Source organism: Prevotella sp. P3-92 (genome assembly GCF_002251205.1).
Taxonomy (GTDB): Bacteria; Bacteroidota; Bacteroidia; order Bacteroidales; family Bacteroidaceae; genus Prevotella.
This window is the reverse complement of sequence record NZ_NPJE01000016.1, coordinates 1-115,343: the sequence shown is the minus strand read 5'-3', so window position 1 is coordinate 115,343 and position 115,343 is coordinate 1. Positions and strand designations below refer to the sequence as shown.

The window sequence follows — 115,343 nt, the reverse complement described above, 5'->3', positions numbered from 1 at the left end:
TAATCGCATCCACATCACCACCATCCTTCGATACGGTGAGCGGGGTGATAGGGTTCTTACCAATGATGTTACCCTTTTCGCCCTTCTGGAACCACTTATCGGCCTTGGCGCCCAGTCCTGGGGTTTCAGCGTGTTCCAAGAGTGTATAGCCCAAGATAGTGCCAGCCTCGTCAAAGCCTACCAGTACCTTGAGGTCGCCACCGAAGCCACCTGTAGTACTCTCTACGGCAGCGCCATAGGGTTGACCGTTGTTTTCAATAGTGTAAATAACAAATAGCTGTTCCTTTCCCTTGCTATCAGTCTGAGACAAGGTATCGGTTTCAGCAACGACAAAATTGTCTATTCCCATGACCGCCTTGATACCGTCAGCGAGGGCTTTCTCTTTCTGTTGTGCTATGGGTTTACTCGTGATGTCGTTGACAGCAGCGAGAATGCCTCCCATGATGACCGTAACGGCTGTGAGCACGAGGGTCATATTGAGCAATGATGATTCTAATTTCTTCATTTGGCTACCTCCCCGAAACGTTTAGGTTTAACATAATTGTTGATGAGGGGTGTGAAGGCATTCATGATAAGAATGGCAAACGACATACCTTCAGGATAGGCGCCCCAGTTACGGATGATGACGGTTAGTGCACCGATTGCCACACCGTAGATGAGTTGTCCGCGATGAGTCATCGGCGAAGTCACATAGTCGGTAGCCATGAAGATGGCACCAAGCATCAGACCGCCACTGAGTACTACTGAAACGGGATCGGCATAGACAGGATTAACCACGTGCATCAATCCGGCAAGAACAAATACCGTGACGATAATGCTCACGGGAATGTGCCAAGTGATGATTTTCTTCCACAGCATATAAGCAAGTCCGAGCAGCAGGGCAAGGGCACAGATTTCACCCATGGCACCTGCTCCGTCAGGATGATTGCCGAGGAAGAGCGACAAGGAGTCTGGCAGACGGTCGAGCACAGAAGCATCACCACTCTTGATAGCCTGTTTCATGATAGACAGCGGTGTGGCGCCGGTCTCTGCATCGAGATAGGCAAAGGTCTGTCCTACCTTAGGCCATGTGGTCATCTGCGCAGGGAAAGCTACCAACAGGGCTGCACGTCCTACGAGTGCAGGATTGAACAGATTGTTACCCAGTCCTCCGAATGGCATTTTTGCAAAACCGATGGCGAAAAGGGCACCGATAATGATGATCCACAACGGAAGGTTGGACGGAAGGTTAAAGGCAAGGAGCAATCCGGTGAGCACGGCAGAACCGTCGCATACGGTGGTGCGCTCATTACGGAGCATGTATTTGTTGATGGCCCACTCGAAGAGTACACATGCTGCAACACTTGTTGCAGTCACGATGACAGATCCTATGCCGAAGAACCAAAACGAAGCCACCAAAGCAGGCAACAGGGCGATGATGACGCCATACATGTTGCGCTCGACGGTATCAGTTCCATGAGCATGGGGCGATAATGAAACGATGAGTTTTCCCATTGTATTTTCGATATTTATATTTTAAATAATGTGTCTTTTGATTATTTCTTGGCCTGACGGCTGCGGATGATTCCCATGACGGTCTGCTTACCCAAGCGGATGTTATCAAGCAGCGGACGATGGGCGGGACAGGTAAACTGGCACGATCCACATTCAATGCAGCTGACAATGTCTTCGGACTCGCAACGTTCCCAATTGCTCACAGCAGAAAGTTTGGCAAGCAGATAGGGTTCGAGGCCCATCGGACAAGCACTCACACACTTGGCGCATCGGATACAGGGCTGTGGTTCTTTACGTACAGCATCCTCACCAGAGAGGATGGTCACCGAGTTAGTACCCTTGCACACAGGAACATCTGTGGAGGTCATAGCTTTACCCATCATAGGACCGCCTGCGAGCACCTTAGAATCTTCTTCTGGCATTCCACCGCACACGGCAATGAGGTCTTTCATAGGCGTTCCCATACGCACCAGATAGTTGCCTGGCTGACGCAACTTCTTACCAGTCACGGTTGTGTAGCGTTCAAACAGAGGTTTGTGTTTCATCACTGCCTCATAGACAGCAAAGGCTGTTCCTACATTCTGCACAATGGCGCCAACATTGACGGGTATGGCAGGAGGTGCGGGCACCTGACGGTTGATAACAGCATCAACGAGCTGTTTCTCACCACCCTGTGGGTAGCGCTGCTTCAAGGGTACTACTTCTACCTCATAGGCAGAACCGCCAAACTTCTTGGCACACTTATCAGCAAGGAGTTCAATGGCCTGAGGCTTGTTGGTCTCAATACCAATATAACCACGGGTAACCTTGGCAGCCTTCATGAGCAGTTCGAGACCAACGAGAATCTCGTCTGATTTCTCAAGCATAAGACGATAATCTGCGGTGATGTATGGTTCACACTCCACTGCGTTGATAATGACACACTCAGCCTTGGCTGTGGGAGGCGGACAAAGCTTAATAAAGGTAGGGAATCCTGCACCACCCATTCCAGTGACGCCAGCCACCTTGATGCGATTGACAATCTCTTCTGGGGTGAGTTCGGGATGTTCCTCTACGGTTTCGAGTTTGTTAGAGCGGTCGATACTCTCCTCCCACTCGTCACCATCTACATTGATGATGATGGCAGGTTTACGGTAACCAGTAGCATCTACGGCAGTGTCAATTTTCAACACGGTACCGCTTACCGATGAATAAATAGGTGCTGAGACGAAACCGCCTGCTTCAGCAATCATCGTGCCGACCTTCACCTTGTCGCCTTTGGCAACAACAGGTTTGGCAGGAGCACCAATATGTTGCGAGAGTGGGAAAATAGCTTGAACCGGTAATGCTGCTACCTGAGTTGTCGCATCGTTGCTGAGTTTGTTTTCCTCTGGATGTATTCCTCCTATACTGAATGTTCTGATTTTCATGCTTGTTCCTCCTCTTGTTTGGTTGTCGTACTGGCCTTTGGCTGTGCGACAGGTTTCACTGCCGAAAGAGTAGCTTCAGTCTGCACCTCTGCCTTAGGTTTAGGGGCAGGGAAATTAACAGCCTTGATGGCGTGTGTAGGACACACTGCCACGCACTTGCGGCACAGACGACACTTGGTATAATCAATATACGATACGTTGTTCTCTACAGTAATGGCGCCAAACGGACACTCCTTGGCACACTTGCCACAGCCTATGCAGGCAGCCTTACAGGCCTTCATGGCAACGGCACCCTTGTCTTTGTTGACACACTCCACATAGACGCGACGGCCCTTAACACCTTTCTTGCGCAACTCAATGACGTGGCGCGGACAAGCCTTGGCACAGGCTCCACAAGCTGTACAGCGGTCTTCATCCACTTCTGGAAGACCTGTTTCGGGATTCATGTGGATCGCGTCAAACTGGCAAGCAGACACACAGTCGCCACAACCGAGACAGCCGAAGCCGCAACCGGTCTCACCGGCTCCACAGGCATTCATTGCCGCGCAACTGCGAAGGCCGTCATAGGACACAACCTTCTGGCGTAACTCGCAAGTACCGCCACAGCGAACTACTGCCACCATAGGGTCGCCATTGGCAATGGCCATTCCCAAAAGGTCTGCCACCTTGCCCATCACTTCCTGTCCACCAACGGGACAGCTGATGCCGTCGAGACTTCCTGCATCAGCACCTTTGACCAGAGCATCGGCCAAGGCACTACATCCGGCAAAGCCGCAACCACCACAGTTAGCACCGGGCAACAATGCTGCAACCTGCGAGATACGAGGATCCTCATAGACAGCGAATTTCTTCGAGCAGACATACAATACCAAGGCCGCCACCAAACCGATAGCGCCCAATACTGCCACTGCAATCATCATAAAATTCATAATAGCTTTTTTATTTGTTTTAGTTTAATGCTTTTCTATTCCGAAAGTCAACTGCCGGCGCATACGATGGCGCAACAGATAGAGTACACCATAATAAGGCAACAGCGACAGCAAAGATGCTACAGCTGCAATACCCTCATGACCAACAGTCTCCATCAACACAATCAGCACAGTCACCATCAATACAAACGGTATGGCAAAAGCCCATAACAACGCACGCGATGCTACAGCAGCAGTGGCCCACACCACTACACTATCACCCTTTTCAAAGGACGAAGCAGAAGAGGTGAACACTTCTATCATTTTCTCCTTAGATTCAGAGGCATGGCAGAAAGAGGCTGCCTGACAAGCTGCACACGCAGAAATCTGCATGATACGCACCTTTACAGCGTGTGGACCAACACTTTCCACAACACCTTCGTGACGGATTCTTTTTTCCATTGAATTGCAATCTCGACTTTACAATGCAAAGATACTATAAAAATGCGAAATATATAACACGTCAGAAGAAATATTTTTATTTTTCTTCGTAATCGTTTGCAATTATCGGTACTTTTTCTTACTTTTGTACCATATAACATAAATATGACTATGAAAGCAAACGAGCAAACCCTACAACAGATTGAAAGGGCAATCAGAAAAGTGGCGGATAAATTTCCACCAGTTGAAGAACCCACCGTACTGACAGACATCCACTTACGCGTCAATCAAGAGACGGGCGAGCTGTTGGCATTTGATGATGACGACAACGAAATCACTCGTTGTGTAGTGGAACAATGGATAGATAACAAGGATGATAATTTCTACGATGAGGTGACGGCAGCATTGCGCAAGACCATTGCCAGCAAACGAGAAATGGTCAACCAAATGTCTATACTCAAGCCCTACTCTTTCGTACTGGAAGACGAAGAACGAGAGAATATTGCAGAACTCTACGTGGTAGATGACGACACCGTCATTATCGACAAGGAACTCATGGAAGGGCTGGACAAAGACCTAAACGACTTTCTCAACCAACTACTGGCGTAAGCCGCATCCACCTGCCTAACGCAGGTAAAGGCGGTCGCCCACTTCCAACTGGTAATCGGCAGGAAGGTGGTTGAGTTTATAGAGATACTTCAGACGGATTCCATACTTCTGGGAAATGGAATACATCGACTCACCCGGACGTACATAGTGCGCCCGGTTTTTATATTCTTTCGGTGCGTTACGACGCTTCTTTTGCAACCACACATAAGTGCCTTCCTCTAATTCTGCACCAACATAAAGTTCGTTGAAAGATGCTAACTTACGCGCAGAAACACCAACTTCCTTACCAATCAACGCAAACGTATCTCCTTTTTTAGCAACAACATAATAGTTTTTATTAAAGGAATGAATAGTATGCATCAATGAAGTAGGCTGATGGGTTTGATACTCATTATAACGGTTGTATTTGCGTGCTTCGTCGTACTGATAGAGTTTGTATAACTGGATGATATCTATCAGTTGAGCGGCGTAACGCGGATTGGTGGCATAGCCACACGACTTTAAGCCATGGGCCCAACCCTTGTAGTCTTTCAGGTTGAGTCGGAACAAGGAACTGTAACGGCGACTACTCACCAAAAAGACAGAATGGTCCTCATAACTGTCATAAACATTGTCATAAGCACGGAAACATTCATTGCGCTCATCATCATCGTGATAAGTGGTACGACCAGTCCAACCGTGACACTTAATGCCAAAATGGTTATTACCCTTACGAGCCAATTCACTATAACCTGCACCCGACTCCAACACTCCTTGTGCCAGCGTGATACTGGCGGGAATGCGATGTTTCTTCATCTGTTCGATGGCGAGATCCTTGTAGCGGTCGAAATATTCCTGATAGCGTGTGTTCCACTTGATCTGTGCCACAGACGTAAACGGCAACAGCAACAAGAGAGCCACTCCAATGCTTATTCGTCTCATGTGTGTTATTTTTCCTAATTATGTTGCAAAAATAAAGAAAAAATATTATATTTGCAACAAAATCCTATACATTATGAAAAAGATAACCTTGAATATTGACATTCAACTCGCTCAAATTGACGAATTGCCTGAAGAGGACCAGCAACTCGTCAAGATGGCGATAGAACAGACAGAGCATTCATACTCACCATATTCGCATTTCTCAGTTGGTGCTGCGCTACGGTTGGAGAATGGCATGACGGTGAGAGGATGCAATCAAGAAAATGCCGCCTTCTCTGTCACCATCTGTGCAGAACGATCGGCGCTGTTTGCTGCGGGGGCAGCCTTCCCCGATCAAGCCGTCACCACACTTGCCATTGCTGCAAGAAAAGAAAACCACGAACTATTGGAAGAACCAATCAGTCCATGTGGCACTTGCCGGCAAGCCATCATCGAGACGGAGACTCGCTTCAAACGCCCAGTCAGAATTTTGCTTTATGGTAAAAAACACATCTATGTGTTTGACAGCATCAAAGCATTAATGCCGTTATCATTTACTGAATACTAAACACCATGATGCCGCACGACACGAGAAAAATGGTATTAAGGTTCTGAACTTGTTGTTTTCTCACGAATGTCACCAATGCCGAGTTGATAGGCTGGCGAAGTGGGCAACAACGAGAAATCATAACTTTGAATAGTTTCATCCACAAGGCGGAAATGTGACTTTCCGCCTTTTTCGTCATCCGTCGCCTCCCATACTATATCAGTAAAGGTATCGCCCATCGAAGGTTGATCACTACGAATCATGCAATGGGAGAAATGAAGATCGGAACCTTCTGCACTAAATACTAAATCATCGTATCCTGTCATCAGCGAATGGGTGCAGGCTACAGAAGCTTTGATGGTTCGGAAGGCCTCACCACGATCAGCCGAGAAGGGATAGAACTGTGCAAAAGTACAATGGTCAGCTGTCACACTCCCACCCTTTGCCTCTAAACAGCATCCGCCAGCATTGGTCAGCCGGCAATGAGTCAAGGCGAGATGTGCTCCTTCTGAAAAGATACCTGATGCACTGCTGTTGTGAACAGATGTGCGCAAGAGTGTGGCTTCCGCATTCGAACCTAACTGGAGCGCATCGGTGGCATTGCGAATCACACAGTCGGTCCATTCACCTTTGGCATTGGGTGCCAAGACAATACCTTTCCATTGTCCGCTAACACGGTCGTAGGGCAAATCATCAAACATGGCATCGAGGCGGTCACCACGAAACAGGCATTCTGAAGCTTGAAGACTGCCTTCCACGTCAATGCCAGCACCATCATGAAAGAAAAGTTGCGCAGACCGAAGCGTCAGCTTGGCTCCCGTTGCAATATGCAATCCTTTCCGTATAATGATAGGACACGGACTATCCAGCGTAACATTTCCGTTAACATCCCACTGGTCGTGAATGTCAGCATCCCACTGATGAGCCCGCAAAGGAACCTTCTGTTGCTTTCCATGGGAAAGGTTGAACACCAGACAGTCGCCAATGGGTTGCACATCTGTTTGTCCACACTTGGGTGCGGTAAGTTCTACAAATACACAAAGGGAGTCACCCTTGCGGACTTCTACCCCATTTAGCTCCCCGTCAAGATATTCGCCATCAACATTGACGCGAAATCCCTGTGTGCCCTTTTCAAGGGCGACACGATTTATAAGAAGAGAGGCGTCACAACGGTTATAGACCCAAAAAGAATAGGTAGATGAAGGAATAGTACTGAACACCGTGTCCATCTTCAGAGTGTCAACGGAAAATGTCAACACATCAGTATTGGTAGTCGAATACTTCTCTTCATCGGAGCAAGCAGCAACCATCATAGCAAGGGTTATACAGAAAATAAATATCCGTTTCATCATTAGACAAAACGGATATTCATTATGTTTATTGTCATCCACAGCTAAAAATAATTTGTTGCCATGGAATCTTCCGAACTTTTGACAAGTCAGATGGAAATCTTATTTGCCAAAATATCTCTTCAGCAGTCCTGCGAAGCCTGCACCATGGCGAGCCTCATCTTTAGCCATTTCGTGTACGGTATCGTGGATAGCGTCAAAACCAGCTACCTTAGCATTCTTGGCAATACGGAACTTGTCCTCACAAGCTCCAGCCTCTGCAGCTGCACGCTTCTCCAGATTGGTCTTGGTATCCCAAACACACTCTCCAAGGAGCTCTGCAAACTTAGCAGCATGCTCAGCCTCTTCGAAAGCATAACGCTTGAAAGCCTCAGCAATTTCGGGATAGCCTTCACGGTCTGCCTGACGAGACATGGCAAGATACATTCCCACTTCTCCACACTCACCATTGAAATGGTTGCGCAGGTCTTGAATCATCTCTTCGCTCACACCTTCGGGTTTTCCATCTCCAATCTTATGAACTGTGGCATAAGTCATTTCTGCATCGTCTTTCAGTTCGGTAAACTTAGATGCAGGAGCCTTACAGATGGGGCACTTTTCAGGGGCAGCGTCGCCTTCGTAGATATATCCACAAACGGCACAAATAAACTTTTTCTTCATATTAGTATTCGTTTAGTTTTTTATTTGATTCAATGGCAAAGATACACATAAAAATTAAATCCCGCAAGAATATGCAGGATTTTATTTTTTAGTGTTTCGTTTTTTCCAAATTACATACATCGCCAGACGTACGGTAACGCGACAAGAGGGGAATCTCTTTGCAGAGTGCATCTGCCAGTCGCTGGGCTACCATGTGGGCACCATAGATATTGTAATGGGTGTTGTCCTGCCTACCTTGAGGGATGGCTGGATGTTCACCTGGCGCGTAAATCATGTGCAGTTTCTTAGAACCTTCCTCACCCAACGAATCTTCAAGCAGGTGGGTAATGCGGTTAGCATCTACGAAATGGACATTCATACGCTGCGCAACATCACGTGGTGCAACGATATAGAGACCATGAGTATCTACAAGTACGTGAGGGAGTTCGACGGCAGTTTCCTTCTTCTTGCGTTTAGCTTTCGCTGCGGAGGTAACCTTTCCTGTAGCCACCGTATTGCGCAGATTCTCATCGTCGATTTTCTGTCCAACAGGTTTTGCAGTCTGAGCCTGATCGGCAGGAAGCCAATTGCGTCGTACTACTGCATTCATCAGAATGGGGATTCCCCCTTTTTCACGCGTTTCTCTTACAAACTTTGCCAAGTTGTAATCGAAAGTAGAGCCTGGGTCTGTATGACGGTCGGCCTTAGGTTTCTCGTCGTTGTGACCAAATTGGATAATGACGTAGTCTCCTGGTTTGAGGAGCGACAATACTTTATCCCAGCGTTTCTCGTTGATAAAGCTCTTAGAAGAACGTCCGTTGACAGCATGGTTATCAACTCGTACAAAGGTAGAATCAAAATAACATTGCAGAGCCATTCCCCACCCTCTTTCCGGTGACCCTGTAGAAAGGTCTTTCTGTGCAGCCGTTGAATCACCTATGATAAATATGGTGGTCACATGGTCGGCTTGGAAGGCACATACCACGCAAAACATGACGGCAAGCATAAACCAACGTCCAATCTTTTTCATCATTCAACTTTTTTATCGGATTGACGTTCAAGCCTTAACGATAGTCACCAGTTCATCACCAGAAACCATCTGCTGTTCGCCTGTTATCATGTTCTTCAACGTCACCTTACCTTCGTTCATCTCGTTTTCTCCTGCAAGGACAACAAACGGAATCTGCTTGGCATTGGCATAGTTCATCTGCTTCTTCATCTTGGCAGCATCAGGAAACATTTCGGTACGAATACCTGCCTGACGAGCCTTAGTGACGAGGGGCAGACAATAGGCTGTTTCCTTTTCACCGAAATTGATGAAGAGGAGTTGTGTAGCGTTAATGGAATCTTTTGGATAGAGATCGAGTGTGTTGAGGACATCATAGATGCGGTCTGCTCCAAACGATATGCCGACACCGCTAAGTCCTGGCATTCCGAAGATGCCAGTAAGGTTATCGTAGCGTCCACCACCTGTAATACTACCAATCTGCACATCGAGAGCTTTGACTTCGAAGATGGCACCGGTATAATAGTTCAGGCCACGGGCAAGTGTCAGATCGAGCTGGATTTCGTTGTTCAGTCCGATTGTTTTGAGCGTTTCAAGAATATAGCGAGTTTCCTCTACACCTTTCAATCCTGTTTCGCTCTCAGCCAGAACACCAGCGATGGTATTGAGCTTCTCATCATTACTTCCTGTCAAGGAGATAATAGGTTGCAACTTTTCTATCTGTGCGTCGCTGAGTCCGTCTTGACGGAGTTCCTCATTCACATTGTCAATACCGATCTTGTCGAGTTTGTCAATGGCAACGGTAATGTCAACAATCTTATCGGCAGCACCGATTACTTCAGCAATTCCCGTGAGAATCTTACGGTTGTTGATCTTAATCTGAACACGGATACCGAAACGGCTGAATACCGTATCTACGATCTGCATCAGTTCCACCTCGTTGAGCAAAGAGTCGGAACCCACCACGTCAGCATCACATTGATAGAACTCACGATAACGGCCCTTCTGGGGACGGTCTGCGCGCCAAACGGGTTGAATCTGATAGCGCTTGAAAGGAAGTTGAAGTTCGTCGCGATGCATCACAACGTAACGTGCGAAAGGCACGGTAAGATCGTACCTCAATCCCTTTTCACACATTTTCGATGCCAAGTGGAGTGCATTACGCTCTGCGAGTTCTTCATCGCTTACCTTTGACAGGCAGTCACCACTATTCAGCACTTTGAAAAGCAGTTTGTCGCCCTCTTCGCCATATTTCCCCATGAGTGTTTGCAGCGTTTCCATGGCAGGGGTTTCAATCTGCTGGAATCCATAAAGTGCATAGACCTCACGGATGGTGTTGAAGATATAATTGCGCTTAGCCATCTCTATGGGAGAGAAGTCGCGCGTTCCCTTTGGAATATTTGGTTTCTGTGCCATTTATTTTCTTACGATGGTTTGTGCTCGGTCTGGACCGATTGAGATAATCTGAATGGGAGTCTCAAGTTGGGCTTCCAGGAATTTGATATAATCGTTGAATGCTTGTGGGAACTGCTCTTCGCTGGTAAACTGAGTCATGTCGGTTTTCCATCCTGGAAGTTCCTCATAGACCGGTTCAATATTTTCCTCAATATTATAGGGGAAATAGTCAATCTGCTGTCCATTCTGCTTATAGGCAACGCAAGCCTTGATGGTGTCAAATCCGTCGAGTACATCACTCTTCATCATGATAAGTTTAGTAACACCATTGACCATGATAGCATATTTCAAGGCAACAAGGTCAATCCATCCACAGCGGCGTTCACGACCGGTCACAGCACCATATTCGTGACCGAGGTCACGGATGCGCTTACCTGTTTCGTCAAAGAGTTCTGTGGGGAATGGTCCTGCTCCGACACGTGTGCAGTATGCTTTCATGATTCCAAATACATCTCCTATTTTGTTAGGACCGATACCGAGTCCGGTGCATGCTCCAGCACAAATGGTGTTAGAAGAAGTCACAAAGGGGTATGAGCCGAAATCCACATCAAGCATAGTGCCTTGAGCGCCTTCACAAAGTACGCTCTTGCCGCTCTTCAGCAGGTTGTTGATTTCATGTTCAGAATCGACGATATGGAACTGGCGAAGATAATCTATACCTTCCAGCCATTTCTTTTCCACTTCAGTAATGTCGTACTCGAAGTTCAAAGAACGGAGGATGGCTTCGTGGCGTGCCTTGCAAGCAGCATATTTCTCTTCAAAGTTTTCAAGGATGTCGCCTACACGGAGACCGTTACGTGATACTTTATCAGTATAGGTCGGTCCAATTCCCTTTCCTGTGGTTCCTACCTTATTCTTACCCTTTGCAGCCTCATAAGCGGCATCAAGAACACGGTGTGTAGGCATGATGAGGTGAGCCTTCTTTGAAATATGAAGACGGTTTTTCAGTTCATGACCACTGGCTTCAAGCGCCTTGGCTTCTTCCATGAACAAGTCTGGAGCGAGCACTACGCCATTGCCGATGATATTCACCTTTCCACCCTGGAAGATACCGGAGGGGATGCTGCGTAGCACATACTTCTGACCTTCGAACTCCAGCGTGTGACCAGCATTAGGACCACCTTGGAAACGTGCCACTACATCGTACTGTGGGGTCAATACATCGACCACCTTACCTTTACCTTCATCGCCCCACTGCAAACCAAGCAGGACGTCAACTTTACCTTGATTCATTGTTTCGGATTATTTTGATTTTTTATTTTCTTGTTTTTTCTTCTCCATCGTTAGTTTGGCCTGACAACTGCTACACACACCATAGATATATAATGTGTAACTGTCTTTTTTGAACCGTCGCAGCCGCATGGATTCGACTGCCTTCACGAGCGCTGTCGCCTTCACATCAGTCACTTTTCCACACAGGGTGCAAATCTGAAAGAACTGTCCACCTTTGTTGTATGCGGCACTATAAGTTACCTGTTTTTGGAAATGATGTTCTATTATAAGTCGCAGTTTGAGAAATAGCTTGATAGTATTGTAGAGTGTTGCCCTACTAACTGGGAATCTACGTTCTTCTGCGAGTCGTTTTCCAAGTTCATCGAGTGTGAAATATCCGTTCATAGCATAGACAGTTTCCAGAATAGCATATCGCTCAGGAGTCTTACGCCTGTTGTTCTGTGCCAGATAATTGTCTAAGATCTGCGTTACCGTTTCTTTCACGTTCTCTTTCATGACAGTTGCAGTTTAAAACCGCACAAAGTTACGACATTTTATCGAGATTATGCCTATATCGTTTAAAAAATGTCTATTTCTATTTGTTTTAATGCACTTTTGGCCAATCTTTCATAGACAAGTCCAAGGTCGGCAAAACGCGTCATCGTCTGAAGGGCAGCCTTCTTAACCGCCAGATTGTCACCTTGCAGGGCTACAAGTGCTTGGTCTATAAACTCGTTAATACCTCTTTCGTTAGGTTCTTGTCCCTTCATAAAAAGGCGGGTGAGCACATGGAAGCCACACAACTGGTAGAGTGGTTGTGGAGAGGCAATCCACTGGTAGGCTTTCTGTGCAGCAAATGGCAGATGCTGATAGAGGTTGAATGTGGCTTGTTCAGCAATTTCCTGGGTATGGGTCTGTTCCATCCAGATATCCACCACTTCAGCACATATTTCATCGGGAGGCATCAGCATGGTAGCTAAGATTTTACATTCCCTCACGTCAGCTTTCCACAATTCAATGGCGAGGTCGTAATCCTGTCCTATTTCTGCGGCCTTTTCTTTCAGCATAAGGATTGACGCTCCCCAATTGAGTTTATAGTCAGAGCCTTTGTCGCGCATCGACTGGGCAGTCTGTCCGTCCATAATCAATCGGAACGACTGTTTGATTTCGCGAACTTTATCTATTACTTGTTGTTTTTCCACTTGTCTTTATTTTGATGAACTCATATCAGCGTACCGTAGTCACTACTGTATCGTAGCATCTGTTGGGCGTAGCCTTCACTATAGTCAATCTCAATATGATCTATCTCCCCGTCAGCCCCTAACACAGGGTTGAGTATGGGATTGATGAATCCTTTATAAGGGGCCAACCCCAGTTGCTGGTAACGTTCGAGTATTTCACGATGAAGTGTGGGTTCGACTTTCACACCATATTGCTCCACCAATTGTCTGGCTGCCTCATAATCGCCCTCGCTCTTGATGCGTTGTACTTCGGCAAGCAGTTGTGCGAAAAGTTGGCGAAGCTGTGGGTAATCGGTGATACGTACGTATGTTTTTCCGTTGCACTTCTCAAGACTGATTGCATCGCCTTTCTCATAACACCACCTGGCTATGAGTGCCCTGTTGCGCATGTGAGCCTCTTCTATCTGCTGTCCGGGCTGGATACGGATGAGTTGCGTAAGCAGTCCGTTGAGCACATAACTGTAATACTGGGCTTTATAAGCCTCATCATCGGGAAGAAGTCCGAGTTCTATCAATTTCTTGTCGGCTATATAATAAAGTCCGAACAAGTCGGCGCGTGCTTCTTCTATAGTACTGCCGTAAGCCTTGAGTGCATCGGGATCTGTATGGGGTAAGAGTTGTCCACTTCCGTGTCCGAGACATTCATGAAGGTCTGTATGCAGTTCGTCGCAACGGTCTCCATACTTTTTGATGAGGTCAAGAGTTGCTTTGTCAACAACAAATTCCTCTTTGAATCCATTGCCCAGCGATGCTTTATTGTAAGCATCAGTAATATTGGTAATGGTAACACTCTTGCTGCCGTATTGTGCTCTAATCCAATCGGCATTAGGTAGGTTGATGCCAATGGCGGTTGAGGGATATTCATCGCCGCCAAGCATGGCAGCACAGATAGCCTTTGCCATGACGCCTTTCACCTTCGGCTTGCGGAATTGCGGATCCACGGGCGAGTGATCTTCAAACCATTGTGCATTGTCGCTTATGAGTTTGGTGCGACGTGTGGCTTCCTTGTCTGTATATTCCACAATACCTTCCCATGAACCTTTCAGGCCGAGCGGATCGCCATAGACCTCAATAAATCCGTTGACATAGTCGATGTCGCCTTCGTGACATTTCACCCACTTGATACAGTAGTCGTTGAAATCTTGCAGATTACCACTCTTATAATACTGTATAAGGGCTGTTGTCACCTCTTCCTGCTGTGGGGTTTCTGCCACATCCTTGGCTTTTTCAAGCCAATAGACGATCTGTTTGATAGCCTTACCGTATTTCCCGTCAGCACACCATGTCTGCTCCTCTATTCCTTGTGGAGTTTTCACAAGAGTGGAATTAAGTCCAAAAGAAGGAGGTTGCTGACCTTTATAATCGCGTTTCTGCGCATGATAGAAGTCTTCCACTTCCGTCTGCGTCAAACCTTGGTAGTAGTTGCATGCTGAGGTTGTGACAAGGTCTGCACCGTCAGCCTGATTGACTCGTTTGGGCAGAATTTCAGGATTAAAAATCACGGGAAACAATTCATCGCACAACTGTCCGACCGTTTCCCCTTCACATAACGGCAAAGAGGTTAAATCTATCTGTTCCAAAACTTGACGCAAATAACATTCGTCAAATTCCGGAATCATTTTTTCTGTGCCGTAGTGGTGATAAATTCCGCTTGAAAACCACACCCGCTTGAGATAAACTTCCAAAGCCCGGAAATTATCATTATCGCGATCTATCCTATCGGAGGTATAGACAGCTTCCAGCATTTTGCGTATGCGAAGATTATATCGTCCAAACTGGTCGAATGTAATATCGCGTCCGTAGAGTGTTGCTTGCGAAAGATAATAGACATACAGCTGTTGACGCTTGCTGAGTTGCTCAAAACCATTCAGTCGGTAGCGCAACAGCTGTATGTCTGCGAAGTGTTCGTCTTCGTATTGGATCATTTCGACGATCTGTCTTTCTTCTGATTCTCCACTTTCTGAGAGGGGTGTTGTTCAAGGAACTTCACACGATACTCTCTTGGCGACATATTCATGATGCGATAGAAAGAGGCATAGAATGACTGACGGTTAGAGAATCCTACCATGTCGCTGATTTGCTCCATGGTGAGCTTCTGATAACGTCGGTCAACCATGAGTGACATGGCCTCGTCGATTCTGTACTTGTTAACAAAGCAAGAGTAATTGGTATGGAACTTCACGTTGATGACTGCTGACACATAACGTGTGTTTGTTCCAAGGTCCATTGCCAGTTGTTTGGCAGAATACTCTTTGTCCTTGTACTTTTCCTGAATTACAATAATGCGAAGGATTTTTTCTTTCAGAGTGTCCATCATTTCAGGATTAACTAGGCTCCGATACTTCGCCTCGTGTTCTTTTTTTTCTGTGATATTATACTTAGCCATAACTGTAAATGTAATAGCGGTTATTATTTAGCTACAAAATTAGCATATTTTTTTCAGACAGCACAACTTTTTTCATAAATATTTAACAACTTTGTGCAATTTTTAAGATTTTACATCAAATCCCTTTTTCACAACAAGCGCGTGAATCTCCAGTCTTTAAAAACATACTATATTATTATTCAGATACTTATATCGTTTTTATTGAAGCAAAAACCTGTTGTTTATAAAATTTTAAAAAATTACGTTATTAATTACCTTTCTTTTCAAACATTCTTTTCTTTAGCAGACAAGCACTTCGAAAGTTTCTGCTTTCAGACTCGCCTGCTCTACTGAACTTTTGCCAGGTCTTCCAACGGAATATTGCGCAATTGATGCAGGTACTCCGTATGAATTTCCAAAGTTTTACTCCATTGTTCCGTGAAGAGTGCGCTGACATCAAGTTCTATCTTCCAAGTGCCTACACTCTCCAAATGGTCAACCATAGTGCCTACCGTCATGCTACGCAAGTCATGGGCTGGAATAAAGGAAGATGTCTCACCCTTTTCGTCGGCAGATACCTCCAGCAGCAATTTGGCATCAATCAACTTATAAAGCAAATCGTTGACAATACGTATGGGCAAACGGGTGCGCTTACGCAAGTCGAGAGCGGTCAAAGGCTGACCTCCTTGTTTGAAGCGTTGCGCCACACAACTCATCAACAGAGCACACATCATGACTCGGTAACGATAACTTATTTCGCCTGTATTGGCATCATAATCATAATAATCGAGATTCTGATTCGTATAACAGAGTTCTACGCCAAAAAGACAGATGGTCCAGGAAATCTGCAACCAGAGCATAAACAAAGGTAAGGCTGCAAAAGAACCATAGATGGCATTATAACTCGACAGAAACATTTGAGCATGAATATAGAAGATCTGCACGCCCTGCATCGCAATACCTGCAAGAATACCTGGCACGACGGCACACATTGGTTTTACATGCGTATTGGGCATAAAGATATAAAAGGCGATAAAGAGGCCCGACATCAATACATACGGCACCATGTCTATCAGAAACCTTACCACAGGAGTCAACAACATGAAATCATCCATCTCGTTGACCATAGTCGCCATAAAGATTGACAATCCAGAGGTCAGGACAATAAGGATGGGAAAACAGAAGAACATGGCAAGATAATCCGTAAAGGTACGGAAAATGGTGCGTGGTTTCTTCACCTGCCAAATCTCATTAAATGCCTGTTCCACATTACTCACCAGCATCAAAACGGTATAGAGCATGAACAGCAGGCCAATACCAAGGAAAATGCCGCTTTTCGTATGTACCAAATAGCTGTTTACAAAGCCTATGATAACCTCGGCTGCCTGTGGCTGGGACTGCAAAGCATCACGAAACCACACCTCAATATATTTATTATATCCAAAACCACGGGCAATGGCAAAGACCACTGCCAGGATAGGCACAATAGCCAACAGAGACGAATAAGTCAGCGCCGCCGCCTTATTCACCACGCGTTTGGCTGTAAAGAAGCGAATGGCGAGTACGAGTTTCTTAAGGATCTCTATCATAATCCACTTGAACGGAGTCGTATCGTCTTCGTTCAATTGCCATAGTCCGTAACGGAAAAAACCGATTATATGTCTAATTTGCTCTTTCATATTGTTTGAACTGCAAAGATAAGAAAAATATATTATAATTCCCAACAAAGGCGCTGATATTTTCAAGCTATCGGCTTATTCTGCAAAAGGTCGAACCTTAAAAGCCTCATTCTGTTCCCATGCACCTCCACAATAACACGCAACAGGGTCTGCTTGGTTATGGGAATTACTACGGACTTATAACGGACTCATGGCGGAAACGTATCCCGAACACTTCCCGATGGCATCCCGAAGCCGAGAGCAGAGCCATAAAAGTTCGCTTTAAGGCTTTGCCGAGACAAAGAAGACAAGACCAAAGGTCATGGCGTCCAGAAGCCGAGAGCAGAGCCAATTTTCTCTCAAAACATCATATTTTATTCACATTTTTGGATATTTCTAATTTTTGCATTAACTTTGTCCGTCATATCAAACAATAACAGACAAGAAATACAACAATATGACAAGAAAGAAAAAGGCATTACCCATACTCGAAAACATCACCATCACAGACTTTGCAGCAGAAGGAAAATGTGTTGCAAGGGTCAACGATATGGTTGTCTTCGTGCCTTGGTCTGTTCCCGGCGATGTAGTGGATTTACAGGTCAGAAGAAAGAAACATAGTTTTATGGAGGCTGAAATCATACGCTTCCATGAGGAAAGTCCCCTCCGAACAAAACCATTCTGCCAACACTTCGGCACCTGCGGAGGATGTAAATGGCAGCAGCTCCCCTACGAGGAACAACTGAAAATGAAGCAACAACAGGTGAAAGACCAACTGACTCGCATTGGCAAAATCCCCCTACCCGACTTCCGTCCTATCCTCGGTTCGGTAAAAACACAGGAATACCGCAACAAACTCGATTTCGGATGTTGTAACAAACGTTATCTGACCAACGAAGAAATCACTAGCGGACTGCAATTCCAGCGCAACGCCATAGGATTCCATATTACAGGTGCCTTCGACAAAATACTGCCCATTGAGAAATGCTGGCTGATGGACCATCTGCAAAACGAAATCAGAAACGAGATTTTCGATTATGCACTAAACCACGAGATGTCTTTCTTTGACCTCAGAGCACAAACCGGACTCTTGAGAGATGTCATCGTACGCAACTCCAATACGGGCGAATGGATGGTCATCATTCAGTTCCACTATGATGAAGAAGGTGATGAACAACGGGCTGCAGAACTTCTGCAACACGTGGCAGATAAATTCCCGCAAATCACAGCATTACTCTATGTTAACAACCAGAAATGTAATGATACCATAGGTGATCAGGATGTTATCGTGTTCAAAGGTAACGACCACATCTTCGAAACCATGGAAGACCTGCGGTTTAAGGTGGGACCGAAATCGTTCTACCAAACCAATACCGAACAGGCCTACCACCTTTACTCCGTTGTCAGAGAGTTCGCGTTCATGCCTGTTAACGGACAGACGCCCAACGAAGCGCCTCTGATCTACGACCTTTACACCGGTACGGGAACCATTGCCAACTTTGTTGCTGCCAAAGCCAGCAAAGTCATCGGTATCGAATATGTGCCAGAAGCCATTGAAGACGCCAAGGTCAATTCCTGCATCAACGGCATTGGCAATACCCTGTTCTATGCAGGGGACATGAAAGATATTCTGACCGATGAGTTTATACAACAACACGGCAGACCCGATGTTATCGTGACAGACCCACCAAGAGCAGGAATGCACCCTGATGTTGTAAACACCATTCTGAATGCTGCGCCACAACGTATCGTATATGTGAGTTGCAATCCTGCCACTCAAGCACGCGACCTACAATTGCTCGACGTGGCCTATACGGTCAACGAGGTGCAACCCGTAGATATGTTTCCACACACTCCTCACGTAGAAAATGTTGTATTACTAACCAAAAGATCATAATTAAGAATATGAGAAAAATCGTTTTGCTTCTCACAGCCTCGTTGTTCGTACTCGGCATCAAAGCACAGGAAAACAAACAGGAAAAGAAAACCGTTTCCGTAGAACTTCCACAATGGGTCAAAGACATCAAACTCAGCGGATATGGAATGTTGCAGTATCAGGCTCAAGACCCCTACCGCACAACAACAGATGAAGAGGGAAACATCATCACAGAAAAGAATGCTTCAAACACCTTCAACATCAGACTGCTAAGGCTCATGCTCGATGGAAAAATCGGCGACGTGGCATGGCGTGCACAATTCCAAGGAAGCGGATCGTCTGCCTTTCTTGTTGACCTCTATGCGGAATGGCAGAAATACAGAGAAATACGAGTCAAAGCAGGACAATTCAAACGTGCTTTCACCTTTGAAAGTCCTACAAACCCCATCGACCAAGGTTTCTACTCCTATGCCCTCGTCATCAACAACCTCGTGGGCTACGGAGACCGGACGGGAGAGAAATCGGCAGGAGGACGTGACATCGGCGTCCAACTGCAGGGTGATTTGCTAAAAAACAAAGCCGGACGCTATCTGTTACACTATCAGGTGGGAGTATATAATGGCGAAGGTATCAACACAAAAGATGCTGACAACAGAAAAGATATTATCGGAGGACTTTGGCTGATGCCGGTTGAAGGGCTTCGCATAGGTGCTTTCGGATGGACTGGAAGCAGAGCGGGCGTAGGCACAAAAAACCGTTATGCGCTATCGGCTGAATACAGCAAGAACGACTGGACTTTCCGGTCAGAATACATCCACAGTCAGGGTGCAGCGGCTCCTGGCAAAAACCTTGGCGATAAAGCCGACGGTCTCTACGCATTCGGTATTGCACCTGTCATTCCCAAGAAACTCTATGCCAAAGCACGATACAATATGTACCGACAGGATAAATCATGGAGTTCGTCAAAAACCATGTACGAAATGGGTATCAACTATGTTTTCTGCAAAAACCTGCAGGTCAACATGGAATATGCCCGCGTCAACGACAGAACGATTGCCAATCCTGACAAACACAACTACAACTTTGTAGATCTTCAGTTTGACTTCCGCTTCTAAAGCCGGAAGTCAAACTGATATCTGGCATAAATATGGATGAGCAATAAGTCGAAAACATGTGCGAGAAAGATTCCGACACCCACACCCGAAAGTCCGGAATAATGCCATCCGACAATAACTGAAATCACAAAAAACACATAATAGACTGCCTCCAAAAGAAGATAGTCAAGCGAACGGCCTCGCGCTAAGGTGAGATAAGCTACAGGAAGTGTTGCCGACTTAAGTATCATCGCGCCTGCCCACCAACGGGCTAAAGGAACAATAGGCAGAAACGATGAAGAAAGCAACAATGGTACTAACCACGGCAACAACACCATAACGATCAAGACTAACGGAATAGTCAAACCGGTCAACACCAACAACTGACGGCGCACTATTCCTGAAGCCGCACGATGGTCAGAGGTTGCTGACAGACGAGGCATGTAATCCTGTTCTAAAGCGGAAAACAAAATGGCCATATAACCTGCTGTAAGCAATTGGGCTGAACTAAACCATCCTACCACCTGCGAAGATGCTTCGCCTTGAAGCCACACACGAATACCATATTCTGATGCTGCACCTATTACAGCTGCCAAGGTAAAGGCCATTCCTAAACGAAACATGGAGCGCATTTCTGACAATGGAAACAGGGTATTGCCTTTTGGAAACTGCAACGGACATACGCGCAACGAACAAAAAAGTACGGGCAACAGGGCTGCCAATGCTGTTAAAACCACTACCGCTACGATGGATGACGCTCCATAATATATATATAGAGGTACGGTCAGCAAGAGACTCGACAATACGGAGACGATCTGCGACAAGGCCAACCAACGAAGGCGACGGGCGGCTTTGAGGATTGCCAACTCACCTGAACAGACGATCATCAACAAGACTGCTGGCGACAACAGCCAATGCCCCATCAGACCGCAGACAACCAACCCTAACGATCCGCCGGATATCGTCAACAACCGTACAGACCATACGCTCCGAATGCGTTGCACATTCCCTTCGTCAAAAGCTAACGACAAACGACGGACGCCACTCAACGACACACCCATGCCACAAAGCTGGACCAACATATTGACCAACGTATTGAGCAACGAAAGAGCACCTACACCGTCAGGGCCAAGAAACAAGGCCGCACACTTATTGCGGATAAGTGAAGCGACAACATTAACCGCCTGAACGCCACCAAAAAGGCCGGTGACCATTAAAATATGACGGAATGGCGAAATGCCACTGTTTCTTCTGGTAATCTTCATACTACCCTATTAAACGACAAAATGGCTCAAATTATTGCACTATCGGTAATAAATCTCACGATTTTCCTTTTTTTTTGCTTGCATTTGTGAGATTTTTCGTACTTTTGCATACTGTATGAAAGTATTAAAGTTTGGCGGCACTTCCGTCGGTTCTATAGAGAGTATTCTCAGTTTGAAAAGTATCGTTGAGTCAGAGACCCAACCCGTCATTGTCGTGGTCAGCGCTTTAGGAGGCATCACAGACAAACTGATTGCCATTTCACAACAGGCACTAACCGGTGACGAACAATATAAAGAGGAGTTTGAAAACATCGTCAAACGCCATCATCACATGGTGGAAAACATCATCAAAGACGAAACGGCGAAAAAAGCGCTGCTCGGCACACTCAACGACCTCTTTGATCAGTTGCGATCCATCTACTATGGCGTATTCCTCATACATGACCTCAGCGCAAAAACGCAGGCCACAATAGTCAGTTATGGAGAACGCCTGAGCTCGCATATCGTAGGGACGCTTATCAAAAACGGTAAGCGAATGAATTCACGCGACTTCATCAAGACCATCAACAAACAGGGTAAACATACACTCGACACCAAACTCACCAACCAACTGGTGAAAGATACTTTCGCTACTATCGACTTCAATACGACAGTTCCTGTGGTGCCCGGTTTCATCAGCAGAGACAGAGACACCAACGAGACAACCAATCTGGGACGAGGCGGAAGCGACTATACCGCTTCTATTATCGCAGCAGCACTCGATGCTGACGTGTTGGAAATATGGACTGACGTCAACGGATTCATGACAGCCGACCCACGCGTCATCAAGTCGGCTTATACCATCAACGAATTGTCCTACATCGAGGCGATGGAATTGTGCAACTTCGGAGCTAAAGTCGTATATCCTCCTACCATATATCCGGTTTGCGTCAAAAACATTCCTATCAAGGTCAAAAACACATTCAACCCCTCTGATCCCGGAACGATCATCAAAGACAAGATTGAAAACGACCGCAAACCCATCAAGGGTATTTCAAGCATCAAAGGAACAACACTCATCACCGTTACCGGCCTGTCAATGGTCGGTGTGATTGGTGTCAACAGACGCATCTTCACAGCATTGGCAAACAATGGTATCTCGGTATTCATGGTGTCGCAGGCATCGTCTGAGAACTCTACGTCAATAGGTGTGCGCGATGAGGATGCTGACAAAGCCGTTGAAACACTCAACGAGGAATTTGCAAAAGAAATCAAAACAGGAGCTATGTTCCCCATGCACGCTGAAAGCGGATTGGCTACAATCGCTATCGTGGGCGAAAACATGAAACATACACCTGGTATTGCCGGTAAACTCTTCGGTACATTGGGACGAAGCGGAATATCCGTCATCGCCTGTGCACAGGGTGCATCCGAAACAAACATCTCGTTTGTTGTCCACTCAAAATATCTGCGTAAATCCCTCAACGTACTGCACGACTCGTTCTTCTTGTCGGAATACAAAGTACTCAACTTGTTTGTGTGTGGTGTGGGAACCGTCGGAGGTAACCTCCTGCAACAGATTGCATCACAATATCAGGAACTCGCCGATACACGCCAACTGAAACTTAACGTAGTGGGTATCGCCAGTTCACACAATGCCATCTTCAACCGAGAAGGCCTTGACCTAAACAACTACAAAGAGCAGCTGAAAGCGTCGGAGCCCAGCAACATTTCAAAAATGTGCAAGGAAGTAGTGGGCATGAATATCTTCAATTCTGTATTCGTTGACTGCACAGCCAGCAGCGAAGTGGCAGAACTGTACCAGACGTTTCTGGAGCACAATATTTCAGTCGTAACAGCCAACAAAATTGCTGCCTCTGCGGAGTATGAGAAATATGCGAAACTCAAAGAAACTGCGCTGCGCCGTGGCGTGAAATTTCTCTTCGAAACCAATGTGGGCGCAGGACTGCCTATCATTGGTACCATCAACGACTTGAGAAATTCAGGCGACAAGATCCTTAAAATCGAAGCGGTATTATCTGGTACGCTTAACTATATCTTCAATACAATAGCAGCCGACGTACCTTTCTCTGAAACAGTCAGACTTGCCAAAGAGGAAGGCTATTCAGAACCGGACCCACGTATCGACCTGTGCGGTAAGGATGTTATCCGTAAGTTGGTCATCCTTACTCGCGAAGCAGGATATAGAGTAGAACAAAGCGACGTCGTGAAACAGTTGTTCATGCCAGATGATTTCTTCGAGGGTAGTCTGGAGGATTTCTGGAAGCGCCTACCGTCACTTGATGCTGACTTTGAGCGCCGCCGTGAAATATTGGAAAAAGAGAAGAAACGCTGGCGCTTTGTGGCGAGCATGGAGATGGGCAAGACAAAAGTGTCGTTGGAGGCCGTCAGCGAACATCATCCTTTCTATGGTCTTGAAGGATCAAACAACATCGTCCTGCTGACGACAGAACGATACAAAGAATACCCCATGCTCATACAGGGCTATGGAGCTGGTGCAGGTGTAACTGCAGCAGGTGTGTTTGCTAACATCATGTCAATTGCTAATATATAATCACATTGAAACATATCATCATATTGGGCGACGGAATGGCTGACCACCCCGTTGAAAGACTTGGTGGAAAAACACTCTTGGAATATGCACGCCCTGAATACATGAACCGCTTGGCTAAAATGGGACGGACAGGAAGACTGCAAACCATCCCTAGTGGATTTGCTCCGGGTAGCGAAGTAGCTAATACGTCCATTCTCGGATACGACCTCAACAAGGTATATGAAGGACGTGGCCCGCTTGAGGCTGCTTCTATCGGATATGAACTGCATCCCGATGACTTGGCGCTACGGTGCAACATCATCTCGCTGGCGGATGGGAATATCATCACACACAATGGCGGAAACCTTGAAACGGCTGATGCAGATGTGTTGATACAAGAGCTCAACAAATACCTGGGAGATGACCGTGTGCGCTTTATCACTGGCATTCAATACCGTCACCTGCTCGTCATTCGTGGTGGTTCAAAACATGTTGTCTGTGCTCCCCCACACGACCATCCCAATGAACCATGGGAGAAACTATTGGTGAAGGCAGAAGACAACGCACCTGTTGAACCAGGAAGAATGACTGCAGAGGAAACGGCAGAACTCATCAACAGACTCATCATAGAATCCCAGCAGATTCTGTCCGCACATCCTTTCAATCGCAACAGGGCGGCAAAAGGTGAACGACAGGCCAATAGTATTTGGCCATGGGGCGGTGGATACCGACCTTCCATGCAGCCACTCACACAACTCTACCCACAGGTTAAGAGCGGTACCGTGATTTCTGCCGTTGACCTGATCAGAGGCATAGGACATTATGCCGGACTGGAAATCGTCAACGTAGAAGGTGCTACTGGTTTGGCAAATACCAACTACGAAGGTAAGGCACAGGCTGCTATTGAAGCCTTGCAACACGATGACTTCGTATTTGTTCATGTAGAGGCTACTGACGAAGCTGGTCATGATGGCGACCTCGAACTGAAACTGCGGGCCATTGACTATCTTGACAAACGGCTTATCAAACCCGTTTATGAAGCCGTATGTCAAATGAACGAACCCGTATGCATCGCTATCCTCCCCGACCACCCTACTCCCGTGGAAATGCGCATCCATGTCGATGAACCTGTCCCCTTCCTGATCTGGCATCCTGGCATCGAGGCTGACGCAGTAGAACACTATGATGAGGTGAGTTGCGTAAGCGGCAGTTATGGGATGTTGAAACTCAATGAATTTATGAACCAACTGATGAAAATATAATGAAATATTACAGTACAAACGGAAAAGCGCCAAACGCAGACTTGCATAAGGCTGTAGTAAAAGGTCTGGCAGAAGATAAAGGTCTATACATGCCTGAAAAGATCAAGGCATTACCACAGTCGTTTTTCGACCATATCGAGACACTTTCATTTCAGGAAATCGCCTATACTGTTGCCGATGCCTTCTTCGGTGAGGATGTGGAGGCGGATGCGCTGAAGAAGATTGTGTATGATACTTTAGCCTTTGACTGTCCTGTGGTAGAGGTTGAACCGACCATCTACTCGCTCGAACTCTTCCATGGTCCCACTCTTGCATTCAAAGATGTAGGTGCACGTTTCATGGCTCGTCTGTTACAGTATTTCATCAGCAAAGAAAAGAAAGGCCGCGTGAATGTTCTCGTGGCAACCAGTGGAGACACGGGTAGTGCCGTTGCCAACGGATTCCTCGGTGTTGAAGGTATTCATGTCTATGTTCTTTATCCAAAAGGCAAGGTCAGCAAAATACAAGAGTCACAGTTTACGACCTTGGGACAGAACATCACAGCCATTGAAGTTGATGGAGTCTTTGATGACTGTCAGGCGTTGGTGAAAGCAGCTTTTATGGATCAGGAACTCAACGCGCACATGCGCCTCACATCGGCAAACTCTATCAATGTTGCGCGCTTTCTGCCACAGTCGTTCTACTATTTCAATGCCTATGCACGCATGAAGGAGCGCGGACTTGCTGATAAACTGGTGGCTTGTGTTCCCAGTGGCAACTTCGGCAATATCTGCTCTGCCCTCTTCGGCAAAAAGATGGGTCTCCCCATCAGCCGTTTTATCGCAGCCAACAATGCCAACGATATCTTCTATAAATATCTCTGTACTGGCAAATACGAACCAAAAACCAGCGTACAGACCTTGGCCAATGCGATGGATGTGGGCGATCCCTCAAACTTCGCACGCATCTATGACCTTTATAAGGGAAGTCATCAGGATATCTGCCAAGACATCAGCGGTGCCACCTATTCCGACGAACAAATCAAAGAGACGATGACACAATGCTATCGGGATCATGGTTACACGTTGGATCCGCACGGAGCCTGTGGTTACCGTGCACTCAAGGAAGGATTGCAACCTGGAGAGGTTGGCGTATTCTTGGAAACAGCACATCCTGCTAAGTTCAAAGAGAAGGTCGATGCCATCCTCCATACCGACATCACCATTCCAGAACGTCTTGCTGCATTTATGAAAGGCGAAAAGAAGAGCATTCCCATGACGAAAGATTTCGTAGATTTCAAATCATTTCTCATGCAAGAATAACATCATCAGGCTATCATCACCACCTTTCTGATATTTTGAAGAAAGGTAAACTTAGGTAAATAATGCAATAAACAAAAAGAGAATCTCTGAATTTGAATAGAGATTCTCTTTTTTTCTTGACGTATGGACTTACAGCTTTGAGAGGAATTTCTCCCGGTCCACAACAAAGCGAAGATGAGTGCCCTCACCAAGCAATTGTTCGCCGCAGAATGCTTTCACAGCATATTCTATTTTCCGACCATCTACTTTGGTTACCTCTGCCGTAGCCGTTACGGTTTCGCCGATTTTTGTCGGCCGAAGATGCGAAGATTCAATATGACCGCCTACTGTAGTACTGCCCTCCGGCAACACATCAGCAACAGCCAGCATGGCGGCATTTTCCATAAGCGCCATCATGGCTGGAGTCGCCAATACCTCCATATCTCCAGAACCTATCTTCTTCGCTGTTACATTTTCGTCAACAACCAGCTCACTGGTATGTTTCATTCCTGTTTCTATCATATTTCCGTTCTATTAAGTTTTTATAAATGAAATGCGAAATTAGTTGATTTTACTGAAACAGCCAAATATTTTTATCATTCTTTTTTGGTGGTGTGCAATATAATTCCTATCTTTGCATCAAAACAAATTCAATACTAACAATCCTATATATTATGGAATATTCACAAGAAGATCTAAAACAGATTTCCCAAAAAGGAATCAACGAAGCACAAGTAGAGAAACAACTTGAACTATTCAAAAAAGGGTTCCCTTTTCTGAAGCTTGAAGCTGCTGCTAGCATTCAGCATGGTATCATGGCACCCAGCGATGCTGACCGGAAGAAATATATAGAGGCATGGGAAAGCTACAAGAAAGCAGGCCACAGAGTAGTCAAATTCGTACCTGCCTCTGGAGCCGCAAGCCGTATGTTCAAAGACATGTTTGCCTTTGTCGATGCCGACTATGATATCCCCACAACAGACTTTGAGAAAAAATTCTTCGACAACATCAGCCACTTCGCCTTCTACAACGAACTTGATGCTGCCTGCCGCAAGAACAATGGAAAAGGCATCAGCCAACTCATAGCCGATGGACAATACAAAGCTGTAGTAGAAAATATGCTCAAACCGGAAGGCCTCAACTACGGACAACTGCCAAAAGGTATGCTGCTGTTCCACAACTATCCGGAAGGAGCACGCACACCAATGGAAGAGCATCTTGTGGAAGGTGCCCTCTACGCTGCCTCTAACAACGAGGCTCACGTACATTTCACGGTGAGCCATGAGCACATGGACTACTTCAAACAGCGCGTAGCCATGAAAGCCGATTCTTTTGCAAAGAAATATGGAATCCGCTATGACATCAGTTTCTCAGAGCAAAAACCTTCTACCGACACCATTGCTGCCAATCCTGACGGTACCCCGTTCCGCAACCAAGACGGATCTCTGTTGTTCCGTCCCGGAGGCCATGGCGCACTTATCGAGAATCTGAACGAGATCAGCGCCGATGTCATATTCGTCAAAAACATAGATAATGTAGTTCCAGACCGACTGAAAGACGAAACAGTGGAATGGAAACAAATCATTGCAGGAGTATTGGTAACGCTCCAGAAACGCGCTTTCGACTATCTACAGCTGCTTGAAACCGGTTGTTACAACCACCAGCAGATTGAAGAAATCATCCGTTTCGTCCAACAAGATCTTTGCTGCCGCAAAAACAACATCAAGGAACTGGAAGATGCAGAACTGGTAATGTACCTCAAAAAGAAGCTCAACCGTCCCATGCGCGTGTGTGGCGTCGTGAAAAATGTAGGCGAACCGGGAGGTGGTCCTTTCCTCACCTACAACCAAGACGGAACCGTATCGTTGCAAATTCTGGAAAGTTCACAGATAGACAAATCAAATACCGCTTATATGGAAATGTTTACCAAGGGAACACATTTCAATCCAGTCGATTTGGTCTGCGCCGTGAAAGACTATCAGGACAAGCCTTTCAATCTGCCCGACTTTGTAGATCCTACCACAGGATTCATCTCACAGAAATCCAAAGACGGAAAACCGCTTCAGGCACTTGAGCTCCCAGGCCTTTGGAATGGTGCCATGAGCAATTGGAATACTATCTTTGTGGAAGTTCCTCTTGGCACTTTTAATCCTGTAAAGACCGTCAACGACTTATTGCGCAGCCAGCATCAATAAGACTTTGCGATATTAACAAACACCGCGGCACTTTTCCATCATCAAGAAAGTGCCGCTTTTATTTTATCAGAACCTCCGTGTGCGGCCCCTTTTAATGTCGGAAATCGAATGACACGGATTTTTTGCGTTGGTGCTCCGGTGTCGTAGATCCGTAGTTCCGTGGTTCTGTAAATCCGTAATATTTCTGGCCATAGGCCATATTTTATCAAAGATTTCCTCCAAAGATTTCTTGCGAAGCAACCCAAACTCATCCAGCTAAATCAGCATAAAGTATTATAATTTAAGTTAAATCAATGCTGGTTTTAGTTAAATATAATTAATAGGCGATATAAAAAGTGCCAAATCTCTTGCATTCTGGGGGTTTCATGATGTATATTTGTATTTCAAGCCGAGGATGATTTCCTAAACAAGAAAGAAACCTTCAAACCAAAAGTCAAACAAATAATTTACAACTAAAAAACCACTTATGTTTACAAAACAAGTAATTCAATACACCATCCGGTCCCGACAGAGACACAACGGTTTCCCGATCGCTTCTCGTTCGGTTCCCGTTAACTTCTCGTTAGGTCCTCGTTCGTCTCTCGTTCGTCTCTCGTTGCTTATTCGTTAGTCTATCGAAGACCTATCGAGGACCGAACGAGGAACAAGCAAAAAACGAACGAAAGAGCAACGAATATCGATCGAGATGCCGACGAGAAGCTATCGAAAACCCAACGAGAAGCCCCCGTCATGGCTTGCAGAATACCCTTTTGCAACCACAAACCAGCATACAGCCCCTCACCTTGCTTCTGCCGAGGCAGACAGCAGTACTTTCAGTCCCACTCAGGCATTCTCACGGTGAATCAAGCCATTTGTAAAATTTGAGTGCAAAGACACAGATAAAAATCCAAACAAAAGCCACGGCAATCAGACTTTGTATAATTTTATATTTCATACTCTCTTTAGTATGATATTTTGTTTTTATCTTTATGTGTGTGAAATCATGTATGATTCTATGGGTTTGTCAAACAAAAAATATCAGTATAATAATGATTCTGAATATTATTGTGTACCTTTGCATGTGAATCATATCTATTTAAGATTAAGTTTTGACTTTTCTGTTATCTATAGGCATATAACTATCAAATTATCAGTCAATAATATATTTTGATATGGCAAAAGTGGGCTACATAATGGCAACCTCTCAGTATGACAAACTGGAAGAAGACCGCAAATGGATGAATGACTTCGGCTGTGTCCGCATCGTAGAAGAAAACGATGAGGACGAACGCAACAGACCGCTCTGGAAACAACTGATGGTTGCCCTGCAAAGGGGGCGATGAACTTGTCATATCCAAGTTTTCCAATGTCTTGCGTGGCAGTCGGGAACTGGCAACATTTCTGGAATTTTGCCGAGTCAAGGTCATCCGTATTGTCAGCATCCATGACCAGATTGATTCAAGGAACAAGCTGTTTCCCGAAACAAGGCCGTCCGATGTATTGGAAATGATGGGTGCTTTGCCGGAAGAGGTTCTTCCCCTGCGTAAGTCTGCGGAGCATGTCGTCAATTTACAGGAGAAGATGATAGTGTCACTACCTCCCGTCTCGTCAGCAAAGATGCAGAAGCTCGACAGAGAAAAGACAGTCATCAACCTGTATGTTGCAGGTCATCCCATTGATGAAGTATGGAGAGCCAGCGGTTTCAGAAGCCGAAGCTCTGTGTTCCGCATACTGAACAAGCATGGCATCAAGCTGAACCGTGGCAATCATTCTGGGCCAATCAAGAGAAAGGGCATATCTGACAATCCACAAGACAAAGAATAAATAGCATGAAAAAGATACTGTTCCTACATGGTTTCTTTGCTACTGGCAGCTGTCCGATGGCGAGAGCACAGAGGGAGGCCTTTGATGGGCAAGCCATCGTGCTGACTCCCGATCTGCCTCTCCATCCCAAGGAAGCACTGAAATACATACGCATGCTTATCGACAAGGAGAAGCCAGACCTGCTCATAGGCAACAGTTGCGGGGCTTTCCTTGCACAGATGCTTTCTCCTGTCGTTGGCATCCCCGCCCTACTTGGCAATCCTCATTTCAAGATGACGGACTTCCTGAGAGAACGCATTGGCGAACATGAGTACAAGGCTCCACGCATGGACGGTAATCAGACAATAGTCATCAACGAATCACTCATCAATGAGTTTGGGGAACTCGAAGCCACACAGTTTGATTTTTGCAATCCGTATTACAAGGATCGTGTGTGGGGACTCTTTGGTGAACAAGACACACTGGCTCATTTTGAACCGTTGTTCTTGCAGCACTATAACAACAGCTATCACTTCCCTGGCGGACACACGCCCACAGAGCAGGAAGTCAGGACTTGGTATGCCCCGTTGGTACAGAAGATGCTCATGGAGTATTCAGTTAAAGAAGAAAGATTTTTCCGTCACTTCAAGGGAGGAATGTACAAGTATATCCATTCCGCATATGACAGCGAAACTCAGGAACGCATGGTAGTATATCAAGCACTATATGGTGAGGAAGCATACTGGGTTCGTCCCGAGAAGATGTTTTTCGAGCAAATAACAAGAGACGGAAGGACATTTAACCGATTCACAGAAATAGACAGATAAAGATGGAAACATTCAAAGACGTTATATCAGGTGACCAACTTGTCTTGGTCGATTTTTTCGCCACATGGTGCCAACCATGCAAGATGATGCACCCCATCTTAGAACAGGTGAAGGAAGTGCTGGGTGACAGAATCCGCATCATCAAGGTGGATGTGGACAAGTATGGAGTGACTGCAAACCAGTATGGCATACAGTCTGTGCCCACTCTCATGTTGTTTAGACACGGAGAAGTACTTTGGAGAACAAGCGGCGTTGTGCAAAGAGCAGAGCTGTTGGCAACGATTGACCCGTTTTTAAGATAAATATCATTATGGAACAAGAGATGACATTACGTGATTTGGCCAACTACCTAGACAATATCGGCATCCAGTTCTTGGCGACAATAGGATTGGACGGCAAGCCAAAGGTTCGTCCGATGCAGTATATGGTGTTGGAGGATGAGAAGCTGTGGTTCTGCACCAATTCCAAGAAGGAGGTTTTTGCAGAACTGCAAGCCAATCCCTTTGTGGAACTCTGTGGCTGCAAACTGGAAAGGGATGAGATGCAGACTCCTTGGATTCGTTTCTCGGCAGAGGCAGTTTTCGAGGAAAGGCAGAACATTAGGGATGCCATCATCGACAAGAGTGCCATCGTGAATGCGCTATATAAGAATATGCGTGACAATCCCATCTTCAAGGTGTTCTATCTGAAGGACATCGACGGATGGATGACCAACCTCGGTCATGTCAAGGGACTGGAGAACAGAGATGAGTTTGCAAGACCTATACATTTCAAATTCTGACATACAATGAACATCGTAATATTATCAGGCAGCCCACGAAAGGGGGACAACACGGAAATATTGGCGGAATCGTTTGCCCAAGGAGCTTCATCCAAGCACAATGTTGACTTCATATCAGTAAGGGACTATCACATAAATCCTTGTATAGGATGTAATTCTTGTTTCAAGAGAGATGACCAATCCTGTATTCAAAAAGATGACATGCAGACCGTTTACGACAAGTTGGCAAAGGCAGACATGCTTGTTGTTGCTTCTCCTGTCTATTTCTACGGCATAAGTTCACAGCTTAAGGCTCTGATCGACAGGTGTCACAATCCACTCAGAGATTCTTTCAAAATAAAGAAAGTTGCCTTGTTGCTCGTCGGTGCCGCCACATTACCCGAACTGTTTGACAGCATTCTTGTCCAATATAGACTATGCATCAACTACTTCCACCTTGAAGACAGTGGAAAGATACTTGTAAGAGGAGTTAAAGAAAAGGGCGACATCAAAAACACCAACGCCCTAAAAGAAGCATTTTCCCTCGGAGCTTCAATATAATACCAACATATAAGAATGTGTAAAAATTCATTAGCACTATAAAGAAAAAAATGGAATATAAAGATAAGGTTGCAATCGTGACAGGCGGTGCGCATGGCATCGGCAAATGTATCGCTGAGGAGTTTCGCAAGAAAGGGGCTTCGGTGGCGGTCATTGATATGCGAGAGGGAGACCATTTCGTTGGAGACATCTCCAAGAAGGAGGTGTTGGAAGCCTTTGCCGATGAAGTAATCGGAAAATACGGTAAGGTGGATTATATCATCAACAATGCCCTTCCTCTGATGAAGGGGCTGGATGTATGTACGTGGGAGGAGTTTCAGTATGCTTTGACAGTCGGGGTTACAGCACCTTTCTATCTTGTCAAGCTGCTTGCTCCGTATCTTGCTGAGGAAGCATCGATAGTAAACATATCATCCTCGCGCGACCGCATGAGTCAGCCGCAGACAGAGAGCTACACTGCTGCTAAGGGAGGTATTGCTGCCCTCACCCACGCCCTTGCCGTCACACTTCGGAACAAGGCAAGGGTCAACTCCATTTCGCCAGGATGGATAGACACTGATTATAAGGAGTACGATGGCGCAGATGCGGTGCAGCAGCCAGCAGGACGTGTTGGCAACCCGATGGACATCGCCAATATGGTGCTGTTCCTCTGCTCCGACAAGGCAGGATTCATCACAGGCGAAAATATCTGCATCGACGGTGGCATGACCCGGCAGATGATTTACCATGGCGATCATGGTTGGACATTAACCGAGATGCAATAATGAAAATCAAAATATAGGAAGACAATGAAGAAGATACTTTTTATCATCGGTTCCTTACGCAAGGAATCGTTCAACAAGAAGCTCGCCAAAGAGGTGGAAGAGATGCTTGCCAGGCGTGCGACGGTGGAATATCTCGACTATTCGGATGTGCCGCTGATTAATCAGGACATCGAGTTTCCTGCGCCCGAAGCGGTCAAGAGAGTGAGGGGTAAAGTAGCAGAGGCGGATGCACTCTGGATATTCTCGCCTGAATATAATTACAGTTACCCCGGTCATTTGAAGAATCTCATTGATTGGCTGTCACGTCCGCTCGTGGCAGGTGACCGTCAGACTCCGCTTGCCATCAACGGCAAGAAGGTGGCGCTGAGCGGTGCTGGTGGCGCATCGGCAACAGCCAAGTGCCGTGAGAAGCTGACCGAACTGCTCACGCTGCCGTTTATCCGTGCAGAAGTAATGACAGAACCTCAGACGGGCATCCAACTGAACATGGAGGCTTGGACGGAAGGGCGCATGATGCTGACCGAAGAACAAATGACGAATCTGAGATTGCAGGTGGACGCTTTCCTTGAATACATTGGATAAATGGAAGAAATCATCTGTTATCTCCTTGCCGTCAACATTGTTACATTCATCCTGTACGGTATTGACAAGTACAAGGCAAAGAAAGGCAAATGGCGCATATCAGAGGCTACACTGCTGACGATGGCTGCCATTGGTGGCAGTATCGGAGCATGGGCAGGTATGCGACTTTGGCATCACAAGACGATGCACAAGAAATTCAAGTATGGCATACCTGTAATAATCATCTTGCAGGTCGCCTTAGCAGTATATCTGCTAACAAATTTTGAATGAACAATGAATAAAAGAGAATACGCACAAGCCAACCGAACGAGCAGAGAGAGCAGAGATGAGCTTGCTCAATCTATGCCTTGCAAGGAGGAGGAAGGCGAAGCCAACTGCACATCTACAGGAATGGGAAAAAGATTCTCATTCTGGCAGGTAAGGCACAACCGAAGGTAATACGCGAAGATAAATTGAATGAATTGATAACAATATTAATAACACATTAAATCGTTAAAACAATGGACGCAAAAGAAAAAGTATTAGCAACAATGAAAGAGGCAGGCCAGCCTCTCAACGCAGGTAAAATCGCAGAACTCAGCGGTCTCGACCGCAAAGAGGTAGATGCAGCTATGAAGCAGCTGAAGGCAGAGGGCGCAATCGTCTCTCCTGTTCGTTGCAAATGGGCACCTGCAGAGTAAAAACTTTAATGGCTTGGTACTGCGGTCTTGAATAACAGGCTGCAGTACCTTCCATCCCTATCTGAACTCCAGTACCACCATTAGGATGATTACCCGACTGCAAAGGTATACCTTTGCCACGTTTTTTTATAAAGTAACAAAACATTCGCCACATGGTAGCCATGCAAGATATTTGTTTGTCTTGTTATATGCGATTTTTATGGAAATTTCATTGTTTTTCAAAAAAAATCGTACCTTTGCACCGAAATGTCAGATACACATGAATACTAAAAAAGTATGGGGTGACGCTGAACAAAAAATAAATATAATATATGGCATTACCAATAAACATAGACGAACTGCTGAGGGGAAATGGTCACTTCCTTGCGACGGTGCCCATACATCAGGCTTTTGTTGACGAGAAGGCTTATCTTGTCTCTATTGGCAAGGAACTGGATAAGGATGGCAAGAAAGAAGGAAAGAAAGACAATGATTTCCTAAAAGACTTCCCAAAAGACTTCCCAAAAGAATCTATGGAAGAAATAACTGATAGACAGCGGATTATACTATCATTGGTGCAGAGTGATTGCACTTTAACTTCCCAAAAGATTTCCCAAAAGATTTCGGAAAAAGAACCTGTAACACAGAGAACGATAAAAAAAGATATTGCAGACCTGCAATCCAAAGGCATACTCTCTCGTGAAGGCGGTCGCAAGAATGGCCGATGGGTGATAACAAACAAAAATGACAACAAAAATCGTGAGTAGTGCAGAAATCAGAGTTATTAGCAACGCTTGACCCATTCTTAAGATAATGAAAGCATATACATATATAGATAAAGGCAGGTTTGAAGATTGACACCACACCGCTCATCACCCACCGTTTTCCGTTGGAGAGGATAGCTGAAACCTATGAACTCTTTGAGCAGAAGCGTGATGGAGTTATCAAAGTGGCCATAACTCAATAAACAGATAAAGGAAAGATGAAGATACATCAAATCATATTCAACCCCACGGGAGGAACTCAACGAGTGAGCGAAATCCTACTCTTTCTGCTTCTCACCTTTTTCCTGGCTTACATCCAGACTACAGAGGTGAAAGGTCAATCCTCATATTTTTCATATGGGGCAAGCATTATGAATGGAGAATTATATTGCGGTCATCAGGAGGATAGTGCTTTTGCCATGCATAGCGTCATGAAATTTCCACAGGCTTTATACGTAGCAGACTACTTGCACAAGAAAGGACTGACACTGAGCGACTCTGTTCTTGTAAACAAGGATAGTCTGGACGCTGAGACATGGTCGCCTATGCTTTCAATATTTGAAGGTATGCGTTATTTCACGTTTGCTGAGTTAATAGAATGGTCATTGAAACAGAGCGACAATAATGCGTGCGACCTTTTGTTTGCATCATGCGGACAGCCGGATGCAGTAGAGAAATATATCCATACGCTTGGATTCAAAGACATCCATGTGCAACTGACGGAGAAGGAGATGAAAAAGAATCCTCATAGAGCCATAGAAAACTCAGCCACTCCAAAAGAAATGGCAAGGCTCTTGGAGTGGTTTTATCTTCATAGGGATGACAACAAGAATCTCTCCTTTATCTGGGATACAATGGCTGATTGTAATACGGGTCAGCAACGCATAGCAGCAGTCTTGCCCAAAGACGGCAAACTGATTCACAAGACAGGTTCTGGTTTTCCTTCTTCTGACGGAAGACAAGATAGAAACGATGTTGGAATCGTTCTTTTGCCCGACGGTTCTCATTTATCTATTGCCATCTTCTTGCAAAAGTCAAAGGAGGAGAAAGAGGTGGCAGAGATTGCAGAACAATGTTTGATGCGCATCCAGGCAGATGGATTTCTACGTAACATGCCGTCAGACCTTCAGATGCCATAAGATTTATCAATAACAAATAATATATGATGACACTCAGATACATCTTCCATAGTGGATTCCTGCTTGAAACGGCTCGGTGCATCCTGGTCTTTGACTACTGGATGGATCCTGCCGATGTCATGAGTGGGTTCATGAATACATGTAAACATGTGTACGTGTTTTCAAGCCACTTCCATGAGGACCACTTCACGAAAGCTATCTTCGAATGGAAGGAAAGCATATACGACATCACATACATCCTGTCAAAGGATATACTCAAACGAAGAAGAGCGCAGAAAGAGTATGCCGATGTATGGATGGCCAAAGGAACGGTATGGGAAGATGAGAACCTGAAGGTGTCAGCCACGGGCAGCAATGACAGTGGCGTGAGCTGGATTGTTGAAACAGAAGGTAAAACCATCTTTCATGCTGGTGACCTGTGCAACTGGTACGCACGCTTTCTTGTTGACGGCGCGCCTGAAGGAGAAATCTTTAGCGAAGAGTTCAGTCAATATATCAATCCTGTGGCAGAGGAAAAGCGGTTCCTTGGTGAACTTAAAGACATCCGAAAGATTACCGATTCGTTTGACCTTGTGATGTTCCCTGTGGACGGACGCATCGGCAACGGCTTTACGCTGGGAGGGCGTCAGTTTATCGACCGCTTCAAGGTTGGGATGTTCGTTCCAATGCACTTTGTCATGAGTGGGTTTGAGAGTGCGTGGCGCATGGAGCCTTTCTGCAAAGAAAAGGATGTCCCCTTTTGGTGCATCGGGCACGAAGGAGACTGCATAACAATATAATAATAACACATTAAATCGTTAAAACAATGGACGCAAAAGAAAAAGTATTAGCAACAATGAAAGAGGCAGGTCAGCCTCTTAACGCAGGTAAAATCGCAGAGCTCAGCGGTCTCGACCGCAAAGAGGTAGATGCAGCCATGAAGCAGTTGAAGGCAGAGGGCGCAATCGTCTCTCCTGTTCGTTGCAAATGGGCACCTGCAGAGTGATGGTACAGGACTCGACAACATATTATGTATGGATAGGCGGGTCATGTGACTACGGTCATAAGGAACGTGCTGGTGGTGCTGCCGTTGTGATTGAGCATAACGGTAGCATCATCAGCCGTGATGTAATCAGCGACTTGCATACCACAGAGTTCCGCATGATGCTAACCCTCATGGTGAAGGTAATGCAGGAAATCCCTGAAAGTTCCGACATTATCTTCCTGACCAATGCCGCCTATATTCAAAACTTTGACAAGACTCCAACATCAAAGTCGGCCAACCGAACGAGCAGCGAGAGCAAAGATGCAAGCTCGCTTGCAATCTCTGCCGAGTCGCGAGGGAAGAAGGCGAGAGCCAACTCCGACTTGATTATTCAATGCATCGAGGAAAAGAAGAGACACAAGTCTGTTGGAGTCAAAATCGTACAATATCATAAGAGCCCATTGCTGATAGAGACCCATGATAGGGCTACGGAAGCAATGGCTAAGACAAGGAAGGAGTTTCATCAGAAGCTGCAATAGAATTTCTCTTTAAACTTTCAGGCACGATTTGCGTCTAATTCTTAGGTAATGGCGTTTAAGCACCCATCGCTTTTTAGGTATTATAAATTTTTAATTTTTAGCTTATGAAAAGAATTTTTCGAATATTGATGATTGCCATTTGCTGCATGGTTTCATGCAATATGGCGGCGAATGCGGGCAACGACAAGCCTATCTCTGTAAATGCACTTCCTGCCAAGGCCCAGACCTTGCTCAATAATCATTTCAATGGTCAGAAGGTGATGCTTGCAACGATTGAATCGGGAGTTGTCAGCAGAAGCTATGATGTGGTTCTGCAGAATGGCACGAAGCTGGAATTCGACAAAAAAGGAAATCTTACAGAGATAAACTGCAAGCAGGGAATCGTGCCAGCTCTGTTGATTCCGCAAGCCATCAAGAACTACTTGTAGGATAATTATGCAGGACAATCGGTGAAAAAGATTGAAATGAACAAGAATGAATACGAGGTGGAACTGACAAACGGATTGGATTTGACCTTCAACAAGCATTTCCAATTAATAGATATTGACTGATCTGCATTTTGTAAATAGATGTTCCTGCATAGGGTGAAAACAACAGATAAATTCTATGACTGTTTTAAGTAAAAAGTTACGGAGAATATGAATTATCTCCGTAACTTTTTACATTTTCATCTTATATGTTTTGGGAGCATTTCACTCCAAACCATACCGTATTAGAAATCACATGTATCTGGGTCTGCACCTATTCTGTCAGCCTTCAGCGATGCGATTTCAAACATTTCCTGCTGAGAGAGTTCAAAGTCGAAGACATCGAAGTTTTCCTTGATTCGGCTTGGAGTAACCGACTTTACCAGTGGCAGCACGCCTGTCTGCATCACCCAACGGATAACTACCTGAGCTACACTCTTGCCATGGTTGGCAGCAATCGACTTCAAGAGAGGATTATCCAAGACATTACCTCTTCCCAATGAGCTCCATGCTTCCACAAGAATGTTGTTCTTCTTGCAGAACTCAAAGGTCTTGTCGTAGCCACGCTCCGCGTTCCAAACCTTGCTGGTAACAAAGAGATTCTCACGTTTGATTCCAATTTCCTTGATTTCCTCGCCCACGCTCTTCTCATTTTTATAGACAGCAGCGGTGTCGATGTGGGTGTAGCCTGCAGCGATGGCAGCTTTCACAGCTTCAACGCAGGTTGCTCCATCAGGAGTAAGAAAGGCTCATCTGATAGAATGGGCGCTGGATAACATGGCTGTGATTCTGAAGGATAGGGATAAGGCAGCAGGCTGATTTCCAAGATGAGTTTTCCGGAAAATCATTCATTTTTTCTGTAGTTTGGGTAATGCGTGTTTCCTGGATTCTTCGTATCTTTGCACCCAGAAATGATGATCATCATATAATCATAACTATAAGTATAAAAAATATGTATATTGAGAAAATAAAGTCGCCAACCGACTTGAAGAAGCTGGATTTGAAGGAGCTGCAGGTGGTGGCTGATGAAACCAGACAGGCTGTGCTGAACCGTGTAAGCAAGCATGGCGGTCATGTGGGACCGAACCTGGGATTCGTGGAGGCTACCGTGGCGCTTCACTACGTTTTTAATGCGCCAAAGGATAAGCTCGTGTTTGACGTAAGCCACCAATGTTATCCGCATAAGGTGCTCACCGGACGAGCTGCGGGATTCCTCGGCGATGTGGATGACATGAATGCCATTTCGGGCTATTCTTCTCCTGCCGAATGTCCGGAGTATGACAATTTTGAGGTGGGGCATACTTCCACTTCCGTGAGTCTTGCCACCGGTTTGCAGAAGGCGCGCGACATCAAGGGAACCGATGAGAACATCATCGCCATTATCGGCGACGGCTCCCTTTCTGGCGGCGAGGCTTTCGAGGGACTGGATGAGGCTTCGGAACTTGGTACGGGCATCATCATCGTGGTGAACGACAACGAAATGTCTATCGCCGAAAATCATGGCGGAATCTACAAGAACCTGCGTGCCCTGCGCCAGAGCAACGGCACCTGCGAGCACAACTGGTTCAAGGCGTGGGGCTTTGAATACAAGTATCTGGAAGAGGGTAACGACATCGAAAAACTCATCCGGATTTTCAAGAGCGTGAAGGATACGGATAAGCCTACCGTGGTTCACATTCACACAGAGAAAGGTCATGGATTTGCGCCAGCCGTAGCCAACAAGGAGGCATGGCATTGGGGAATGCCTTTCAATCTGGAAGACGGCAGCCGACCAAGAAAGAATGCCGATGGAACTCTCCCGGTGGTTGCTCCAACAGAGGATTACGGCACATTATTCTCCGACTGGATGCTGGGCGAGATGAAGCAGAATAAGACCCTAATCGCCGTAACCGCCGGTACTCCTACCGCAGGTGGTTTTACTGCCGATAAGCGAAAGTTGGCTGGCAAGCAGCACATTGATATGGGAATCGCCGAAGAGCAGGCGGTGGCCATGATTTCGGGAATGGCGAAGGGTGGATTGCATCCTGTCTGGACCGTTTACAGTACCTTCATCCAACGTACCTACGACCAGATAGCGCAAGACCTCTGCATCAATTCCAACCCAGCCGTAATCAACGTGGTAGGAGGCGGAGTGAACTCGATGAACGACATCACCCACATCTGCCTTTTCGATATTCCGATGCTCTGCAGCATTCCGGGGCTCATCTATCTGGCTCCAACCACCTGCGAGGAGTATTTCGCCATGCTCCGCTGGAGCATTCTGCAGGATAAGAAACCTATCGCCATCCGCGTGCCAAGCAATGGCGTGGTTCACACGTCCGAAGCCGTTGATGCTGAATATGGTTACGAGGCAAAGTACAAGGTGATGCACCAGGGCGAGAAGGTGGCAGTCATCGCCGCCGGTTCGTTCTATCAGAAGGGCGAGAATGTAGTCCGCCTGTTGGCTGATAAGGGCATCGATGCTACGCTCATCAATCCACGTTATCTGAACGAGGTGGATGCCGAAGTGCTGGATAGCCTGAAGGCAAACCATCAGCTGGTGGTAACTCTGGAGGATGGATCGAAGGATGGCGGATTCGGCGAGCGTATCGCCTCTTACTATGGCACTTCGGATATGAAGGTGATGGTGGGCGGTATCAGGAAGGGACTCTATGACAGATACGATGTGAAGGAGTTGCTTTCGGATAATCGCCTGCTCGATGAGCAGATTGTGGAAGACGTTTTGTTAGTTATTAATGATTAGTTAGTCGGCATAGTTAGTTTTTATTTAACGAGAAATCCAAGCCGGAGAATCATCTCTAGCTTGGATTTCTTCTGTTTTATCATCGAATGTTTGTCTTAATCTTAGTCATCATCCCAATCTCTATCGTGCTTCCACTTCTTCTTGTCGTGCTTCCACTTCTTATCGTGCTTGTGATGCTTGTGATGCTTGCACGGCTTTCCTGGTCCATAAGTTACATGGGTTCCGCCTGGGCATCCTGGTCTTCCGTAGCTGCACTCAGGGCGAGGGCGGCGCTTGTCGTGTCCCCAGTTATGCTTTGGATACTTGGTGTAAATATGGTGAACATACACATGATTCTGCCAGCCGATAGGGCGATAGAAATAGTATGAGTTCTTAAATTTCTTCCATTGTCTGGCGGTCATCATGCGCTTGAGCTGCTTGTTGCGGTAATGCCAGCCGTAGGCATCGATGTCGCGATAGCTGCGGATGCTATTGAGATAATTGAGATTGATGTTCAGGATGCTGTTGCGCTGGGCGCAGCTCAATCCCAGTTCCACCACCATCTTATCTGTGATAAAACGGGCTTCTGCCTGAATATTTGTCAGTCTCTGAGCATTCATAGATGTAATCATCATCCATGCTGCTACCAATGTCATAATCATTCTTTTCATAACTATCTTCTCTTTAAAGGGTTATTACTGCATTTATTTCTGGTGCAAAGATAGGGAGAATAGCTGAAAACAACAAGGGGAAAACCATAATCTGATGTATGATTTTCCCTAAAAGCATCGGGGGAAACTCCCGTAATAAAATTGTAGTAACAGCACCCTCAAATTTGGGAAACATATTGCCTGTTTTCGACGTCTTATTCTGCAAATGAAACGCACAGAATGAACGCAAAAAGAAATGGTAAGTGTCTGTCACGCAGACGCTTACCATTTATACTACTGAATTTCAGCATTTTCTGTCTATTCTTCGACAGCTGCTTGGGCCGCAGCAAGTCTTGCGATGGGCACGCGGAAAGGAGAACATGATGCATAGTTCATACCAATCTTGGCACAGAACTTCACAGAACTTGGTTCACCACCATGCTCACCACAGATGCCACAACGGAGATCAGGACGTGTTTCGCGACCCTCTTTAACGGCATACTTGATGAGACGGCCTACACCCTCTTGGTCGAGTACCTGGAATGGGTCAACCTTAAGAATCTTCTTGTCGAGATATACAGGCAGGAACGAAGCAATATCGTCACGGCTGTAACCGAAGGTCATCTGGGTAAGGTCGTTAGTACCGAATGAGAAGTACTGTGCTTCGCTGGCAATAAGACCTGCTGTAAGGGCAGCACGTGGAATCTCAATCATAGTACCAATCTCAAACTCTACCTTGATGCCATATTCAGCAAATACCTCCTTGGCAGCATACTGAATAACATCCTTCTGCTGTTTGAGCTCCTTGATGGTACCGATCAATGGAACCATAATCTCTGGCATAGGATTCTTTCCTTCCTTCTTCAGTTCACATGCTGCGCTGAGAATAGCACGGGTCTGCATGGCTGTAATTTCAGGGAAGGTAATACCAAGACGACATCCGCGATGTCCAAGCATCGGGTTGTTCTCTGCCAGAGAATCCACACGACGCTGGATGGTGGCGAGATCTACGCCCATCTCCTTGGCCATTACTTTTTGACCTTCGATATCGTGGGGAACGAACTCGTGGAGAGGTGGATCGAGCAGACGGATATTTACGGGCAGACCGTCCATTGCTTCAAGAATTCCCTTGAAGTCAGCTTTCTGATAAGGAAGAAGTTTGGCGAGTGCCTTTTCGCGTCCTGCGATACTATCAGAAAGGATCATTTCACGCATAGCCACAATCTTCTTGTCCTCGAAGAACATGTGCTCGGTACGAGTCAAACCAATACCCTTGGCACCAAACTGACGTGCAACCTGTGCATCGTGTGGAGTGTCTGCATTGGTACGAACCTGAAGTTTGGTGTATTTATCGCAAAGGTCCATGAGTTCTTTGAAGTCGCCACTCAGTTCTGCAGCCTTGGTAGGTACTTCGCCTGCATAAACCTGACCTGTGGTACCATTAAGTGAGATGTAGTCACCTTCTTTATATACGACTCCGTCAATCTCAACGGTCTTAGCATGATAATCAACATTGAGTGAACCTACACCTGATACACAGCATTTACCCATGCCACGTGCTACAACGGCAGCGTGAGAGGTCATACCGCCACGTGCTGTCAGGATGCCTTCTGCGGCAGACATACCGGCGAGGTCTTCTGGAGAGGTTTCAATACGTACAAGTACCACTTTGTGGCCATCTTCATGCCATTCCTGTGCATCGTCAGCATGGAATACAATCTGTCCGCATGCTGCTCCTGGAGATGCAGGCAGACCCTGTGCAATAACTTTTGCTGTGGTAAGAGCTTTTTTATCAAAGATGGGGTGAAGCAGTTCATCAAGCTTCTGTGGTTCACAACGCATGATAGCGGTCTTCTCGTCGATTTTTCCTTCGTGAAGCAGGTCTATGGCAATCTTCACCATGGCAGCACCTGTACGTTTTCCGTTACGGGTCTGAAGGAACCAGAGTTTGCCCTCCTGTACGGTGAACTCCATATCCTGCATATCGCGATAGTGCTCTTCGAGTTTCTCCTGAATGCCGTTAAGCTGTGCGTAAATCTCTGGCATAGCTTCTTCCATTGAAGGATATTTAGCGACACGCTCTTCTTCTGAGATTCCTGCACGTTCTGCCCAACGCTGTGACCCCAGCTTTGTAATCTGCTGTGGTGTGCGGATACCAGCCACAACATCTTCACCCTGTGCATTAACGAGATACTCACCATTGAATACGTTTTCACCATTAGCGGCATCACGGCTGAAGCATACACCAGTAGCTGAAGTCTCACCCATATTACCGAATACCATGGCCATTACCGAAACAGCTGTACCCCACTCGTCTGGAATGCTTTCCATCTTACGATAGAGGATGGCACGTTCGTTCATCCATGAACGGAACACCGCACAAATAGCACCCCACAGCTGTTCAATAGGATTGTCTGGGAATACTTTGCCTGTACGTTCCTTGATAGCTGCTTTAAACAGCTGAACGAGTTTCTTCAACTCATCCACAGAAAGGTCTTTGTCGAGTTTCACACCACGCTCAGCCTTCACTTGTTCGATAATCTCCTCAAACGGATCGATATCCTCTTTATTCACAGGTTTCATTTCGAGTACGACGTCGCCATACATCTGTACGAAACGGCGATATGAGTCATAAACGAAGTGAGGGTTGTTTGTCTTCTTTACCAATCCTTCTGCCACCTCGTCGTTAAGACCAAGGTTCAGGATGGTATCCATCATACCAGGCATGGAAGCACGTGCTCCAGAACGAACAGACACGAGCAATGGATTTTCTTTGTCTCCGAACTTAGAGTTCATCAGTTCCTCGATGTGCTTGACAGCAGCCATGACATCATCGTTAAGCAACTGCATGATTTTCTCTTGTCCTACCTGATAGTATTCGTTGCAACAGTCAGTAGTAATGGTGAATCCTGGAGGCACAGGCACTCCAATAAGGTTCATTTCGGCAAGGTTGGCACCCTTACCACCAAGTTGTTCACGCATTTTTGCATTACCTTCAGCTTTTCCATTACCAAAGGTATAAACTCTTTTTTGGCTCATAAGTTAGCTTTGATGTTTGTTTATTAATTATTGTTATTGATTTTTCTATTCGGCAAAGATAACATATTTCCTTGTATTATGCAAGAAAAGAGTAATTTTTTTCATCATTTCTTTAAATAAGTCATTCATTACGGCTTCCTACATGACAGAGGTGGCAACTTATGCTTACTTATATTTATATAGGAAGTAAGTCCCATTAAACTCCCATTTTTATAGTACTTAGACGAGACTTATTGAAGAGGTAAGCATAGGATCGTATTAACCCGAAGACATTTCCAAAACATCCCGAAGAAGAATAAAGTGTCATAAGTTCACGAAACACAAACAAGGGCGATCATTCAAAAGATGCCCCTGTCTGTATTTTATTGTAATAATCAAAATGTATGATTACAATATTATGCTTCTTCTTTCAACAACGGTACTAAGAAACTGAAGGTAGAGCCTTCTCCTAAGGTTGATTCCACCATCACGTCGCCACCATTCTTGCGAGCGAAATCTGCACAAAGCTGGAGTCCAAGTCCAGAACCTTCCTCACCACCTGTACCATAAGTGGTTTCTCCTTTATGGAACAAGGTATCAATACGTTCTGGAGCAATTCCGACACCATGGTCGCGAACGCTGATTTTGGCAAACTCGCCCGACTTCTTATAATATACCTCGATTCCCTTGCCTTCTGGGGTAAACTTAATAGCGTTTGAAATGAAGTTGCGCACCACGGTTTTCATCATATCGTTGTCAGCTCGTACTTTCAGATGCTCCTCAGAAGGAATATACTGAAGTTTGATCTTCTTCATCTCAGCAATCATCGTGAAGATATCAACCACACCAGGAACGATATCATCGAGTTCGAGATTCTGATAAGCCACTTCAAGGCGTCCAGTCTGACTCTTGGTCCACTTCAACAGGTTGTCAAGCAAGTCATGAGTCTCTTCTGATTCACGATTGGCCTTATCGAGCAAACCAAAGATCTCCTCGCCAACCATATCCGGCGTCACCACGTTGACACAGAGGTTAAGTACCATACGGATGGATGCCATAGGCGAACGCAAGTCATGTGCGATTACTGAATACATCTTATCACGGTTAGAAATGATCCGCTTGAGCTTTTCATTTTGCTCTATAATATAGCGTTTGGCTGCCACCAAGGAAATCTGGTGCATGACGCGCATGATCAGTTCTTCCTTATTGAAAGGCTTCGTCAAAAAGTCATGAGCTCCAACTTGGAATCCATGTACAAGATCACTTGGGCTATTGAGAGCCGTCAGAAATATAATAGGTATATCTGCTGTCAGGGGATCTTTTTTCAATATAACCGCCGTGTCAAATCCGTTGAGTTCGGGCATCATTACATCGAGCAATATCAAGTCAGGATGTTCGCTACGTGCCACTTCTACACATTGATGGCCGTTAGACGCTGTGCATATTTGAAACTTCTCATTGGTCAGAAGAATCTTCAATAGCAACACGTTACTCGTCACATCATCGACAATAAGTATCTTATAGTCACTTCGGTTTATTTTAGATTCAAGTATGTCACCAAGTTCCATAGTTTTATAATCTTTAAGAGTTTTGACTGTGCAAATATAGTAAACATTTGGCAACCTGCCAAATGTTTACATAATTATTTTTGTCAATACTCTCTCCAAGACTTGATTCCTATATTGTCTAACGATACCGTACAGAACGCCTGGATAAAAGCAGAAGCCAATCGACTGTTGGTAATGAGCGGCACGTTGAGATCGATGGAGGCACGACGGATGAGATAACCATTACTCAGTTCTCCTTCGGTCAGATTTTTGGGGATATTGACTACCATATCTACCTTGTGGTCATGGAGGAGTGTAAGAGCCTGTGGCTGTTTGTCTGATTCGCTGGGCCAATAGACAGTCGTGTTTTCTATACCATTTTCTGTCAGATAGCGTGATGTTCCACCTGTAGCATAGAGTTTGTAGCCATGATCTACTAACATACGGGCAGCATCAATCATTTCAGCTTTCTGTTTAGGTGTACCTGTAGATAAGAGGACAGTCTTTTTCGGAATGCGATGTCCCACGCTCAGCATGGCTTTCAGCAAAGCCGTAGATGTATTGTCACCCAAGCATCCCACCTCACCTGTTGAAGCCATATCAACGCCAAGTACAGGATCAGCTTTCTGCAATCTGTTGAACGAGAACTGACTGGCTTTGATACCTACATAATCGAGGTCGAAAAGGTTTTTATGAGGTTTCTCAACAGGAAGACCAAGCATTACTTTAGTGGCAAGCTCAATCAAGTTGATTTTCAACACCTTTGATACAAACGGGAAGGAGCGTGAGGCGCGCAAGTTACATTCAATCACGAGAATGTCATTATCACGTGCCATGAACTGAATATTGAACGGTCCGTTGATGTGAAGCGCTTTGGCAATCTGGCGACTGATGCGCTTGATGCGGCGAACTGTTTCTACATAAAGTTTCTGTGGAGGGAACTGAATCGTAGCATCTCCAGAATGGACGCCAGCAAACTCGATATGTTCTGAAATGGCATAGGCAAATATTTCGCCCTCTTTAGCAACAGCATCCATTTCTATTTCCTTGGCATGTTCGATAAACTTGGAAACAACCACAGGGTGGTCTTCGCTCACATTTGCAGCCAACTGGAGGAAGCGCTCAAGTTCTTCACGATTGGAACAAACATTCATGGCCGCTCCACTCAACACATACGATGGGCGCACGAGAACTGGGAATCCTACCCTATCCACAAAGCGGTCTATGTCATCCATCGAGGTCAAAGCGCTCCATTCAGGTTGGTTGACTCCAAGTTCGTTGAGCATCTGTGAGAACTTTGCACGATCTTCTGCTCCGTCAATATCGATGGCAGACGTACCCAGAATCGGCACGTGCTGTTCTGCCAAAGGCATGGCAAGATTATTAGGAATCTGTCCACCAGTCGATACGATGACACCATGAGGCTGTTCGAGGTCAATAATATCCATGACGCGTTCGAAGGTCAGTTCGTCGAAATACAGGCGGTCGCACATATCATAATCGGTAGAAACCGTTTCCGGATTATAATTGATCATGACACTTCTCCAACCTTCCTTGCGTATGGTATTAAGAGCCTGCACACCACACCAGTCGAACTCTACACTCGAACCGATGCGGTAAGCTCCTGAGCCAAGTACGATAATACTCTTTCCATCTTGTTCATATTGAATATCGCTTTCCACCCCACTATACGTCACATAAAGATAATTGGTCTGGGCAGGATATTCCGCAGCAAGCGTGTCTATCTGTTTAACCACGGGAACAATACCCATCGACTTACGTATCTTACGAACAGCAAGTACAGCCTCATGCATATTGTTCATGGTTTCCTCAAGTCCGATGGCACGTGCAATTTGGAAATCGGTAAATCCATAGACTTTTGCCTCACGAAGTAATGTCGCATCAAGTTTTTCTGCCGATGTACCATCATTATTTTTCAGGCCTTTCAACGCCTCGTCGATATCTATGATGTGTTTCAGTTTGTAGAGGAACCACTTATCGATACGGGTAAGTTCGTGAATACGGTCAATATCATATTGCGGAAGATGCATAGCCTTTGAAATGACGAAGATGCGCTTATCGGTAGGTTCACGGAGGGCCGCGTCAACATCCTCAATCTTCAGTTCCTTGTTTTCCACGAAACCATGCATTCCCTGTCCTATCATGCGCAGTCCCTTCTGTATAGCCTCTTCAAAGGTACGTCCGATAGCCATGACCTCACCTACAGACTTCATAGATGATCCAAGTTCCTTGTCAACACCACGGAATTTGGACAAGTCCCAACGTGGAATTTTGCAGACCACATAGTCAAGGGCAGGTTCGAAGAATGCACTTGTCGTTTTGGTAACCGAATTATTGAGTTCAAAGAGTCCATAACCCATACCAAGTTTGGCAGCCACAAATGCCAAGGGATAACCAGTCGCTTTAGATGCCAAAGCAGAAGAACGACTCAGGCGTGCATTAACCTCAATCACTCGATAGTCTTCCGACTGTGGGTCGAAAGCGTATTGTACATTACATTCTCCAACAATTCCGATATGACGGATAATCTTGATGGCAAGGGCACGGAGTTTGTGATATTCTGAGTTTGTCAAGGTCTGAGAAGGAGCAACAACTATTGATTCGCCCGTATGTATTCCCAGCGGGTCGAAGTTTTCCATATTGCAGACGGTAATGCAATTATCGTAACGGTCTCGCACCACCTCGTATTCAATCTCTTTCCAACCTTTGAGAGATTTCTCGACCAATACCTGTGGAGAGAAAGAGAACGCTTTTTCAGCAAGTTTGTTGAGTTCTTCTTCATTATCGGCAAAACCAGAACCTAATCCGCCAAGTGCGTATGCTGCACGAAGAATGACAGGATAGCCCAATTCCGCAGCAGCTTTGCGTGTTTGTTCTATGTTTTCACAAGCCTCACTCTTAATAGTCTTTACGTTGATTTCATCGAGTTTCTCCACAAAGAGTTCGCGGTCTTCTGTATCCATAATGGCCTGTACGGGAGTTCCTAATACGCGTACGCCATATTTATCGAGCACTCCACTCTGATAGAGTTCTACGCCACAGTTCAACGCGGTCTGACCACCAAAAGAAAGCAGGATACCGTCTGGTCGTTCTTTTTCTATCACACGTTCAACAAAATAAGGTTGAACGGGTAAGAAATATATTTCATCGGCTACCCCTTCTGACGTCTGTACGGTAGCAATATTCGGATTGATAAGTACGGTTTTCACCCCTTCCTCGCGTAATGCTTTAAGGGCTTGTGAACCAGAATAATCAAATTCTCCAGCTTCTCCGATTTTGAGCGCTCCACTTCCAAGGAGCAATACTTTTTTGATATTATCGTATTTCATTATTGTTCTTATTACATAAAAATGGTTTGATGGATTATAATGCCTCTACGAAGCGGTCGAACATAAACTCAGTATCGACTGGTCCAGAACAAGCCTCAGGATGGAACTGGCTGCTAAACCAAGGGTTGGTCTGATGGCGAATGCCTTCATTAGAACCGTCGTTCATATTGACAAAGAGTTCGCGCCATTCTTTTCCCAATGTAGAAGCATCAACGGCATAACCATGGTTCTGACTGGTCACATAACAACGGTTGGTACCTACTTCGCGAACTGGTTGGTTGTGGCTGCGATGTCCATATTTCAACTTATAGATTGAGGCGCCACCTGCCTTAGCTAACAATTGGTTTCCCATGCAGATTCCACATATTGGTTTGCGGCTAACAGACATCTGCTTACGGATAATATCGACGGCATCTCCACACATGTCAGGGTCGCCAGGTCCGTTAGCCAAAAAGAGTCCATCAAATTCCATTCCAGTATAATCGTAGTTCCATGGCACCCGAATAACTTCCACTCCACGATTGATAAGACAACGAATGATATTGGCTTTCACTCCACAATCGACGAGTACCACTTTTCGTCCTGCGCCTTCATTATATCGGATGATGTCTTTACAGGAAACACGATCCACGAAATTCACACCTTCATAATCGGCTTCTGGAATATTGTCAGGTTCGTCATCCATGAGTATTTTACCCATCATCACACCATGTTCACGAAGAACCTTTGTCAATTGGCGGGTGTCAATACCTGTAATACCAGGTACTTTTTCTCTTTTCAACCAGTCGGCAAGACTTTCGTTAGCATTCCAATGGGAATATTGCTCACTATAATCGCTTACGATAATAGCAGAAGCATAGATACGGTCGCTTTCCATGAAGGTCGGTAGGCCGTTCTTTTCGAAAGAAAACTGAGGTACTCCATAGTTTCCAACCAACGGATATGTAAGCGTCATGAGTTGTCCGGCATAAGATGGGTCTGTTAATGACTCGGGGTAGCCCATCATAGCCGTGTTGAACACGACTTCTCCTGCTACTGGTGCATCAAAGCCGAATGATTTTCCTTTGAATTGCGTTCCGTCTTCCAGAACAAGTGTTACGTCTTTCATTATTTATTATTTTGTTTCCTGATTATATACATTTTCTATATAGTTCACGAATGCCATGAGGCAGAGTCTTGTACCTCCTGGCGTTGGATAGTCGCCTGTAAAATACCAATCGCCATGATGATTGGGACAAGCTTTATGAAGGCCTTCTATGCTTTGGAATACCAGTTCTATAGGTGTTTCCACATCAGCAGGGCACAACATTTCAACCATCTTAACGTTGAGTTCTTCTACGGTAAACGGACGGTAGAGTTCCTTGACAGCACACTCCATGCTTCCGTCGTTTTTCTGAAGTTCGTCTTTACACTTCCGATAAACCGTATCTATGAGAGACTCCATATGTCTGTCTTTCAACAGTTGGATGCACGCACGGAAGGCGCAAAATTCCTCAAGGCGCGCCATGTCGATACCATAATAGTCTGGATAACGAATCTGTGGAGCGCTACTAACGATAACGATTTTCTTGGGTTGAAGTCGCGCGAGTATTTTTATGATGCTTTCCTTCAGGGTTGTTCCTCGCACAATAGAATCATCGATAATGACGAGATTGTCGCGTTGAGGTTCCAGAATCCCATAGGTTACATCATAGACATGTGAAGCCAAGTCGTTACGAGAATTTCCTTCGGTAATAAAGGTTCTCAATTTAATATCTTTCCATGCCGCCTTTTCCGAGCGCACGTAATCTTTAAGGATATCCTCCAATTCCTCTGGAGTAGGTATGTGGCCAAGATTCGAGATACGCTCTATCTTGCGTTGGTTGATATACTGTTTGAAACCACGCAACATACCATAGTATGCCACTTCAGCGGTATTGGGGATAAATGAGAATACCGTATGATGGACATCCTTATCAATAGCCTTGAGAATGCTACCGGTCAATTGTTCTCCTAAGAGGAGTCGTTCTTTATAAATATCCTCATCATTACCGCGGCTGAAATAAATACGTTCAAACGAACAAGCTTTATCGCCACGTTGAGGAATTATTTGCCGTACATCCACCTTACCATTCTGCTTGACGAGTAAAGCCTGTCCGGCTTTGAGTTCGCAGACGGCATCCGAAGAAATATCAAAGGTGGTTTGCAATACAGGCCGTTCACTTGCTAAAGCCACGACTTCATCGTCACGATAGTAAAATGCCGGTCTGATTCCCCACGGATCTCTCATGGCAAACATTTCGCCACTTCCTGTCAATCCACACACAACATATCCTCCATCAAAGTCGGGCATCGTGGTTTGAAGGACATTACTCATTTCTACGTGTTGATCGATATAATCGGTAATATCGCGTCCTTCCAACCCTTGGCGTTGAGCTTCTACGAAGTTACGCTCCACTTCTCGGTCAAGGCGATGGCCCATCCATTCCAGCATGATATAGGAGTCTGAATAGATGCGTGGACATTGGCCCTGTGCTGTAATTTTCTGAAACACATGGTCAATATTTGTCATATTGAAATTACCACAAATACAGAGATTCTTCGCCTTCCAGTTGTTTCGTCGCAGGAATGGATGAACATAAGTCAGTCCAGACTTTCCTGTAGTGGAATAGCGAAGATGGCCCATATAAAGTTCTCCAACCATGTCTTGTTTTACGCGCGAGAAAATTTCTGTGATAGCGTCTTTACCTTCAGCCTTTTCACGAAACATATATTCGTTTCCGGGCTCAGTATTTAGTTTTACCGTAGCAAAACCTGCGCCTTCTTGTCCGCGGTTGTGCTGTTTCTCCATCATCAGATAGAGTTTGTTGAAACCATACGCCCATGTGCCATACTTCTTCTCGTAGTATTCCAACGGCTTAAGTAGCCTGATCATGGCCACACCACATTCGTGCTTGAGTTCTTCCACTTTTTTTGTCTCCTTTGTTTATTTGTGTTTGTATTGTCTGTTCTTCTCTCTTTTCACTACGTCGCAAAAAAAAGTCGGTAACTGTTGAAATCATTCAACGGTTACCGACTTTGCGAGATTACGGGGTTGGTCAACATCAAGACCTTTACATACTGCAACATGATACGCCAGCAATTGCAAGGGTATTGTTGTCAATAACGGTTCAAGAAATTCGATGGTGTCTGGCAGTTCGATGACTTCATCGGCAATTTTGCTGATAGTAGTGTCGTCGTGACTGACAATAGCGATAACCTTTCCCTTACGAGCTTTTACTTCCTGGATATTGGATAATACTTTCTCGTACATGGCATTATGTGTTGCGATGACCACCACAGGCATGTCTGAGTCAATCAAGGCAATCGGACCATGTTTCATTTCTGCAGCCGGATAACCTTCTGCATGAATATAGGAAATTTCCTTCAGTTTCAAGGCTCCTTCAAGTGCAACCGGATAACTGAATCCACGTCCGAGATATAAGAAGTTTCGTGCATAGGTGAATGTACGACTTAAATCTGCGATACGGTCGTTAAGTTGAAGTACTGTTTTTATCTTCTTGGGTATTTCGTGAAGTTCTTTCACCACATGCATGTAATTCTCCGTGGAGATTGTTCCTTTTTCTTTTGCCAAAGCAAGAGCCAGCATGGTCAATACGGTAACCTGTCCAGTAAAGGCTTTAGTAGAAGCGACTCCTATCTCTGGTCCTACGTGAATATACGAACCGGTATCTGTGGCACGGGGAATACTTGATCCGATGGCATTACATATTCCATAAATAAATGCGCCGTGCTCTTTGGCAAGTTGTATGGCGGCAAGGGTGTCTGCGGTCTCACCGCTTTGTGAGATGGCAATTACCACGTCTTTTGATGTAATGACGGGATTACGATATCTGAACTCTGACGCATATTCCACTTCTACAGGAATGCGACAGAGTTGTTCTATCATTTGTTTGCCTATCAATCCTGCGTGCCACGACGTACCACAGGCTACGATGATGAAGCGATTGGCATCAAGCAGTTGTTTCTTATAATCGATTACTGCCGAGAGTACTACGTTGTCGGTATCCACGTTGACGCGTCCTCGCATACAGTTGGTCAGACATTCGGGTTGCTCAAAGATTTCCTTAAGCATGAAGTGTGGGAATCCACCTTTTTCAAGTTGTCCAAGGTTAATATCCACCTTTTTCACCTTGAGTTGCTGTTCCTCTCCAAAAATACTTACCACTTTAAGTTCTTCTCCGCGACGGATCACGGCGATATTTCCATCTTCGAGATAGACGACCTTGTCGGTATATTCCACCAGTGGTGTGGCGTCTGAACCTAAGAAGAATTCGTCTTTACCTATACCGACCACAAGTGGACTCTGCTTACGGGCTGCAATAATCTGATTGGGGTCGCGTTTGTCGATAATGGCAATTGCATAGGCGCCAATGACCTGGAAGAGAGCTACCTGTACGGCTGTGAGAAGATCGACATCCTTATGCTCCATAATATACTCTACCAGTTGCACGAGTACTTCTGTATCCGTATCAGAACGAAACTCTACGCCTTTGGATTGAAGTTTACGCTTCAAGTCTGCGTAGTTTTCTATAATACCATTATGTATAATTGCGAGATTCTTTGATTCAGAATAGTGAGGGTGTGCATTTACGGCAGATGGTTCTCCGTGGGTAGCCCATCGGGTATGAGCAATACCTACTGTTCCGCTTACATCCTTGTCTTTGCAATATTCCTCCAGGTTATCGACCTTGCCTTTTGTCTTACAGACATTAAGGTTGCCATTATCATTGATAAGGGCAACACCGGCAGAATCATAACCACGGTATTCAAGACGTCGCAAGCCTTTTATCAAGATGGGATAGGCTTGTTTGTTGCCTATGTATCCTACTATTCCACACATATATTTCCTCGTTTATAAAGTTTGTGTTCGCTATTTCGGGTGCAAAGATAAAAAAAAATCGGCTATCATGTGCAACGATAGCCGATTTTTTTATTAATAGAATTTGAAATATCTTCTTGCGTTGTTGTAAGAGATGTCTTCTACCATCTTTCCGAGCAACTCGCGATCGTCGGGAAGAAGTCCCTTTTCTACGTCATTTCCGAGCATATTGCAAAGGATGCGACGGAAATATTCGTGACGTGGATAGCTGAGGAACGAACGGCTGTCGGTAAGCATTCCAACGAAACGGCTGAGAAGGCCAAGTACTGAGAGGGCGTTCATCTGGCGCTCCATACCATCTTTCTGATCGTTGAACCACCATCCTGAACCAAACTGGATTTTTCCAGGTTCTCCGCCTTGGAAGTTACCGAGCATAGTAGCGATTACTTCGTTGGCGCAAGGATTCAACGTATATAATATGGTACGTGTGAGCTTATCTTCCATGTTGAGCTTGTTGAGGAACTTCGACATGGCCTTAGCGGTATTGAATTCGCCGATAGAGTCGAAACCGGTATCAGGACCGAGAGCATTATACATCTTCGTGTTGTTGTCGCGGATTGCTCCGTAGTGGAACTGTTGGGTCCAGTCTGCATCAGCATCCATTTCTGCCATAATGGTCAGGAAACAGTTTTTGTACTGACGAGTCTCTAAGGCAGAGAGCTGCTGACCACGAAGTGCCTTTTCGAAAATCACTTCAATCTGTGAATCTGTATATTCCTCATCATAGAATTCTTCAATTCCATGGTCTGAGAGTTTACAGCCATTGGCACTGAAGAAATCGTGACGTTTCTTAAGAGCGTCAACCATATCGGCAAACTTGGTAATGGTTACTCCGCTAACCTCTTCGAGCTGGTGAACATAAGCGCCAAAATCAGGTTTTTCGATATTCATGGCCTTGTCAGGACGCCATGCTGGAATCATCATGGGATCATCGGCTGCCTTGCTCTTTGCATATTCAATGTGGTTGTGAAGGTCGTCAACGGGATCATCGGTAGTACATACGCACTCCACATTATAGTGCTTCATGAGACCACGTGCAGAGAACTCAGGCTGTTTAAGCTTCTCATTACACTCGTCGAAAATCTCACGTGCGGTCTTTGGAGACAGAAGTTTTTCGATTCCGAAAGCGGTTTTCAACTCAAGGTGTGTCCAGTGGTAAAGTGGGTTGCGAAGAGTATAGGGAACGGTCTCAGCCCATTTCTCAAATTTTTCCCAATCGCTGGTGTCCTTTCCTGTACAATAGCGCTCATCCACGCCATTGGTACGCATGGCACGCCATTTGTAGTGGTCGCCGCCGAGCCAAAGTTCAGTAATACTGTTGAATTTGTGATCCTTGGCTACCATCTCTGGAATCAGATGGCAATGGTAGTCGATGATTGGCATTTTGGACGCATGATTGTGGAAGAGGTCCTGAGCCACTTCGTTGTCAAGAACGAAGTTTTTGTCATTGAATTGCTTCATTTCTTATTGTTTTAGTTTGATTCGTTTTAATTTTAACCTTGCAAAGGTAGCATTTTTTTTTGTTTTATAAAATATTATATATTAAAATATTGTCTTTTTTTACGTAAACGATGACGGAAAGACAACCTAAGATTTACGTTTTTCCATTTACTTTTCTTCTCTCCTTCCCCTTCATCTCCCATCCTTCTCCCATCAAGTTCGCATGATTGTGGAAAGATAATGGGACTTAACTGGGACTTACTTGGGACTTACTTGGGACTTACTTGGGACTATAACATAAACTTCCATATTCACAAATCCCGAACCCATCCCGAAGGCTTCCCGAAGCCGAGAGCAGAGCTGAAAGTTCACTTTTGAGCTTTGCCGAGACAAAGAAGACTAGGTCAAAGACCAAGGCTTCCCGAAGCCGAGAGCAGAGCCCAAAAAACAGTAATAATTTCTCAATAACACGACTCTTTTTTACGAAAGTTTAGTTACAATTCTTCCACTTCTTGCTCCACCATTCTTCCTTCATTATTTCCAAACCATTTGAGATTTTTCCGACTCTCTCCACGTTTCTTTGCCCGTTTTCACTGATTTTCAACAAAGAACCACATGGATTGACGAAAAAAGCAGGATTTTTCTTTGTAATTCAATTGATTTGCAGTAACTTTGCAAGAAATATATATTTTAAATAAAGAGAAAAGAAGAAATGATTACAGTCACAAACTTGGCTATTCAGTTTGGAAAGAAGACGCTCTACAAAGACGTCAACATGAAATTTACCAATGGGAACATTTACGGCATTATCGGTGCCAATGGTGCAGGAAAATCTACATATCTTCGAGCTATCAGCGGAGAACTTGAACCCAACAAGGGCACTATCGAACAAGGACCTGGCGAGCGTATGTCTGTGCTCGAGCAGGACCACTTCAAATATGATGCATTCTCGGTAATGGATACCGTCCTTATGGGACACCAGCCACTTTGGCAGAACATGAAAGAGCGTGAAGCACTCTATGCGAAAGACGAAATGACAGAAGAGGATGGAAACCGTGCCGCAGAACTGGAAATGGCTTTCGCTGAAATGAATGGCTGGGAAGCAGAAAGCGAAGCCGCACAACTCTTGCAAAACCTTGGTGTGGCAGACTCACAGCACTACAAGCAGATGGAAGAAATATCAAACAACGAGAAGGTGCGCGTCATGCTGGCCAAAGCACTTTTCGGTCACCCCGACAACCTTCTGCTCGACGAGCCGACCAACGACCTCGACCTCGATACCGTACAATGGCTGGAAGAATATCTTTCAAACCTTGAACAATGCGTATTGGTAGTCAGCCACGACCGTCACTTCCTCGATGCCGTTTCCACCCAGACCGTCGATATCGACTTTGGAAAGATTACACTTTTCTCAGGAAACTATTCTTTCTGGTATGAATCAAGTCAATTGGCACTCCGTCAGGCTCAGAACCAGAAAATGAAAAACGAAGAAAAAAGAAAGCAGTTGGAGGAGTTTATCCGCCGATTCTCTGCCAATGTGGCAAAGTCAAAGCAAACAACATCACGAAAAAAGATGTTGGAGAAACTCAACGTGGAAGAAATTCGTCCGTCAAGCCGCAAATATCCAGGAATCATATTCACTATGGACCGCGAACCTGGAACACAAATCCTCGAAGTAGAAGGACTCAAGGCTGTTGACACAGACGGAACCGTACTCTTTGACAATGTTAACTTCACCATCGAAAAGGGACAAAAGACCGTATTTCTGTCACACAACCCCAAAGCCATGACTGCTCTCTTCGAAATCATCAACGACAACAGAAAAGCCGATGCAGGAACATACAAATGGGGCGTTACCATTACAACAGCATATCTGCCGTTGGACAACACCTCTTTCTTCGAATCCGATATGAATCTCGTGGAATGGCTCTCACAATGGGGAAAAGGTAACGAAGTGACTATGAAGTCGTTCCTCGGAAGAATGCTCTTCAAAGAAGAAGATGTGCTCAAGCATGTCAACGTACTCTCAGGAGGTGAGAAAATGCGCTGTATGATTGCACGTATGCAATTAAAAAATGCCAACTGCCTCATCCTCGACACACCAACCAACCACCTCGATCTGGAGTCTATTCAGGCATTCAACAATAACCTTGTCAACTTTAAGGGAAATATTCTCTTCTCTTCACACGACCACGAATTCATCAATACCGTTGCCGACAGAATCATCGAACTCACACCAAAAGGAACAATTGACAAACTGACAACCTATGATGACTACATTTATGATGAGGCCATCAAGGAACAACGCGCGTCTATGTATGAGTAAATGAAAACATGGCACAGAATTTGCATGTTCCTTAAGAAAACAAATAAAAACATTATGAAAGAGAATAAAGAAGAGCAAATAAATTGCGAAGAACAGGAAATGAATAAAGAGGAGGAATGCACACAGCAAGAATCCGCTCAGCAAGAATCTGCTGATAACACACAGCAGGCAGAAAACGAAAATCCTGAAGAAGAAGAAGAAGAAGAAGAAAAGGATCCGCTGGCTGCTGCGCAAGAGGAAATCGAACAACTCAAAGACCAAGTATTGAGAAAGGCTGCGGAATTTGAAAACCTCCGCAAGCGCACCATCAAGGAAAAAGCAGAACTCATACTCAACGGAGGCGAGAAGGCAATTGTCACTATCCTGCCCATCATCGACGATATGGAGCGAGCTATTGAGAATGGCACCAAGACGGACGATCCTAAAGTGCTCAGAGAAGGCATGGAAATCATCTATCATAAATGTATCAAAGCATTGGAGTCGCTCGGAGTGAAGACCATCGACACAACAGGCGCAGACTTCGATACCGACGAACATGAAGCAGTTGCCATGGTACCTGGTATGGGCGACGATAAAAAAGGAAAAGTCATCGATTGCATCCAAACAGGATACAAACTCAACGACAAAGTCATTCGCCATGCCAAAGTGGCAGTTGGACAATAAAGATTCATAGAATCAATAAAAACTAAGACAACACAATTATGGCAAAGAGAGACTATTATGAAGTTCTGGGCATTGACAAAAATGCCACAGAAGACCAAATAAAGAAGGCCTACCGCACCATCGCCATCAAATACCACCCTGACAGAAACCCTGGCGACAAAGAAGCCGAGGAGAAATTCAAGGAGGCGGCTGAAGCGTATGATGTGCTCCACGACCCTCAAAAACGTCAGCAATACGACCAATTCGGATTCAACGGACCACAAGGTGCGGGAGGATTCGGAGGATTCGGCGGACAAAGTATGAACATGGACGATATCTTCTCTATGTTCGGCGACATCTTCGGAGGTGGCGGAGGATTCGGAGGATTCGGCGGAAGCAGAAGAAGTGCCGGACCCAAAGAACATCGAGGAAGTGACCTTCGCCTGAAAGTCAAACTCACCTTGGAAGAAATCGCCACAGGAGTGACCAAGAAGTTCAAAGTGCGCAAAGACGTGCCTTGCTCACATTGCCACGGAACTGGATCAGAAGACGGCAGCGGCACAGAAAACTGCCCCACATGTCATGGTTCGGGAGTAATCACCCATACCACACAAAGTCTTTTCGGCATGATGCAGACACAAGGTGTTTGTCCTACATGCGGCGGAACTGGCCGTGTCATCAAGAACAAATGCAAATATTGTGGCGGTACTGGCGTAGAGAAAGGTGAAGAAGTAGTTGAAATCAACATCCCTGCAGGAGTCGCACAGGGCATGATCGTCAACGTTCCTGGCAAGGGTAATGCCGGACACAACAAAGGAGCTAACGGAAACATTCAAGTATATGTGGAAGAAATCGAACACGACACCTTCATACGAGACGATAACGACCTCATATACAACCTATTGCTCGATTTCCCAACAGCATCACTTGGAGGTGAGGTGGAGATTCCGACAATCTACGGAACACGCCTGAGAGTAAAAATCGAACCAGGCACACAACCTGGCAAGACTCTCCGTCTGCGCGGCAAGGGCCTTCCTTCCGTACAGGGCTATGGACGTGGCACAGGAGACCTCGTTGTCAACATCAGCGTTTATGTGCCAAAGACACTCAGCAGCGATGAAAAGAAAGCAATAGAAAGCTTCAAAAGTAGCGACAACTTCAAAGGTGACGCTTCAACCAAGCGATCTATCTTCCAACGCTTCAAGAATTATTTCAACTGATTCTGTTTCAAAAACACATAAAAAAAGTATAGTCCATGACCTATCAGGAAACTTGCGAATACCTATTCAGCAGAACCACAGCTTTCGAAACTCAAGGAAAGAGTGGCTACAAAGAAGGATTAGAAAACACACTGGCGCTGGACGAACATTTCGGTCATCCACACCAAAAGTATCTCACCATCCATGTGGCAGGTACCAACGGCAAAGGTTCCGTTTCTAATATGCTCTCTGCAGCACTACAAAGCTGCGGATACAGAGTAGGACTATACACCTCTCCACATCTCGTCGATTTCAGAGAAAGAATTCGTGTCAACGGCGAGATGATTCCAGAGGACTATGTGATGAATTTCGTTGAAGGCGAAAGAAATTTTTGGGAACCATTGTCGCCGTCATTCTTTGAAGTGACGACGGCAATGGCTTTCAAGTATTTTGCAGAACAAAATGTTGATATTGCAATTATTGAAGTAGGGCTTGGGGGACGACTCGATTGTACCAACATCATCCACCCTATCCTATCCATCATCACCAATATCAGTCTGGATCATACAGAATTCTTAGGAAACACCATCGCAGAAATAGCACGAGAGAAAGCAGGCATCATCAAACATGCCACAACGGTCATCATCGGAGAAAACCAAAACGAGACACGACCTGTCTTCGAAGAAAAGGCACGGGAAATGGAAGCACCCATCATCTTTGCCGAAGACGACAATTTCATCAAAAGTGCAGAAATAACTGACCAAGGCGACATCAAATGCGAAACAGCGAAATACGGAAACGTATTTTGCGATCTCGGAGGAATCTACCAACCAAAGAATATCAATACCACATTACACGCCCTTCAGATTCTTGAAGACAAAGGCTATCTGATCATTGACAAAGACGCAACAAGCGGAAATGTGCTCAAAGCATTCGACAACGTCAAGAAGCTCACAGGATTGGCAGGAAGATGGCAAACAATAAGTTCGTCACCACATGTAATTTGCGACACAGGACATAATCCTGGCGGTTGGCACTTCATCAGCCAACAGCTAAACCATGTGATTGCCCATTGCCACCAATTACATATTATATTTGGAATGGTCAACGACAAAGATGTAGATGCAATACTTCAGATGCTTCCAAAAGAGGCAATCTACTATTTTACTAAAGCCAAAACAAAACGAGCACTCAACGAGCAGATTATTTTCGCATTGGCACAGAAGTATCAACTGAAAGGAAAGACGTATTTATCTGTAAGTGAGGCATATCACGAAGCAGAGAAAGCTGCAGGAAACAACGATGTTATATTTGTTGGAGGCAGCAACTATATCGTCGGAGAATTGCTCAAAGATGGCATTTAGTTGTTTTTAACATTCCTTTTGCTCAATTTTTCGCCATTAAATTTGTTAAACTCACTTTTTTTTGGTTACTTTGCAATATAATTTAGTAACTAAAAACAACTGATTATGGCGAACACAACGGAAAACGTTAATTTGTGTGGTTTGAATCGCAAAGATTTTCAAACCACAGTAAACGGGAAAAAAACAGATTTATATATCCTACGCAACCGCAAAGGATACGAAGTAGCAGTAACCAATTTCGGTGGTGCAATTGTGGCCATCATGGTTCCAGATAAAGACGGAAAAGTAGCAAACGTCATTCAGGGACATGACAACATCCAAGATGTTATCAATAGCCCAGAGCCTTTCCTCTCAACCCTTATCGGACGCTACGGAAACCGTATTTGCAAAGGTACCTACACCCTCAACGGTAAAGAATACCAGCTTGCTCTCAACGATGGTCCTAACCATCTGCACGGCGGTCCTACAGGTTTCCACTCTCGCATCTGGGATGCCAAGCAAATGGGACCTCGCGCCTTGGCTTTATCATACATCTCATCGTATGGAGAAGAAGGATTCTCAGGTGAATGTCGCATCAACGTGGAATATACTTTCACAGACAACAATGAACTGGTTATTGAATATCTTGCCACAACCAACAAGAAGACCATCATCAACCTGACTCACCACGCATTTTTCTCATTGGCAGGTATTGCTAACCCCACACCTGCCGTTGACAACGTAGAATTACAGCTCAACGCAGATTTCTATCTTCCTATTGATAAGGTATCAATCCCTACCGGCGAAATTCTTAAGGTCGAAGGAACTCCATTCGATTTCCGCACACCAAAGCCAATCGGTCAGGATATCAACGCCGACAACGAGCAACTGAAAAATGGATCTGGATACGACCACAACTACGTTCTTAATAAAAAGGAAGAAGGAGAACTCAGTTTTGCCGCTAAACTAAAAGAGCCTAATAGCGGTCGTACCATGGAGGTTTATACCACAGAACCAGGACTCCAACTCTATACAGGTAATTTCGAATCAGGAATCTCTGGAACTCACGGTTCAACTTATCCTTGGCGTAGTGCTGTTTGTCTTGAAGCACAACACTTCCCCGATACTCCAAATCGTCCTTACTTCCCTTCTGTAGTACTCCGACCAGGTGAACAGTACAAACAGAAAACCATCTATAAGTTTGGAGCAGAAAAATAATATGAAACAACAAAAAGAGTGGCTGATAGCTATCAGCCACCCATTTTGTGTATAATAGCTATCTTTGTATAACAGGAAAAATCAAAACATAGAATTATAATACACAATTCTTATTGTTCTATAATCGAAAACACATTTTTCGTAATTACTAACAACATTAAAATCCTATAAAACCAATGTCACAAACAAACAAAAACCAGAAGAACCTCGTAGCTATCATCACAATGTTCTTCATCTTTGCCATGATTAGCTTTGTAACAAACATGGCAGCTCCCTTCGGAAACATTTGGGGTATGTCATACAACTGGGCAGGTATGGCCGGCAACCTCATGAACTTTACTGCCTACCTCATCATGGGTATTCCTGCCGGAAACATGCTCATCAAGTACGGATACAAAAAGACCGCGCTTATCGCACTTATTATTGGTGCAATAGGTCTGGGTGTTCAGCTGCTCTCTGGCGTAGTCAACAATATCTTTGTTTACCTACTCGGTGCTCTTATCTGCGGATTCTGCGTATGTATGCTCAACACCGTAGTAAACCCCATGCTTAACCTACTCGGTGGCGGCGGTAACACCGGAAATCAGCTCGTACAGGCAGGGGGTACCCTCAATTCTCTTTCTGCAACAGCAACTCCTATCCTCACTGGTTTCCTCGTAGGAACTTTGACAAAGGATTCTTTCCCCGATGTTGCACCACTTATCATTACAGGTATCGTAGTATTCTTGGCAGCCTTCTTCATCATTTCTGCCATCCAGATTAACGAGCCTCAAGGTGACTTGAAGAATGTAACATACGAAAAATCACCTCTCGCTTTCCGCCATTGTCTCCTCGGCATCATCGCCATTTTCTTCTATGTAGGAATCGAGATTGCCACTCCTGGTATGATGAACCAATGGATTAGCCGTGAAGGAGGATTTGAAGGTGCAGCAGCCGTTGCAGGATCATTGGCTGGTATCTACTGGTTCCTGATGCTCTGTGGCCGCCTTATCTCAACAGTTATCTCAGGTAAGGTTTCTACCCGTGTACAGATGATTACCGTTTCAACAGTAGGTATTGCACTTATTGTCGCTGCCATCTTCACAGGTGATGTGACTACAACACTCAATATCGATCTCAACATCATCAAGATTGAGAACGCTACAGTTCCTTTGTCTTGTGTGTTCATTTTCCTCTGCGGTCTCTGCACATCTGTCATGTGGGGAGGTATCTTCAACCTTTCAACAGAAGGACTTGGCAAATATACCGCTAAAGCATCAGGCCTGTTCATGGTCATGGTATTCGGTGGAGGTATGATGCCTTTCTTCCAGGATCTCGTACTCGTTCAACAGCTTGGAATCAGCTACCTCAATTCTTATTGGCTGATTGTTGCCATGTTGGCATACATCCTCTACTATGCGATCTGGGGATGCAAGAACGTAAACAAAGACATCAAAGTGGATTAAGACAACATGATTTGTCACGTTCCACATTATAAAAAGATACTTCAAACCTTTAAACAACAAGACTATGAACATCGAATCAGTAAGAACACGTTTTGCCAAGCATTTTGATGGCAAGGAAGGTAATGTTTATGCATCACCCGGACGTATCAATCTCATCGGTGAACACACCGACTATAATGGAGGATTTGTTTTTCCAGGAGCCGTAGATAAAGGTGTTGTTGCAGAAATGCGTGCAAACGGAACAGAAGATACCGTTATGGCTTATGCCATTGACTTGAAAGACCGCGTAGATTTCAAACTCTCTGATCCCAATGGACCTAAAGCTAGCTGGGCACGTTATATTTACGGTATCGCATTGGAAATGAAAAAGCTCGGAGTACCTGTTAAAGGATTCAATATCGCATTCTCAGGCGATGTTCCCTTGGGTGCAGGTATGTCATCTTCTGCTGCCATGGAGAGTTGCTTTGCCTGTGGTCTCAACGACATCTTCGGTGATAACAAGGTAAGCCAGTGGGATATGGTATTGGCAGGTCAAGCTACAGAACACAACTACTGTGGTGTGAAATGCGGTATCATGGACCAGTTTGCTTCTGTATTCGGAAAAGCAGGTTGTCTGATGCGTCTCGACTGCCGTTCTCGCGAATTTGAATATTTCCCATTCAAACCGGATGGCTACCGTTTGGTATTGCTCGATTCTGTTGTAAAACACCAGTTGGCAGGATCTCCTTACAACGACCGCCGCAATTCTTGTGAAAATGTTGTTCGCCATATTGCTGCCAAACATCCAGAAGGAAAGTTTGAAACACTTCGCGACTGCACATGGGAACAACTTGAAGAAGTCAAAGCCGAAGTGGGCGAAGAAGACTACAAGCGTGCTAAATTCGTGTTGGGCGAAAAAGACCGTGTACTTGCCGTTTGCGATGCTCTGAACGAAGGCGACTATGAAAAAGTTGGCGAGTTGATGTACAAGACTCACGAAGGTCTGTCAAGAGACTATGAGGTTTCTTGTGAAGAACTCGATTTTCTCAATGATCTTGCCAAGGAATGTGGAGTTACCGGTTCACGTATCATGGGTGGCGGTTTCGGAGGTTGCACCATCAACCTTGTCCGCAACGACCTCTACAACCAGTTTATCGCCACAGCAAAAGAGAAGTTTAATGCCAAATACGGCCACGAACCAAAAGTCTATGATGTTGTCATCGGCGATGGTTCACGTAAGATTTGCTAATCAGAACCAGCTATTTAAAGTGTATTCCGGTCTGAAAAACAACCCTTTAATACACGTATAGAATAGCGCGTTTTATTTCTCTATAAAACGGAAATGAATATCAATTTCATTTCCGTTTTTTTATGCTATGTAACAAGAAACTATAAAAAATAGTGTAAGCACAACACTTTTCTCCGTAATATCTTTGTCAATTCAGAAAATAGTCGTAACTTAGCACGCAGAATTAGAAAACATAACTAACAACTAAAAACTCTTCGCAATGAGAAAAATCAATTCAATGCTTATTGGCCTTGGCACCATTGCCATTCTTTCAGCATCATGTGCCTCTAAACAAAATGCCACATTAACAGTTTCCGGACTTGACACAGCTAAGTTTGACACCATCCTTCAAGAAAAGCCCGTCAAACTGTATGTACTTAAAAACAATAATGGCATGGAAGCCTGCATCACCAACTATGGTGGTCGCGTGGTAAGCCTTGTGGTGCCCGACAAAGACGGTAAACCCACCGATGTTGTCCTTGGATTCGATAATATCGCTCAGTATGCTGATACGATCAAAACACCTTCTGATTACGGATCAAGTGTAGGTCGTTATGCTAACCGCATCAACAAAGGTAAGTTCACCCTTTCAGGTACAACCTACCAGTTGCGTCAGAACAATGCCCTCCATTGCCTTCACGGAGGTGGAAATACCGGATGGATGCATAAAGTCTATGATGCCGAACAGGTTGGTGACTCTATTCTCAAACTCACCATCGTAGCTCCAGACGGAGAAAATGGATTCCCCGGTACTGTTACCGCCACTACCACTTATAAGGTAACTGCCGACAACACCCTTGACATCGTTTGGGAAGCCACTACCGACAAGGAAACGATCATCAACATGACCAACCACAACTACTACAATCTTAGTGGTGATTTCACCAAACCTTGTTATGACCAAATACTCTATGTTAATGCTGATAATTTCACTCCCTCTGACGCTACCAACATGACAACGGGTGAGATTCTTCCTGTAGCTGGTACTGCAATGGATTTCCGCACTCCTCATGCTGTAGGTGACAGTATCCATTCTGACTATCAACAGATCAAGAATGCCACAGGCTACGACCACAACTATTGTCTGAACACTTATAAAGACGGAAAGGGCGATGATACACAGGTATGTGCTTCACTCTATAGTCCCAAGAGTGGCATCTTTATGGAGATGTTCACCAACGAACCAGGTGTTCAGGTATATTCTGGAAACTTCCAGGGGGTTGGTGCTGATGCGAAGATAGCCCGGAAACATGGTCTTACCTATCCCAAGCATGTAAGCATCTGCTTGGAGAGTCAGAAGTATCCCGACAGTCCTAATAAGAAAGACTGGCCTCAGCCCACACTTAAACCCGGTGAGAAATACTACAGTCATGCTGCCTACCGTTTCTCAATCAAATAATATGTTTTATTCACTAATATACCTATAATTATTATGAATAGTATTTCAGGAGCAATTGCAATGTCTGGTTTCAAGACCATCGACTTTGTAATTCTCGCATTCTACCTAATCTTGTTGGTTGGTTTAGGATTATTTTTAAGTCGCAACAAAGACGGAAAAGAAAAAAGTGCCAACGACTACTTCCTTGCTGGCAACACACTAACATGGTGGGCTGTAGGTGCATCATTGATAGCTGCTAACATTTCTGCCGAACAGTTTATCGGAATGTCAGGAACAGGATTCCGTGACGGTATCGCTATTGCCGCCTATGAAGTAATGGCAGCTGCCGCATTGGTAGTCATTGGAAAGTTCTTGCTTCCCGTCATGCTTGAGCGTAAGATTTTCACTATTCCACAATTTCTCCGTGAACGCTATAATGATGGCGTAGGCCTTGCCTTCTCTATTCTGTGGCTTTTCCTTTATGTCTTCGTCAACCTGACTTCTGTAGCATGGCTGGGCGCTTTGGCCATCGAACAGATTCTCGGTCTTCAAGGTCTTGGCGTCAGCATCTTCGGCATGGAGGTTTCTATCCGTATGTTGATCATCCTCGGATTGTTCATTGTGGCAGGAACCTATTCTATCTATGGCGGACTTGCCTCTGTGGCTTGGACCGATGTGATGCAGGTCACCTTCCTCGTAGGTGGCGGTATTATTACCGCTTACATCGCATTACAGGAAATGGGTATAGTAATGGGAACCGACGCATTAGGCGCCCTTGGACAGGTTTATAACGACATGACGACAGGCGCCCATGCACAGGATGTTCATTTCCACTTAGTCATCCAGCAAAGCCATAATGCAGATGCCTTTGCCAATGTTCCTGGTATTGCCGCTGTAGTAGGTGGAGTTTGGCTTACCAATCTCGGTTATTGGGGTTTCAACCAATATATCATTCAGAAAGGACTTGCCGCCAAGAGTATCAACGAAGCCAAGAAGGGTCTTATCTTCGCCGGTTTCCTTAAGATTCTCATTCCTTTCATCGTAGTACTTCCTGGCATTTGCGCCTATTATATTATGGAGAATCCCGAATTCTTCAAGAACATGGAATTGGCAGGCAATATCAACGTTGCCGATGATGCCTATCCTTGGCTCATCCGCAACTTCACACCTACAGGTATCAAGGGCTTGAGTTTTGCCGCTCTTGTAGCCGCCATCATCTCTTCTTTGGCTTCTATGTTCAACTCTACCTCAACCCTTTTCACGATGGACATATACAAGAAGTACATCAACAAGGGTGCGAGTGACAAGCAGTTGGTAAATACCGGCCGTATCGTAGCCGTTGTGTCATTGGTTATAGCCCTTGTTACCGTTAAACCGTTGCTGGGCGGACTTGACCAGGCATTCCAGTACATTCAGGAATATTCAGGTTTCATCTATCCAGGTATCATCACCGTCTTTGGTCTTGGTCTGCTGTGGAAGCGTGCCTCTTCTACTGCAGCAGTATGGACGGCCATCCTAACCATCCCCATGGGTGTACTCTTCAAGGTTTGCTTCCCCGATGTAGCCTTCCAGTTCCGTGCTTCCTACATTTTCATCATCCTTGTCACCTTCTTCATCCTTGTATCATATCTCGATAAGAAATATGTAAGTGCAGAAACTCCTTCTGCCGCAGATCAGAAGCAGATGATGACATGGGCACGCATCCTGGCAGTAGCTGGTCTTGCCATGATTATCGTGGCTGCAATAGTAGTAATTCTCGGCGCCACTCACGATGTGAAGTCTCCTGAAACAAATTTCATCGACTATCTGAACGACATCGGTTTCCAGGCATTCATCTTCTTCGGCGTACTCGTAGGCTGCAATGCCGTATGGCTCTACAGCAACTCACATGATAAGGTCAAGGACGAGAAAGCCCTTCCTATCAATCTCTCTATCTTCTCTACCGACCGCAACTACACATACGGTGCCGTAGGAATCTGTGTCATTACCTTGTTGCTTTACGCCTTACTTTGGTAGTATTATGACAAGTTTCTATCAAGATAAAACAAAAGTCCTCGTATCGGTCGATTGTATCATTTTCGGATTCGACCAGAACGAACTCAAGATCCTGATCGGCAAACGTCAGATGGATCCTGGGCGTGGTGAATGGAGTCTCTACGGAGGCTTCATCCACCTCGATGAGGGCATCGACGAAGCTGCCGACCGCGTGCTCTACGAACTTACCGGTATGCGCAATGTATATATGCGTCAAGTAGGCGCTTTCGGTAGTGTTGACCGTGACCCGGGTGAACGTGTGGTCTCTATTGCCTACTATGCCCTGATCAACGTCAAACAATACGACGACGAACTGCGCGAACAGCATGGCGTGGAATGGGTGAGCATAGACAATATCCCCCCACTCTATTCTGACCATAAAATAATGGTGGAGAAGGCACGTCGCATCATGAAAGAAAAGATTCGCACCGCACCAATTGGCTTCACGCTGTTACCGAGTCTCTTCACCCTTACCCAACTTCAACATCTGTATGAAGCTGTCAACGGCGAGGAACTCGACAAGCGCAATTTCCGTAAGCGCGTGAAGGAAATGGACTTCATCGAGAAGACAGAACTGATAGATAAGACCAGTTCACGTCGTGGCGCCTATCTCTACCGTTTCAACAAGAAAGCGTACAACGAAGATCCTAATTTCAAACTATAGGATTGCTGTGCCACACGACACAGTTATCCTTGTCTAATTTATAAATCTAAACATCATGTTAGAAGAACTGAAAGAAAAAGTATTCCAAGCCAATCTCGACCTTGTGAAACACAATCTCGTGATTTTCACGTGGGGCAACGTTTCTGCCATCGACCGCGAAAAGGGATTGGTAGTCATCAAGCCCTCTGGAGTCAGCTATGACACCATGAAGGCATCCGATATGGTTGTTGTAGATCTCCACAGCGGCAAAGTAGTGGAAGGTGACCTCAACCCCTCATCCGACACTCCTACCCATTTGGTACTCTACCGTGCCTTCCCTGAAATCGGAGGTGTAGTCCATACCCACTCTACCTATGCCACCGCTTGGGCACAGGCAGGACGCGACATTCCCAATATCGGTACTACCCATGCCGACTATTTCCACGATGATATTCCGTGTACTGCCGATATGACAGCCGACCAGATGGCAGAATACGAATACCATACTGGTGTTGTCATCGTCAACCGCATCTCTTCTGGTAATATCAATCCCGTCCACACCCCTGGTGTCTTGGTCAAGAACCATGGCCCTTTCTCATGGGGTAAAGATGCCGACCAGGCAGTCTATAACGCCGTAGTGATGGAACAAGTGGCAAAAATGGCATTCATCTCTCTGTCGGTCAATCCCGACACCACGATGAATCCCCTGCTCGTTGAAAAGCATTTCTCACGCAAGCATGGTCCCAATGCCTACTATGGCCAGAAGAAGAAACAATAGATTTCATACTTCAACAATTCATGGATTCCATCCTTCATTAACAAAACAGTAGAAAAATGACAAATAATGCAAAACAAACAATAGAAAGCGGTAAGGCTGTACTCGGCATCGAGTTTGGTTCTACCCGCATCAAGGCTGTTCTCATCGATGAGAACCACCACCCCATAGCACAAGGTGCTCACGAATGGGAGAACCAGCTCGTTGACGGTCTGTGGACCTACAGCATCGACGCCATTTGGAAAGGTCTTCAAGACTGCTATGCAGACCTCCGTGCCAATGTACGCAAGGAATATGATGTCGAATTGGAAACGCTGGCAGGCCTTGGCTTTAGCGCCATGATGCACGGCTATATGGCATTCAACCAAGACGAGCAGATACTCGTGCCCTTCCGCACTTGGCGCAATACAAATACGCAGAAGGCTGCTGCCGAACTTTCAAAACTGTTTCAATACAACATTCCCTTGCGCTGGAGCATCAGCCACCTTTACCAATGTATTCTCGATGGAGAGGCACATGTGAAAGACATCAAATATCTGACCACTTTGGCAGGATATGTTCATTGGCAGCTGACTGGCGAATTTGTACTCGGCATCGGCGACGCTTCAGGTATGATTCCCGTTGATCCCAACACCAAGACCTACGACGCAACCATGGTTGACAAGTTCAACACCCTCGTTGCCTCTAAGCACTATCCCTGGCAATTACTTGACATCCTCCCCACCACGCTGAATGCAGGAGAAAAGGCTGGTTGCCTGACGGAGAAAGGTGCCAGTCTGCTCGATGTATCGGGTCATCTGAAGGCCGGATGCCCCTTATGTCCTCCTGAGGGCGATGCTGGCACAGGCATGGTAGCCACCAATGCTGTCAAGCAACGCACAGGAAACGTAAGTGCAGGCACCTCGTCGTTCTCTATGATTGTATTGGAGAAAGAACTCTCCAAACCCTACGAGATGATCGACATGGTGACCACTCCTGATGGTTCTCTCGTCGCCATGGTTCATTGCAACAACTGCACCAGCGACCTCAACGCATGGGTCAATATTTTCAAGGAGTACCAGCAGTTGCTCGGCATACCTGTTGATATGAATGAGGTATTCGGTAAACTCTATAACCACGCTATGACAGGCGATGCTGACTGTGGCGGACTTGTAGCCTACAACTATTTCTCAGGCGAACCGGTAACCGGACTGGCTGAAGGTCGCCCCCTCTTTGTGCGCTCTGCCAACGACCATTTCTCATTAGCCAATTTCATGCGTGCCAACCTCTATGCCTCTGTTGCAGTATTGAAAATAGGTAACGACATCCTTTTCAACGACGAACACGTGAAGGTAGATCGTATCACCGGACACGGTGGACTTTTCAAGACCGAAGGTGTTGGGCAACGCGTATTGGCAGCAGCCATCAATTCTCCCATCTCTGTCATGAAGACTGCAGGTGAAGGCGGAGCATGGGGTATTGCCCTTTTGGCTGACTACCTGGTCAACAACGACAAGCAACAGACCCTTGCCGACTATCTCGAGCACAAGGTATTCAACGGCAATACAGGTACGGAGATCGCTCCTGACGCTCATGACGTGGCAGGATTCAATGCATATATTGAAAACTACAAGAGCGGTCTCGCCATAGAACAGGCTGCCACAGCAAACAAAAAATAAATCCAATACAAATTTAAAATACAATACTAATTATGCATTACAATTATTTCCTATCAGCAGCCTTTGCCCTATGCGCTTCTCAGGTTTCTGCAGAAAGCATCAAGGCAACACTCAAAACCGACCAAGGTAAGAACACCATCAACCGTGAGATCTACGGACAGTTTGCCGAACATCTCGGATCTTGCATCTATGGTGGTCTCTGGGTGGGCGAGAACTCTCCCATCCCCAATATCAACGGCTACCGAAAAGACGTGTTTGAAGCACTCAAAGACTTGAACGTTCCTGTACTCCGTTGGCCTGGTGGATGCTTTGCCGACGACTACCATTGGATGGACGGTATCGGTCCTCGCGACAAGCGTCCTTCGCTGCGCAACAACACCTGGGGCGGAACGATTGAAGACAACTCTTTTGGCACACACGAATTTCTGAACCTCTGTGAAATGCTGGGTTGCGAACCCTACGTCAGCGGTAACGTTGGAAGCGGAACAGTCAAGGAGATGGCACAATGGGTGGAGTATATGACCAGCAACGAAGATACTCCGATGGCACGTCTGCGTCGCCAGAACGGTCGCGACAAGGCTTGGCACGTGAAGTATTTCGGTATCGGCAACGAGGCATGGGGCTGTGGTGGCAACATGACACCAGAATACTACTCAGACGAATTCCGTAAATTCAATACCTACCTGCGCGACCAACCAGGCAACCACCTCTACCGCATCGGAAGTGGTGCTTCCGACTGCGACTACAAATGGACCAGCGTATTGATGGATCGCATCGGCGAACGCATGAACGGCGTATCGCTCCACTACTATACCGCGGCAGGTTGGAATGGTTCGAAGGGTTCTGCTATCAAGTTCGACAACGACCAGTACTACTGGGCACTCGGCAAATGTCTGGAGATAGAAGAGGTCATCAAGAAGCACAAAGCTATCATGGATGAGAAAGACCCCAACCATAGAGTAGATCTTGTGGTTGACGAATGGGGCACCTGGTGGGACGAAGAACCTGGTACCATCGCCGGTCACCTCTATCAGCAGAATGCCCTGCGCGACGCTTTTGTGGCTTCTCTCTCCCTCGACGTTTTCCATCGTCATACCGACCGTGTGAAGATGGCGAATATCGCACAGGTTGTCAACGTACTGCAATCCATGATTCTTACCGACCAAGAAGGCACAGGCCACATGGTACTCACCCCAACCTACTATGTTTTCAAGATGTACGCTCCTTTCCAGGATGCCACCTATCTGCCCATGACAATAGCCTGCGACACCATGAAGGTGCGCCACGAGTATTTCACCCCTATGGATGCTCAGAAGGCTAATGGCTATCGCAACCTGCCCTTGCTGTCCTATTCTGCAGCCAAGACCAAGGATGGTCAGATTGTCATTGCCCTTACCAATGTCAGCCTTGACAAAGAACAGGCGATCGACATCGCCCTCGAAGGTACAAATGCCAAGAGCGTCAACGGACAGATTCTTACCGCTAAAAACGTAGCAGACTTCAACGATTTCGATCACCCCGACCGCGTAAAAGTTGCCGATTTCAAGCAAGCCAAACTCAAGAAAAACGTGCTCTCGGTGAAGATTCCTGCTAAGAGTTTGGTAGTAATGACCTTGAAATAAGCGACATTAAAGGACTTTATTTAGGAAATTCACAAAAAAAGCAATACACAAAGTAATCTTTTCGGATTTTTTCTGTATATTTGCATGTGATATTACAACAAAACTAACGTTATCAAAATAAAACATTGATTATGAACGACAACAAAATCATGAACAAGGCTGCAGATAATATTCGTATTCTCGCAGCTTCAATGGTAGAGAAAGCCAAGTCTGGACACCCCGGAGGAGCTATGGGTGGTGCCGATTTCATCAACACCCTCTATAGCGAATTCCTCGTATATGATCCAGAGCATCCTGAGTGGGAAGGACGCGACCGTTTCTTCCTCGACCCAGGTCACATGGCTCCTATGCTTTACTCACAGCTCGCCCTCATCGGCAAGTTCACCCTTGAAGACCTTAAAAACCTCCGTCAATGGGGTTCCGTAACTCCTGGTCACCCTGAGCGCGAAATCGCCCGTGGTATCGAGAATACCTCTGGACCTCTCGGACAAGGCCATTGCTTTGCCGTAGGTGCTGCCATTGCTGCCAAGTTCCTCAAGGCACGCATGGGCGACGTGATGGGACAGACCATCTATGCCTACATCTCTGACGGTGGTGTACAGGAGGAAATCTCACAGGGCGCAGGACGTATTGCCGGAACATTAGGACTCGACAACCTCATCATGTTCTATGATGCCAACGATATCCAACTCTCCACCAAGACAGAAGTGGTGACCAATGAGGATACCGCCAAGAAATACGAAGCATGGGGATGGTACGTACAGAAGATCAATGGTAACGACGTTGACCAGATTCGCGAAGCCATCAAGAATGCTCAGAAGGAAACCGATCGTCCAAGCCTGATCATCGGCCATTGTGTCATGGGTAAGGGCGCTCGCAAGGCTGACAACAGCAGCTACGAATGCAACTGTGCTACCCACGGCGCTCCACTCGGCGGCGATGCTTACGTCAACACGATGAAGAACCTTGGTGCTGATCCTGAGAATCCATTCCAGATCTTCCCAGAAGTGAAAGAGATGTACGCTAAACGCGCTGAAGAACTTAAGAAAATTGTGGCAGAGCGTTACGCACAGAAAGCTGCATGGGCAAAGGAGAATCCTGAAAAGGCTCAACTCCTGGAAGAGTGGTTCAGCGGTAAAGCTCCCAAGATTGACTGGAGTCTCGTACAGCAGAAGGCAGGTGCAGCTACACGTGGTGCAAGCGCTACCGTACTCGGTGTATTAGCAGAACAGGTGCCCAACATGATCTGCGCCTCTGCCGACCTTTCAAACTCAGATAAGACCGATGGATTCCTCAAGAAGACCCACGACATCGTACGTGGCGATTTCAGCGGTGCCTTCTTCCAGGCTGGTGTTGCAGAGCTCACCATGGCATGCTGCTGCATCGGTATGGCTCTCCACGGAGGTGTAATCCCTGCATGCGGCACATTCTTTGTATTCTCCGACTATATGAAACCTGCCGTACGTATGGCAGCCCTCATGGAACTCCCCGTGAAGTTCATCTGGACCCACGATGCCTTCCGTGTAGGTGAAGACGGACCTACCCATGAGCCCGTAGAGCAAGAGGCACAGATTCGCCTGATGGAGAAACTCAAGAACCACCACGGCAAGAACTCCGTACTCGTTGTACGTCCTGCCGATGCAGAAGAGACCACCGTATGCTGGCGCATGGCGATGGAGAATACCGATACTCCTACCGCCCTAATCTTCTCACGTCAGAATATCGACATGCTGCCCGCAGGCAACGACTACAGCAAGGCCACCAAGGGTGCTTATGTAGTAGCAGGTAGCGACGAAGACTACGATGTCATCCTGCTCGCTTCTGGTTCTGAGGTATCTACCCTTGAGGCAGGTGCTGACCTGTTGCGCAAAGACGGCGTGAAGGTTCGCGTAGTCAGCGTACCTTCAGAAGGTCTGTTCCGCAGCCAGCCTAAGGAGTATCAGGAGAGCGTTCTCCCCGCAGGCAAGAAGAAGTTTGGTATGACCGCAGGGCTTCCCGTCACCCTCGAAGGTCTCGTAGGAGCCGACGGTACTGTATGGGGGCTCAACAGCTTCGGCTTCTCTGCTCCCTACAAGGTGCTCGACGAGAAACTCGGTTATACTGGCGAAAACGTCTATAAGCAGGTGAAGGCCCTGTTGGCATAAACAATCTCAAAACACAATTAATATGGAAGTAAAGACAGTTGGCGTGGCATGCGACCACGCAGGATTCGCTCTCAAGAAGTATGTGCTTCAGTATCTTGAAGAGCATGGTTATGCCTATAAGGACTACGGCACATGGAGTGACGCCTCCGTCGATTATCCCGACTTCGGTCATGCTTTGGCAGAAGGCATCGAGAGTGGCGAGGTATATCCAGGTATAGGCATCTGCGGTTCAGGCGAAGGTATTGCCATGACCCTCAACAAGCATCAGGGTGTTCGTGCCGGACTGGCTTGGATTCCTGAGATTTCCCACCTCATCCGTCAGCACAACGATGCCAACGTCCTGGTCATGCCAGGTCGTTTCATCGACAACAAGATGGCGGAGAAGATTATGGACGAATTCTTCAAAACCACTTTTGAAGGCGGTCGCCATCAGAAGCGTGTTGACAAGATTCCCGTAACTCGCTAAACCGGTAACGGGAGGTATCCCTCTCCCCGTCTCCCACATAGATTCCCGACCCACCATCATAGGTGCGGTCGGGATTTTTTGTATTCCCTCCGAAAAGGTTGCACCTTACACAGAATAAACCATTAAACTTCTGTAATCATAACGACAAACAAATCTCCAACAGAATGGGCACAGACACTTGATGATGAAGTAATAGCATCTGCATTGTTGGATCGTTGACTGTACAAATGTGAAGTGATAAACTTAAAGGGAAGCTGTTATAGAATGGAGAACAGATAGACAATTTTCGATAAAAACAGTAAAAATAATAAAAAACAAACTGGTGGGTTAACTTTACGAAAAATTGGTGGGTTTAAATTTGCTTATTACAATGGAGCAGTGAGAGCAGAGAATAAACCAAAAATTATTCTTTGCCGAATGAGATAAAAACAACCTATGACGTAAATCTAACGCTAGAATCTTTAGAATAATCTTTAACTAGAATCACAGATCATAAATCAGAAATAAAAGTCCGCGGTATCTGTGGGATGTTAAAAAGGGAGGGTACATGAGAGGTACATAAAGAAAATGTGTGTTCTCTTTGCTTTCGCTGCTTCAAAATTTGGATATTAAAAGTCTATATCGTATCTTTGCAAGCGAATTAAGAAAAACGAAAAAAGAAAGATATGAAAGATTCTTCAACGAAAAAAGCATTAAATCTGAAAGCACTTACTAAGAGTTCGGTATGGGACGTGCAGGAAAACGACATCTTCCGCATTTTGGACGGCGGCAGTAAAGACCCCGACTTCAAGGAAAATATCCGTCGCTACACAGACATCATACGCTCTGCATTCAATGTAGAAGAAATAAAGAAAGACTCTCCTGCTATTCGCGCTGCCTACGAGAAACAAGGATATAAGGTTGGAGCATTCTCTATCGATGAGAATGCAAAAATGATTATTGCCATCCGTAAACGCCCTATTATGCGCGTTACTGACCTGACCTACGAAAATATCCGCCACATTACTGCTTCCAAACTTATGGAGGTGCTGGAACGTAATTTCGGAGGTGGATGGGACTCACTGTCACAGTCTATCCAAGACATCATAGAAAGCGGTTTTGAAATCTCTACCACTACCTTGCCAAAAGACAGACTCCATAAGAAAGGTGGTATGTATGAAAAGAAGGTCGCTGATGGCTTTGAGGTTCTTGAAGTAGAAAAAGGTACATGGGTTGAGGCGATCTTCGCAAAACTTAAACCAGAGACTGTTAAACCAAGAATGAAATTTGAAACTCACGACGAGGACGAAATCCCTGAAGACAATTACAACAGTCCTGACGAGGATGACGATTCGTTTGACGATGACGTGATGAACGAAGATAATTATCGTACCACTTTTGAGATTGAAAGTGATCCCGACGAAGAGGCGGAAAGTATTTCCGATTTCGGCGGAGAAGATTAAAAAGAAACGAATAGAACACCAAATAAAATGGTGGAAAAGGGCTTCAAATGATGAATTTGAGGCTTTTTTTATGTTTTTTCAAAAAAAAACTCAAAAAAGTTTGGTTAAAAAAAAAAAACGTCGTACCTTTGCAACCGCAAACAAGAAAACAACGCGCTTGTAGCTCAGTTGGTAGAGCACCTGACTCTTAATCAGGGTGTCCAGGGTTCGAACCCCTGCAGGCGTACAAAGAGAGAAAAATATTATTTTTCTCTCTTTTTTTTGTATCTCACCTACCCGATTAATGGCCCACACGGATTACGGCTCACCCGATAAACCTAGGGGGAATATTGGCTCACCCGATATATCTAGGGGGAAAGCTTTTTGATTCTACAGAAAATTTATATCTTTGCACCATGAACAATCAAGGATTATTAGCATCGGCACAGTTGATACTGCCATCAGAGATACTTTCAAATTTTGAAGTAGTACGTGTAGAAGAAGAGGCATCCCTTATTCGCATCTATCTTGACGAATCGGTTATGGCTGAATATAAAGAGAACCCGGAGATTGAATTCAAAGGGTTCTGTGAGGCCGTAACTATACGTGACTTCCCGATCCGCGACAAAGGTGTTGATCTAATCGTCAGAAGGCGCAAATGGTACGACAAGCAGAACAACCGATACTTCTCCGATTCTTATGAGCTGAAGGCTGAAGGAACCCGCTACTCCAAGGAGTTTGCGGCTTTTTTAAAAGGAGTGTATGGAGACGATCCCTACGACCTCCCGTTCGCTTGACCACTATTATCACATAAACGGGGATACGTTTGAAAAGCAATATAAGGAAGTGCTCAGCGGCTATCGCGAATGGGCCGAACTCTCGCATGCAGAAGACTGGCTTGTCTTTCCCGAAAACATAGGTGAAAGCATCTGCATTGACGAAACGGCTCCAAGCAACGGTGAACTGTACACGATAGTAAGCAACAGAACTTCACATGGGGGTAAAGGTACCATCATTGCTATTATAAAAGGTGTGGCGGCAGATGTTTTCACAGAAATACTTATGCGCATTGACGAGGACAAGAGACTGATGGTTAAGGAGATAACAATGGACATGTCGAATTCCATGCGACTTATAGCCAGACGCTGTTTCCCGAATGCAATGCGTACCATAGACCGCTTCCATATACAGAAACTTGCATGTGATGCCTTGCAGGAGATGCGCATCGCACATAGATGGGACGCTATTCAAGCAGACACGGACGCCAGGGAAGAGGCCAAATGTTTGGGTGAAGCATACACTCCAATTGTGCTTGCAAACGGTGACACCCACAAGCAGTTGTTGGCTCGCAGCAGATATTTGCTTTTCAAATCTGCCGACAAATGGACAGAAAGTCAGAGACAAAGAGCTGAGGTGCTCTTTGAAACGTATCCTGATCTTAAAGAAGCATATTCGCTTACGCATATTCATTAAGAATGATATTTTCCAAGAATACCGTCAAAGATGCTGCAAGACTCTCGCTTGCACGCTGGTATAACAAAGTGGACGACTCTGGCTTTAAGAGTTTCAATGTTATTGCCGCCACGCTTTACGAGCATTATGATGAAGTCTTGAACTTCTTTGTCAACAGGGCAACTAATGCTTTTGCAGAGTCATTCAATGCTAAAATTAAGGCGTTTAGAGCTGCTTCAAGGGGAGTAACGGATATAAAGTTCTTTCTTTTCAGACTTACAAAGCTATATGCTTAATCCCCCTAGTTTGTCGGGTGCGCCATTAAATGGGAGGGAACTTGCAAAAATAAATAGGAGAGAAACGATGCTTCTCTCCTACTCTATATTGTTGCATGCTATTGCTTATTGCATATCATATACAACCTGCATGAGCTTCTTGCCGATTTCGTCAGCCTCTTCCATGGTTGGGGCTTCACTATACACCCGGATGATAGGCTCGGTATTGGACTTACGCAGATGTACCCATTTGGTGGGGAAATCAATCTTCACACCGTCGATATCGTTAACATGGGCTGTGGCGTCGGCAGAGAACATCTGCTTCACCTTGACGAGGATGGCGTCAACATCGGTATCAGGAGTGAGGTCGATGCGATTCTTGGCTATCTGATAGTCGGGGAACTGAGCACGCAGTTCGCTAACCTTACAGCCTTTCTGGGCAAGAGAGGTAAGGAAGAGGGCTATGCCTACAAGGGCATCACGACCGTAATGACATTCGGGATAGATGACTCCACCGTTTCCTTCGCCACCAATAACAGCATCTACTTCCTTCATCTTGGTAGTCACGTTTACTTCGCCTACGGCTGATGCGTAATAGGTTCCTCCATGACGCTCTGTGACATCGCGCAGGGCACGAGTGGATGACAGGTTGCTGACGGTATTGCCTTTGCTCTTCGACAGGACGTAGTCTGCCACGCTGACGAGCGTGTATTCTTCGCCAAACATACGACCATCTTCACAGATGAAGGCGAGGCGGTCAACATCGGGGTCAACAACAATACCGAGGTCGTATTTACCGGTTTTCATCTCGTCCATGATGCCTTGAAGGTTTTTCTCCAGGGGTTCGGGGTTATGGGCGAAATCACCTGTAGGTTCGCCATTAAGTATGGTGTATTCCACTCCCAGCTCATCAAGGAGTTTAGGGAGAATGATGCCTCCTACGCTATTGATAGTATCGACACATACTTTGAAGCCAGCCTTTTTGATAGCTTCCTGATCTACGAGGTCAAGTCCAAGTACTTCTTCTATGTGCCAACTGTCGGCTTCGTCGCAATTGATATAATGACCGAGGTGATCTACATCGGCATAATCGAAGCACTCACTTTCTGCCGTTGCCAACACTTCAGCGCCATCGGCAGCGGTAAGAAACTCTCCATTGCTGTTGAGCAATTTGAGGGCGTTCCACTGGCGTGGATTATGTGAGGCGGTAATGATGATACCACCATCGGCACCGAGCATACTTACAGCCAGTTCTGTGGTAGGTGTAGTGGCGAGACCGATATTGACCACATCGAATCCCATACCGATGAGTGTGCCACAAACCACATTATCGACCATTACTCCCGACATGCGAGCGTCACGTCCTACGACGATGGTTGGACGATGGTTGTTGAAATCGGCTTTAGCACCATTATTGCCCTGCTTTTTGATGAACTGGGCATAAGCCGTTGTGAACTTTACAATATCAAGAGGATTAAGCGTATCGCCTGTGGGACCTCCTATAGTTCCACGGATACCAGAGATAGACTTGATGAGTGTCATGATGTTGGTTTATATTAGTGTGATTTTAATTGTCTCGTTGATAGGTAATGACGTAAAAGGCAGGATAAACCGACTGACTGGCAGTCTGTGTGCCTTGTGAATGGGGTACGATAAGTTTCACCTTAGCAATCTCGTCACCTTCCTGGAGGGGGCGTCCTACGTTGATATAAAGCAAGGGAACAAGCCATCCGGAGGGTACGGAAGATGTGCCGTGGTAGAGTTGCATCATGCCCGAAACGAAGGATGCCTGGAAGGTGCTTCCATTGCGCTGTACGGTCATCTTATCCACATACTGTGACACGTCGATATACTGACCATTCATATAGATGGTTCCTACTATATCGTTGCGGATGAGCATAGAGTCGGTCAGGATATTTGTTTCAGAGAAGCGACAGAGCACGTTGACGGTTTTTCCACTCTCTACCTGCTGTCCGCAGCCTTTACGGATAATCTGCATATAGACGCCACTCTTGTCGAGCAACACATATTGGTTTTTCTTAAGATCAGTGGTTTGTCCTTGTTCTTCAAACTGTTTTTCACTAATGACGTTGATAGCCGAATCGACAAGAAATTTGCTGATAGCCTGTCGTTCCTTCTTTTTCAAGTCGCTATAGGTTTCATAGTCGTTACAAGCTGCAAAGAGCGATACGACCATCGCCAGTAGCATCAGATAGGATGTTTTTTTCATTCTTTGTTGTTACTATTGGGTTTATCGGCACAAAATTACGAATTATTCCGCAATTATTGTCACGTTTAGACTACTTTAACTTGTCTTCGTATGCCAAAAAAGCTCTTTCCACCACTTTCACGGCCTCTTCCATGGTGCAATGCAACTTGCCACCTGAGGCATTGAGGTGTCCTCCCCCGTTGAAAAAGTCGGCAGCCATCAAGTTGCATGGGAAATCATCAACCGAGCGAAGGCTTACCATAACGAGATTGGGTTTCTCAGTATCTTCTCGAAGCGAGATGGAAAGTCGTAATCCTTTAATTTGCAATGGCATATTAACAATTCCCTCCGCATCTCCTTTAATGAAGTTGAAGTTTTTTTGGTCTTCACGCGTGAGGGTGTAATAGGCAGCGTGACGCTTAGCATCAACCACGAGGCGATTGCACAACACATGGCCTACAAGGCGCAGGCGCGACTCGCTGTAATTATGATAGACATTACGATAAATCTTATCCTTATTGATGTGCTTGGTCAGGAGTTGGCTGATGATATAAAATGTCTCAGGCGAGTTGGAGTTGAAAGTAAACCCTCCTGTATCTGTCATCATGCCACAATAGACGGCTGTTGCAAAATGGCGTCCGAGCTGTTCAAACAGTCCCAACTGCCAAGCCACACGGAACACAAGTTCGCTGGCAGATGACATATTGGGATGGGACACGCAGACCTGACACGCTATGCTGGGGTTGAGATGATGGTCTATGAGTACACGGGGTGCAGTACATGCCTCCAGGGCGGCTTCCATATCGTTGGTACGAGACAGAGCGTTGAAATCGAGACAGATTACAAGGTCAGCTATTTTCAACACCATATCGACATAATCGCTTCGCTTATCGTAGCGTACTATCTTTTCGGTATTAGGCAACCATTGCAGATAGTCTGGAAACTGGTCAGGTACCACCATTACGGGTTCCTTGCCCATGCACTTGAGAACTTCTGCCATTCCCAATACCGAACCTATGGCGTCACCATCAGGACTGACATGACAGCATAAAACGATGTTGTTGGCATGATGTATAAGGGAGCGCAGTTTACTGCACTCCCCTTCAGTCATAATGTTATTCAGCATCAAAACAATTTGTTAGGATAGACACCTTCATTTACCAGTTTCTTAATTCTCTTCACGGTATCTTCACGGTCGGCTGCGTAGGTCACTCCAAACCACTTAGAGGTGGTGTCTAGTACCTTAACGGTAGCAGTCTTCTCGTTGATGAGTTTGTTGACCATCAATGGAATAAAAAATTCTGCCTTCAGATTTTCTATGTTCTTCGGATCTGAGAGGAATGCTTTAAACTCATCCTGTGAATAGTTGAAATAGTCGGGAGTGAAGCCCCACATGTTCATTGACACAGGAGTATTGTCTGCTACTTCAATCCATTTACCATTTTCATCCTTATAGCGGATGGCTTCTGTTACTGCACCGGCATTTGAACCATCTTCTGCGCAACGTACAATCTCGGTACGTTCAACAACGGTTGTCAGATGTCCTTCTGCATCGGTAGAGCAGAGGCCGCGTGCTACGGTACCATTCTCGCTCAGGGTGTTTCCTACGCGGAATCCAACCATAGCATACTGGTTTTTAGCACCTTCAGGCAGTTCGCTAAGGAACTTTCCGATGACCATAAAGGCGTCGCGATTATAGAAGTCATCGCAGTTGATGACACAGAATGGTTCTTTGATAACATCCTTACCCATCAGTACGGCATGATTGGTACCCCATGGTTTCTGTCGTCCTTCTGGAACGCTAAAGCCTTCGGGTAATGCGTCAAGTGCCTGGAAGCAGAGTTCGCATGGAACCTTATGTTGATACTTAGCAAGAATCTGTGTACGGAACTGCTCTTCAAAGTCTTTTCTGATTACCCATACGATTTTGCCAAATCCGGCTTGTATGGCATCATAGATACTATAGTCCATAATGGTTTCACTATTAGGTCCCAGTCCGTCAAGTTGTTTGAGTCCGCCGTAACGACTTCCCATTCCGGCAGCCAATAAGAATAATGTAGGTTTCATAATTCTGTTAATTCTGATAGATTATATTTTTCTGCAAAGGTACGAATAAGTGAGCGGAATACAAAAAGAAAAACACGTTTTCTTTTTGTATTCCCGAACGAAAGTACCTTGGTACAAGCGAAAGAAAGAACCAAAGCGCGTTAGCTCTGAGGTTCTTTCTCTTTCACCGTAACTTTAGCTTTTACGGGACGGCTCTCGTTAGCAAGTCTGTTGAGTGCCGTTACATAATAGACATATCGTCCTGGTTCTCCAACAATCTCATGATGACAATCAGCTGTGATGCAAACGATATGTGAGGCATCATCGAGATTGACCGGTTCGCCTTTTGCAAAGTGATATACCACATAGCGTACAGCCTCATTCTGCCATGCCTTACCCGTGGGTGGTGTCCAGAAAAGCACCTGCTGGTTGGCAATACGTAAAGGTTTGAGTTTACGTACCTTTTTAGGAGCCTTATCACACAGATGGGGCATAAGGGGTTGAAGTGCGGGTTTCTTCCAATACACCTGTCGAAGATTGGTGCCATAGTTGCCAACATTATCTACGGCAGCTTTCGCATACCACAACACCGTACCTTGTATTCCAGGCAATTCTGCATGATATTTCATCTTGGCAGGCAACTGATTGCGACTGGGTTGTTCCGGGTCAGGAAACTTCACGGTACGCTCCACATCCTCGCCGATAAATAGCGGACGCGCAGCGGCATGATCATTCCACCATTTCACGAGTTCGGCATAATCAGCCGCAGGATGACCAATCTGCCAATACAGCTGTGGAACTGTATAATCAACCCATCCGTTGTCTATCCATTTGATGACATCGGCATAGAGATCATCATAGTTTTGAAGACCGCGTGTACGGCTTCCTTCTGGGTCGTTCGCTTTATTACGATAGATGCCGAAAGGACTCACTCCAAATTTCACCCATGGCTTGACCCGATGGATCGTTGTGTTGAGTTGCTCTATCAACAGGTCAACCTGATAGCGTCGCCAATCACCACGATTGCTGAAGCCTTGGGGATCAGCCTTATACTGTGCGTCATCAGGAATATCCACTCCTGCCACAGGATAAGGATAGAAATAGTCATCGATATGAAGTCCGTCGATATCGTAACGTTTCACGATGTCCTCAACTACTTTACAGATATAATCACGATTCTCCTGAAGAGCAGGATTCATCACCACTAATCCGTCATAGCGAAAGCTCCATTCTGGATGTTTTGTCACGATATGGTTTGAAGCCAACGTGTAAGACGACTTAGTCTTGGCACGATATGGGTTGATCCAGGCATGGAGTTCCATGCCCCGCTTATGACATTCATCAATCATCCATTGCAAAGGATCCCAATAAGGCACAGGTGCTTTTCCCTGTACTCCTGTCAGAAAATGACTCCATGGCTCTATGCTGCTTTCGTAGAGTGCATCACATGCTGGACGAACTTGAAATATAATGGCGTTGGCACCATCTTTCTGCAGTTCATCCAGTTGGTAGGCAAGTGTTTTCTGCATCTGTTGCGTTCCCATGCCTTGAAACTGTCCGTTGACACATTGAATCCATGCGCCACGGAATTCACGTTTTACAGACTGTGCCGACAGTCCTAAAGATATCAGCATACACATGATGCCGAGGAGGATAATGTTTTTTCCCATATTGCTCATTGTGCAGTATCACTAAAGAAATCTTTTTTCTGACTACGCGCTTCGTCGAGCGAAAGCAGTTGTTGCTGTTGTTGTTGATAATCGTCGCGCAGGTGTTGGTAACGCTCGTCAAGTCCGTTGACGAGCTGAGTCTTTTCGGTTTCGCTCATCAAGCGGGCAGCAACGGTTGCGTTTTGCGAAGCATCCTTCATCCACACCACAGGGCCTCCATAGACGGGTGCAATCTTCAATGCCACATGGAGTTCGCTCGTTGTGGCTCCACCTATCATGATCGGGATATGAAGTCCTGCACGTTGCATTTCACGCGCCACGTTGACCATCTCTTCCAGACTGGGTGTTATCAGTCCTGAGAGTCCTATCATATCGACGCCCTCTTCTATGGCTTTCGCCACAATCTGTTCGGCAGGAACCATGACACCCATATCTACAATATCATAACCATTACAAGCCATGACGACCGCTACGATATTCTTACCAATATCATGAACGTCGCCTTTGACCGTAGCTAACAATACTTTTCCTGCCTTACGGTCGCTATCGCCCTTCTGTTGTTCGATATAGGGTTGTAGAATCTGCACAGCCTGTTTCATGGTTCGTGCAGTTTTTACCACCTGTGGCAGAAACATCTTGCCTTGTCCGAAGAGTCGTCCCACCTCATTCATACCCGCCATTAGCGGTCCTTCGATGATCTCTACCGCACGTGCGTACTGTTGCAGTGCTTCTTCCAGATCAGAGGCAAGATAGTCGCCCACACCTTTTATCAACGCCTGTTGCAACCTACTTTCCACATTCCCTTCACGCCATTGTTCTTTGCGTTGGTTTGTTGCGGCATCAGCAGGTGTCTGTGCTTTGAGGGCCTGTTGTTGTTCCAAGAGTTTGTTTGCCAACTGCGTGAGTTCATCGGCAGCTCCTGCATGACGATTAAGAATCACATCCTCAATAACCTTCAGTTCATCGGCAGGAATATCGGAATAGAGCACTTTCGTGGCAGGATTGACAATACCGAAATCCATTCCCCGTTGAATGGCATGATAGAGGAATACCGCATGCATGGCTTCGCGGATGTAATTATTTCCACGGAAGGAGAAAGAGAGATTGCTGACACCCCCGCTCACATGGGCACCAGGAAGGTTTTTCCTGATCCATTCGGCAGCACGGATGAAGTCGAGCGCATAACTGTCATGTTCTTCCATACCTGTTGCCACAGCCAGAATATTAGGGTCGAAGATTATATCGAGCGGATTAAATCCAACACGTTCTGTAAGAATACGATATGACCGCTCTGCAATCTCAATACGTCGCTCAAAACTGGTCGCTTGACCTTGTTCATCGAAGCACATCACCACAACTGCCGCCCCATAGCGTTTGACGTCCTGTGCATGGCGTATAAACACCTCTTCTCCTTCTTTCAGCGAAATGGAGTTGACGATGGATTTACCCTGTACACATTGCAGTCCGGCAGTAATCACCTGCCAATCAGAAGAGTCGATCATCACAGGAACTGCAGCAATATCGGGCTCTGACGCAATGCGATTGAGGAAATTGACCATTTCGCTCTTCGCATCAAGCAGTCCATCGTCCATATTGACGTCAATGACCAAGGCCCCATCCTCCACTTGTTTGCGGGCAATGGCAACAGCCTCATCGTATTGTTTCTCTTTGATGAGTCGCAAGAACTTACGCGATCCTGCCACATTACACCGTTCACCAACGTTGACAAAATGGACCTCTGGAGTCACCTCCAGCAATTCAAGTCCACTCAGTTGCATATAGGGAGACGCTTCAGCCGGACGATGCGGTGTCTTTCCAGCAACAAGCGGGAGGTATTCGGCAATGAAGTGTTCGTCGGTACCGCAGCATCCGCCGATGATATTGACAAGTCCCTCGTCAATCATAGCGCCAATCTTCGGAGCCATGGACTCAGGAGTCTCATCATAGAGTCCCATTGAGTTGGGGAGTCCTGCATTGGGATAGGCACTAATATAATAAGGAGCACGTCGTGCCAGTTGGCGAAGGAATCCTATCATCTGGTCTGCACCGAAAGAGCAGTTGAGACCTACCGAAAAGATAGGGTAACTGCTGATGCTGGCAAGGAAAGCCTCAAGTGTTTGTCCGCTGAGCGTTCGTCCTGCAAGGTCGCTCACGGTAGCGCTAACCATGATAGGCAGTTCGATATTGCGTTGTGTCATTACCGCCATGGCAGCATCTATAGCCACTTTAGCGTTCAGCGTATCAAATACCGTTTCGATGAGAATAGCATCCACCCCACCCTCAACAAGTGCGTCCATCTGCTCTACGTAGGCATCATAGAGTTGGGGGTAAGTCAATTCGCGGGCGGCAGGATTACTGACATCGGGAGACATTGAGCAGGTTTTATTGGTAGGTCCCACACTACCAGCCACGAATCGTGGTTTATCGGGTGTGGAAAATTCGTCTGCCATACGTCGGGCGATACGAGCACCGGCAAGGGCCACTTCGTGACAACAGTCTTCCATGTGGTAGTCCGCCTGCGAAATACGTTGTGCATTGAAAGTATTTGTCGTGATGATATCAGCCCCTGCAATAAGATATTTTTTGTGAATATCCTCTATCACATCAGGACGTGTCAGACAGAGGATATCGTTATTCCCACGCATCTGTCCACGTTGGTTGGTATAGATATTTCCACGAAAGTCCTGTTCAGTAAGTTCATACTTCTGAATCATCGTTCCCATAGCTCCATCAAGCACAAGGATGCGTTGTTTGGCAATTTCTTTGAGTGTTGTCATTTAGTAGTGTTTCATTGCACGGTCCATTTCCCTGCGGTCTTCTTTCTCTTTGAGGGTCTGACGCTTGTCAAACTCCTTTTTACCCTTACAGAGTGCAATATCCATCTTAGCGCGTCCGTGTTCATCAATAAACACGAGAAGTGGCACGATAGTATAACCCGTCTGTTTGGTGGCAGACTGCAATTTCTGTATCTCACGTTTGGTAAGCAGGAGTTTGCGGTCTCGTTTCATCTCATGGTTGTTGTATGAACCATAGAAATAGGGTGACACATTCATGCCCTTGACCCATATTTCTCCATTATGTATAAAGCAATAGGTATCTACCAGACTCGCTTTACCAAGTCTGATAGACTTTATTTCTGTACCTGTCAGTACGATTCCTGCGGTATATGTTTCAATAAAGAAGTATTCGAACGAAGCCTTCTTGTTTCTTATCTGCACAGGACTTTTCTTACGTATTTTCTCGTCGTCCTTATTCATAGCAATCTTCTCATTCGTTTGTCACAACGACAAAATGATCGATGTGTTGGTCTATATATGTTGCAATTTGTGAGGTCCACTCTTCTTCCTTTTCTACAAAAGTATCGTCAAGGTCATCAAACTCCGGCATTTGCTCAAAAAGTGCCATAAACTCCTCTTCACTGCACTCCCGCTCAATGGTAACATGATATTTCTCATAGAGCGTATGTGCATCGTATATGAGTTTGGAGAGGTCACGAAGTCCCCACTGTTTGATGGCCTTGGCAAATGGATTTTTGAAGATAAAAGGTCCGTAACCATTGTGGATGAGCTGTACAAAACCACCGTCCATTACCTCTTCATGGAGTGCATTCCACGCCAACAGGGTTATTTGGTCTGCATTGAGCATGCCCATATTATCTGCTGTAAGCTGTCCTCCTATGGCTTGGTGTATGGCGTTGACGAAAGCATCGACGAAGGCATCCATACCTTCTTCGGCAGCCTGTCTCAGCGTCAGGTCTTGTATTTTAACTTCGTTTGACATAGATATTTTGTTTGATGTATAGTTATGGATTATATCAGTTATCTTGATAGGCCTCTTCTCCTATCTGCTCACGTGCGCCGATAGTGAGTTTGCGTAAGTCGTAATAAGAACCGTTGTAGATGTTGAAATCAACATCCCCTTTGATGCCCGGCAAACGTCCCACATCAGTATGTTGCCAGAACTTCCAGTTACCTTGATACTCCACCTTGTCCACATAATAGTGAGCAATCCAATAGGGATATTGGTCGAAGACGGGGTCGCTGAGGTAACGCATCTTAAATTTATAATAAGTATAGATAATGGGCTTCACACCATATTGGTGTTCTACCAGCTGCAACCAGAGTAGAATGCTCTCCTTAAACTCTTGGTCGGTTTGAGTGTTTGGTTTCTTCTCTACGTCTAATACCGGTGGCAAATCGCCATTCTCCAGTTTCACTTCGCTGATAAAATGCTCGGCTTGGTCTTTTGCAGATGACCGAACACTATAGAAATGATAGGCGCCTCGTGTAAAGCCGTGTTCTCGAGCCTGTTCGAAATTATCATGAAAGTTTTCGTCTATCAGACTGGCACCTTCTGTGGCTTTGATCATAACGAACCGGATGGGGTATTTATCTATCATTCCATTGTCACGAAGTTCGTCCCAGTCAATCTCTCCCTGATGATGAGAGATGTCGATACCGTGAATTTCATAACCTTCAGGGTAATTGACGTCACCATAGAGTGCACGCCATCGGAAGCCGAAGGGTCCAACAAAGATATAGTAGAAAAACCAAATATACGCCGCTACAAGTAAGAATCCGCCTAACCACCAGGACCATCCTGGAAGACGACGTAACAAACGCACAAAGAGCCCTGGCCGCTTGCGGCGGACAGGACTCGATATGCGTCTTTTATGTTGCTTTCTACGTGAAGTCGGCATAAATCAGATTAAGCCTGCTCCAAAGCCAGTGTTTTGGTTGTCTGATCACATACTTCTGATGGACCCCAGTACTGGATTGGGCCGGGATAAACATAAGCAGTCTCTTTAGCCCACTGCGCTCTATGAGCGGCAAAGAACTTGAATGGTGCACCATCAAGCTCTACAAGAGCCTTGCGGATAACGGGCTTGTTCTTACCATTACGACGCTCAATGTTCATCATCATAGTGATGGGCACACCACCGGCAATCCATTGTTCTGCAGGTGCTGTTGTGTTCTTGATGATTGACATATAACCAGTCTTGCCATTAGCAATCAGGCGTGAAGCGTTGAAACCGAGTGAATAGCAATAGTCTGCATCATAGTTTGATGGAGCAGCGCAACGGCCTTCGTAACCAAAGAAGTGATGCTGTGCAGCAAACTTACCATTGTACTTACCCTCTTTCGCCCAAAGATCAAGTTTAGCCTCAACCATGCAAGAGAGGAGCTTCTCTGTTTCGATCAATGACACCTGAACGTTTCCGTGAGGGTCGCGGTCGAGACAAAGCTGACGAGCCACGTCTGCAGGAAGTGATTCGAGTACTGCGAGGTTGTCCTTGGCAATAGCGTTCTTTACGAAAGAAATCTGTTCTTCTGCATTAGCAAATACGCGAGGCTCACCTGTTGCAGGATCAGTCAGTACTTCGTTCAGTTCGGCAATCAGTTTCTTGATAGCAGGAATGAACTCGATAAGTCCTTCTGGAACAAGTACGGTACCGAAGTTATTACCTTCGTTGGCACGGACTACCACTGCATTTGCGATGTAGGTTACAACATCGTCAAGTGACATTTCCTTAGCCTCTACCTCTTCTGAAATCAGACAGAGATTTGGCTGGGTCTGAAGTGCACATTCCAAAGCAATGTGTGAAGCAGAACGACCCATCAGTTTGATGAAGTGCCAATATTTGCGGGCTGAGTTACAGTCACGCTCAATATTACCAATGAGTTCACTATAAGTCTTACAAGCGGTATCAAAACCAAACGAGGTCTCAATCTGGTCGTTCTTCAAGTCACCGTCAATAGTCTTAGGACAACCAATTACCTGTACGCCGTATTTCTTTGCAGCATAATACTCTGCAAGAACACAGGCATTTGTATTAGAGTCGTCACCGCCAATGATAACCAAAGCCTTGATGCCAAGCTCACGAAGGATTTCAATACCCTTCTCGAACTGATCTTCCTTTTCCAATTTGGTACGTCCAGAACCGATAATATCGAAACCACCGGTATTACGGTAGTTGTCCATGATCTCGGCTGTTATTTCCATATAATTATGGTCAACCAAACCGCCAGGACCAAGAATAAATCCATACAGTTTATTTGCTGGGTTAAGAGACTTAACACCGTCAAAAAGACCAGAAATAACATTGTGTCCGCCAGGAGCCTGACCACCAGAAAGGATAACACCTACGTTAAATGCAGGCAGCTGTGTGGCTTCACCTGGTTCAAAGGTAATTACAGGCATTCCATAAGTGTTAGGGAACAATGCCTTGATCTCATCCTGATTTCCTACTGATTGTGTTGGTTCACCCTCTACAGCTTTTACAGCTCCCTGAAGAGCCTTGGGTAATTTGGGCTGATAAGCAGCTCTTGCAATTTGCAATGCACTTTTTTCCATAAGTTGATTTTATTTACTTTTTGAATAATGAACTCTTTTTTGGGTTACAAAAGTAGTCATTTTCTTCAAAAAATAAGAATTAAAATGGCAAAAAACACATTTTTAATATTTTTTTAAACGATATAGATTGTAAATTAGAATATTATCTGTATCTTTGAACAAAAATTAAAATAAATCACAAAAAAAAACAAAGGAGGTATATAATGGCAAACAAAAGAGCACTAAAAAAGAACATCAATCTGATCTGTGATGAACTATACATCGATTTTATTGCCGCTTCACTTTATGGCAATACCCATGACGATAAAATTTTAGCAAATATTGTAGATACAATAGACAAGATGCAAAGCAATACGCTCAGCCGCATTTCTCATCCGGAACCAGGCATGAGCAAAGGCAAATATTTCAAAGACCTCAAAATACAATTCAAGACTTCTGTCCTTGAAATAGCAGATCAAATCAGCAATCTCTAAATAATGAATATGTGGAAATCATTCTGTAACTGGCTGTTATATAAACGTATGGGGTGGACTGTAGATGTCACAGAACCCCACCCCGACAAATACATCATTTGCTTAGCTCCACACACCAGCAACTGGGACTTTCTTATTGGACAACTGTATGCTGGAGCAAATAGCATCAGCAGTAACTTTCTCATGAAGAAAGAATGGTTCTTCTGGCCTCTGGGACCTATTTTCCGACGTATGGGAGGCATTCCTGTATGGCGTTCAAAACACACAAGCATGACCGATAACTTGGCAGAATATGCCAAGCAATCAAAATGTTTTCATCTCACCATTACACCAGAGGGAACACGATCGCCCAATCCAGAGTGGAAGAAAGGCTTTTATTATATTGCTTTGAAAGCAGGAATACCTATTCTGCTTTATGGTGTAGATTACAAGAAACGACGCATCCAGTGCACCAAGACCATTATTCCTAATGGCAATATTGACGACCAGATGCATGAAATAAAAATATATTTCAAAGATTTCCAAGGTAAGAAACCTGAGAATTTCTGTTTAGGAGACATCTGATGAAAAAACTGACGCTGATACTATTGCTGGTTTGTATGCTGCCAAAAGGGACATATGGACAGACTACAGACGATGCACTATTACGTAATCGCTTAGAATCATATTTTTCTCACTACAAACCCATTGGCGCGCAGTTCTCACGGCGCGCCCATCTGTCTGCATGCGAAATTGATACTACTGAGAGAAACATCAGGATACTGGCCAATGAGACGTTTGCCGAACAGGCATTCACGCCGCAGTCGGTAGAACGTATCGAACAGGAGGTACGAAAACTGTTGGTTGGACAGTATGCGGACTACAGTTTCTCGATACTTACCCACAACAGAGATATTCACGAACTCATCCCCAACCGACTACGCGAAAAACCGGATAAGAAACGCCAATGGAACCATATCGACTACCAAGGAGCACCATGGGTCAGAAACGTTTCCTCACCTATTAGCATCCGACATGGTCTGGATGGACGTCATGTGGCATTATGGGCGAGCCATGGCTATTATTACAACATTGCCAAAGAAGAATGGGAATGGCAACGTCCACGCCTTTTCGCCACAAGCGAGGACTTATATACGCAAACCATCGTAGTGCCCTACCTCATTCCTATGTTGGAAAATGCAGGAGCCATTGTGTTTACCCCGCGCGAAAGAGTATGGCAGAAAGAAGAAATCATCGTGGATAACGACGGTTCGAAGCGCAACTATATCGAAGCGACTGCCAGCAACAAATGGAAAAACACCCCCAACAGCGGATTTGCTTTCCACCAGGGTCCTTATGTAGATGGGGAGAATCCCTTTCAGGCGGGAACAGCACGCATGGTGAAGACGACGGGCAGCAAAACCCGCTATTCCTTTGTCAGTTATCAGCCCGAATTTCCCCGTACTGGAAAATATGCCGTTTATGTCAGCTATCAAACATTACCCAACAGTATTGACGATGCTCACTATACCGTATGGCACCGAGGAGAACGAACTGAATTTCGTATCAACCAACGCATGGGCGGAGGAACATGGGTCTATCTCGGAACATTCGAATTTGACAAAGGGTATAGTGAATTCAACCGGATAACCCTCACCAACCACAGCAGCAAGAACGGCGTGATTACAACCGATGCTGTCAGGTTTGGCGGAGGAATGGGCAATATTCAACGGGGAGATCGGGTCAGCGGAATGCCTCGGGCTTTGGAAGGCGCACGCTATTATGCCCAATGGGCAGGAATGCCATACAGCGTCTATAGTTCAAAAAACGGACAGGATGACTATGGCGACGATATCAACGCCAGATCCAACATGGTCAACTATCTGGGGGGCGGTTCACCATTCATGCCCGATAGTGCTGGACTCCATGTACCCATAGAACTCTCATTGGCTGTCCATTCCGATGCAGGACTCCGTCGCGACGGACAAAGTCTGATAGGCACACTATCAATCTGTACCACCGATTTCAACGAAGGACTGCTGGGAAGCAAAGTGTCCCGACTGGCTTCGCGTGATTATGCCGATGCCCTTTTGGATGGTATTGTTACTGACATGCGGTATAAGTATGGAAAATGGAACCGTCGTGAAATATACGACCGCAACTACTCTGAAACCCGTCAACCCGACGTGCCGAGTGCTATCATCGAAACGCTCTCTCACCAGAATTTTGCGGATATGCGCTATGCCCTCGACCCCAATTTCCGCTTCACGCTGGCACGTTCACTCTACAAGACTACGTTGCGCTTCATGAGTGAAATGCACAATAAAGAATATGTCGTCACCCCATTGGCTCCTACCAATTTCCGCATCAGCCTTGACAACAAAGGTATGGCGCGTCTGGAATGGGACGGTGTGGATGATCCACAGGAGAAGACTGCCTCGCCCTCTGGATACATTATATATAAAGGTATAGAAGGCATGGATTTCGACAATGGTACCGTGGTCCGCAGCAGAAACAATTACGAGGTCCGACTGGAACCCGGATTGCTTTACCACTTCAAAGTGGCTGCCTTCAACGATGGCGGCAAGAGTTTCACAACAGAGACCCTTTCAGCTGTCTATCAGCCTGAAGCAAAGGGAAACATTCTCATCATCAACGGATTCAACCGACTGTCTTCACCTGCCGTGAGATTCTCTGACACCGAACAGGGTTTCGACCTGGACGAAGACCCTGGAGTAACAAGAGGTTGCATGCCTGGATGGATGGGACGCCAGTTGGATTTCGACAATAACAGCAGGAGCTTTGGCGACAGCGGAGACGAGATGGCTGGGACTTTCTTGGCTGGTAACGACTTCAACTATGTTTCAACTCATGCCAAGGCGATTGTTGCGGCAGGAAAATACAATATCGTCAGCGCTTCGGTAAAATCTGTGGAAAGCAAACAGTTGCCGTTGGAGCAATTCGACATGATAGACCTGCTATTAGGACTGGAGCGTGACGATGCACACAGTTTGGTATATTATAAAACCATGAAGCCCACCCTGCAACATCTGTTGCGCCAGTACGCCAACCAGGGCGGTTCTCTACTGGTGAGCGGCGCCTACGTCGGTTCTGATATGAAATCAGACGAAGACAAGAACATGCTCGCAGAGGTATTGAAATGCCAAAGTGCCTCGCCTTACAAGGCTGCCAACGACAGCATCACGGGCATGGGAACCACCTTCGATTTTTACCATCAGATGAACGAAGAGCATTATGCGGCAACGGCAGCAGACGTCATAAACCCCGTAGGGAAATCCTTTGCCGCCATGCGCTATGCAGACGGTCAAACGGCAGCTGTTGCCTATCAAGGCAACGACTATCGCGCCTTGACCATGGGATTCCCCTTCGAATGCATCAAAAGCGATAAAAAGCGCAATACACTCATGCGTGGCATGATCAATTTCCTGATCAACAGACAGTAATAACTCAAAACAAAACAATATTAACTCAAAAAATCAACAATCTATGTACAGAATCCAGAGCAACCCCACAGGAACCCGCAGTATAGAAGTCAGCGAGCAACACCTTGCAACAATCGAGAAGTATCAACTCTTCCGCGATCTTATTGACTCCAATGGGTATATTGACGAACAGGTCTTAGACAAACTCAAACTCAACATTCGCGCCCTGCTCGAATCTGAAGCCACAACAGACAAGGCACTTCTTGACCTTTGCCTCGACGTCATCTACCATCATAACATGAAAGCTTTCGGCTTGCAACAGCTCATTCTGCTGTTCATCAACTGGAAGAACCAAAACGAAGATCCTATCGGAGTGGACGCTGACGTCATACAGGGCACTCCCCTCAACTAAAATACATATACATTGGCAAACAGCAAATATCAACTGACAGACTTTCTTCCTACTACGAAGAAAGAAATAGAACTACGCGGCTGGACAGAACTCGACGTTATTCTGTTCAGCGGAGACGCTTATGTAGATCACCCGTCGTTTGGCGCAGCAGTCATCGGACGCATACTGGAAGCCGCCGGCTATAAAGTGGCTATCGTACCACAGCCCGACTGGCATGGTGACTACCGTGACTTTAAGAAACTGGGACGACCACGCCTGTTTTTCGGCATCTCACCGGGATGTATGGATTCCATGGTCAATAAATATACAGCTAACAGACGGTTGCGTTCCGAAGATGCATACACCCCTGACGGGCGACATGATATGCGTCCTGAATATCCAACGGTGGTCTATAGTAATATTCTCCGTCAGCTCTACCCAGATGTCCCTATTGTACTTGGAGGCATCGAGGCTTCTTTGCGACGCCTCACTCACTACGACTATTGGCAAGACCGATTAAGGCCGTGCCTGCTTTGTGACGCACCGGCTGATATCATCTCATACGGCATGGGAGAGAAAACCATTCTTGAAATTGCCCGTTGCTTAAACGATGGACTGCCCCTCTCTTCACTTCACGAATTGCCCCAGGTCGTCTATCTTGCCCGTCGCAACGAAATTGTCGATGGCATCAGCGATCATGATATCGTGCTCCATAGCCACGAAGACTGTCTTAGAGACAAGCGGAAACAAGCCGAGAATTTCCGGCACATCGAAGAACAGTCGAACATGATACACGCCCAACGCCTCATTCAAGCCGTCGGCGACAAATATGCTGTTGTCAATCCGCCCTATCCGCCCATGACAACCGAAGAACTGGATGCCTCGTTTGATCTGCCCTACACGCGCCAACCGCATCCGAAATACAAAGACAAGCGGATTCCGGCGTATGAGATGATCAAATACTCCGTCAACATCCATCGAGGATGCTTCGGAGGATGCGCTTTCTGCACCATCTCTGCCCATCAGGGAAAATTCATTGCCTGTCGCTCCAAACAGAGCATCTTGCGCGAGGTTAAACAGGTCATGGGGATGCCTGGCTTCAAGGGTTACATCTCAGACCTTGGCGGACCTTCTGCCAATATGTATGGCATGCGAGGACGCAATCTGAATGCGTGCGAGAAGTGCAAACGACCCAGTTGCATCCACCCGCAGATTTGTCCCAATCTCAATACCGACCATACTGCCCTGCTGGATATCTACCGTAGCGTCGATGCTATTCCCGGCATCAAGAAGAGTTTCATCGGCAGCGGTGTGCGCTACGACCTCATTCTGCATCATAGCAAAGACGAAGAAAGCAACAAGGCTGCCATGGAGTATGCCCGCGAACTCATCACCAAACATGTCAGCGGACGACTGAAGGTGGCTCCCGAACACACCAGCGACAACGTATTGCAGCTGATGCGCAAACCGCCATTCAGACAGTTTGACGATTTCAAGCACATCTTCGACCGCATCAATCGCGAGGCACACCTCAACCAACAGATCATCCCCTATTTCATCTCCAGCCATCCAGGCTGCAGAGAAGAGGACATGGCGCAACTGGCTGTGCTCACCAAACGCCTCGATTTCCAGTTGGAGCAAGTGCAAGACTTCACACCCACCCCCATGACCGTTTCTACCGAGACATGGTACACAGGCTACGACCCTTACACCCTCCAGGAGGTGTATAGTGCCCATAGCCCAAAGGAGAAACTTGCCCAACGCCAATATTTCTTCTGGTACAAACCAGAGGAACGCAGATCCATAGAACAGAGTCTGCGACGCATCGGGCGTTCCGATCTGATTAGAGAACTATGCCCAGGATCTGGCGGAAACACATACCGCCAACAGCCGACAGGAATGCCTCACTATAAGAAATACAACAATGAAAATCATCGAACAGAAAATACAGGGAAAGGATCCGGAAAAGAAATGCGAGGACGGAATCGTCGTAACAGATGATTTCATCGCAGTCATTGATGGGTCAACAGCCAAGACCTACTACCGGCACAGCCGGTTTCGTTCCAACGGGCGACAGGCCATGCGGTTGACCGGCAAATACATCAAGAAAATGCCCAAGGGAATTGATTGCCATCAGTTTCTGATAGGGGTGACCAACTATATCCGTAGAGAGTATAAGAAATCGGAAACAGAACACCTCCTCCTGCATCCGGAAGATCGCCTCACCTGTTCTGCCATCATCTATAGCCGCCTTCAACGGCAATTATGGCTGGTGGGCGACTGCCAATGCTTGATAGACGGCGAACTGATAGACAATCCGAAACCCGAAGAGGCTGTTCATGCCGCCAAACGTTCTGAATATGCCAAAAAGCTGTTGAGTCAGGGCACTACCGTAGATCAACTGCTCACCAAGGACACCAGTCGCGAATATATTATGGCTGATATGGTGGAGAGCATGAAACAACAGAACGTCAGTTATGCCGTGATAGACGGTTTTCGCATTGCCGAACAGTTTGTGAAGGTCATCACCCTCGATTTCCAACCTCACCATATCGTCATGGCAAGCGATGGCTACCCCTTCCTGCGTGAGACACTCGACGAGAGCGAACAGCTGCTCCGTCAACAGCAGGAGAACGACCCACTCAATATCGACACGTTCTTAGCCTGCAAGGCATTCCTCAACGGCCAGGATTCATTCGACGACAGGAGTTACATCAGCTTCGAAATCTGATTCCATCGTTCCAGAAACAATGGCAGGCTAATCATCAAAAATCCACGGAGTGTTTAGGTTAGAGGTTAAAGGTTAAAGGTTAAAGGTTATAGGTTAGAGGTTAAAGGTTAGAGGTTAAAGGTTAGAGGTTAAAGGTTAGAGGTTAAAGGTTAAAGGTTAAAGGTTAAAGGTTAAAGGTTAAAGGTTAAAGGTTAAAGGTTAGAGATTCTATTTGAAGATTATTTTCAAGATTTTCGTTAAGATTTCGAGCCGTAAGGCGATCCCCATTAAAATTCTTCCCAAAAAGCGAGGTACTCGAGCGCATTTTCAGTCGAGATGTTCGTTAAAGATTTTGTTTGCTGCCTCCCTGAATTACAGATTATTTCTTGCGAAGCAACTTCTTAAACAAGATTTCCCCCAAAGATTTCTTGCGCTCGCGCAACCCAAACCATCCGTATAAATTCCGTCTAAATTCCGATGATATATTTCTGGCCGTAGGCCATATTTTTATTAAAGATTTCCCCCAAAGATTTCTTGCCGTAGGCAACTAAAAAAATCCACGGACCACACGGAGAACACGGAGAAAGATTTTCGTAGGATGATAAAGACCACTCCCTCAGACCTCAGACCTCAGACCTCAGACTCAGACCTCAGACCTCAGACTTCAGACCTCAGACTTCAGACTTCAGACCTCAGACTTCAGACCTCAGACCTCAGACCTCAGACCTCAGACTTCAGACTTCATCATTCGTTTTTCAGCTTGGGTAGTGATAAATGATACTTCACCGCCATGAAACGTATCAGACAGGTTGTGGTAAACGAGACGATGACAGTCACCTCAATAGGAACATTCAAGACCACCAGTCCCCAATACGCAAGACCGCCGGCAACGGCAGCAATGGCATAGATCTCCTTGCGGAAAATCACAGGTTCGTTGTTGAGAAGCACATCACGGATCACTCCTCCAGCCGCCCCTGTAATACATCCCATGATGATGGCGACCCAAAACGGCTGTCCAAAGACGATAGACTTCTGAATACCGGCAATATTAAAGAGAGCCAGACCCAGTGTGTCAAAAGCAAACCATGCGTTGCTCAACCTTTTAAGGTGTCGGGCAAAGACAATCACAAACAATAACGCCATTGCCGTACATTCCATATAAATAGGATTGGTCATCCAGAAAGGAGTAGTTCCCAGCATCACGTCACGTATCGTACCGCCGCCGATAGCCACCGCAATTCCGCAAACGTAGCCGCCAAACCAGTCAAATCTTTTGGATGCAGCATGCCGAATACCGGATATCGCAAAGGCAAATGTTCCGAGAAACTCAATAATCTGCTGCACCAGGATATCATATTCCATATTCATTGTTTATACCTTTCCCCCCAATAGTTAACCATTCTTTCATAGAGTTTTTCTTCTGCCGGCGAGTGTTGCCCATGCCATATCCGTTCGTCAACAAGAGCATCAGGCATATATTGCTGTGGTGTGAAATGACCGGGATAGTCATGCGGGTAGAGATAACCGTCATGATAGCCCAACTGCTTCATGAGTTGCGTAGGCGCATTGCGAATAGGAAGCGGAACAGGCTGGTTGCCAGTCCGTCTGACAAGTTCCAAGGCAGCATCAATACCTAAATAGGCAGAGTTGCTTTTCGGACTCGTTGCCAGATACACAGTAGCTTCTGCAAGCGGAATGCGCCCTTCAGGCCATCCAATCTTCTGCACCGCATCAAAGGCAGCATTAGCCAGCAATAACGCATTAGGATTAGCCAATCCGATATCTTCTGAAGCAGAAATCACCAAACGGTGTGCTATGAATTTAGGATCTTCCCCACCCTCTATCATCCTCGCCAACCAATAGAGTGCCGCATCGGGATCAGACCCACGGATACTCTTGATGAAAGCAGAGATAATATCATAGTGCATCTCACCATCCTTGTCGTAAGCCAGCGGATTCTGTTGCAAGCGCTCAGCCACCATTTTGTCGTCAATAACAATAGGCTTACTCTTGTCCGATGCTTCTATCACCAGTTCCAAGATATTGAGAAGCTTACGCGCATCGCCACCGCTGAACCGCAACAAGGCATCCGTCTCTTGCAGCGTAATATCCATCTCTTTCAGATAGACATCCTTCGTGATGGCCCTGTCGAGCAACTGCAACAAATCATCTTTTTCCAATGATTTCAGCACATAGAGTTGACAGCGGGAAAGTAGAGGTCGTATCACTTCAAACGAAGGATTTTCGGTAGTAGCGCCAATAAGCGTCACCACACCTTTCTCAACAGCCCCCAACAGAGAATCCTGTTGCGACTTAGAGAAGCGATGAATCTCATCGATAAACAATATCGGTGATGCCTCGTTGAAGAAGCGCCCTTTCTGTGCACGTTCTATCACATCCCTTACATCCTTTACCCCACTCGTCACGGCAGAGAGCGTATAGAATGGAGTTTCAAGCCGATGTGCTATGATCTGCGCCAAGGTAGTCTTGCCGACTCCCGGTGGTCCCCACAATATAAACGAGGAAATCCGCCCAGCGTCTATCATCTTGCGCAAGACAGCCCCTTGTCCAACAAGGTGCTGCTGTCCTATATAGTCATCGAGCGTCCTTGGACGCAAGCGTTCTGCCAATGGTTCTGCCATAGATTCTTATCAATTTTGATACAAAGGTACTCTTTTTTTTTATAATACCATCGTTTTCGTTAAGTCAAATGAGCACAACCGAATTTTATTCGGATTTTGCCATGACGAGAAAACGAAGAACGAAGTTCATGGTTTTCGTTAAGTCAAATGAGCACAACCGAATTTTATTCGGATTTTGCCATGACGAGAAAACGAAGAACGAAGTTCATGGTTTTCGTTAAGTCAAATGAGCACAACCGAATTTTATTCGGATTTTGCCATGACGAGAAAACGAAGAACGAAGTTCATCGTTTTCCAAAAGATTTTTTTCAAGACTCTTTATCATCATCGGATCCTAACGGAACTTAAACAGATTTCTTGCGAAGCAACCCCCATAAGAATCCACGGAACACACGGAGAACACGGAAAGATTATAGTTAAATTCTTGTAAAGATTATAGTTAAGATGTCGAGCCGTAGGCGATCCATAATAAAATTCCTCCCAGAAGCGAGGAACTCGAGCGCATTTTCAGTTGAGATTTATATTAAAGATTTTACAAGGGAGATAATCTGCGAATCCCTAAAATATTTCTTGCGAAGCAACATCTTAAAAAAGATTTCCTCCAAAGATTTACCTATGGTTTGTTTTGTCGTGACTCAGCATAGTGAAAGCGAACGTTTTCGTTAAGCCAAATGAGCAGAGTTAAGTTCACTTAAACTCTGCCATGGCGAGAAAAGGTGCCATGAAATGGAGCTCTCACTCTGTCTTCGCTACTCCAAAACATCTAGCCTTCAGGCTACCCCAAAAAATACCGTTTCCCAAAACTGTTATCTGTTATCTGTTATTTGTAACGCAAAAAATTCATTTTGGGAAACTGTCAACTGTCAACTGTAACGTCTGGTGTGAATTGGCATGGTCCAAGAAAACAGGAACAGTCCTCGCGAAACCTATTTTTCCATTCCGAAAACTGTAATACTGCAAGCTGTAAGAATTATAAGTCATGATGTCAATGACCTGTCACTGTGACATCCATCGCCTGCTGCTGACAGAGCATAGAGTCCGGCAACTGCAAAAGCCAGGGCAAGAAATATCATTCATAAAACCCTTTTCACTCCCGGCAACAGGCGCAATAACCATGTGAAGGCGAATGACAATACAGTTGAGACAACACCGACGAACATAAACTTGCCAAAGGCTCCCATCCATACACCATCAAACATATTCTGAATACAAATCATCAACGGCAAATGGACAATGTATGCCCCATAGCTCTGGGCCGAGAGCCACGAGAGTGCTTTATTGCCCATATTGACTTTCTCGCGGAACAGCCATAACAAGCCAAAACTGATGAAAACGCACATCAGCGACTCATAGATTCCAAACCATTGCCAAACGAAATCATTCCACTCACCGTCTTGTCGGACATAGTTTCCTATAGCCAATGCTCCACCTATCAACAATGCCACAACACCCGTCGTCTTGGTCATCTTGTCGAGCCAGTCAAATCGATAGGCAAGTATGCCCAATACAAACATCATGACATACTGAAGATAGTGGGCAGGTTCAAATGTCCATATACTAAGACTAATCCAATGATCTTGTGGACTCTCCTGACGAATGAAATAACTACCGATGCCCATAACCAATGCTGCTATAAACAGTCCTATTAGCGTCGGTCGTGAGTCGCAGTCTTTAGATATTGCCGGGCATCTTTTCCTGACTACGGCATAGAAGAAACTGAATATCAAAAGACTTTCCACAAACCACATGTGGGCTATCTCGACTTTTCCTGTAGCATATGTCAAAAGACCACCCATCAACAACAATGGAACTCCGAGACGAAGTATTTTCTTCCTGACAAAGGTGCCAAATCCCTGCCTGTCATAACTGCCAGGTATAAAATACCCTGATATGAAGAAATACAACCCCATGAAGAACGCAGCATTAGTAGAGAAGAAATGCCATATCCAAGGCATCACCTCCGCAGGATTTGAAGGAGTATATCCCCACTCGCCACCGTCACCATACGCTTGTCCCGCATGATGTAATATCACCAAGAAGGTCAATGCCACCTTAAGATTATCAAGATAATTCAGTCGTACCATAATACTAGGTAAGTATGCTTGTGTAATCGTGTATCAGTTATTCAACAAACGAAGATATCTCTATGAGGTTGCCATCTTCGCAAACTCCACGAGCCCCATCTTATAGAACATTTTGTACATCTCTATTTCCTTTGGCTCGTCTTTTTTGAGCAAGGTGAGTATCTCGCATGCGAAGTCTAAGCTGGCACTGCCATTTGCCGTAACGATATTCTTGTCGCTCACTGCCTGTGCATTGACATAGCCGGCGGCGTTGGTATAAGCCTCCCCACCCCACAGCTGCAACTGCTCAATGCCATTGCCCGTATGGCGGACATCGTTGAGGAATCCCTTGCTCGCCATCCATGAGGCAGCATTACAGATGGCACCGACTATGCAACCTTTGCTGATAGCATCGGCAACGAGAGGAGCAACACGCTCAGCCGCCTCGCTCTTCCAGCTATATCCTCCGATGAGCACTAGTGCTGCATAATCGTCGGGAACATTATTAAAGGTATAGTCTGGCAAAACGCGGAATCCGCTGATAGCCTCAACGGGGTCCATTGATTCAGCCACAATCTTGTTCTCATACTTCGGATCCTCTTTCATTGCCATGGCATCTGAGCGCAATGGTTGGGTGAGATAAGGCAACTCATGTTCCGCAAACTGCGGCAGCAATACATATAAAACTTTCTTCATCATAATAAAAATTGATTTTGCGACTGCAAAGGTAGTGTCAATATGACAATATACCAAATAACTGGGACAGAAAGCAAGGATATGTGACGAAACGACGAGCATGGCTATGAATTGTCTTTCCTCTTCTTATTGACATATAGGATAAGGAAGTTGGCGAGAGCGGTCGAGGTGAGAGCAAGGCTCAAAGCCCAATTGTTCTCACTCGACGCGCTCATCATCGACTTAATCAGGAAGAACACTCCTGAGAAAAGCAAAATAGAGATAATGCAGTATAATATGACATTATTGCGTATCATAGTATTATGGCTAATAAAAATCTTGGGGACATAAGCTGTTATATCACTACTGCAGTACCGCTTGCCGTCACCATCAGCATCGAACCGTTGGCCCCGAGAGCCTCATAGTCGAGATCGACACCTACGACGGCATTGGCTCCCATCATCTGTGCACGCTCCTGCATCTCGCGCAATGCTATGTCCTTGGCCTCGCGCAATACGCTCTCGTATGAGCCACTGCGTCCGCCTACGATATCGCGGATGCCGGCAAAGAAGTCCTTCACGAAGTTGGCGCCAATGATGGTTTCACCAGTCACCAAACCCTTATACTCTCTAATTGGATGCCCCTCAATAGTGGGCGTTGTTGTTACTATCATAATCATCTCGTTTTAAAATGTGAAACAAATATTTTTTATTCATTAGACGATAAACGTCAACGATTTACTACAAAATAATGATGTCAATGACCTGTCCCTGTGACATCTTTTACATACGCTTGATTGCCGCTTCGCCTGCACTTTTGCCCTTATACTTGCTCTTGGTGGCATTGAAGGCATAGCGCACCGACAGTGCCACACGATGGAAACTGTAGTTGCCGCGTCCCTCTCCAAATACGTCGCCTTGCTTCAGCGTATAGTTGCCGAGGTCGATAAGCGCATCCTGCTTTGCCGTGTTGAATATGTCGCAGAATGAGAGGCGTACCACGAGCGACTTGTCCTTTAGGAATGATTTCTGCACTGCGGCAGTCAAGTTCCAATATGCCTGCAGCAGGCGCACGTTGCGGTAGTGGGCTTTGCTATAGAACTGCGAGTTGAGTTCCAACTGCCAGTCGCGTTTCAGTCTGAAGGCATTGTCACTGTTGAATATCAGCATAGGTTTGTCGTAAGTGACATGGCGCTTGCCTGTTGCCTCGCGCGGATCGTCGAGATTAAACGAGAGCCACTGCTTCTGCACTCCCACTGTATTGCTCGTGGTCCACACTCCCACTGTGGGCGATACATTCACGAAGGCACAGAACACGTCGATGGGACGGTCGAAGTTTACCATACCTATCATCACCACTCCATTGTCGTCGTAGGGCGTTGTCCAGTCGTATATGGCATCCTTGATATGCAGGTAGTTGACATTGAAGGCTATCCATTTCCATCGTCCCGAAAGGTCCAGGGTGTGGCGTATCTCGTTTTCCAACAGAGGATTACCCGTCTGCAGTGTGTATTTGCTGCCATAGTCGATTTCGCTTCTCAACTGATAGTATGACGGGCGTGTGGTCTTTACGCCATAGCTTAGTTGCATCTCCACGGTTCCGAGGCGAGTGCCGAAAGATAACGAGGGGAAGAAATCGTCATGATTTCTCTTCACCGAGCGCGATGGGTCGGTCTTATCATCGAAGTCGAATGCCACATGCTCATATCTCATTCCGAGAGTCAACATTCCTGCCTTGGGTATCATGATGCCATATTCGAAGAAAGCGGCATAGTTCTGCTCGTTCACATTCGACATCCTATCGAAGATATTATCCACACCGCTGATGCGATAGTCATTGTCGCGACACACGGTGGTCATTTCGCCACCCAACTGCAGTTTGCCTGTCCAAAGAGGATGTTCGGCAATAAGTCGCGCGGCAAAGAGGTGGCTCTTGTTCTTGGTCATCGACTCCACGGTGCGCATACCCGACATAGCCTGCTCGTTGACATGATTGTCATTCTTGTCACATTGCGAGTAGTAATCCACATTGGCGTCAATACCCCATTTGCCTATCTTTCCGTTGTAATATGCATTCACAAGTAGGGTATTGGGATTTTTGTATTTGATGTCGCTCTCCGACTTCAGGTAATCCTCCTTCATGCCATTGCGCAGCACGTCTTCCTCCATCTCAAACCAGTAGCGGTTTTTCAACCATATACCTCTCTCCAACTTCACTCCAATGAAGTTGTCATCGTCAAATTGCCAGTTGACTCCGGCGTTGAAGAACATACGCGAAAATTTCTGGTCGGATTGGGTATAACCGGTTTGGGTATGGGAAACAATTGAGTTTGTATTCTGCTTGAGGTATGTGTTCTGCTCGAGCAGAGACCTATAACCATCGAGATAGTCGTTTTGGAATGTCACACCGCCGAAGAAGTCAAGTCCCTCATGACGATAGTTGAGATTGAGGGTGGACGTCAGGTTGTTGTTGCCCGATTTCAATGCCTGTTCGTCGCTCACGTCAAATCGTCCACTGAGCCCCTCGCCCTGCTGACGACGCGTCTTTATCTTCACCACGGCGTTCACCGAGGCGTCGTAGGCAGCTCCCGGACTATTTACTACCTCCACCTCACGTATATCCTGACTTCTCAATCTTTTCAGTTCCTCAAGGTCCTGCACCTTTCGTCCATTAATATAATAAATAGGTGAACCCTTTCCTATCACCTGCAACTGACCACCCATACGCATCATACCAGGCACACGCGAGAGCATGTCCTCAACCGAACCCGCCGACTCCAATGGCGAACCCACAATGCGAGTGACCATCGCACCGTTTCTCATCTTTGTTCGCGGAGCAGTGGATTTCACCACAAACTCCTGCAGGTTGAGCGAATAGCCAACCGAATCTTTCTTCTCCGTCTGGGCCATGGCTGTTGCCACTCCCAACATTGCGGCGAGTGCCGCCAAACATAATTTCAATGTCGTCATATCTTTGTTCATTTAAAAATTTTCCGTTGCAAAGTTACGTTGGACATTTGGATTCTGCAATAGCGTGGGATATAAGGCAGAGGAAATGGGATATTACGTCTTCCATTCGTCACATATCCCTACCATTTGTCCCAAATATATTGAAATATGGGATAAATGGTGTATCTTTGCAATCGTTTATGAAATTATGACGATGATGAAAAGACGATTAAAAGAACCAATAAACATCCGCATCATTCACGAAAGCGTGTATGCCGGCATATTCGTATTCCTTTTGTTATGGCTCACCATGCCATTCAATGTCGAGACTATCCACGAAGGTCGCCCTCTGTTCTTCCTCGCACAGAGTGTCATCACCACTGCGGTCAGTATGATAACCTGTATATTCACTGCCCACATTCTCCACATGCCCATGGACCCCAAGTTGCCGCTCAACACTGTCCATCGCAACTCTATCGTCAACTATCTTATCAATATCCCCATCCTCGCCCTCGCACTCACTCTCTTCGGGGGATTCTTCTTCTGCAATAATCCCATCGAACCCTGGTGGTACGACGAACAATTTCACCTTGATTATTTCTTTGACTACATATACTACGTCTCAGCCACATGCATATTCTTGTATATCGGCACCTACGTGCGCAACCGCAACTGGCATCTGCGCCATCAGCTCGAAGAGGTGCGCACCATCAATGCCCTGCTTGAGGAACGGCAGAAAGCCATTGCCGAACAGACAGAAAAGGAGGATGAAACAAGCGACAATACTCCCTGCGAGGAAGTGCGCCAGTGCCACCTCGTGGGAGCCACGGGCAACAGCACACTCATTCTTCCTCCCTCTAATATAATATATGTAGAGTCGATGTCCAACTATGCCAATATATGTTATATGGAATCAGACGAGGTGCGCCACAAGATGATGCGAATCACGCTCAAGCAGATTATGGAGAGTATTGGCAGCGAACCGTTTATGGTGCAGTGTCATCGCGCCTTCATCGTCAATCTCAACTTCGTCGTGTCGATGTCTAATCGCAACTCTGCCTATCAGCTGCAGATATTCGGTACAGACAAACCCATCCCCGTATCGCGCAACAACACCTCTGTGGTAAAGGAAAAGTTATTATTGAACACAGAGACTCAGAGGCACAGAGAATAATAATAAGTTACTCGACTTTCTGAAGTGATAATCTGTGATAATTAAAATATCTTTGATATTTAAAAATCTGTGATAATCTGTGGACAAAAAAGACTCAGAGCATAGTCAGGTTTTTCAGACCACAGATTAGCACAGATTGGCACAGATTAAGAGCCAAAGGCTCTGATTAGGTTGATTATTGATTGATGATGATTGATTATAATCTGTGACACAACTTTCGGAAGTTATTTTAAACCCCTTATACATTGTGTCACTTCAGAAAGTTGAGTAAGTTATCAAAAGATACATAGATAGTATTAAAGGACTTGTCGCCAGAACTGTCCGACACTGACTTTTGACATGACTTGAATCAGGAGTAACGACACCTCATCGAATGGTTCACTTCATGCACCTTTTCTCGCCATGGCAATGACTGAGCAAGCTCATCATTGCTCATCTGGCTTAACGAAAACGTTCGTTTTCCAAAAGATTTTTTTCAAGGCTCTTTATCATCATCGGATCTTAACGGAACTTAAACAGATTTCTTGCGAAGCAACATCTTAAAAAAGATTTCCTCCAAAGATTTACCTATGGTTTGTTTTGTCGTGACTCAGCATAGTGAAAGCGAGCTCTCACTCTGTCTTCGCTACTCCAAAACATCTAGCCTTCAGGCTACCCCAAAAAATACCGTTTCCCAAAACTGTTATCTGTTATCTGTTATTTGTAACGCAAAAAATTCATTTTGGGAAACTGTCAACTGTCAAACTGTAACGTCTGGTGTGAATTGGCATGGTCCAAGAAACAGGAACCTGTCCTCGTGTTTTAAGAATCCGAAACCTATTTTTCCTTTTCAAAAACTGTAATACTGTAAGCTGTAAGAATTATAAGTCATGATGTCAATGGCCTGTCCCTGTGACATCAAAATGCGAGACCTTGCAACCAAACATGATTTCATCGCGTCAAATAAGCGAATATAAAATTTATCAATCATGAAAAGAGTAACAACATGTATCATTATCTTATTGGCAACAATATGCCAACTGAGTGCACAGAATCTTATTGGAAGAGTAACAGACGAGAATGGACAACCAATGGAGTTTGCCACAGTTTCACTCCGTTCCCTTCCCGACTCTTCCATCGTGGCAGGATGCATAACTGACGCGAAGGGACAGTTCTGCATCGAAAGAAAGAATGCGGGCGACTTCATACAGATTTCCTCCATAGGATATGGAACGAAGAACCTGCCTGTTTCTGCATTCACTACATCACAGACAATAAAGATGCAGATTGAAGCTAGCTTGCTGAATGAAATCGTTGTCAGCAAGACTCGTCCGAAGACAAAGCTCCTTGGCGATGCTGTGGTAACTACCATCGAGGGGTCGATACTTGAACATGCGGGCAATTCGCTTGAGGTGCTTGCCAAAGTGCCTGGAATGATTACCAAGAACGGTAGTCTGGAAGTGATTGGACGTGGCACACCTGTATATTATATAAATGGAAGAAAGGTGAACGACGACTCTGAGCTCCGCAACCTTATGTCGGAAGACATCAAGTCGATAGACGTGGTAAGCAATCCCGGTGCCGAATATGGCGGCGAGGTGAGATGTGTAGTGCGCATCCGCACTGTAAAGCGACAGGGAGATGGTTTCAGTTATGCGCTTACGAGTCAGGCTCAACAACACATATACGACAATCATGATTTCGACCCGTCATGGTCGGTTCTCGACCTCAACTATCGTACAGGCGGTTGGGATATCATTGGGAAACTTGTCTATTACAATCAGCACAGCTATCAGATAAGTGACAAAATGAGTGGTAACACATTCGTCAAGATGCCTGATGGCAGCGTGAAGCATAACCTGATGGAAGGTCCTTTCGCTTTCATTGGTCACAATAGCGGAATAAGCGGCGACCTCGGAGTGAACTGGCAGATAAACGAGAACCATTCTCTTGGAATGAAGATGAACTATGGCGGTATGCTGTTTGGTAATCAAGATAACGTATTTGAGGACAAAGTATATGCAAATGACGAGCTGATTGACATTGTTCATTCCACATCCCATACCACCACACCTTCTTCTCACACCTTTACAGGCAATATCTACTACGATGGGAATATCAATAAACTGCATGTGAATTTCAATGCGGACTTCAGCAACTCGGGCTACGAAAAGGAAACTAACGTGAACGAAAACAGTCAGAACGACCCTGCATTCATTGAGAACTTATCCGATGGAGTAGCACGAATGGGCGCAGGAAAACTTGTACTCTCCTACCCCATCTGGAAAGGAATGTTTAAGATTGGAACAGAGGAGACATACGTCACCGCAAAGCAGGAATACAATTCTACCAAGACGGAGATTCCTTCGTCGAAAGCTAAGATTACCGAGAACAACATCTCTGGCTTTGCTGAATATGCCTTACCTTTCAAGTATGTGCAGGTAGTGGCTGGCATAAGATATGAGCATGTTGATTTCGAATACACCAACGAATGTAGCCCGAAGGATAATATCAGCAGGACACATAACAACTGGTTTCCTTCATTCAACGCATCAACCAAGATTGGTCCTGTAGGTATAAATCTTGGATATACCACAAAAATCAAGCGACCACGATATGACCAGCTAAGTACAGAGCTTCAGTACAACAACCGGTTCATGTATCAGACGGGCGACCCTACGCTTCTTAACGAGATACAGAACACCCTATCGCTCAATGCCAACTGGCGATGGCTCACTCTTACCGGAGCATACGAAGTGGTTGACAATGCCATCTACCAGCTCGGCTATCCATACGACGATGACTGCACAGCAATGGTCAAGTATTCCAACGCAAAGGAAACAGTGCGCAAACTCAACATCTATCTCAATGCATCACCAACCTTTGGCATATGGAATCCACGCTACACCGCAGGTATGGAGAAACAGTACTTCAATACAACCGTTATCGACCCGCGTGAATCAACAGGTACGCGTGTAGTCAAGCGTAACGACCCGATGTTCTTTGTTCAGGCAAACAACACATTCAAGTTGAAGCAGGGATGGCTGATAGACCTTGACTATCAATACACGTCGCCCTTTGACTACGTGATGTATAAGTTTACCAAACCGAAACACGGTCTAAATCTTGCAGTCAGCAAGTCGTTTCTCAAGCACGATGCACTCAACGTCCGTCTTGCATGGAATGACATCCTTAACAAGACAAAGGAAAACGTATGCACCGACTATGGCAACTTCATCCACAGCCAGAACAATGATTACAATTCTCCATGCGTCCAGCTTCGCCTCTCTTATCGTTTCAATACGGCAAACAGCAAGTATAAGGGAACTGGTGCTGGAGCAGATGCAAAGAGCAGGTTATAGAAAACTGTCAAACTGTAACGTCTGGTGTGAATTGGCATGGTCCAAGAAACAGAAACCTGTCCTCGCGAAACCTATTTTTCCTTTCCGAAAACTGTAATACTGTAAGCTGTAAGAATTATAAGTCATGATGTCAATGGCCAGTCCCTGTGACATCGAAGAATTGAAAGTCATGATGTCAATGACCTGTCCCTGTGACATCTTGTGGACAAAAAGTAATGCACCCAAAAGGGCTTGCGGAATTCATTTTGGGAACAATAAACCCACTGACAATCGGCATCACTGCTGTAAATCAGTGGGTTTATATTTTCAGTTGTCAATCTTAATAAGATGAATCACTGATTTTTGCTGTTGGGATGGGCATTTATTATTGCAATGTAAAACTATAGTACTCATCATTGCAAATTGCTATTTGTTTTTAAATTTGATAAGTTCTTCCTCGCATTGTGCAATGAAATCATTACAACTACCTTCAAATCCCAACTCTGGGGCAAGTATATCTGTTTTACTCATTTTAATGGATAGTTTCATGTTCCATCTTTTAATCAGATTTGCAGCTGCTAATCTTTCTTCTACATTGTTTGTGAACACCAATACGCCTCCATTCCATTTGCCGAAACCCTCGATGTTTTCCCAATGTATCAAGGTCTTACCGATAAGAAGGCCTTCGTTAAGTATCAGAACCCAGCATCTTCCTTTTATATTATAAATTAGGTCTCGAACAAAGGCATACGTTCCTCCTATTCCGAAAAAGAACGTGCCAAACCATCCAATGATTATATAAAATGTCTAATCCGTTTTTAGCGCACAGAAAAGGGATGTCACGGTCAGTAGAATTGTAAAAAACAATTGTTTGACGAGTTTCACCCATCTGTTGTTGAGTATTGTTCTCATTTTTTATATTATTATATTTCTGTATTATAGTGTTTTATGCAAAATTTGTTGCTGTATCAACATACAGAATTAGAACTCCGGAACCTTTCTTGAAGTTCTAACATGGCAGAAATGAGTTCATCAAATGAAGGTTTATCACCATAGATCATCGTCTCCATCATTGCCTCATAGTCAGCTTTCCACGCGTCAATTATATCTGGACGTGGCACCAACTGCATTCGTTTACGGACTTCTGGTGTATAGTCCATTCCACTTACAGAAGTGAATATCTCACGATGATGACGAATACTTTCCCATAATTGGTCATCACTGGCTGCTTTCACCGCAAAATCCATGTTCATCATACGATACAAGTCATACAAGTGACGGCTCTTACGTTCTGCTTTAAGTCCATGACCTTCAACTGAGAACATTTCGTGAATGAGAAACACCTTTTCGAGGAAAGTCTTGCCAGGGATAGACGTTGCAACTTCTGAATCAACGAGTGAAGTCTGGATTGCTGGGAACTGCTGTTCAAGCATACTTTGGATATGGCATTTCTCATTGGGCTCAAATAGTGACCTTGAACCAATTTCCAACATCACAACTGGTTGCAGATATGTGGCAACATCTGCTAAGGCACTTTTATATCGGATGAAGATTTTGCGTGGTTCAGGATATGTTCCATCACCTTCACCGTCAGGTTCTGCATCCATGGTACAAAGCTCTGCAAGACCATATTCTTCAATTTTCTTCTGAAGTTCTGTGGCAAATTGTTCCCTAACAAATATGGAAGAAGCTTTGCGTAGCTTCTTGATTTTCTTCTTTGTAAGGTCGCCTTCAAGATCAAATAAAGACCTATCAACAGCAAGATCAATGTCCTCTGAGAAACGATTGATAACTCCCCAAACTTTGGACAGAGACGTACCTCCCTTGAAAATCAATTTATCTGCAAAAGGCAGAGTGAATACTATTTGAAGAATAGTTGAGACCCAAACATCCTTCTCTATGGCTTGTGGTGGTAATCCGGCCTTAGGAGATGTTTGATTCAACACCATGATTTGCTGCTCTTTTGACAATAAGAAAAAGTTATTCTTGTTCATATGCTTTCATCACTATATTTCTAATCCATACAGGCATTAAAGCCAAATCCTTGACAATGCTGTCTTTATTTTCTAATCTGAGTAATTTATGAATATGGTCTATCTGGTCTTTTGTAACATTACTCTGCCCATAGTCTTTGAGGGCATACGTAATGAGCATAGCCAATTTGTTCTGAAAGGAAATATTCTTTGAAGATGTCTGCTTAAATTTTACTTTGATATTTCCCAAAACTGTTAAATTCTTGGCATAGCCATTGGTAAGGAACACATAATTCATAGGAACCTGCGTAGAAAGACCTAATATATTCTGTGCATGTACACCTGTTGGTACAACTTTTATATGGTCACGCTTGGCTATTGCATTTACAATATCATCGACAGATGGTAAGATTACCCCAAGTCCCAATAGCTTGTCAATTTTAGGATAACAATATATACCCCGGGCAACATTTATAATAAGCTCTTTGGACTTTAATATCTCAAGAGCCTTGCGTATGTTATCCGATGATGAATAGCGAGCAAACCTATCCGGAAAGAATACAGTACCCCTTCCGCACTTCTTTAAGCTGCTAAGTATTTTATTCTCAATCGTTACCATTGTAGTTTAATACAAATCTATTCACAAACTTATCAAATATTTGTGAATGCAAAGTTACTACTTTTATTTCAATATCAATCAAATCATAGAGAAAAAATGAAGATTTTTATAATTTTTCTCCATAAATGCAATATATATTACTCACTTTTGACTGATTTTCTCAAAAATAGAGAAGCAAACAACCATATCGTTATTATTTATTGATGGATAGTGGTGCTTTTCATATTTTAGGGCGATACAGGTGCATATTCGAATCTACAAAGACAATTATGGTGTCTTGCAAACGCATTTAAGAGTAACTGCACGTTATGACAACAAATGAAAATTTCAGATTCTTTTCGTGTTAATTTTTGTTATCTCTTGTTTGCATTCTTGGTGTTTTTTCCTTTTTTTGTTTCCAGTTTGTTTCTTTGCATCTGTATAACTCATTATATATACTGAATATCAGTCTATTAGCGTATTGCGATAGGATTTCAAGAAGAAGATAATGAGTAGGTACAATCACAGAATCTTCCCTGTTTTTTTCTTTTCCAAAACTGTTATCTGTTATTTGTACCGCAAAAAATTCATTTATGGAAACTGTCAACTGTCAAACTGTAACGCTTGCGATTGACATTGGTTTTGCTCTTATGATGTCGGAAATGTACGTTTTATGTCCATACACAATGTTAGGAAAGTGATAATATATTGTTAATAACTTTGCCTGATTATGGCACTCAAAGAACGTTTTCGTTAAGCCAAATGAGCAGAGTTAAGCTCGCTTAAACTCTGCCATGGAGAGAAAAGGTGCCATAAAATGGAATGCTTTTCTTAGACATACGCTTCCCCATAGCCTTGTCGTAGAGTTCATCGAGTCTGTTGGCAAAGTCATGGTGACGTAGTCCGGTAATCGCAAATCTGTATGTGGTCATGATCAGGATTTTTTTGTGGCTTTTTAATTTTAGCGACAAAAGTAGTAAATAATTTCGTAAAAACAAAAAGAAAAGATAAGAATAACGAATTTTATATTTTCTTTTATCGGTTTCTTTTTTGTCGTATTTTTAGCAAAATACATTACAATAGAAAATTTTTAGTTTTTACAGTTTTACAGTTTTACAGTTTCGAAAAAGCTAAAAATTCTACTAATTAAGAGATTTTGACAATTCCAAATTA

Annotated in this window: 99 protein-coding genes, 1 tRNA gene and 5 pseudogenes (1 of these 105 running past the window's edge); 57 read left to right on the top strand and 48 right to left on the bottom strand. The window is 45.4% G+C overall.

Annotated elements, in window-relative coordinates; translation table 11 throughout:
• The 5 genes in view from CIK93_RS02410 to CIK93_RS02390 are tightly spaced (at most 41 nt apart) and all read right to left on the bottom strand, a layout consistent with a single transcriptional unit that may run on beyond the window.
• Positions 1-505 carry the 5' portion of an RnfABCDGE type electron transport complex subunit G gene (locus CIK93_RS02410; protein ID WP_094446466.1) on the bottom strand. Its footprint begins 143 nt before the window's first position, so only the first 505 of its 648 coding nucleotides appear in the window; it begins with the start codon at positions 503-505; the stop codon falls past the left edge of the window.
• Positions 502-1,494, bottom strand: a complete 993-nt coding sequence (locus CIK93_RS02405) for an RnfABCDGE type electron transport complex subunit D (protein WP_094390409.1) — start codon at positions 1,492-1,494, stop codon at positions 502-504. The genes CIK93_RS02410 and CIK93_RS02405 overlap by 4 nt, the downstream gene beginning before the upstream one ends.
• 41 nt (positions 1,495-1,535) lie before the next feature.
• Positions 1,536-2,903 (bottom strand): electron transport complex subunit RsxC, encoded by a 1,368-nt coding sequence (gene rsxC, locus CIK93_RS02400; protein ID WP_094446465.1) that lies wholly within the window; start codon positions 2,901-2,903, stop codon positions 1,536-1,538.
• Positions 2,900-3,832 carry a Fe-S cluster domain-containing protein gene (locus CIK93_RS02395; RefSeq protein ID WP_094439649.1) on the bottom strand — a complete coding sequence of 311 codons (933 nt, stop codon included), beginning with the start codon at positions 3,830-3,832 and terminating at the stop codon, positions 2,900-2,902. Before CIK93_RS02395 ends, rsxC begins: the two co-directional genes overlap by 4 nt.
• A gap of 24 nt (positions 3,833-3,856) precedes the next feature.
• The gene (locus tag CIK93_RS02390; protein WP_094446464.1) at positions 3,857-4,273 is read right to left on the bottom strand and encodes a SoxR reducing system RseC family protein; all 417 of its coding nucleotides are present in this window, start codon (positions 4,271-4,273) and stop codon (positions 3,857-3,859) included.
• 150 nt (positions 4,274-4,423) lie between these two features.
• Between CIK93_RS02390 and CIK93_RS02385 the strand changes: the two genes are divergently transcribed.
• Positions 4,424-4,861, top strand: a complete 438-nt coding sequence (locus CIK93_RS02385; RefSeq protein ID WP_094390405.1) for a hypothetical protein — start codon at positions 4,424-4,426, stop codon at positions 4,859-4,861.
• 15 nt (positions 4,862-4,876) lie between these two features.
• Here CIK93_RS02385 and CIK93_RS02380 read toward each other — a convergent pair whose 3' ends face one another.
• Positions 4,877-5,782 (bottom strand): glucosaminidase domain-containing protein, encoded by a 906-nt coding sequence (locus tag CIK93_RS02380; protein WP_094390404.1) that lies wholly within the window; start codon positions 5,780-5,782, stop codon positions 4,877-4,879.
• Positions 5,783-5,855: 73 nt separating this feature from the next.
• Here CIK93_RS02380 and CIK93_RS02375 point away from each other — a divergent pair, with 73 nt between their 5' ends.
• Positions 5,856-6,329 (top strand): cytidine deaminase, encoded by a 474-nt coding sequence (locus tag CIK93_RS02375; RefSeq protein WP_094390403.1) that lies wholly within the window; start codon positions 5,856-5,858, stop codon positions 6,327-6,329.
• Between the two features lie 35 nt (positions 6,330-6,364).
• On the opposite strand, the gene CIK93_RS02370 is transcribed toward CIK93_RS02375, so the two are convergent.
• The 10 genes from CIK93_RS02370 to CIK93_RS02325 all read right to left on the bottom strand — a co-directional run bounded on the left by CIK93_RS02370 (position 6,365) and on the right by CIK93_RS02325 (position 17,254).
• Complete coding sequence (locus tag CIK93_RS02370; protein WP_144007570.1) at positions 6,365-7,621, bottom strand: right-handed parallel beta-helix repeat-containing protein; 1,257 nt, start codon at positions 7,619-7,621, stop codon at positions 6,365-6,367.
• Positions 7,622-7,759: 138 nt separating this feature from the next.
• Positions 7,760-8,317, bottom strand: coding sequence for an NADH peroxidase (locus CIK93_RS02365; protein ID WP_094390401.1), 558 nt, complete (start codon positions 8,315-8,317; stop codon positions 7,760-7,762).
• An 88-nt stretch (positions 8,318-8,405) separates the two neighbouring features.
• Positions 8,406-9,329 carry a rhamnogalacturonan acetylesterase gene (locus CIK93_RS02360; RefSeq protein ID WP_254046713.1) on the bottom strand — a complete coding sequence of 308 codons (924 nt, stop codon included), beginning with the start codon at positions 9,327-9,329 and terminating at the stop codon, positions 8,406-8,408.
• 24 nt (positions 9,330-9,353) lie between these two features.
• A complete protein-coding gene (gene hisS, locus CIK93_RS02355) occupies positions 9,354-10,718 on the bottom strand; it encodes a histidine--tRNA ligase (RefSeq protein WP_094390400.1) in 1,365 nt (454 codons plus the stop codon).
• Positions 10,719-11,990, bottom strand: coding sequence for an adenylosuccinate synthase (locus CIK93_RS02350; RefSeq protein ID WP_094390399.1), 1,272 nt, complete (start codon positions 11,988-11,990; stop codon positions 10,719-10,721).
• Between the two features lie 9 nt (positions 11,991-11,999).
• Entirely contained in the window at positions 12,000-12,485 is a 486-nt protein-coding gene (locus tag CIK93_RS02345) for a Fur family transcriptional regulator (RefSeq protein WP_094446462.1), read from the bottom strand.
• Between the two features lie 62 nt (positions 12,486-12,547).
• Entirely contained in the window at positions 12,548-13,171 is a 624-nt protein-coding gene (locus tag CIK93_RS02340; RefSeq protein ID WP_254046712.1) for a DNA alkylation repair protein, read from the bottom strand.
• 20 nt (positions 13,172-13,191) lie between these two features.
• The gene (locus CIK93_RS02335; RefSeq protein WP_094390396.1) at positions 13,192-15,135 is read right to left on the bottom strand and encodes a dihydrofolate reductase; all 1,944 of its coding nucleotides are present in this window, start codon (positions 15,133-15,135) and stop codon (positions 13,192-13,194) included.
• On the bottom strand, positions 15,132-15,596 hold the full coding sequence (locus CIK93_RS02330; protein ID WP_094390395.1) for an AraC family transcriptional regulator: 465 nt from the start codon (positions 15,594-15,596) through the stop codon (positions 15,132-15,134). Before CIK93_RS02330 ends, CIK93_RS02335 begins: the two co-directional genes overlap by 4 nt.
• Before the next feature lie 326 nt (positions 15,597-15,922).
• On the bottom strand, positions 15,923-17,254 hold the full coding sequence (locus CIK93_RS02325; protein WP_094446460.1) for a YihY/virulence factor BrkB family protein: 1,332 nt from the start codon (positions 17,252-17,254) through the stop codon (positions 15,923-15,925).
• Between the two features lie 436 nt (positions 17,255-17,690).
• On the opposite strand from CIK93_RS02325, the gene rlmD reads away from it, so the two are divergent.
• Both rlmD and CIK93_RS02315 read left to right on the top strand, forming a co-directional pair.
• Positions 17,691-19,130, top strand: a complete 1,440-nt coding sequence (rlmD, locus tag CIK93_RS02320) for a 23S rRNA (uracil(1939)-C(5))-methyltransferase RlmD (RefSeq protein ID WP_094446459.1) — start codon at positions 17,691-17,693, stop codon at positions 19,128-19,130.
• An 8-nt stretch (positions 19,131-19,138) separates the two neighbouring features.
• Positions 19,139-20,224: a porin gene (locus CIK93_RS02315; RefSeq protein ID WP_094446458.1), complete on the top strand. Its 1,086-nt coding sequence runs from the start codon at positions 19,139-19,141 to the stop codon at positions 20,222-20,224.
• Here CIK93_RS02315 and CIK93_RS02310 read toward each other — a convergent pair.
• Positions 20,221-21,468, bottom strand: coding sequence for an oligosaccharide flippase family protein (locus CIK93_RS02310; protein ID WP_094446457.1), 1,248 nt, complete (start codon positions 21,466-21,468; stop codon positions 20,221-20,223). The two genes, CIK93_RS02315 and CIK93_RS02310, sit on opposite strands and share 4 nt — an antisense overlap.
• A gap of 115 nt (positions 21,469-21,583) precedes the next feature.
• Between CIK93_RS02310 and thrA the strand changes: the two genes are divergently transcribed.
• From thrA to thrC, 3 genes are read left to right on the top strand one after another with little or no spacing between them, the layout of a single operon-like run.
• Entirely contained in the window at positions 21,584-24,022 is a 2,439-nt protein-coding gene (gene thrA / locus CIK93_RS02305) for a bifunctional aspartate kinase/homoserine dehydrogenase I (RefSeq protein ID WP_094434009.1), read from the top strand.
• Between the two features lie 5 nt (positions 24,023-24,027).
• Positions 24,028-25,263 carry a cofactor-independent phosphoglycerate mutase gene (locus CIK93_RS02300; protein WP_094390390.1) on the top strand — a complete coding sequence of 412 codons (1,236 nt, stop codon included), beginning with the start codon at positions 24,028-24,030 and terminating at the stop codon, positions 25,261-25,263.
• Entirely contained in the window at positions 25,263-26,564 is a 1,302-nt protein-coding gene (gene thrC, locus CIK93_RS02295; protein WP_094446456.1) for a threonine synthase, read from the top strand. Before CIK93_RS02300 ends, thrC begins: the two co-directional genes overlap by 1 nt.
• 129 nt (positions 26,565-26,693) lie before the next feature.
• Here the strand turns inward: thrC and CIK93_RS02290 are convergent, their stop codons facing one another.
• Positions 26,694-27,065: a thioesterase family protein gene (locus CIK93_RS02290; protein WP_094390388.1), complete on the bottom strand. Its 372-nt coding sequence runs from the start codon at positions 27,063-27,065 to the stop codon at positions 26,694-26,696.
• A 152-nt stretch (positions 27,066-27,217) separates the two neighbouring features.
• Here CIK93_RS02290 and CIK93_RS02285 point away from each other — a divergent pair, with 152 nt between their 5' ends.
• The 19 genes and pseudogenes from CIK93_RS02285 (at position 27,218) to CIK93_RS02205 (ending at position 38,630) form a co-directional block, all read left to right on the top strand.
• On the top strand, positions 27,218-28,738 hold the full coding sequence (locus CIK93_RS02285; RefSeq protein ID WP_094390387.1) for a DUF4301 family protein: 1,521 nt from the start codon (positions 27,218-27,220) through the stop codon (positions 28,736-28,738).
• 685 nt (positions 28,739-29,423) lie between these two features.
• Positions 29,424-29,579, top strand: coding sequence for a hypothetical protein (locus CIK93_RS13570; protein ID WP_158215459.1), 156 nt, complete (start codon positions 29,424-29,426; stop codon positions 29,577-29,579).
• Between the two features lie 310 nt (positions 29,580-29,889).
• Positions 29,890-30,541 (top strand): annotated as a pseudogene (locus CIK93_RS02280) (recombinase family protein).
• A 5-nt stretch (positions 30,542-30,546) separates the two neighbouring features.
• Complete coding sequence (locus CIK93_RS02275; RefSeq protein ID WP_094446455.1) at positions 30,547-31,347, top strand: YqiA/YcfP family alpha/beta fold hydrolase; 801 nt, start codon at positions 30,547-30,549, stop codon at positions 31,345-31,347.
• A gap of 2 nt (positions 31,348-31,349) precedes the next feature.
• Complete coding sequence (gene trxA / locus CIK93_RS02270) at positions 31,350-31,649, top strand: thioredoxin (protein WP_094446454.1); 300 nt, start codon at positions 31,350-31,352, stop codon at positions 31,647-31,649.
• Positions 31,650-31,657: 8 nt separating this feature from the next.
• Entirely contained in the window at positions 31,658-32,128 is a 471-nt protein-coding gene (locus CIK93_RS02265; RefSeq protein WP_094446453.1) for a pyridoxamine 5'-phosphate oxidase family protein, read from the top strand.
• 6 nt (positions 32,129-32,134) lie between these two features.
• On the top strand, positions 32,135-32,668 hold the full coding sequence (locus CIK93_RS02260; protein ID WP_094446452.1) for a flavodoxin family protein: 534 nt from the start codon (positions 32,135-32,137) through the stop codon (positions 32,666-32,668).
• A gap of 50 nt (positions 32,669-32,718) precedes the next feature.
• Positions 32,719-33,432, top strand: a complete 714-nt coding sequence (locus tag CIK93_RS02255; RefSeq protein WP_094446451.1) for an SDR family oxidoreductase — start codon at positions 32,719-32,721, stop codon at positions 33,430-33,432.
• Between the two features lie 24 nt (positions 33,433-33,456).
• Positions 33,457-34,014, top strand: a complete 558-nt coding sequence (locus CIK93_RS02250; protein ID WP_094446450.1) for an NADPH-dependent FMN reductase — start codon at positions 33,457-33,459, stop codon at positions 34,012-34,014.
• Complete coding sequence (locus CIK93_RS02245; protein WP_094446449.1) at positions 34,015-34,284, top strand: DUF1294 domain-containing protein; 270 nt, start codon at positions 34,015-34,017, stop codon at positions 34,282-34,284.
• Between the two features lie 3 nt (positions 34,285-34,287).
• On the top strand, positions 34,288-34,452 hold the full coding sequence (locus tag CIK93_RS13760) for a hypothetical protein (protein WP_153113681.1): 165 nt from the start codon (positions 34,288-34,290) through the stop codon (positions 34,450-34,452).
• 62 nt (positions 34,453-34,514) lie between these two features.
• Positions 34,515-34,694 carry a transcriptional regulator gene (locus tag CIK93_RS02240; RefSeq protein WP_005816310.1) on the top strand — a complete coding sequence of 60 codons (180 nt, stop codon included), beginning with the start codon at positions 34,515-34,517 and terminating at the stop codon, positions 34,692-34,694.
• 311 nt (positions 34,695-35,005) lie between these two features.
• Positions 35,006-35,440: a hypothetical protein gene (locus CIK93_RS02235; RefSeq protein WP_094446448.1), complete on the top strand. Its 435-nt coding sequence runs from the start codon at positions 35,006-35,008 to the stop codon at positions 35,438-35,440.
• Between the two features lie 83 nt (positions 35,441-35,523).
• Positions 35,524-35,640 (top strand): annotated as a pseudogene (locus CIK93_RS02230) (alcohol dehydrogenase); the annotation flags it as partial.
• Positions 35,641-35,655: 15 nt separating this feature from the next.
• Positions 35,656-36,576 carry a serine hydrolase gene (locus CIK93_RS02225; protein WP_094446446.1) on the top strand — a complete coding sequence of 307 codons (921 nt, stop codon included), beginning with the start codon at positions 35,656-35,658 and terminating at the stop codon, positions 36,574-36,576.
• A 26-nt stretch (positions 36,577-36,602) separates the two neighbouring features.
• Entirely contained in the window at positions 36,603-37,355 is a 753-nt protein-coding gene (locus CIK93_RS02220) for an MBL fold metallo-hydrolase (protein WP_094446479.1), read from the top strand.
• 26 nt (positions 37,356-37,381) lie between these two features.
• Positions 37,382-37,561, top strand: coding sequence for a transcriptional regulator (locus CIK93_RS02215; RefSeq protein WP_005816310.1), 180 nt, complete (start codon positions 37,382-37,384; stop codon positions 37,559-37,561).
• Positions 37,561-38,079 carry a ribonuclease H gene (locus CIK93_RS02210; RefSeq protein WP_094439693.1) on the top strand — a complete coding sequence of 173 codons (519 nt, stop codon included), beginning with the start codon at positions 37,561-37,563 and terminating at the stop codon, positions 38,077-38,079. The genes CIK93_RS02215 and CIK93_RS02210 overlap by 1 nt, the downstream gene beginning before the upstream one ends.
• A gap of 104 nt (positions 38,080-38,183) precedes the next feature.
• Positions 38,184-38,630 (top strand): annotated as a pseudogene (locus CIK93_RS02205) (PepSY-like domain-containing protein).
• 161 nt (positions 38,631-38,791) lie between these two features.
• Here the strand turns inward: CIK93_RS02205 and CIK93_RS02200 are convergent.
• The gene (locus CIK93_RS02200) at positions 38,792-39,256 is read right to left on the bottom strand and encodes an aldo/keto reductase (RefSeq protein WP_094446445.1); all 465 of its coding nucleotides are present in this window, start codon (positions 39,254-39,256) and stop codon (positions 38,792-38,794) included.
• Here CIK93_RS02200 and CIK93_RS13995 point away from each other — a divergent pair.
• Positions 39,243-39,365, top strand: coding sequence for a hypothetical protein (locus CIK93_RS13995; RefSeq protein ID WP_256387347.1), 123 nt, complete (start codon positions 39,243-39,245; stop codon positions 39,363-39,365). The genes CIK93_RS02200 and CIK93_RS13995 overlap by 14 nt on opposite strands.
• 133 nt (positions 39,366-39,498) lie before the next feature.
• On the top strand, positions 39,499-41,289 hold the full coding sequence (locus CIK93_RS02195; protein ID WP_094446444.1) for a 1-deoxy-D-xylulose-5-phosphate synthase: 1,791 nt from the start codon (positions 39,499-39,501) through the stop codon (positions 41,287-41,289).
• Between the two features lie 101 nt (positions 41,290-41,390).
• Here the strand turns inward: CIK93_RS02195 and CIK93_RS02190 are convergent, their stop codons facing one another.
• The 8 genes from CIK93_RS02190 to uxaC form a co-directional block, all read right to left on the bottom strand.
• Positions 41,391-41,939, bottom strand: coding sequence for a hypothetical protein (locus tag CIK93_RS02190; RefSeq protein ID WP_144007569.1), 549 nt, complete (start codon positions 41,937-41,939; stop codon positions 41,391-41,393).
• Between the two features lie 297 nt (positions 41,940-42,236).
• A complete protein-coding gene (gene ppdK, locus CIK93_RS02185) occupies positions 42,237-44,957 on the bottom strand; it encodes a pyruvate, phosphate dikinase (protein ID WP_094390356.1) in 2,721 nt (906 codons plus the stop codon).
• A 395-nt stretch (positions 44,958-45,352) separates the two neighbouring features.
• Complete coding sequence (locus CIK93_RS02180; protein ID WP_094390355.1) at positions 45,353-46,504, bottom strand: hybrid sensor histidine kinase/response regulator; 1,152 nt, start codon at positions 46,502-46,504, stop codon at positions 45,353-45,355.
• 83 nt (positions 46,505-46,587) lie between these two features.
• Positions 46,588-49,833, bottom strand: coding sequence for a carbamoyl-phosphate synthase (glutamine-hydrolyzing) large subunit (carB, locus tag CIK93_RS02175; RefSeq protein ID WP_094446442.1), 3,246 nt, complete (start codon positions 49,831-49,833; stop codon positions 46,588-46,590).
• A 34-nt stretch (positions 49,834-49,867) separates the two neighbouring features.
• A complete protein-coding gene (gene carA / locus CIK93_RS02170; RefSeq protein WP_094446441.1) occupies positions 49,868-50,941 on the bottom strand; it encodes a glutamine-hydrolyzing carbamoyl-phosphate synthase small subunit in 1,074 nt (357 codons plus the stop codon).
• Positions 50,942-50,947: 6 nt separating this feature from the next.
• Positions 50,948-52,780, bottom strand: coding sequence for an amidophosphoribosyltransferase (locus tag CIK93_RS02165; protein WP_094435146.1), 1,833 nt, complete (start codon positions 52,778-52,780; stop codon positions 50,948-50,950).
• 90 nt (positions 52,781-52,870) lie between these two features.
• Entirely contained in the window at positions 52,871-54,715 is a 1,845-nt protein-coding gene (gene glmS / locus CIK93_RS02160) for a glutamine--fructose-6-phosphate transaminase (isomerizing) (RefSeq protein WP_094446440.1), read from the bottom strand.
• 93 nt (positions 54,716-54,808) lie between these two features.
• Complete coding sequence (uxaC, locus tag CIK93_RS02155; protein ID WP_094390351.1) at positions 54,809-56,215, bottom strand: glucuronate isomerase; 1,407 nt, start codon at positions 56,213-56,215, stop codon at positions 54,809-54,811.
• A 691-nt stretch (positions 56,216-56,906) separates the two neighbouring features.
• On the opposite strand from uxaC, the gene CIK93_RS02150 reads away from it, so the two are divergent.
• The 20 genes and pseudogenes from CIK93_RS02150 to CIK93_RS02055 all read left to right on the top strand — a co-directional run bounded on the left by CIK93_RS02150 (position 56,907) and on the right by CIK93_RS02055 (position 79,523).
• Complete coding sequence (locus CIK93_RS02150) at positions 56,907-58,520, top strand: ABC-F family ATP-binding cassette domain-containing protein (protein ID WP_094446439.1); 1,614 nt, start codon at positions 56,907-56,909, stop codon at positions 58,518-58,520.
• A gap of 51 nt (positions 58,521-58,571) precedes the next feature.
• Positions 58,572-59,183: a nucleotide exchange factor GrpE gene (locus CIK93_RS02145; RefSeq protein ID WP_094446478.1), complete on the top strand. Its 612-nt coding sequence runs from the start codon at positions 58,572-58,574 to the stop codon at positions 59,181-59,183.
• A gap of 38 nt (positions 59,184-59,221) precedes the next feature.
• Entirely contained in the window at positions 59,222-60,382 is a 1,161-nt protein-coding gene (gene dnaJ / locus CIK93_RS02140; RefSeq protein ID WP_173815108.1) for a molecular chaperone DnaJ, read from the top strand.
• A gap of 35 nt (positions 60,383-60,417) precedes the next feature.
• Positions 60,418-61,725, top strand: a complete 1,308-nt coding sequence (locus tag CIK93_RS02135; RefSeq protein ID WP_094446438.1) for a folylpolyglutamate synthase/dihydrofolate synthase family protein — start codon at positions 60,418-60,420, stop codon at positions 61,723-61,725.
• A gap of 105 nt (positions 61,726-61,830) precedes the next feature.
• Positions 61,831-62,922, top strand: coding sequence for an aldose epimerase family protein (locus CIK93_RS02130; RefSeq protein ID WP_094435112.1), 1,092 nt, complete (start codon positions 61,831-61,833; stop codon positions 62,920-62,922).
• Positions 62,923-63,098: 176 nt separating this feature from the next.
• Positions 63,099-64,367 carry an MFS transporter gene (locus tag CIK93_RS02125; RefSeq protein WP_094446437.1) on the top strand — a complete coding sequence of 423 codons (1,269 nt, stop codon included), beginning with the start codon at positions 63,099-63,101 and terminating at the stop codon, positions 64,365-64,367.
• Positions 64,368-64,431: 64 nt separating this feature from the next.
• Positions 64,432-65,595 carry a galactokinase gene (galK, locus tag CIK93_RS02120; protein WP_094435110.1) on the top strand — a complete coding sequence of 388 codons (1,164 nt, stop codon included), beginning with the start codon at positions 64,432-64,434 and terminating at the stop codon, positions 65,593-65,595.
• Positions 65,596-65,854: 259 nt separating this feature from the next.
• Entirely contained in the window at positions 65,855-67,033 is a 1,179-nt protein-coding gene (locus CIK93_RS02115) for an aldose epimerase family protein (protein WP_094390342.1), read from the top strand.
• 33 nt (positions 67,034-67,066) lie between these two features.
• Complete coding sequence (locus tag CIK93_RS02110) at positions 67,067-69,028, top strand: sodium/sugar symporter (protein ID WP_094446436.1); 1,962 nt, start codon at positions 67,067-67,069, stop codon at positions 69,026-69,028.
• Between the two features lie 4 nt (positions 69,029-69,032).
• A complete protein-coding gene (locus tag CIK93_RS02105; RefSeq protein WP_094390340.1) occupies positions 69,033-69,710 on the top strand; it encodes an NUDIX domain-containing protein in 678 nt (225 codons plus the stop codon).
• A 55-nt stretch (positions 69,711-69,765) separates the two neighbouring features.
• Positions 69,766-70,467, top strand: a complete 702-nt coding sequence (locus CIK93_RS02100; RefSeq protein WP_094390339.1) for an L-ribulose-5-phosphate 4-epimerase — start codon at positions 69,766-69,768, stop codon at positions 70,465-70,467.
• A gap of 56 nt (positions 70,468-70,523) precedes the next feature.
• The gene (locus CIK93_RS02095; RefSeq protein WP_094446435.1) at positions 70,524-72,122 is read left to right on the top strand and encodes a xylulokinase; all 1,599 of its coding nucleotides are present in this window, start codon (positions 70,524-70,526) and stop codon (positions 72,120-72,122) included.
• A gap of 32 nt (positions 72,123-72,154) precedes the next feature.
• Entirely contained in the window at positions 72,155-73,744 is a 1,590-nt protein-coding gene (locus CIK93_RS02090; RefSeq protein WP_094390337.1) for an alpha-N-arabinofuranosidase, read from the top strand.
• 131 nt (positions 73,745-73,875) lie between these two features.
• On the top strand, positions 73,876-75,888 hold the full coding sequence (locus CIK93_RS02085; protein WP_094446434.1) for a transketolase: 2,013 nt from the start codon (positions 73,876-73,878) through the stop codon (positions 75,886-75,888).
• A 22-nt stretch (positions 75,889-75,910) separates the two neighbouring features.
• The gene (locus CIK93_RS02080; RefSeq protein ID WP_094390335.1) at positions 75,911-76,354 is read left to right on the top strand and encodes an RpiB/LacA/LacB family sugar-phosphate isomerase; all 444 of its coding nucleotides are present in this window, start codon (positions 75,911-75,913) and stop codon (positions 76,352-76,354) included.
• Between the two features lie 126 nt (positions 76,355-76,480).
• Positions 76,481-76,573: pseudogene (locus CIK93_RS14045) on the top strand (ATP-binding protein); the annotation flags it as partial.
• Between the two features lie 446 nt (positions 76,574-77,019).
• On the top strand, positions 77,020-77,796 hold the full coding sequence (locus tag CIK93_RS02070) for a hypothetical protein (RefSeq protein ID WP_094390334.1): 777 nt from the start codon (positions 77,020-77,022) through the stop codon (positions 77,794-77,796).
• A gap of 153 nt (positions 77,797-77,949) precedes the next feature.
• A tRNA-Lys gene (locus CIK93_RS02065) sits at positions 77,950-78,022 on the top strand.
• 169 nt (positions 78,023-78,191) lie between these two features.
• Positions 78,192-78,572 (top strand): hypothetical protein, encoded by a 381-nt coding sequence (locus CIK93_RS02060; RefSeq protein ID WP_094446433.1) that lies wholly within the window; start codon positions 78,192-78,194, stop codon positions 78,570-78,572.
• A pseudogene (locus CIK93_RS02055) lies at positions 78,538-79,523 on the top strand (transposase). Before CIK93_RS02060 ends, CIK93_RS02055 begins: the two are co-directional and overlap by 35 nt.
• Before the next feature lie 105 nt (positions 79,524-79,628).
• Here the strand turns inward: CIK93_RS02055 and glmM are convergent.
• The 10 genes from glmM to CIK93_RS02005 all read right to left on the bottom strand — a co-directional run bounded on the left by glmM (position 79,629) and on the right by CIK93_RS02005 (position 91,781).
• Complete coding sequence (gene glmM / locus CIK93_RS02050; protein WP_094446432.1) at positions 79,629-81,044, bottom strand: phosphoglucosamine mutase; 1,416 nt, start codon at positions 81,042-81,044, stop codon at positions 79,629-79,631.
• A 25-nt stretch (positions 81,045-81,069) separates the two neighbouring features.
• Positions 81,070-81,732 carry a DUF4827 domain-containing protein gene (locus CIK93_RS02045; RefSeq protein ID WP_094435096.1) on the bottom strand — a complete coding sequence of 221 codons (663 nt, stop codon included), beginning with the start codon at positions 81,730-81,732 and terminating at the stop codon, positions 81,070-81,072.
• A gap of 70 nt (positions 81,733-81,802) precedes the next feature.
• Positions 81,803-82,822 (bottom strand): bifunctional oligoribonuclease/PAP phosphatase NrnA, encoded by a 1,020-nt coding sequence (locus CIK93_RS02040; RefSeq protein WP_371327169.1) that lies wholly within the window; start codon positions 82,820-82,822, stop codon positions 81,803-81,805.
• Between the two features lie 14 nt (positions 82,823-82,836).
• The gene (locus CIK93_RS02035; protein ID WP_094446430.1) at positions 82,837-83,778 is read right to left on the bottom strand and encodes a nucleotidyltransferase; all 942 of its coding nucleotides are present in this window, start codon (positions 83,776-83,778) and stop codon (positions 82,837-82,839) included.
• A gap of 140 nt (positions 83,779-83,918) precedes the next feature.
• Positions 83,919-85,427, bottom strand: coding sequence for a glycoside hydrolase family 10 protein (locus CIK93_RS02030; protein ID WP_371327168.1), 1,509 nt, complete (start codon positions 85,425-85,427; stop codon positions 83,919-83,921).
• Positions 85,428-85,432: 5 nt separating this feature from the next.
• Complete coding sequence (gene metH / locus CIK93_RS02025; RefSeq protein ID WP_094446429.1) at positions 85,433-88,204, bottom strand: methionine synthase; 2,772 nt, start codon at positions 88,202-88,204, stop codon at positions 85,433-85,435.
• Positions 88,205-88,684, bottom strand: a complete 480-nt coding sequence (gene smpB, locus CIK93_RS02020; protein ID WP_094389475.1) for an SsrA-binding protein SmpB — start codon at positions 88,682-88,684, stop codon at positions 88,205-88,207.
• 10 nt (positions 88,685-88,694) lie between these two features.
• Positions 88,695-89,207, bottom strand: coding sequence for a DMP19 family protein (locus CIK93_RS02015; protein ID WP_094389476.1), 513 nt, complete (start codon positions 89,205-89,207; stop codon positions 88,695-88,697).
• Between the two features lie 34 nt (positions 89,208-89,241).
• The gene (locus CIK93_RS02010) at positions 89,242-90,126 is read right to left on the bottom strand and encodes a glycoside hydrolase family 25 protein (protein WP_094389477.1); all 885 of its coding nucleotides are present in this window, start codon (positions 90,124-90,126) and stop codon (positions 89,242-89,244) included.
• 8 nt (positions 90,127-90,134) lie between these two features.
• On the bottom strand, positions 90,135-91,781 hold the full coding sequence (locus CIK93_RS02005) for a diphosphate--fructose-6-phosphate 1-phosphotransferase (protein WP_094446428.1): 1,647 nt from the start codon (positions 91,779-91,781) through the stop codon (positions 90,135-90,137).
• 203 nt (positions 91,782-91,984) lie between these two features.
• On the opposite strand from CIK93_RS02005, the gene CIK93_RS02000 reads away from it, so the two are divergent.
• The 7 genes from CIK93_RS02000 (at position 91,985) to CIK93_RS13560 (ending at position 99,555) form a co-directional block, all read left to right on the top strand.
• Entirely contained in the window at positions 91,985-92,254 is a 270-nt protein-coding gene (locus tag CIK93_RS02000) for a hypothetical protein (RefSeq protein WP_094446427.1), read from the top strand.
• A 9-nt stretch (positions 92,255-92,263) separates the two neighbouring features.
• Positions 92,264-92,818, top strand: a complete 555-nt coding sequence (locus CIK93_RS01995; protein WP_094446476.1) for a 1-acyl-sn-glycerol-3-phosphate acyltransferase — start codon at positions 92,264-92,266, stop codon at positions 92,816-92,818.
• Entirely contained in the window at positions 92,818-95,697 is a 2,880-nt protein-coding gene (locus CIK93_RS01990; RefSeq protein ID WP_094446426.1) for a xanthan lyase, read from the top strand. The genes CIK93_RS01995 and CIK93_RS01990 overlap by 1 nt, the downstream gene beginning before the upstream one ends.
• 43 nt (positions 95,698-95,740) lie before the next feature.
• Positions 95,741-96,088: a hypothetical protein gene (locus CIK93_RS01985; RefSeq protein ID WP_094389481.1), complete on the top strand. Its 348-nt coding sequence runs from the start codon at positions 95,741-95,743 to the stop codon at positions 96,086-96,088.
• Between the two features lie 12 nt (positions 96,089-96,100).
• Entirely contained in the window at positions 96,101-98,068 is a 1,968-nt protein-coding gene (locus tag CIK93_RS01980) for a YgiQ family radical SAM protein (RefSeq protein ID WP_094446425.1), read from the top strand.
• Positions 97,992-98,798, top strand: coding sequence for a hypothetical protein (locus CIK93_RS01975; protein WP_094446424.1), 807 nt, complete (start codon positions 97,992-97,994; stop codon positions 98,796-98,798). Before CIK93_RS01980 ends, CIK93_RS01975 begins: the two co-directional genes overlap by 77 nt.
• A gap of 577 nt (positions 98,799-99,375) precedes the next feature.
• Positions 99,376-99,555, top strand: coding sequence for a hypothetical protein (locus CIK93_RS13560; protein WP_158215457.1), 180 nt, complete (start codon positions 99,376-99,378; stop codon positions 99,553-99,555).
• Here the strand turns inward: CIK93_RS13560 and CIK93_RS01970 are convergent.
• The 7 genes from CIK93_RS01970 to CIK93_RS01940 all read right to left on the bottom strand — a co-directional run bounded on the left by CIK93_RS01970 (position 99,522) and on the right by CIK93_RS01940 (position 107,126).
• Entirely contained in the window at positions 99,522-100,139 is a 618-nt protein-coding gene (locus CIK93_RS01970) for a trimeric intracellular cation channel family protein (protein ID WP_094446475.1), read from the bottom strand. The genes CIK93_RS13560 and CIK93_RS01970 overlap by 34 nt on opposite strands.
• 2 nt (positions 100,140-100,141) lie before the next feature.
• On the bottom strand, positions 100,142-101,419 hold the full coding sequence (locus tag CIK93_RS01965) for a replication-associated recombination protein A (RefSeq protein ID WP_094446423.1): 1,278 nt from the start codon (positions 101,417-101,419) through the stop codon (positions 100,142-100,144).
• Between the two features lie 1,073 nt (positions 101,420-102,492).
• Positions 102,493-103,503 (bottom strand): acyltransferase, encoded by a 1,011-nt coding sequence (locus tag CIK93_RS01960; RefSeq protein WP_094446422.1) that lies wholly within the window; start codon positions 103,501-103,503, stop codon positions 102,493-102,495.
• A gap of 60 nt (positions 103,504-103,563) precedes the next feature.
• Positions 103,564-104,181 (bottom strand): DJ-1/PfpI family protein, encoded by a 618-nt coding sequence (locus CIK93_RS01955; protein WP_094446421.1) that lies wholly within the window; start codon positions 104,179-104,181, stop codon positions 103,564-103,566.
• Between the two features lie 101 nt (positions 104,182-104,282).
• Complete coding sequence (locus CIK93_RS01950) at positions 104,283-104,474, bottom strand: hypothetical protein (RefSeq protein WP_094446420.1); 192 nt, start codon at positions 104,472-104,474, stop codon at positions 104,283-104,285.
• Between the two features lie 38 nt (positions 104,475-104,512).
• Positions 104,513-104,830, bottom strand: coding sequence for a heavy metal-binding domain-containing protein (locus CIK93_RS01945; protein WP_094446474.1), 318 nt, complete (start codon positions 104,828-104,830; stop codon positions 104,513-104,515).
• 109 nt (positions 104,831-104,939) lie between these two features.
• Positions 104,940-107,126, bottom strand: coding sequence for an outer membrane beta-barrel family protein (locus tag CIK93_RS01940; protein ID WP_158215456.1), 2,187 nt, complete (start codon positions 107,124-107,126; stop codon positions 104,940-104,942).
• Positions 107,127-107,319: 193 nt separating this feature from the next.
• On the opposite strand from CIK93_RS01940, the gene CIK93_RS01935 reads away from it, so the two are divergent.
• Together CIK93_RS01935 and CIK93_RS01930 are read left to right on the top strand one after the other, a co-directional pair.
• On the top strand, positions 107,320-108,279 hold the full coding sequence (locus CIK93_RS01935) for a LytTR family DNA-binding domain-containing protein (RefSeq protein ID WP_158215455.1): 960 nt from the start codon (positions 107,320-107,322) through the stop codon (positions 108,277-108,279).
• A 968-nt stretch (positions 108,280-109,247) separates the two neighbouring features.
• Complete coding sequence (locus CIK93_RS01930) at positions 109,248-111,620, top strand: outer membrane beta-barrel protein (protein WP_094446417.1); 2,373 nt, start codon at positions 109,248-109,250, stop codon at positions 111,618-111,620.
• Positions 111,621-112,025: 405 nt separating this feature from the next.
• Here CIK93_RS01930 and CIK93_RS13555 read toward each other — a convergent pair whose 3' ends face one another.
• The 4 genes from CIK93_RS13555 to CIK93_RS13550 all read right to left on the bottom strand — a co-directional run bounded on the left by CIK93_RS13555 (position 112,026) and on the right by CIK93_RS13550 (position 115,102).
• Complete coding sequence (locus CIK93_RS13555) at positions 112,026-112,262, bottom strand: hypothetical protein (RefSeq protein WP_094446415.1); 237 nt, start codon at positions 112,260-112,262, stop codon at positions 112,026-112,028.
• A gap of 305 nt (positions 112,263-112,567) precedes the next feature.
• Positions 112,568-113,593 carry a nucleotidyl transferase AbiEii/AbiGii toxin family protein gene (locus tag CIK93_RS01915; protein WP_173815107.1) on the bottom strand — a complete coding sequence of 342 codons (1,026 nt, stop codon included), beginning with the start codon at positions 113,591-113,593 and terminating at the stop codon, positions 112,568-112,570.
• A complete protein-coding gene (locus tag CIK93_RS01910; protein WP_094435357.1) occupies positions 113,580-114,191 on the bottom strand; it encodes a DUF6088 family protein in 612 nt (203 codons plus the stop codon). Before CIK93_RS01910 ends, CIK93_RS01915 begins: the two co-directional genes overlap by 14 nt.
• A 761-nt stretch (positions 114,192-114,952) precedes the next feature.
• On the bottom strand, positions 114,953-115,102 hold the full coding sequence (locus tag CIK93_RS13550) for a hypothetical protein (RefSeq protein ID WP_158215454.1): 150 nt from the start codon (positions 115,100-115,102) through the stop codon (positions 114,953-114,955).
• Positions 115,103-115,343: the final 241 nt, after the last annotated feature.

Excerpts from the sequence above, each read along its gene's own strand:
- hisS (WP_094390400.1), bottom strand. The coding sequence starts at position 10,718 with ATGGCACAGAAACCAAATATTCCAAAGGGAACGCGCGACTTCTCTCCC.
- CIK93_RS02285 (WP_094390387.1), top strand. The coding sequence starts at position 27,218 with ATGGAATATTCACAAGAAGATCTAAAACAGATTTCCCAAAAAGGAATC.
- CIK93_RS02315 (WP_094446458.1), top strand. The coding sequence starts at position 19,139 with ATGAGAAAAATCGTTTTGCTTCTCACAGCCTCGTTGTTCGTACTCGGC.
- thrA (WP_094434009.1), top strand. The coding sequence starts at position 21,584 with ATGAAAGTATTAAAGTTTGGCGGCACTTCCGTCGGTTCTATAGAGAGT.
- CIK93_RS02125 (WP_094446437.1), top strand. The coding sequence starts at position 63,099 with ATGTCACAAACAAACAAAAACCAGAAGAACCTCGTAGCTATCATCACA.
- CIK93_RS02035 (WP_094446430.1), bottom strand. The coding sequence starts at position 83,778 with ATGAAACCTACATTATTCTTATTGGCTGCCGGAATGGGAAGTCGTTAC.
- CIK93_RS02090 (WP_094390337.1), top strand. The coding sequence starts at position 72,155 with ATGCATTACAATTATTTCCTATCAGCAGCCTTTGCCCTATGCGCTTCT.
- CIK93_RS02100 (WP_094390339.1), top strand. The coding sequence starts at position 69,766 with ATGTTAGAAGAACTGAAAGAAAAAGTATTCCAAGCCAATCTCGACCTT.
- CIK93_RS02010 (WP_094389477.1), bottom strand. The coding sequence starts at position 90,126 with ATGCCGACTTCACGTAGAAAGCAACATAAAAGACGCATATCGAGTCCT.
- CIK93_RS02350 (WP_094390399.1), bottom strand. The coding sequence starts at position 11,990 with ATGAATCAAGGTAAAGTTGACGTCCTGCTTGGTTTGCAGTGGGGCGAT.
- CIK93_RS02235 (WP_094446448.1), top strand. The coding sequence starts at position 35,006 with ATGGCATTACCAATAAACATAGACGAACTGCTGAGGGGAAATGGTCAC.
- CIK93_RS02150 (WP_094446439.1), top strand. The coding sequence starts at position 56,907 with ATGATTACAGTCACAAACTTGGCTATTCAGTTTGGAAAGAAGACGCTC.
- rlmD (WP_094446459.1), top strand. The coding sequence starts at position 17,691 with ATGACAAGAAAGAAAAAGGCATTACCCATACTCGAAAACATCACCATC.
- CIK93_RS02345 (WP_094446462.1), bottom strand. The coding sequence starts at position 12,485 with ATGAAAGAGAACGTGAAAGAAACGGTAACGCAGATCTTAGACAATTAT.
- CIK93_RS02330 (WP_094390395.1), bottom strand. The coding sequence starts at position 15,596 with ATGGCTAAGTATAATATCACAGAAAAAAAAGAACACGAGGCGAAGTAT.
- CIK93_RS02250 (WP_094446450.1), top strand. The coding sequence starts at position 33,457 with ATGAAGAAGATACTTTTTATCATCGGTTCCTTACGCAAGGAATCGTTC.
- metH (WP_094446429.1), bottom strand. The coding sequence starts at position 88,204 with ATGACAACACTCAAAGAAATTGCCAAACAACGCATCCTTGTGCTTGAT.
- CIK93_RS02360 (WP_254046713.1), bottom strand. The coding sequence starts at position 9,329 with ATGATGAAAAAGATTGGACGTTGGTTTATGCTTGCCGTCATGTTTTGC.
- CIK93_RS02395 (WP_094439649.1), bottom strand. The coding sequence starts at position 3,832 with ATGAATTTTATGATGATTGCAGTGGCAGTATTGGGCGCTATCGGTTTG.
- CIK93_RS02275 (WP_094446455.1), top strand. The coding sequence starts at position 30,547 with ATGAAAAAGATACTGTTCCTACATGGTTTCTTTGCTACTGGCAGCTGT.
- CIK93_RS02210 (WP_094439693.1), top strand. The coding sequence starts at position 37,561 with ATGGTACAGGACTCGACAACATATTATGTATGGATAGGCGGGTCATGT.
- carB (WP_094446442.1), bottom strand. The coding sequence starts at position 49,833 with ATGAAATACGATAATATCAAAAAAGTATTGCTCCTTGGAAGTGGAGCG.
- CIK93_RS02260 (WP_094446452.1), top strand. The coding sequence starts at position 32,135 with ATGAACATCGTAATATTATCAGGCAGCCCACGAAAGGGGGACAACACG.
- galK (WP_094435110.1), top strand. The coding sequence starts at position 64,432 with ATGAACATCGAATCAGTAAGAACACGTTTTGCCAAGCATTTTGATGGC.
- CIK93_RS13760 (WP_153113681.1), top strand. The coding sequence starts at position 34,288 with ATGAATAAAAGAGAATACGCACAAGCCAACCGAACGAGCAGAGAGAGC.
- CIK93_RS02225 (WP_094446446.1), top strand. The coding sequence starts at position 35,656 with ATGAAGATACATCAAATCATATTCAACCCCACGGGAGGAACTCAACGA.
- CIK93_RS01935 (WP_158215455.1), top strand. The coding sequence starts at position 107,320 with ATGATGAAAAGACGATTAAAAGAACCAATAAACATCCGCATCATTCAC.
- CIK93_RS02080 (WP_094390335.1), top strand. The coding sequence starts at position 75,911 with ATGGAAGTAAAGACAGTTGGCGTGGCATGCGACCACGCAGGATTCGCT.
- CIK93_RS02245 (WP_094446449.1), top strand. The coding sequence starts at position 34,015 with ATGGAAGAAATCATCTGTTATCTCCTTGCCGTCAACATTGTTACATTC.
- CIK93_RS02390 (WP_094446464.1), bottom strand. The coding sequence starts at position 4,273 with ATGGAAAAAAGAATCCGTCACGAAGGTGTTGTGGAAAGTGTTGGTCCA.
- trxA (WP_094446454.1), top strand. The coding sequence starts at position 31,350 with ATGGAAACATTCAAAGACGTTATATCAGGTGACCAACTTGTCTTGGTC.
- CIK93_RS02110 (WP_094446436.1), top strand. The coding sequence starts at position 67,067 with ATGAATAGTATTTCAGGAGCAATTGCAATGTCTGGTTTCAAGACCATC.
- carA (WP_094446441.1), bottom strand. The coding sequence starts at position 50,941 with ATGAAAGACGTAACACTTGTTCTGGAAGACGGAACGCAATTCAAAGGA.
- thrC (WP_094446456.1), top strand. The coding sequence starts at position 25,263 with ATGAAATATTACAGTACAAACGGAAAAGCGCCAAACGCAGACTTGCAT.
- CIK93_RS02335 (WP_094390396.1), bottom strand. The coding sequence starts at position 15,135 with ATGATCCAATACGAAGACGAACACTTCGCAGACATACAGCTGTTGCGC.
- CIK93_RS02310 (WP_094446457.1), bottom strand. The coding sequence starts at position 21,468 with ATGAAGATTACCAGAAGAAACAGTGGCATTTCGCCATTCCGTCATATT.
- CIK93_RS02130 (WP_094435112.1), top strand. The coding sequence starts at position 61,831 with ATGGCGAACACAACGGAAAACGTTAATTTGTGTGGTTTGAATCGCAAA.
- CIK93_RS01950 (WP_094446420.1), bottom strand. The coding sequence starts at position 104,474 with ATGATACGCAATAATGTCATATTATACTGCATTATCTCTATTTTGCTT.
- CIK93_RS02040 (WP_371327169.1), bottom strand. The coding sequence starts at position 82,822 with ATGACTGAAGGGGAGTGCAGTAAACTGCGCTCCCTTATACATCATGCC.
- CIK93_RS02190 (WP_144007569.1), bottom strand. The coding sequence starts at position 41,939 with ATGAAAAGAATGATTATGACATTGGTAGCAGCATGGATGATGATTACA.
- CIK93_RS13560 (WP_158215457.1), top strand. The coding sequence starts at position 99,376 with ATGATAAAGACCACTCCCTCAGACCTCAGACCTCAGACCTCAGACTCA.
- CIK93_RS02215 (WP_005816310.1), top strand. The coding sequence starts at position 37,382 with ATGGACGCAAAAGAAAAAGTATTAGCAACAATGAAAGAGGCAGGTCAG.
- uxaC (WP_094390351.1), bottom strand. The coding sequence starts at position 56,215 with ATGAAGCAATTCAATGACAAAAACTTCGTTCTTGACAACGAAGTGGCT.
- CIK93_RS02045 (WP_094435096.1), bottom strand. The coding sequence starts at position 81,732 with ATGAAAAAAACATCCTATCTGATGCTACTGGCGATGGTCGTATCGCTC.
- CIK93_RS02000 (WP_094446427.1), top strand. The coding sequence starts at position 91,985 with ATGGCAAACAAAAGAGCACTAAAAAAGAACATCAATCTGATCTGTGAT.
- CIK93_RS13570 (WP_158215459.1), top strand. The coding sequence starts at position 29,424 with ATGCCGACGAGAAGCTATCGAAAACCCAACGAGAAGCCCCCGTCATGG.
- CIK93_RS02095 (WP_094446435.1), top strand. The coding sequence starts at position 70,524 with ATGACAAATAATGCAAAACAAACAATAGAAAGCGGTAAGGCTGTACTC.
- CIK93_RS01910 (WP_094435357.1), bottom strand. The coding sequence starts at position 114,191 with ATGGTAACGATTGAGAATAAAATACTTAGCAGCTTAAAGAAGTGCGGA.
- CIK93_RS02405 (WP_094390409.1), bottom strand. The coding sequence starts at position 1,494 with ATGGGAAAACTCATCGTTTCATTATCGCCCCATGCTCATGGAACTGAT.
- CIK93_RS02015 (WP_094389476.1), bottom strand. The coding sequence starts at position 89,207 with ATGTCAAACGAAGTTAAAATACAAGACCTGACGCTGAGACAGGCTGCC.
- dnaJ (WP_173815108.1), top strand. The coding sequence starts at position 59,222 with ATGGCAAAGAGAGACTATTATGAAGTTCTGGGCATTGACAAAAATGCC.
- CIK93_RS01975 (WP_094446424.1), top strand. The coding sequence starts at position 97,992 with ATGAAAATCATCGAACAGAAAATACAGGGAAAGGATCCGGAAAAGAAA.
- CIK93_RS02105 (WP_094390340.1), top strand. The coding sequence starts at position 69,033 with ATGACAAGTTTCTATCAAGATAAAACAAAAGTCCTCGTATCGGTCGAT.
- CIK93_RS02265 (WP_094446453.1), top strand. The coding sequence starts at position 31,658 with ATGGAACAAGAGATGACATTACGTGATTTGGCCAACTACCTAGACAAT.
- CIK93_RS02005 (WP_094446428.1), bottom strand. The coding sequence starts at position 91,781 with ATGGAAAAAAGTGCATTGCAAATTGCAAGAGCTGCTTATCAGCCCAAA.
- CIK93_RS02195 (WP_094446444.1), top strand. The coding sequence starts at position 39,499 with ATGTATATTGAGAAAATAAAGTCGCCAACCGACTTGAAGAAGCTGGAT.
- CIK93_RS01940 (WP_158215456.1), bottom strand. The coding sequence starts at position 107,126 with ATGACGACATTGAAATTATGTTTGGCGGCACTCGCCGCAATGTTGGGA.
- CIK93_RS02290 (WP_094390388.1), bottom strand. The coding sequence starts at position 27,065 with ATGATAGAAACAGGAATGAAACATACCAGTGAGCTGGTTGTTGACGAA.
- CIK93_RS02240 (WP_005816310.1), top strand. The coding sequence starts at position 34,515 with ATGGACGCAAAAGAAAAAGTATTAGCAACAATGAAAGAGGCAGGCCAG.
- CIK93_RS01955 (WP_094446421.1), bottom strand. The coding sequence starts at position 104,181 with ATGATGAAGAAAGTTTTATATGTATTGCTGCCGCAGTTTGCGGAACAT.
- CIK93_RS01945 (WP_094446474.1), bottom strand. The coding sequence starts at position 104,830 with ATGATAGTAACAACAACGCCCACTATTGAGGGGCATCCAATTAGAGAG.
- CIK93_RS02370 (WP_144007570.1), bottom strand. The coding sequence starts at position 7,621 with ATGATGGTTGCTGCTTGCTCCGATGAAGAGAAGTATTCGACTACCAAT.
- CIK93_RS02220 (WP_094446479.1), top strand. The coding sequence starts at position 36,603 with ATGACACTCAGATACATCTTCCATAGTGGATTCCTGCTTGAAACGGCT.
- CIK93_RS02070 (WP_094390334.1), top strand. The coding sequence starts at position 77,020 with ATGAAAGATTCTTCAACGAAAAAAGCATTAAATCTGAAAGCACTTACT.
- CIK93_RS01970 (WP_094446475.1), bottom strand. The coding sequence starts at position 100,139 with ATGGAATATGATATCCTGGTGCAGCAGATTATTGAGTTTCTCGGAACA.
- CIK93_RS01985 (WP_094389481.1), top strand. The coding sequence starts at position 95,741 with ATGTACAGAATCCAGAGCAACCCCACAGGAACCCGCAGTATAGAAGTC.
- CIK93_RS01965 (WP_094446423.1), bottom strand. The coding sequence starts at position 101,419 with ATGGCAGAACCATTGGCAGAACGCTTGCGTCCAAGGACGCTCGATGAC.
- rsxC (WP_094446465.1), bottom strand. The coding sequence starts at position 2,903 with ATGAAAATCAGAACATTCAGTATAGGAGGAATACATCCAGAGGAAAAC.
- CIK93_RS02385 (WP_094390405.1), top strand. The coding sequence starts at position 4,424 with ATGAAAGCAAACGAGCAAACCCTACAACAGATTGAAAGGGCAATCAGA.
- CIK93_RS01960 (WP_094446422.1), bottom strand. The coding sequence starts at position 103,503 with ATGGTACGACTGAATTATCTTGATAATCTTAAGGTGGCATTGACCTTC.
- CIK93_RS02255 (WP_094446451.1), top strand. The coding sequence starts at position 32,719 with ATGGAATATAAAGATAAGGTTGCAATCGTGACAGGCGGTGCGCATGGC.
- CIK93_RS02375 (WP_094390403.1), top strand. The coding sequence starts at position 5,856 with ATGAAAAAGATAACCTTGAATATTGACATTCAACTCGCTCAAATTGAC.
- CIK93_RS13550 (WP_158215454.1), bottom strand. The coding sequence starts at position 115,102 with ATGACCACATACAGATTTGCGATTACCGGACTACGTCACCATGACTTT.
- CIK93_RS01930 (WP_094446417.1), top strand. The coding sequence starts at position 109,248 with ATGAAAAGAGTAACAACATGTATCATTATCTTATTGGCAACAATATGC.
- CIK93_RS01990 (WP_094446426.1), top strand. The coding sequence starts at position 92,818 with ATGAAAAAACTGACGCTGATACTATTGCTGGTTTGTATGCTGCCAAAA.
- CIK93_RS02060 (WP_094446433.1), top strand. The coding sequence starts at position 78,192 with ATGAACAATCAAGGATTATTAGCATCGGCACAGTTGATACTGCCATCA.
- CIK93_RS01915 (WP_173815107.1), bottom strand. The coding sequence starts at position 113,593 with ATGAACAAGAATAACTTTTTCTTATTGTCAAAAGAGCAGCAAATCATG.
- CIK93_RS02135 (WP_094446438.1), top strand. The coding sequence starts at position 60,418 with ATGACCTATCAGGAAACTTGCGAATACCTATTCAGCAGAACCACAGCT.
- CIK93_RS01995 (WP_094446476.1), top strand. The coding sequence starts at position 92,264 with ATGTGGAAATCATTCTGTAACTGGCTGTTATATAAACGTATGGGGTGG.
- CIK93_RS02325 (WP_094446460.1), bottom strand. The coding sequence starts at position 17,254 with ATGAAAGAGCAAATTAGACATATAATCGGTTTTTTCCGTTACGGACTA.
- CIK93_RS02085 (WP_094446434.1), top strand. The coding sequence starts at position 73,876 with ATGAACGACAACAAAATCATGAACAAGGCTGCAGATAATATTCGTATT.
- CIK93_RS02365 (WP_094390401.1), bottom strand. The coding sequence starts at position 8,317 with ATGAAGAAAAAGTTTATTTGTGCCGTTTGTGGATATATCTACGAAGGC.
- CIK93_RS02380 (WP_094390404.1), bottom strand. The coding sequence starts at position 5,782 with ATGAGACGAATAAGCATTGGAGTGGCTCTCTTGTTGCTGTTGCCGTTT.
- glmS (WP_094446440.1), bottom strand. The coding sequence starts at position 54,715 with ATGTGTGGAATAGTAGGATACATAGGCAACAAACAAGCCTATCCCATC.
- glmM (WP_094446432.1), bottom strand. The coding sequence starts at position 81,044 with ATGACACTCATCAAGTCTATCTCTGGTATCCGTGGAACTATAGGAGGT.
- CIK93_RS02115 (WP_094390342.1), top strand. The coding sequence starts at position 65,855 with ATGAGAAAAATCAATTCAATGCTTATTGGCCTTGGCACCATTGCCATT.
- CIK93_RS02030 (WP_371327168.1), bottom strand. The coding sequence starts at position 85,427 with ATGGGAAAAAACATTATCCTCCTCGGCATCATGTGTATGCTGATATCT.
- ppdK (WP_094390356.1), bottom strand. The coding sequence starts at position 44,957 with ATGAGCCAAAAAAGAGTTTATACCTTTGGTAATGGAAAAGCTGAAGGT.
- smpB (WP_094389475.1), bottom strand. The coding sequence starts at position 88,684 with ATGAATAAGGACGACGAGAAAATACGTAAGAAAAGTCCTGTGCAGATA.
- CIK93_RS02180 (WP_094390355.1), bottom strand. The coding sequence starts at position 46,504 with ATGGAACTTGGTGACATACTTGAATCTAAAATAAACCGAAGTGACTAT.
- CIK93_RS13995 (WP_256387347.1), top strand. The coding sequence starts at position 39,243 with ATGGCAGCTTTCACAGCTTCAACGCAGGTTGCTCCATCAGGAGTAAGA.